The organism is Colwellia sp. MB3u-8 (assembly GCF_014076985.1).
Taxonomy (GTDB): domain Bacteria; phylum Pseudomonadota; class Gammaproteobacteria; order Enterobacterales; family Alteromonadaceae; genus Cognaticolwellia.
The window spans coordinates 230,686-346,028 of sequence record NZ_JACGVA010000058.1; the positions used below are offsets into that span (position 1 = coordinate 230,686).

Sequence of the window (115,343 nt, forward strand, 5' to 3'; positions counted from 1 at the left end):
CACCCCATTGGGCGATTTCTTTAAATTTGATACTGGAAAATTCTGGGGCAGGAATAGGAATAGTGTCAAAACTGGCAACAACAAACTGTAAATAAGCTAAGTGGCCATCCATTGTCCAAAATAATAATGATGATAAAATTAAAAAGAACTGACCTACAGCCGGCACGCTTGTGCCACTAGCGGGGTCAACAAGCGAGGCAAAACCTAACCCCGTTTGCATCGCGATAATTTGGCCCGCTAAAGTAAAAGTATTGACCACCATCACGGTGACAAAGCCGAGCATGATGCCGATAATCATTTGCTCACCAATGAGCAGTGTGGTTGCCAATGAAAACATATTATCAACGCGAGCAGGCGGTAATGCTGGCATAACCGCGACCGTGACTGCCAAGCAAAAAAACAATTTCACCCGTCCAGGAATGGCTTTTGCCCCTAAGCCTATCATTGACATCACCATGGCTGAAATACGCGTAAACGGTAGCAAAAAATCAGCCATACTTTGATTAATAATTGACTCTGTGAACTCCATGGCTAACTGACTACGCTAGGGATGCTACCGATGAGTCGAATAGTATAATCCATTAGTTTTTGTACCAACCAATGTCCGCCTATAATCAAAGACAGCAAAGTCACAATTAAACGCGGTAAAAAACTCAAGGTTTGTTCATTTATCGAGGTCGCGGCTTGGAATACTGCCACCACCAAACCAATAATCAGGCTTGGCACAATAACAGCACTCACCAGTACAATCACTAGAAACAGCGCATCTCGTAAAATATCAACAAATACCTCAGGACCCATTACGTGGCTCCCATACCGTAACTTGTTGCCAGTGTGCCTATCACTAAATTCCAACCATCAATCAGCACAAATAGCATTAACTTAAACGGCAATGATACTATCATCGGCGATAGCATCATCATCCCCATCGCCATTAAGATACTGGCCACCACTAAATCTATGATTAAAAAGGGAATAAATAACATAAAGCCAATTTGAAATGCGGTTTTTAACTCACTAATAACAAAGGCTGGAATGATCACTGTCATGGGTAAATCTGTCGGTTTATCAACTTGTGTTATCCCCGCCATTTGGGCCAAGGTATCCAGATCTTTAATGCGAGTTTGCTCTAACATAAACGCCCGCAACGGTACTTTAGCTTTATTAATCGCTTCAACCGAGGTTAATTGGTCTTGTAAATAAGGTTGAATCGCACGGTCATTAATTTCGTTATAGACTGGCGTCATAATAAATAAGGTCATAAACAAAGTAATGCCAATAATGACCTGATTAGACGGGGTTTGTTGTAAGCCAAAAGCTTGCCGTAAAATCGCCATGACCACCACAATGCGGGTAAACGACGTCATCATGATGACCGCTGCCGGTATGAAACCTAGCGCGGTCATAAAAATTAATATTTGTAAGGTAACTGAGTATTCTTGCGAACCATCCGGATTAGTGGTCAAGGTTAACGCTGATAATGAAAGGCCATCGGCGGCAAAACTAGTATTGCTAATGAGTAAAAACGACAAAATCGTCAACAGTAAAATGACGATTTTGTTTAACGATAATAATGATTTTTTATTTTTGTTTATCATAAGTTTTTATAGCTTTTTGTTTGAATAGTTTTGCTAACGACTGAGCAAAATCAACACTGTTTTCTTTAGCATTCACCAAGGGTTCATCAAGGGTTTCTAACAAGGTAACTTGCTGTGTGGTGACCCCAAGCAACAATTGTTTATCTCCAGCTTGCACCACCACTAACTTCTCTTTTGCCCCCAGGTGTAAACTTGTGACTATTTTTAAGCCATGGTGAGTTTGACCTACACCTTGAAAACGTTTTAATATCATGGCACTAATAACAATCACCGCAAGCACCATCAGTAATGACATAATCATGCTCATAGAGTTCATATTAGCGGCAATATGCTTGCCCACTTCAACCGGAACATCCTCAGTTAAAGCAAGATCGCTAACAACCTCTTGCGCATGGGCAAAGGCGGCAAAAGCCAACCAGCTAAAAAGTCCTGACAAAGTTTTTTTCATTAGTAACTATTTTAACTTTTTAATACGTTCAACTTGGCTAATAACATCAGTCAAGCGAATACCAAATTTATCGTTAACCACAACTACTTCACCATGAGCGATTAAGGTCCCATTAACCATCACATCTAGTGATTCACCTGCGACGCGGTCAAGTTCAACAACCGAGCCTTGGTTCAGCTGTAGCAAATTTCGAATACTAATATGACTACGCCCTACTTCCATAGAAATAGTGACAGGTATGTCTAAAATCGCATCGAGCTTACTCTTTTCTGCACCTGAGATATTGCCACTATCTTCTTGTAACTCTTCCAATTCAACCGCTTTAGCTGACTCTGCACTAGCTTGCTCATCCATAGCTTCATCCCACATACCTAATTCATCTTTGTTTTCTGTACTCATACTATTTTGCCTCAATTTTCATCGAGTAGCGTCAAAATACTTACGCTACTCGTTTGTTATTTTCTATTATGCCGTTATACAACTTTTACACCAGAGTTAATCAATCCTGTTTTATCAGTCTTGTTTTATCAATCTTGTTTTATCAATATTACTGACCCAAGCTTGTTATAAATAATCGTCTAATAAATGCAGCTCTGCATCACTGTCTAAACGCTTACCACCTTTAGTCAAGATAGTGAGCTCTGATTTAACTGATTCCGGACGCTTAATTTTTGATTCTATTTTCAGCGCTAAATTATTACGACTTTGACCAAGTTTAGCCCTAAATGACGGTAATTTTTCTACTAACACAGTAATATGTTCAGGCATCACAATGGGAATAATGTCACCGGCTTTAAAGTCCATAATTTTTTGTAATGGCAAGGTCACTTCGATAAATTTAGTTGATATCTCGACCGACACATCCATAATTTCATCACGCAGGGCCTTCGACCAACGCATATCAGTATCTTCTTTGTCAGCTTGTAAACCGGCATCAAGTAATTCACGAATAGGCTCTAACATGGCATAGGGTAAAACAACATGAAAATCGCCACCACCACCATCAAGTTCAATATGAAAAGAACTAATCACCACCACTTCAGTTGGGCTAACAATATTTGCCATCGACGGATTAACTTCTGAATCAAGATATTCAAATGACACATCCATTACTGGTGACCAAGCTACTTTATAATCTTCAAAGATTATTTTTAACAACATTTGCACGATACGACGTTCAGTAGGGGTAAATTCACGACCTTCAATTTTCGCATGATATCGACCATCGCCACCAAAAAAATTGTCCACTAATATAAAAACCAGTCGTGCTTCCATGGTAATTAATGCGGTGCCTTTTAAAGGCCGAAAGCGCACCATATTTAAACTGGTTGGCACAAATAAAGTATGTACGTATTCTCCAAACTTGATCATTTGGATACCGTTAATAGAAACTTCTGCGGTGCGACGCATCATATTAAATAAACTAATACGCATATGACGTGCAAAACGTTCGTTGATCATCTCCAACGTTGGCATGCGGCCACGAACAAGGCGATCTTGCGAAGAAAAGTCGTAATCAGACGTCTCTCCTAAATTGGCAGAGTCCTCTAAACTTTCATCTTCGTCAACATCATCAACACCATGTAAAAGTGCATCAATTTCATCTTGAGATAATAAATCACTCACTCAATAGTCTCTTTATCTTGTTAGTTTAGTTACACTGTTCACAAACCGCAGCCGATAACTTAATCAAAAGTTTAATCAAACGTTCAATCAACCAAGCAATCTATTAGCGGCTATTTCTCTTCAAAGGTATTACTGCATGACAAAGCCGGTAAAGAGTACTTTTTCAACCACTGCACTCCCTTCGATTTCAGTCATTACTTTCTGAACTGCTACTAAAGACTTTTGCTTTAAAGCTATTTTCCCTGCACTTGTTGCTAGCTCATCAGCATTCGACTTTGAGAAAACACCTAACAACGCACTTTCAATTAAGGGGACATGTTTTTTAGCGATTTCTTCATTTTTAGCGCCTCGTACCAACAGCTGTACACGAATTTCAACAAAGCGATCGCGAGCGACTCCAGGGACATTAAAGCGAAAATGTCTTGGCATAGGTACATACAAAGCTGAGCCAAGTTCAGCCGCTGCGACTTTTACCTCTGCGTTTTCAGCGCCTGTGCCTAAAGCGGCATCGATCTCAGCTTGTGAAATGTCATTATCACCACCAAAGATAAAAAACGCTGCCGCACCGCCAGTAATAGCCAAAACGGCAACAATGGCGATAATGATAATCAACTTTTTTTTCTTAGCTGGGTTATCCAGCTTAAGTTCTTTTTCGTCGGCCATGCTTCCTACCTGTAAAGAGTTTTTATATCTATTGTTAAACTATATCGTTGAATAGCTGCTAATCCAAAGGGTTTATCAAGTATTGTCAGTCTATTAATGAATTAAGCATAGTAATCGATACCGGTTGACGAAGCTTTGAGCACATTCACTATGGCGTTATCATTTTCACTAAAATTATCTTCAGCCGACTGGGCATTTTGACCACTGTTAGACTGGCTGTCAAAACCATTACCATTTTGCTCTTTTGCTTCGCGCTGTTCTATATTTGCCTCCCCAACATCAACACCACTTTGTGCTAACATATCGCGTAACTTGCCCATATTTTGCTCTAAAGCCTCTCTTGCTTGCTGGTTTTGCACCACAAATTGCACCGCGGCTTGCTCATTTTGTAAATTCACTCGCACATGAATATTACCCATCTCTGGTGGGTCAAGTTGAATTTCTACTTGTTGAATTTTTTGGTTGATCATCACCATCACTTTATCTTTAACAGCGTCGGAAAAATCTTTACGGTAAATAGCAATAGTTTCAGTCTGCATAGTGGCAAATGATTTTTGTGTTGGGACAGTATTTGTCGTTAATTGATTTACCGTACTTTCAAAACTTTGCTCTTGCTGTGCAGCTAACTCCGCAGCACTTGTGAGCGGCTTGGCTTGATCGACTAAGGTTTGATTAACATCTGACACAAGTTTGTCAACTTGTGGTGTTAGCTTGTCGCTCTCAGTTTTAGCGGTTTTTTGTCCATCAAGCATGGCACTAGCTAATTTATCAAGGTCTTCATTTATCGCTGTTTTCTGATTAACATCAAGTTTTGTATCCGTAACTGATGCCGTTGCCACAGTCGCTGTACTTTGATTAACGAGGTGAGTTTGTGCTGCTTCGATATCGCTACCAGGTTTAAATTCACTCGCTTTATCTAAGCCGACATTGCTTTCTTCAGTTAATGCTTTGATGCCTGCTTGCTTTGCCATTAGCTCGGCATCATCAATGCTCTCTTGCTCACGAGTTAATGACGTTGTGCCGTCAGTTGTTGTTTGCATATAGCCTGATGGAACCCCGCCCTGCACTATCCCTTCAGCAGTATTATTTGCTGCAGATTTTTTCAACAATTGCTCTGCACCACTTAACATTTTTAATAAATCAACCGCGTCATCATTTTCAACATTGCCAGCTAAGCCACTTTGGGCTTGAGCTTGATGTTCAGTTTGAGTTTGAGTTTGAGTTTGAAAGCCAAGATAAGATTTTAGTTCAGCCTTTGGCGCCGAAAGAGTCTCGGCATCGTCTATCGGTAAAGGCACGGGTAAAGTATGGGCATCATCCGCCTCATTGCCCTTGGATAAACGCTCTTTTTTTAAAGCCTCTTGGTGTTGTTCTGCCGCTTTAGAGACAAAATTGCCATATGGCTCTGTATTTTCCTCTGACTCTTCCGCTTTTTTTCTTAAATAGTGTTGCTCCATCGCATCATTAAATGCGTTGCTTTTAGCTTGACTTTTTATTGACGATCCACCTTTAGCACCAGGAGTGTCAAGGTTTTGGCCAGCATCAGTAGACAATATATTCATTTGAGACATAACAGACCTTTCCTAAATGTAGATTTAAGCACAATTTAATAAATTATTTATCTCGTTAATTAAGCAATATTCATTCCAAAACTAACTTTCAAGAGAGGTGACAATATAATAACAAGATAAACCTAGGCGATAAATAAAGCCATATTGATACCAAAGAGAGTAATTTATTGCTTAGCTTGAAATACGTTACCTAATAATATTCTCTTTTGTCTGTCATTACATGCACCAACGATGACTTAACAATATGATCCTGTTTTCCTCTACCTGTGAGCTATTATTGTGCCACGCCACTATGCAGTTTCAGCGCTAAATCTTAAAATGAACTAAGTATATAAGCATTAATCATAAGCCTTGAGTTTGAATCTTGATGCTCGGGGGTTACTCAAGTACTTAATCTATTGTCTCTAGTATTAACATGGCCAAGTTTAGCGGCGGCGACGAACAAATTGTTGTGTCGCCATTTCATCAAACATTTTTTGTTCTTTTTTATTGGCGACTAATTGCAGGGCGGCAAGCTTTTTATTACGTAGTAATTCTACTGCTTGTATTTTTTGTCTTTGCTCTAACCATTGTTTTTTTCGCGTATCCACTAATGCTTTAGCTTGATGAACCGCAATTTTAACCTGTTGAGAGGCGTTATCTAGTTTCGCGATAAAAGCATGAAAATGGCTATAGGTTGCACTATCAATGCCCTCGATTGAACGCTGATTAAGCCGACGCATATATTCTAAACGATAATCGCTAACACTTTTTAAACGCGTTTTATTTTGTTCATAATCAACCTCTGCCACTTGTAATGCTTGTGAGGCTTTTTGTTCTTTATCAAGTTCATACTTATATAAAGTGTTCAACTGTTTCATCGGTTTAGTGACCTATGCGTTATTGTGTCTACTGATTTTTATTGGCATGAGCTTGCGCTGCCGCTAAGACTTCCTGCAGCTGAGTTAAACTTTGATCATAAGGAATAATTTCAAGCGTTTTTTGTTGCAAAAAAAATTGAATCACGGGTTGCAAGTCAATCGATTGATCTATTCTTGGGTCCGTACCTCTGCTGTAGGCGCCAATGGCAATCAAATCTTTATTTTCTTGATATAAGGCATAAATCTGCCGCAGTTGCCTGGCAAGTTGCTGATGTTCTTGGCTAGTTACCATCGGCATCACTCGACTAATTGAGCCTTCAATATCAACCGCTGGATAATGCCCGGCATCAGCTAATTTTCGAGACAAAACAATATGACCGTCTAAAATGGCACGGGCAGCGTCAGCAATCGGATCTTGTAAATCATCACCTTCGGTTAACACAGTAAAAAATGCACTGATTGAACCTTGGCCCTCTCCGCCATTGCCGGCTCGCTCAACGAGTTGGGGTAATTTAGAGAAAACGGATGGCGGATAACCTTTCGTTGCCGGTGGCTCGCCTACCGCCAGTGCTATTTCGCGCTGCGCTTGTGCATAACGGGTCAGTGAATCTACCAGTAATAAAACATTTAAACCTTGGTCACGAAAGTATTCGCTGATTTGCACTGCGGTTTCACAACCCTTAAGCCGCATTAACGCTGAATTATCGGCAGGTGCTGCCACCACCACAGAACGCGCTCGACCTTCTTCACCCAAAATTTCTTCAATAAACTCTTTAACTTCTCGTCCACGCTCACCAATTAAACCCACCACGATAACATCAGCGTTTGTGCCACGTGTCATCATACCTAACAGCACACTTTTACCGACACCTGAGCCAGCAAACAACCCCATTCGTTGCCCAACACCAACGGTTAGAAAACTGTTAATCGAGCGCACTCCAACATCTAGGGGCTCTGTAATGGCTCGTCGTGATAAGGGGTTAATCGGTTTACTGTCATATTGATAACTATCAGAGGCTTTAATCGGCCCTTTACCGTCAAGCGGTTTGCCAACACCGTCAATCACTCGGCCTAACAAGTCCATTGATAAGGGTAAACGTGCTTTAGTCGATAAAGGCACGACTCGTGCGCCAGGTAATACCCCTTGCAAGCTTTGTTCTGGCATTAAAAACGTTATATCTTGGGCAAAGCCAACAATTTCTGCAATCAACTCGCCTTGTGATGTTTGCACCAAACATTGGCTACCAACTGCGGCTTTAACACCGACCGCTTCTAACGTTAAGCCCACCACACGCACTAAACGCCCAGCAACAGAGACACTGTGCGGGTGAATAAATTTTTCACTATTTTTTAAACGTTCAGTTATGCGATTTATATCAACCATAGAAGTTTTTACGCTTATTGATAAAGTTTAACAGGACAATATCTGTCGCTACACAGTTAATGTGTGTCGGGTTTATTTTTGTAAGTTTCATGACTTATTTTTTATTGAGATTCACTTTCTTGATATAAAAATTATTGATACAAAGCTTCTTGCAAAAACGAGTCCAAAACCTCATTCAAGCGTGATTTAACACTCAGATCAATATTAGAGGTACTGTTTTCAATTTGACAACTCCCGGGGCTTAATTGTGGAGCAGCCAATAATCGCCAACCTTGTTCTTGAATATGTGCTGCACCAAATTGTTCTTCTACCAATTTAATGTCTGTGGGATGCAATAAAATTTGGGTTTGAGACTCTTGTGCCGGTAAGGCTTTAATACCTTCAGCGATAGCCGATAATAAAATATCAGGGTTAGTTTTCGCTTCATGCTTAGTCACCGCTTGGGTTAGTTGCACGACTAACTGTAATAGTTGCGCTTCAACATTTTTCTCAACATTAAGCAAAGGCTGATGTAATTGGTCTAATAGGGTTTGCATCGCTGCGATTTGTTGTTCGCTGGTTTCTTTACCTTCGGCTAAGCCTTGTGTTACACCTTCTTCACTACCTGAAATGAGACCCGCTTCATGACCACTAGTTTTACCTTCATCAAAACCTTTAGCAAAACCGTCTGCTTTCCCCTCACTAAAGCCTTCTTCAAATGCTGCTTGACGTATGTCTTCTATGTCTTGTGCCTTTAACGGCAAAGGCTCATGGACTTCTGTCTCTTCTGGTGGCTCATATCGCCAGCTCATTGATTTGCCTAAGGCATTAGTTTTACTAACGTCTGTATCTTCGTCTGGTTGCACATTAGGTGCTGACCAGGTATCAACCTGTTCAATTTTTTTTGCCGCCATCGCCCCAGTGCTTGGCTCATAATTTTCTGCCATTAGGTTACACTCTTTGATGTTTGATTATAAGAATTCATCGCCACCGCCGCCGCCGCCTAGCATAATTTCACCGGCATCAGATAATCGATGTGCAACGGCCAAAATTTCTTTTTGCGCGGCTTCAACTTCACTAATGCGTACTGGCCCCATCACTTCAAGATCATCCGCTAGCATTTCTGCAGCACGTTTAGACATATTGGCCATAATTTTTTCTTTTAAGACTTCGTCAGCACCTTTTATTGCTTTCATTAGCGCATCTTGCTGAACTTCTCTTAAAATGGCTTGCATACCTCGGTCGTCAACATCGGCAAGGTTTTCAAAGACAAACATAAGGTCTTGTATTTGCTGACTCATTTCTTCGTCATGTTCGCGAATTGAAGCCATCAACATACCTTCAACATTATTGTCTAAATAGTTCATAATGTCTGCAGCCGCTTTCAGGCCGCCCATTTTCGCGGCTTGTGCACCCGCTTGACCGGCAAATTGTTTTTCCATGATCTCATTTAATTCTTGCAATGCCGCGGGTTGAACTTCTTCTAAATTGGCAATACGCATCATAAGATCCAAGCGCACTTTGTCGGCGAACTGGGTCAGTATTTCTGCTGACTGATCCGGTTCAAGGTAAGATAAAACTATGGTTTGAATTTGAGGATGTTCATTACGAATAATGTTCGCCACTTGCTTCGAGTCCATCCATTTCAAAGAATCAAGGCCCTTAGCACCACCACCCTTGACAATTTGATCAATAAGGTTACCCGCTTTATCTTCGCCTAATGCTGCGGTTAATGCTTTGCGGACAAACTCTTCACTTTTGAAACCAATAGTAGAAAAATTTTGAATTTCGTTAATAAATAACTTATGCACGGCGGTAATTTTTTGTTGAGTAAAATCTTCCATACCGGCCATGATCATACCCACTTTTTGCACTTGCTTCGGCTCTAAGTGTTTTAGTATTTGTGCCGCATCTTCTTCTGAAAGACTCAACAATAAAATCGCGGCTTTTTCAGCGCCGTCAAGTTTATTGACGTCATAACCAGACGATTGTTGCTCTGCTACTTCTTGATTTTCATCACTCATTTTCGGTTAACCAACTTTTAACGACTTGCGATGATAATTCTGGCTCGTTTGCCACTAGTGCTCGTACTGCCTTTAATATATCACCATCGCGATGTAAATCAGGCAATTGTAAACTGCCATCAGGAGCAAAGCCAATTGAGCCCGCATCAAATTCAGATGATAACATGTCCATGGTTTCATCCCCCAAATCAACATGACTATCAAGCGACTTATCACCGTAGTCACTCGGGGTTTTTTCGGGATGAATTAAGCGTTTTAACATCGGACGCACCACAGCAATAAACAGGGTAGCAATTAAGATAACGGCGCCAAGCAATTTTGCATATTTATAAATAGTGGGATCTTTCCACCATACTAGTGGAGCCACGGCTATAATTTCTGGACGAGAAAACGGTAAAGTCACCACCTCTAATGAATCACCACGTTGTAAATTAAAACCAATACTGCCTTGCAATAAACGACGAATATTAGCCATTTCTTGTACAGAGCGTGGTGTTGGTACAGGTTCACCTTCTTTATTGAGCTCTGACAAGTAATCTAAGGCAACAGAGACACTAATGCGATGAATAACGCCGGTTTGTTGTTTGGTGTAGCTAATAGCCTCGTCGAGTTCATAATTACGTGTCGACTCTGTATGTTTGCGGCCCGGCATGGTTTGCTGTTGCGCATTGCCCGTAGCATCTTCGGGAATATTACTGTCCAGCGGTGGTTGATTGGTTAACGCACCTGGAATACCCCCGAGTAAACCACCAATAGTATTATCTTCAACTTTCATTTCGCTACGCAAAGCCGGTAAATCTGAATTATAACGCCGTTGAGTTTCTTCGGTATTGGTAAAGTCCATGGCCACGTCAACTTGTGCGGTAAAGTTGCCTAAACCTACCACTGGAATTAAGATCGAATCAATCTTATCCATGTATTCTGCTTCACGTTTTTGTTCAATTTCAAATTCTTTACGTGAGCGTGACGACACAGAATCTTGTGAGCCAGAATTTAATAAACGACCATTTTGGTCGGTCACAGTGACCCGATTCGGCGATAAACTTTGCACGGCCGATCCGACAATATCTACCACAGCGTCAACTTCTTCTTCAGATAGCAAGCGGCCCCGACTCAAGGTTAGTACCACAGTAGCTGACGGATTTTTCTCACGTTTAGCGAAGACATTTTCACGCGGAATGGCTAATAAAACTCGAGCGCGTGAAATAGATTTTAACTCTTCAATGGTTCGGGCAAGTTGCTGTTCTCTAGAATGCTTTAAACGTTCAGTTTCAAGCCGTTGACTCACACCAAAACCCATATCTTGCATAAGAATTTCGCTGCCCTCAGAAGGCGCATCACTTAGGCCACCACGAGCTAGTATCAACTTAACATCTTGGTATTGGTCACTTTCTACCGATATTGTGTTGTTTTCTTGACGGTATTCAACTTGCTTGCTGTCCAGAAAATCCATGGTTTTAATCAATTGCTCGGTGGGCAATTTAGTTAAAAAACGATATTCTGCTTCATTGGCTAGCATGATAACAAACACAGCAATCGCGAAACAAATCGCTAGCGCAATCACTATGGTCATTTGACGTAGAAAATCAACATTACCCATAGCAGCGGCTAAACCTGACTTTTGTTCACCAACATCATCTGAACTATCATTGGCGACTAAGTCATGGTTACCCTCTGCCAAGGTTAAATTTGTGTTGTTTGTTGAATCTGCCACTTACTCTCTCCGCGTCACTATCGTTTTATGCTTAACCACTGAGCCGTTATACCGGCATGCTCATAATTTCTTTATAAGCTTCAACAAACTTATTACGCACCTGAACGGTCGCATCGAAAGCAATACCTGCCTTTGACGCCGAAATCATAGTGTCAGCCAAAGTAACACTGCGATCGCCAAGTTCAAAAGCAGTACGCTTTGCACCCGCATCTTGTTGTAGTTCATTGACATTATTTACAGCATCTTTTAACAAGCTACCAAAGTCACTACCGGCTTTGCTCACCGGTGGTGTACCCATGCCATTTGCTTCACCTATAGGTAGTTTATTACCCATAGCTTCCATCGACATGCTTTGCATTTGGGCGTATAAAGAATTAGTTTTAATATCCATGGCTATCTCGCTTTCGTCAATTTCTTGTTACTTAATGTTACCTAAGGTTAAAGCAAGCATAGTGCCAAGCTAAATAATATCGCAAAATATTGAAAAAATCACCTGATAAAAAAGCTAGAATATCCTTTGAAATTTTTAAAAAGACTTTAAAATCAGATAGAAACTGAACATAAATAAATATAGTCAATATAAATAAATAATTAATAAAACGAAAAAAACGACGTTAAAGCGTCGTTTTTTTGTTACAAACAGCTACTAAGCCTATTCAAGTACTAAGCCTATTTTTTCTTAAAGTGGGATATTAATACCACTATCACGCATGCGAGCCATTTTATAACGTAAGGTGCGTGGACTAATACCTAAACGCTCAGCCACATCTTTACGACTACCGCGACAAGCATGCAAAGTGTCCAATATGATTTGATGTTCTTGTAATTTAAGTTCACTGCCGAGTTTGTCATTTTTTTCCGCGTCTATTGCCTCACTGGCTACCTTGGGTGTTTCAAAGTCATCGATCAATAAATCATTCGCATCAATGCAACGATCACTTTGTAAAATTAACGCCCGTTGAATAACATTGTCTAACTCTCGCACATTACCCGGCCAGTCGTAAGCCAGTAATTTACTACGCGCGGCCGCGGTGAATTCGGGCATAACATTACCGTCTTTTTGGCAAATACGGCTAATAAGATGGGTCGCCAAGGGTAGAATATCATCTCGGCGTTCATTAAGTGGCAACCAGGTTAATGGGAATACATTCAGTCGATAATATAAGTCTTCTCTAAAAATACCACTTTGCACAGCAGCTTTTAAATCGCGATTACTGGTGGCTATTACTCTGACATCTAAGCTGATGGTTTTACGTCCACCTATGCGTTCTACTTCTCGCTCTTGCAACACGCGTAAAATTTTTGCTTGTAAACTTAAATCCATTTCGGTTATTTCATCAAGTAAAATCGTGCCGCCTTGCGCTTGTTCAAACTTGCCCGGACAAGCTTGAATAGCGCCAGTAAAAGCGCCTTTTTCATAACCAAATAAAGTGGCTTCAAGCATATTTTCAGGAATAGCAGCACAGTTAATCGCTACAAAAGGCGCTTGGCTACGTGGCGAGTAATTGTGAATATATTGTGCCAGCACTTCTTTACCTGAGCCACTAGGTCCCAAAACCATCACAGAGGCTTCAGTATTAGCCACTTTCTTGGCGAGCTTTAATAACTCAAGACTTTGAGCATCAGCCACAACAGGGTCGCCACCATCATTCACTTGTAACGGCACATACTGACTGACCATATTCAGTAAAACTTCTGGCGCAAAGGGTTTGGCCATATAATTGCGTGCACCGTCTCGCATGGCCTGTACCGCATCATCAATAGTGCCATACGCGGTCATGATCAATACTGGCAATTTGGGATAGTTATGGCGAATACTTTTCAATAAAGACAGTCCTGACATGCCCCCCATATGTACATCACTCACCACTAAATCGACGTTATGCGACTTGAGTTTTATCAGTGCGTCTTCACCTGAGTCTACGGCTAAACATTGATAGCCCGCCAATAGCAAAGTATCAACCAGTGCCTCTCTCAGTCCGGCATCATCTTCAACAACCATTATTTTACTTGTGCTCATGACTAAGCTCCTTAGACAAAAATGTCTCGTTTTTATGCTCAGTCAATGTCGCGTTAGTCTCTTCACTGACCAGTAAGGGTATTTTCATACAAAAATGTGCCCCTTCGCCTGGCTGACTTAACAAACTCACTTCACCTTGGTGTGCATGAGTGACTGATTTCACCACGGCTAGGCCTAAACCTGTACCTTGGCTTCTTGAGGTATAAAAAGGTTCGAATATTTTATCGGCTAGCTCACCACTAATGCCAGGGCCATTATCGCGCACACTAATGTAGGCATATTCGCCCTGACAGTAAGCACTAATATTGATAACGGCATTGGCTTTAATCACAGATAAACTATTGTGTATTAAGTTTTGAATTGCCCCTGACAAGGCACTCACATTGCCTAAAATCTCACAGCCTTGTTGGCAAAAATTCAGATGGACTTTTGCGCCAGCTTGACTCACTTGCGGCTCAATTGCTTGTTTGGCTTGCTCAATCAGTTGGTTGATATTAAGCGGTTCAACAACCGCTTTACTGCCACTTTTAGCAAACAATAGCATGTCATTAACTTGCTGCTCTAAGTCATGTAGACGTAACATTAATTTGTCTTGAAAATTAACCCGTGCATCAGGGCTAAGTTTTTTATTGCGGAGATTAGCGCCATACAGCATGGCAGCCGATAATGGCGTACGAATTTGATGAGCCAATTTTGACACCATACGCCCTAAAGACGATAGTCGCTGTAATTGGCCAAGCTTATCTTGTAAAAGCCGCGTTTCGGTTAAGTCAGTAATCATGATCAACTGCCCAGGTTGACCACCTAAAGTGGTAATTTCTAATTTTACCCGGCGACCATCATTTAAAGACACCTCGTGCCAATCATCAGCGCGGGGTTTAAAAGAGCGTTTAATCACACCAAACCAAGGTTGCCCCAAAATGGGCTCATCAAGCAAACGTTTAGCGCTGTCATTAATTTTCACCACAATACCGTTGCCATCAAGCATGATCATCCCCGTTGGCATAACATCAATAACGTGTTGCAGCTGTTTGTTTTGTTGACGTAAGTACGCCAACTCACCCGCGTAGTTTTCGCTTTCTAGTCGATTGGATTGCTCGCGTTTAAAACTAACCTCATCAAAGGAAGTTACTACACGATTCAGCGCAGAATTGGCTGAAGAAGAATTGGTCGATGTCGAATAGGCAAGTGCCATAATATTTTACCCGAGTAAAGAAGTACACTCGAACAAAGCATTAAGTATGCCAATCAATTAAACTGATATTATTCAGTAACTAAAGTTAATTATTTCGCTGAATATTGGCTGTCAATAAAATGGCTAACACCATCAAACCGTTAAAAAAAGACTGAACGGCGATCTAAAAGCGCTATTACCCTGTCTATTTAAATAATGTGTATTTAAACAATGGGTATTTAACTGACTTTATTGGCCGTGCTAAAAATAAAACGCCCTTGAAATAATCATTATTTCAAGGGCGTTTTACGCAATCAAGCTAACAAAGCAGCACTAACTTATCTTGCTGTTACCTAGCGCTTATAGCAGTAAATAATTAACTGACTTTCTGGAGATTATATTTACGCATTTTCTCCACTAAGGTAGTGCGGCGCATACCTAAAAGCTCAGCTGAACGAGCAACAACCCAATCATTTTTACCTAAGGCTTGGTTAATCAAGGAAATTTCTAAATCAGCTAAATACTCTTTTAGCTTCAGACCACTATTTGGCAACACATCAAGGTTATTGCCACTATCAGCGCTCGCCGCTTCTGGGCTAGTTTGTACCATAACCTCTTCTTCATCTTCATAATCAACACCTGAAAACATTTCATTAATCGCTTCACGTTCTTGTAACTCTTCAGGATATTCAGGTTGATAGTCATCTATATCTAAGTGTTGATACTTCAAGGGTAGTTGTCCAACATTAACCACCTGCTCGCCATACATAATAATCATACGTTCAATTAAATTGGAGAGTTCTCTCACATTACCGGCCCAAGTATGCTCTTTTAACGATTCAATCGCTTGTTCAGTAAAGCGCACTGACTGCCCTTGCTCAGCAGAAAATCGTGAAATAAGCTCTTGCAACAAGAGTGGAATATCTTCTTTTCGCTCTCTTAGCGACGGAGTTTCGATAGGGAAAACATTTAATCGATAGTAAAGATCTTCACGAAAATGATTAGTTTTAATCATGTCTTCTAAATGTTGATGTGTTGCCGCAACAATTCGAACATTAGCTTTTAAACTTTTAGCACCACCTACCCGTTCAAAGGTTCGCTCTTGTAATACACGTAATAATTTTACTTGCATGGGTTGTGGCATGTCACCAATTTCATCCAGAAATAGTGTGCCGCCTTCCGCCATTTCAAAGCGACCTTTACGCGTAGAGATAGCGCCGGTAAATGCCCCTTTTTCATGGCCAAACAGTTCACTTTCTAATAAATCAGCGGGAATAGCACCACAATTAACCGGCACAAATGGCCCTTTACTTCGCTCTGACAAGTTATGAATATTACGCGCCACCACCTCTTTACCTGTGCCAGACTCACCTAAAATCAAGACACTGGCCGAAGAGGAGGCCACTTGTTCAATTAAAAATCGTACCTGTTGCATTGCACTACTCGTACCCACCAAAGAGCGAAATAAAGAGTTGGGACGATTAAAACCACGTTTTGACGGCAGGTTATTATGGTATTGGTGACTATGGTGCACTAACTCGGTTAATTGTGCATAATTTAGCGGTCTGGTTAATTCACCAATCACATTGACATAACCACTCAATTGTTTTCTATCAATAACATCGTGATAAATAAAAGGGTAGGTTGGCTTAGATTTAATAATATTTTGTAACTTTGCAGAAACGTCACCACATAAAATAATGGTCAGAATATTCGGCACTTCAGCTAGATATTGATCAATTTTTTCTTCAGCAAAAACATGAAAATACTCGCCAACAAAAGCTAAAACTGTTTCTATTTGATGACGTCTTGTCGCATCATTATCGACAACTAAAATATATTTTTGCTCTTGCATTGTTTGCCCTTCTATTTGTTGACTTCACGTTTGCTCATCTTGCGTTTTTTGACCTTACTTTTTGATCTTACGCAAGGGCCTAACAAGTCATTTATTATTATAAGCTGCCGCCATTATTCACTTGCTGTCATGATTAATCAACAATAAATTGACACTTACCTGTCATTTTATTGTCAGTTAAAGTAAAAAAGAAGCCAGCCGATACAGGGTAAGTAACGAAAATAGCTTGCGGTTAATACTCCCATGCACACAAGTAAAAAAAGTCCTATTAAGGCCATGTCAAAAAAACAACAACTGAGCTTACCTATAATCACTTGAATGATTTTGGTATTTAAACAAGCAGATAATTGCTTATATTTCATTACAATACTGTTTTTTTTAAGTCTAAATCAAAAGTGGCATGAAATAAGCTTGTCTGAGCAACACGATTAGAAATAAAATTTAGTAGGAATATTCGATGTTAATTATTAATGGCACAGCTGAGCTTATGAAAGATAATGGCAGCTTTCAAAAAGGCGACAGATACGAGTTCAATATGTTCTCAGTAAATATGCCGCTAGAAGAGCAGCTTGTGCAGATAGAAGACTATTTAGTCACACGCGGTTGGGACAATATTGAAGTGGCCGATAACGGCATAGTTGCAGACCCTAAAGCCATTGAGCACGGTGTGTTAATCGCCGCTTACGAAAAAGCTAAAAGCGAAGGTTTTGCTGTCACCATTAATAACCAAGCTTTACTATAATTTATAATATTCAATTTTAAATCTAATGTATTTTAGTATAATAGATTATTGTCTTACAGCTGGAGATATCTATGATTCACGCGTCATTAAAGAAATATCAACAAGTTAACAAAAGCACCGCTCAACAAGCGTCACCTTATCAATTGGTTGCCATGTTATTTCAAAAATTACTTGATAACATTGCCACTGCTAAAGGCGCTATTACCCAAAAAAATTACGCTAAAAAAGGCGCTGAGATTTCAAATGCCATTTCCATTATAGGTGTATTACAAGCCTCACTTGATTTTAAACAAGGCGGTGAAATATCCAATAATTTAGCCTCTATCTACGTTTATTGCTCAGAACAATTACTAGCCGCTAGCTTAAGTAATGATATTGATAAACTTAATGAAATTGCTCAAATATTAATCCCTATTAAGTCAGGCTGGGATAACATACCCCTTGATACTCAACAAGAAGTAAGCTTCTAGTGGCTTTAACAGCCCTTGAAAATTTAACTGATATTATTGAGGTATCTAAAATGCTCCTTAAGCTTTTAGATACCGCAGATATTCAGGGTCAGAGTGAAACAGAGAGTAAAATAGAAGGTGGAATAGAGAGTGTAGGAGAGAGTGTAGGAGAGAATAAAAAGTCGATTGCCGAGTCAGCCAGCCATGATAACAGCGAGCAAATTAATACAGCAAAGCTGCTTAAATTAATGAAGCACAGAGAAGATAAAATTTATCAATTATTCGAGCACTTTAGCCCAGAAGAATTGCAATTACACCTTGAACAACTGCAAACTATGGCGGCACTCGACAGCCAACTTATTGAAAAAGTAAATCGTACCCAAGAGTCAGCTAAGTCAGAAATTTTGACCTTAAAGAAAAACAAAAAGGCGATAAATCTCTATCAAAAACGGTAAAGATACTCAGTTGATAACACTATTATTACCATGCCACCTTTTCTAAACTGATCAACAACATAATGCCTGCTGCAGGGGTTTATTGGTCTATCAAGTTAATCACCCGCTTAACGGTTGACGGACTGAAGTCCGACCTACAAAACAATTGCCCAAAGCTATATTTTCACTCGAAGTCACTATGTAAATTTAATCTAGGATGGATGTAGGTTCGATGTGGGCTTGATCTAGGTTTGATGTAGGTTGGACTTCAGTCCAACAAGTTAAATGAAATTTAACCATTTTCAACATAAAAACAGATCAACAACATAATACCCGCTACAGAGGTTTTTTGACCTATCAGCATAATCACCCGCTTAACGGTTGTCAGACTGAAGTCCGACCTACAAAAAAATTGTCCAAGGTTGGATGTGGACTTGATGTCGGTAGGATGTAGGTTGGACTTCAGTCCAACAAGTTAAATGAAGTTTAACCGCTTTCAACACAAAAACGGTTCAACAACATAATGCCACTACAGAGGTTTATTGGCCTATCAGCATAATCACCCGCTTAACGGTTGTCAGACTGAAGTCCGACCTACAAAAAATTGTCCAAGGTTGGATATAGGTTTGATGTAGGTTGGACTTCAGTCCAACAAGTTAAATGAAATTTAACCATTTTCAACATAAAAACGGATCAACAACATAATACCCGCTACAGAGGTTTATTGGTCTATCAGCATAATCACCCACTTATCGGTTGTCAGACTCAAGTCCGACCTACAAAACAATTTTTCCAAGGTTATTTTTAACGATGGTTAATTATTTTTTCTTACCACACCTGGCAAGTTATCAAGCTGCTGTTCTAAATAACTACTGGTCGCATTCAAATTAGATACAATCAAATCCATAGCATTATACTGTGCGAATAATCGTGCTTCTAATGAATCAATACGACGAGTAAAGTCGATGCGTTCATCATCTATTTTTGTTAATTGATTAGTTTTACTGTCAATACGCCCCTCAATTAAACCGCCTGACTCAGTGTAAAAGTCAGTTAAGGTTTTAAGTGAAGCAGCAAAACCTGGGACATCGTCAGAGCCAACAAAAAAGTTTTGCACTCCGCCAACATTCAATGCTATTTGTGCATTTAAATCTTCACTGTCTAACTCTAATTTACCAAAGCGGTCTGCACGAATACCTAATTGGTTCAAGGTTAAATTGTCACCGCCACTACTGGCAAATGAGCTACTCAGCTCTTGGCGTAGCTTACCCATTACACCACGTAATAATGAATCGCCCGCAAGGGGGCCTACCCCATTTTCGCTTGACGCACCAAGTTGCTTGCTAAGATCAACCAGTTCGTTATAACTTTTTACAAAGCCTTCAATACCGGCTTTAATATTAGTATTATTTTCAGAGACACTCGCCTTGCTGATACTGTCATCAACATCGTGCACTTTTTTTGCTGTAATAGTTATGCCGTCGATAGCATCAACAAATTTATTGCTACTGTTGGTGACCACTAAGGCACCATCTATGGTTATTTTTGCGTCTGTTGCGGCACTAGTTTCTGAAAGATGTGTTGCAAAGGTAGGCGAGGCTGAGTCAGCATCATAAGCTAAACGAGATAAACCCACATTGTCCGTATTGTTACCGTCAGAAACATCGTTGGTCGTCACTTTAATGGCGTTAGCAAGACCGGTTTCTTTGCTGGTAAAAACAAGATGTTGGCCGTTATCATCGGTAATAATAGTGGCGGTAATTGCGTCGTTATCTAGGCTGTCGTTAACCGAGTCACGAATATCACCTAATGTTGCACTGCTTGATACGCTAATATCAAAACTGTTACTACCTGAAGCAAAAGTCAAGGTACCTTCACCCACAGCTTCGCTACTGTCAATGCCGGCCGAAACGAGTTTATGCGTGCTGGCGAGTTGGTCAACCTGAACAGAATAACTACCCACTTCGGCGATTTTTGTACTGCTTAGTGCAACAAAACTATCAGAACCGCTGATATTTCTTTGTTGATATTTATCTGCACTGGCTAAATTTTCAATAGCGTCGGCAACATTTTGCAAGCCACCTTTTAGCGCACCAACGGCAGAAATATCCGTGGTTATTATGGCTTCGCGACGATTTAAACGACTTTCAAACGGTGCCCGTTCAGCGCCGACAATCGCGTCAACAATTTCAGAAACCTGAAGGCCTGAGCCGATACCTGTAAAGGCAATATCTACCATAATCCCACCAATTTTTGTTGCCGTAAGTGCTAGCTAAAAGTATACCTGAATAAATAACGGCCATTACAAAAATAGCTCATAGAGCGTCAATAATAGCCGTTAATATAACTGTCAATATAACTGTTAATCGAGCTTATATTTCTGTATCTATTAAGTTACCCGTTGCATTAGACAATTTAGAAATAATGCCCAACACTTCTTCCGAAGGATATTGCTTAACTAAATCGCCTGTGCTTTTATCAAGCACTTTAATCACATCGCGGCCCGAGTCTTTATCGACTAAAAATTCTAAACTTCGATTCATTTCACCCATAAAATCTTGCAATTGTTGTGCCACTTTTTCCAATTGCTTGGGTGTCATGGCTGGTGTATTGCTTGCTTCACTGATACTGCTTTTACTTTGCTCTTCAATACGGGCTGTATTTTTTGCTGAATCGTTTTCAGCCTCTGCTTTATGTAAAGCTGATCGCTCAGCTTTGTCATTGGTTAAGTTACTTGAATTAACCAGGCTATTGTCGGTATTAGTTACATTCATCTCTGACTCCTTTTTATCACCTAAACATTTGACCTTATTGTCTATTATTAATGTTATTTTCAGGTGATATTTCATTCACGATAAAACGCAAAAAGGAAGGAGTATTGGCCCCTTCCTTCACTTATGCCACTAAGATACAATCTATACTAGTGTGAGTTGGAGACCTAACCTAACAAGCTTAATGCCGCTTGTGGTAATTGGTTAGCTTGTGACAAGATTGAGGTACCCGCTTGTTGCAAGATTTGGTTCTTAGTCAAGTTAGCTGTTTCTACCGCAAAGTCAGTGTCTTGAATACGGCCACGTGACGCTGATAAATTTTCTTCAATATTAGATAAATTACTGATGGTATAGTCAAAACGGTTTTGTACCGCACCTAAATCAGCGCGTTGGCTGTCAACTTGTGCTAATGCGCCATCGATTATCGCCAAGGCATTTTGTGAACCTTGCTCTGTAGTTAAATCTACATTTGATATAAAATTCTCCTTTGACGTTACTGTAGCTGCTAATGTTTTACTGTCGTTCGAAGCGATTGAGAATTCATTCGATCCTGTTAGTTGAATGGTACCTGCAATTCGTGCAGAATCAGTTCCTGGAACAGAACTACCACCACTAAATGAATCATCTGATAAGGTTATCTCTCCTTTAGTATTTCCAGCGCTATCTAAATAGTTTAGGGTAACGGTATCCGCTGTAGCACTACTGCCCGCCGCATTAGCGGTATTATTATAATCCTCAATCGTAATATCTGCGCCGGTCGTATTTGATAAGGTAATTTCACCAGTACTTGTATCATGCGCTGCTGTAACCTCTCCATTGGGAAATGCAGTATTGATTGCGGTAGCTAGGGCTGATTGGTCTGTACCTGAAACGCTTGTTGCGGAAATAGCTGTTCCGTTTAGCTTAAAACTTACATCACCGTCATCTGAAGCCATCCCCATGACTACTGACGTTGAGGCTGTTGCTGTAACACCATGTTCGCCTGTCTTAGCGTTTATAGCCGTTGCCGCTGTTTCAGCTGAAGAGGTAGCGTCAATGGCAACACTTGTGTCATCGGTACCTGTGGTAAAAGTAAGCGTCGAGTCAGCAATAACTGATCCTGGTAATGTTGCAGCTTCATCACTAATACCGCCAAAACCGGTAATATCAGCACCTTCTATCTTCGCTTGAGCGCCTCCTCCAATATCTTCAGCCGCGGTACTAGTCATAGTAACAGCAATAGTTTCATTGGCATTAGAGCCAACTTGGAAGTTTTTAGAGCCAAAAGAACCATCTAATAATTTTTGACCACCAAATGAGGTAGTATCAGAAATACGGGTTAATTCAGATTGTAAAACTGACACTTCTTTTTGCATGGCGTCACGGTCTTCGCTTGTGTTTGAACCGTTAGCTGATTGTAGCGCTAATTCACGCATACGTTGTAAAATATCAGTAGAGGCCGACATAGCACCCTCTGCGGTTTGCGCCATTGAAATACCGTCGTTAGCATTTCGTTGTGCTACACCTAAACCATTAATTTGTGAAGTTAAACGGTTTGAAATTTGTAAACCAGCCGCGTCATCTTTGGCGCTGTTAATACGCATACCCGATGATAAACGTTCCATTGAGGTGGCTAAATCATTACTAGATTTAGTTAAGTTACGTTGTGCGTTTAATGATGCCGTATTGGTGATTACTGAAATAGCCATTTTTAAAACTCCTGATTACAATATGTAATACGTTAGTTAAACAATTTAATAAGTCAGGAACTTCAATTTAGTAGTATTTAAATTTTAAAGCACCCGTTCTAAATACTTTAACGGCAGCTCTTCAAATAACTTTACACTTATTATGAATTTATTTAATAATTAATTTTTGAGCCCATTTAGGCGACTGTAGGGGCGAATTTATTCGCCTAGGGATAACATTGAAGAATAATGTCTGCATTTTAATACTCGGGGTTTGGCGACTGAAGTCGCCCCTACAGAACACACGAGTGATGACCCTGTAGGGGCGAATTTATTCGCCTAGGGATAACATTGGTGAATAATGTGTGAGTTTTAATGCTCGGTATATGGCGACTGAAGTCGCCCCTACAGAACACACGAATGATGAACCTGTAGGGGCGAATTTATTCGCCTGGGGATAACATTGGTGAATAATGTGTGAGTTTTAATGCTCGGTATATGGCGACTGAAGTCGCCCCTACAGAACACACGAATGATGAACCTGTAGGGGCGAATTTATTCGCCTGGGGATAACATTGAAGAATAATGTCTGCATTTTAATACTCGGGGTTTGGCGACTGAAGTCGCCCCTACAGAACACACGAGCCTGTAGGGGCGAATTTATTCGCCGGTTTCATCTTGTAAATACACTGAATCCCAAAACGGATAATTACCAACATGCTCTACTAAACCTGCGCGTAATGGATTCGCGACAATATAACGTGATACCGCTAATAAATTTTCTTCGTTTCTGATGGCGTGATCATGAAAACCGCGTTGCCATGAAAAACCTGCGCCCTTTTCATACCGATTAATCGCCCTTGAACTACGCCCTTTTAATGTTTGAATAACTTTTGATAAATTTTTATCTGATGTTAATTGAAATAACCAATGTAAATGGTCTGGCATAATTACCCAGGTAATAGAGCTTATCTCTTGTTTCGCTACTAATGTCGTCATTTCATTTATCAAAAGGCGAGCGTATTGGAAGTTATGAAAAAAGGCCTGACGATTTTCTGTACATGCTGTTATGTGGTAAATATGATGTTTGAGTGATGCTCTTCCTTTCATGAGGTTATTACGCGACATAGTCAAAATCCTTTTGATGCATGTATTTTTATTATAGTCGGATATGTGGGTATGACTTCTAAAATGTTATCTGGCGACTAAAGTCGCCCCTACAAAAGTCCTGCACACCATACGAATTATGAGCCTTGTAGGGGCGAATTTATTCGCCTGAGCATAAACGGAATAAGAGGGTATTTTGATATCAGCTATCTGGCGACTGAAGTCGCCCCTACAAAAAACCCTGCACGCCACGCGAATGATGATCCTTGTAGGGGCGAATTTATTCGCCTGAGTATAAAAGGAATAAGAGAGTATTATGATTTCAGCTATTTGGCGACTGAAGTCGCCCCTACAAAAGTCCTGCACGCCATACGAATTATGATCCTTGTAGGGGCGAATTTATTCGCCTGAGCATAAGCCGAATAATAGGATATTTTGATATCAGCTATTTGGCGACTGAAGTCGCCCCTACAAAAAAACCTGCAAGCCATGCGAATGATGCGCCTTGTAGGGGCGAATTTATTCGCCTGAGCATGAGTGGAATAAGAGGATATGTGATATCGGCTATTTGGCGACTGAAGTCGCCCCTACAAAAAACCCTGCACGCGATGCGAATTATGATCTTTGTAGGGGCGAATTTATTCGCCTGAGCATAAGTGGAATAAGAGGGTATTTTGATATTAGCTATCTGGCGACTAAAGTCGCCCCTACAAAGTGTTCTACAAGCCCTGCATATCACGAAACATTAAATCATAAAAACAAAAAAACCGAACGGTTGTTCGGTTTTTTATTAACCCTATTAATGCGGTTAATCTATTTGTTAACGGATGAAATTAACCACCAATTAAGCTAATCGCCGCCTGCGGTATTTGATTCGCTTGCGCTAAGATTGAGGTACCCGCTTGTTGTAATATTTGGTTCTTAGTCAAGTTAGCTGTCTCTACCGCAAAGTCAGTGTCTTGAATACGGCCACGTGACGCCGATAAGTTTTCTTCAATATTAGATAAATTACTGATGGTATAGTCAAAACGGTTTTGTACCGCACCTAAATCAGCGCGTTGGCTGTCAATTTGTGCTAATGCGCCATCGATTATCGCCAAGGCATCTTGTGCACCTTGCTCTGTAGCTAAATCAACATTGGTTACCGCATTTACCTCTGAATCTACGGCAGTAGCGCCGGTTATTTTTGTATTTGCACTATCTAGGGTAAATGGCTTTGTTGATGTTATTTCTACCGTTCCGACAACTCTTGCGAAATCACTTGCATTACCCACTGTAACAGCTGTGCTATTTGGATTACCATTGATATCAATAGCTGTTACGTCTGCGGTATCGGTACTAGCATTGCTATTCGCATAAAGACCAATCTCAATATCTTTGCCCGTATCATGTGTCAAAGTAATCACACCACTGTCATGAGTCGCCGTGATACCTGTGTTGGCTGTTTCAGCATTAATAGCAGCCGCTATCCCTGATTGGTCTGTTGTGGTCTGCCCTGACGCCGAAATATCAGCGCCATTTAACGTAAAGGATATATTACCATTATTTGAAGGAACCCCTAACGTAGCTGATGTACTTGCTGTTGCAGAAAAGCCATCTGCTAAACTTATCGCAGCAGCCGCAGTTTCAGCCGAAGAGTCAGCAGCAATAGTAACCGATGTATCCACATCACCAACACTAAAGGTGATATCACCACCCGCCGTAATAGGACTGCCAACCGCTGAGCCGTCTGCCACTACGCCGCCAAAACCTGTGTTATCAGTACCTTCTAACATGACTTTGGAGCCACCTATTGCATCAGCGCCAGTATCGCTCATAGTCACTGAGATAGTTTCATTAGCATTAGAACCAACTTGGAAGTTTTTAGTACCAAAACTACCATCTAATAATTTTTGACCACCAAATGAGGTGGTATCAGAAATACGGGTTAATTCAGATTGTAAAGCTGACGCTTCTTTTTGCATGGCGTCACGGTCATCAGATGAGTTTGAACCGTTAGCGGATTGTAGTGCTAATTCACGCATACGTTGTAAAATATCAGTAGAGGCGGACATAGCGCCCTCTGCGGTTTGCGCCATTGAAATACCGTCGTTGGCATTTCGTTGTGCTACACCTAAGCCATTAATTTGTGAGGTTAAGCGATTTGAAATTTGCAAACCGGCCGCGTCATCTTTGGCGCTGTTAATCCGCATGCCCGATGATAAACGTTCCATTGAGGTGGCCAAATCATTACTAGATTTAGTTAAGTTACGCTGAGCATTCAATGATGCCGTGTTGGTGATTACTGATAAGGCCATGATAGACTCCTAGAAATTAAAATTATCTTTAACATAGTGATACGTTAAATAATGCGTTAGGTTATGCGTTAGTCGGTTTGCTTTTGTACAAACTGCCAACACTGTAGTTTTCAGCCCGTGTTTATCATTACTAAAACTTATTAATGCTAAAACAACTTATGGCTGAAACAACTGTTGCCATGCATTTGGGCTTCATTGGCCTTAGTCGCCATGATTATTGCGATTAAGCTTTACAAGCTGAAACCGCCAGTTTTATGTTTTTCTTTATGCTTACTACTTCTACTAAAGCAACATCTGTACCAAAATTAAGCAAGCTAATGTAACTACATAGTTTTGGGTTAAATAATGCCTAAAGTTATACCTGAAATAGTGCTTAAAAGTGTGATTAAATATAATTAAACAAAGTCAAACCTTGTACCTGAGTAAAGGTTTGCTGCGCCGCTTGCAGCGCTACTTTCGATTGTTCAAAAGTAGAATAAGCTTTAGCAATATCTAAATCTTCAATCGATGATTTACCTGAGGTTAAATACAACTCAGTATCTAAATGGTTACTTTTTTGACGGTCGATAACTTGTAAGTTAATACCCGACTCTGCTCGGCTAGACGTTAGGTGGTTAATTGCATCACCTAATTGGTTAAGAATTTGATTATAGTCAACTTGTACTTGAGGGTCTTCTTTGCCACTGGCCTTGGTGTTAATCCAATCAATGGCTGATTTTATTGTGTCAAAAACACCGACATTTTGTTCCGGTGTTAGCGAGAATTTATCGCCCGGCAATGGCTTGCCACTTAATTTCACCTCAATACCGTTAAAGGCAATGGTTTGCCCTGGTGCGTAATCGTCGAACTTGGTCACGTTACCATTGCCGTCAGTAATGCTTAAGTCAGTGGCTGTGCTAAATTCAAAGGTAAAGTCTGCTGGATTTGCCGCACTATTATAACTACTCGCATCGGCGACAACGGCCCGTTCAACTGCTATGCCTGAAGTATTGTTATTATAAGTGGCAGAAAAGTCGCCAATAGCATTGGGCACTTTTTCAAAAACCTGCTCACCACTTTGATTAGTGGCTATGGTAACGTTTTTTGCTATTTGTAATTCTCTCACACCACTATCACCGCGATAGTTCACTGAGTTATCGGCTTGTAAAGCAAACGGTGCATCGTCAATTTGGTAACCGGCAAAAACATAACTGCCCGATTGATCTTGGGTATTGGCAATACCCAGTATTTGCTGCAAACTTTGGCTGGCCTGTTGGCCGATAGCGGCAAGATCATCGGCTGTGTAGCTACCATTATTAGCTTGTAGCAGTAAGTCTTTTAATTCATTTATCATGCCTTCAGCACTGGCTAACGAGGTATCAATTAAACTGTTGTGATTTTCTGCTTGGGTAATATTACGTTGGTACTTATCAATATTGGCCAAATCATTTTTATAACCGGCTAAGGTGCCATAGGCTACGGCGTCGTCTTTGGCAGTTATCACCTGCTTACCACTAGAAATTTTATTAGCTTGTTCGTTAAGGCTAGACTGCTGATCAGACATTTTTAAGCCACTTTGAATATAAAACTGTGCTGTAGAAACGCGCATAATAACTCCTATCTAGTGGCCGCTAGTAATGTGTCGAAAATGGTATTTGCCACTGAAATGATCTGTGACGACGCTTGGTAGGCTTGTTGGTATTTCAATAAGTTTGCCGCTTCTTCATCAAGATTTACCCCTGACTTAGATTGATTGCGGTTATAGGCTTGGGTGTACAGTGCCTGCGCTGTGTCAGCAACAAATTCAGCCGAACTGGCATTTGACCCTACATCAGCGCTGGCCGTGGCTAGTGCTTGGTTAAAGGTTTGTTTACCGCCACCTAAAATCTGTTGCTCTTGCGTGGCCGCCATTATGCTGGCATTACTGGCGTTACCTGAGCCAAAAACATCTGAGATAGTAAATTCTTCACGAGCAAATTCCCCTTGCCCAACGGGTAAACCGGCAATTTCTATTTGAAAAGCAGGGGTTGCTGGCGATGGTGGCATGTTAATAACCGCTGACGCGCCAGCGGCAAAGCTACCATTGGCTAATGCCGCCGCTGGTGGCGGATTAGCCGCGTTATAAACCCGGTATTCGAAAGTGCCTGCCGCACTTTCATAAACATCAACGGTTAATTGCTCATTGCTGCCTTCGGTAAAAGCGCGGGCAGCTTCTGGATTAGTGACATTGATAATATTCACAGTGCCATTACTGACGTTATTATCATTCGCCGCTACCGAAATGGCAGAGCTTGCGGCTATGCCTTGAGGATCGTTAAGCGTGACATGCATTAATGCGGCGCTGTTTTCGGTTGGGCGCAGCGTAAAACTATCATTTACATTGGCTGTACCTGAATTAACGCTAAATTCAAAGCCAAAATCGCTTGGGTAAACCCCTGAGCCCAAAGGTGACTCGGTTAAGGTGGTTTTGCTGCCATTAAGTTCATTGGTCATAATATAGTCTGAGCCGTCATACTTAAGGCTAAATTCATTGGTGGGCACTAATGAAATGTCAGTAATTTTGATGCCAGCTTGCACACTGCCCGAATTTTTTGATGAGGCGAGTACGCGTGAGTTTTGTAGGCCTGGGCTGTTAATATCAGTAAAAATATCTCGGCCCTGCTTGCCATTTAAATCTAGCCCTTGTGCTTGGGTTTGATTTAAGGTTTGTGACACTGACATGGCTAAACGATTGAGTTCGCTGCGCGCTTTGGCAACATGCTCATCACGATATTCTATTTTGGCGGCAATAGCGCCACCCAACTTAGCGCCGTCAAGTGCGACCGAGCCATTGCGACTATTTAACTGTAATTTTGTTTGTAATGGGTCAGGATCGCCCGCTTGCACACTCACTGTTAAAGCCGTAGTACCGGCAACAAGCGTTGCGCCGTTGCCGATCATAACGGTCATTGCCCCGTTAGCGTCTTCAATGGTATTAACCGAGGTGTATTGACCCAGTTGGCTCACCAGTTGGTCGCGTTTGTCTAATAAATCATTGGGTTGGCCGGTTTGATCTAGGTTTTTATTATCTAATATTTGTTCATTAACTTTGGCTAAATCAAGAGATATTTGCGATATTTTGTTCGCCATTTGCTCAATTTCGCCGTTAGTCGACTTTTCAAGTTGGTCTAAATTATCATTTAAGCTATTAAAGTCTGTTGCTAATACCTCGGCTTGGCTGAGGGCGATATTACGTAAACCCATGTCACTTGGGTTGTCAGCAATACCATTAGCCGCTTGATAAAAACGATCAATAGAGCCACCAATAGCTTCATTTGAAAATGACATTATTTGATTTAATTGGTTGAGGTCAGTACTCATTGAATCCGCATTACCCAAGTTACTTTTATTGAGTAATTGTTCTTTATAAGAAAATTGATCGTAGAGCCGAGTAATGTCTTGAACATAAGTACCCGCGCCAATAAAGTTACCGCTGTTAGCATTTCCTGCCACTGCGCCTTGTTCAGCACGTTGGCGGGTATAACCTTCAGTATTAACGTTAGCAATGTTATGACCTGTAGTGCCCAACTGCTGCTGCGCGGACAGTAAACCACTAACACCAGTTTGATACAGATTAATCGACATGACCTAAACTCCTACAGTACGTTAATTTCAACAGTGAAATTAGCGGTAAACTTATTGATTATTTATCTAATAAGCTGGTTACTGTCCGAAGTGTTCCTATTATTTTTTTAGCGTAATCAGGATCGGTGGCATAACCAGCACTTTGTAGGTTATGCAAAAATTGCTCCACATTGGCCGAGTTTTCTAATGCCCCCTGATAACGTTCGCTTTTGGTCAATAAATTTAAGTAGTCATCAACACTTTGGCCAATAGATTCGTAAACCCTAAACGGTTCACGCTTTTTAACCATAGCGCCATTTTCAAACTCTAAGGTTTCTTTGTGTGTTTTCTCGCCAGCCCAGCGGCTATCTGCTTTAATATTAAATAAGTTATTCGAACTTTCACCTGAATGGGTTTTGATTATTTTTTGACCCCAACCGGTTTCTAGCGCGGCTTGGGCAATAACGACCTCAAAGGGTACGTTGATTTTATCTTGTACACGTTTAGCATCAGCGGTTAAGGCGCTAACAAAATCTTTTGGCTGTTCGAAGGCTGGGCTTTGCATCATGCTGGCCGCTTGGGCGGCAATAGAGCCATTTGTTTGACGATCTTTACTAGGATCCTGATGCGCTGACGAGTCCTTGACTGTGCTGATATTGTTGAGCAATGCCGGCTCGCTAATACGCAAACTGCCACGACTATCGAGATTGCCATCGCTGCGTAAAATATTATGTGGGGTAAAGTTTTCACTGTCCCCACCTAGCTGGCGAACAATCAGTTCAGAAAGACCTAAGGCGCCATTATTGGACAACTCTAATGACATTTGTTGATCATGCATGTCACGATAAAATTTTGTCGATTCTGAATTAAATGGGCTGTCAGACTCCAACACTTCTTGCGCTTTACGCATACTTTTCATCAGCATTTGCATAAAAATAGCTTCAAACTGTTTAGCGGCCTGCTCTAATGCCTCTTTTTTACCAGCTTTATCACCCGATTTTGCGTCTTGGCGAATCGAGTTTAAGCCATTAACGTCTAAAAAGTTTTGTGCGTCTGCAATACGTGTTGTCATAAGCTTTATTTGTTCATTAAATAATGATCAAATCTCCACGTAATGCACCGGCTTGGTCTAAGGCTTCTAATATCGCCATAACATCACCAGGGCCAGCGCCTACTTGGTTGATAGCCCGCACGAGTGCGTCTAGCGTAACGCCGGGGTCAAAAACGAACATACGTGAGTCATCTTTTTTAACGTCAATAATCGATTGATTAGTTGTTACCGTTACGCCTTCAGCAAAGGCATTGGGCTGTGATACAGCCGCCACTTCATTAATAGTGACGGTAATGCCGCCATGGGTAATTGCCGCCGGTAATAGGCGAACATCAGCGCCAATAACGATAGTACCTGTGCGTGAGTTAACAATAATTTTTGCCGCTGGCGAGCCAGGTTCAAATTCTAAATTCTCTAATACTGACAAAAAACTCACCCGATCCGCAGCATCTCTTGGCGCAGTCACTTGTACCGACGCAGCGTCAATGGCGCGTGCAGAGCCAGAAATTAAGTTATTAATGGTGTCAGAAAGGCGCTTTGCGGTGGTAAAGTCAGCGTTATGAAGATTAAAAGTAATATGGTCACCTGAAGCAAAGGGCGATAATACTTCGCGCTCAACCATAGCACCATTGGCGATACGACCTACGGTGGGGGTATTAGCAATCACTTTTGAGCCGTCTAAGCCTTCAGCGCCTAAACCACTCACAATCAAGCTGCCTTGGGCAACTGCATAAGCATTACCGTCTAGTCCCATTAAAATAGTTTGTATTAAGGTACCACCACGTAAACTTTGTGCGCTGCCCATAGACGAGACGGTAACGTCAATGGTTTGTCCTGGTTTGGCAAATGCAGGTAATTCAGCATGGACCGCCACAGCAGCGACATTTTTAATTTTTGGTTTTAAATTCGCCGGCATTTTAATGCCAAAATTGCTTAACATGGTTTTAAAACTTTGCTCGGTAAAAGGGCTTTGCTCACCCGTACCTGGCAAACCCACCACCAAACCGTAACCAATTAATTGGTTGCTGCGCACACCCGCAACATCAGCCAAGTCTTTAATACGTTGGGCATTAGCTTCTGGTAATAAAAGCATCAAGGTTAAACAAGCAAAGCTAACTAAATATTTTTTCATTCTATTATCCTACTGCTATTATCCTACTAAAGAGGCCACCATGAACTATTGAAAAACTTCGACAACCAGCCTTGCTCTTGCACGTCAGCGAATGTGCCGGTGCCAGCATATTCAATACGGGCGTTCGCCACTTTACTCGAGGTAACTGTGTTATCTGAACTGATGTCTTGCGAACGAACAATACCCGTTAAGCGAATATATTCATCACCATTATTTAATGACATCCATTTTTCACCACGGATCATCAAGTTACCGTTGGGTAAAACTCTCAAGACATGAACCGAAATATTGCCGGCTAAACTGTTGCCCTGATTGGCTTTTGAATCACCTTTAAAATCTGAGCTTTGGTCGTAACCAAATTGTATGGCTTTGTTGTTGAAATTTACCGCTGCACCACCAAAACCAGTAATAGGATTGAGCGTGGCACTATTGGCTTTTTTAAACTCTGTTTTGGCACTTTTTTGCGCCTGGGTACTTTCACTTAAAATCACGGAAATAATATCGCCAACCCGATGCGCTTTAGAGTCTGAATAGATGTTATTAACATAATTGACGTTAAAAAGAGAGCCCGTTGGTACTAAAGGTTTATCCTCCATTTCTGGTAAAATGGGGGCAAAATCAGGATCATTAGGCAATGTTTTTTCCTGCTTAGTGCTAGCACAACCCGTGAATAATAGCGCGACAATACTAACCGTAAAGACTGTGCTTAATAACGAAGTTCGGGTGTTTTTCATGATACCTTCCTCAACGTTATAGTTGCTGATTAATGTAGCTAAGCATTTCGTCAACCGCAGAAATGACTTTCGAGTTCATCTCATAAACTCGTTGGCTTTCAATCAGGTTAACCAGCTCTTCGGTGGTATTAACATTTGAGGTTTCTAACGCACCTTGCACTATCATGCCGTAACCCGCTAAACCTGGCACACCCTCTTGTGCTGCACCACTTACTGCAGTTTCAATGTATAAGTTCTGCCCGATTGGCTGTAATCCGGTCGGGTTGACAAAGTTAACAGTATTAATTTGTCCGACTACAGCGGGTTCAGCTTGGCCTTGCAAGGTGACGGAGACTTCACCATCTTGCGAAACAATAATACTTAAGGCATCTTCTGGCACGGTTATTTGCGGTTGCATTAAATAACCTGCGCCTGGGGTTACTATGCTGCCTTCATCGTTCATGGTAAATTGACCATTACGTGAATAAGCAGAAGAGCCGTCAGGCATTAAAATTTCAAACATACCTTCACCTTGGATCATCAGATCTAAGGCATTGTCGGTATTAAGCATGTCACCTTGGGTGTGAATTTTTTGTGTGGCTACCACTTTGGTACCCGCACCTAACATTAACCCTGACGGCATTTCAGTGTCTTGTGCTGAACGCCCACCAGGCTGGCTAATATTTTGATAAAGTAAGTCTTCAAATACCGCCCGACTCTTTTTAAAACCTATGGTACTGGCGTTGGCTAGATTGTTGGAAATAACCGCAATCTCTTTGGTTTGGGCGTCTAAGCCTGTTTTACTGATCCATAATGCTGGATTCATACATCACCTCGAAAAATTTTATTTAGAACGCTTTTAATAATGAAGCGGCACTTGCGTCAATTTCTTCTGCGGTTTTCATCATTTTCAACTGCATTTCAAATTGACGCTGTAGCGCGATCATATCGGTCATTTCACTGATAGGGTTTACGTTACTAGACTCTAATGCCCCACTCGCCACTTTAACCGTGACATCAGCCGGTTCATTGTTGCCGTCTTGACGACGAAATAAGCCATCACTGCCTTTTTCTAGCAAGCGATTATCTGGCTTAACAAATTTAATTCTGCCCACTTCTTCTTGAGCAGAGCTTGGCGCTCCTTCAGGCTGAACCATAATGGTGCCGTCAGACGTTATATTGATATTACTCACAGGTAAGGGTAAAAAAATTGGCCCGCGGTCGCCAATCACTATGTCACCTCTTGAGGTTTCAAGTGCCCCATTGTCGTTTAACTTCAATTGACCATTGCGGGTATAGGCTTCATTGCCATCTTCGGTTTGTACCGTTAACCAACCTTGCCCTTTAATGGCAATATCAAGATCACGTCCTGTGGTCAATAAAGCACCAGTGTCAAAGTTTTGGCCTGCTCGTTCGGTCATTGAAAATACCCGAGAAGGCAGGCCTTCACCAAAAGCTTGCATGGATCTAGCATTGGCTAAATCCGCTTTAAAGCCGGTAGTTTTGGCGTTAGCGAGGTTGTTAGCATTGACTGATAAGGCTTGCATGTTTTGCTTTGCACCACTCATGGCAATATACAGCATCTTATCCATAATGAACTTCACTCAATAATATTAATAATATTGAAACTGTTGCAAATAAAGTGCCAAAAGTTAAGCAGAGTTAATAAGATGGAATACGAATGGCACTAAACTTATGATCTGATGACTTTTTTACTAACAGCTACCTTTAACTGACAGCTGAAAGATTTTTTACTGAAAGCTATCGCTTTACGTCCTGCTCGTCTTGAGCATAAAAAAGCCAGATATCAATGGATGATTATCTGGCTTTTTATCTTCATTAGGCTCAATAATTAGCGCTGAGCGCTAGTTATTAATCTCTTGGTTATGAGCAATTATTGTCTATTGCTCTTAACCACTATTGAGATTATCGAATTTGTAAAATGGTTTGGTTTAACTGATTATCAACTTCAAGTGCTCTAGAGTTAGCTTGGAAGTTTCGTTGCGCCGAGATCAAGTCAATTAACTCAGAGGTCAAATTAACATTAGATTGCTCTAATGCTGAAGAACTTATCGAACCAAAGGTACCCCCGCCCGCTTCACCCGCTAGGGCTTCTCCTGAGGTAATACTTTCTTTCCAGCCGGTGCTGCCAATCTGTTTTAAGCCCTGATCATTGGCAAAACTTACCATAGCAATACGTGATAAAGGCTCTGAAGTACCATTACTGTATGTCGCCCTTACCAAACCATCACCGCCGATATCAATACCGGTTAATCGACCAACCGCTAGTCCATCTTGTTGTAAAGAGGTGACTTCAAAGTTGGAAGCAAACTGTGTGGGTTCATTTGGATTCGGACCTAAGACATCTAAGTTAAAGTTAACGCTTATGGTCTGAGTAGGATCTGCACCGTTCGATAAGATGTTGCCGCCAAGGGCGCGAGTCGTTATTCCAATTCCACCGTCAGCTGAGCTTGGCACTATGCCCGTAAAATCGCCTACTGAATTAAATTTTAATTTGGCACCAACAACTCCAGGCGCTGTCCCCGCAATGGGGTTAGTCTGTCCAGGATCAGCCTCTAAATCTACCATTTCACCATCAACAGAGGTAAACATCATCCACTCATTCGGTTTGCTACTTGGATCATCTTTGACAAAGTAATAAGTCATAATATGACTGTCACCGAATGAGTCAAATACCGTTGCTGATGTTGAATGATTAAATGTTGATGGTTCAGCTGAATTAAAGTTTTCTGGTGCACCTTTAATATAGGCTTCACCTGCGGGTAAATTCATTCGCAGATTAACTTCCGAGGTTTTCTCTGGTGCACCTGAGGCGGTTGGAATACGAATAGGCTCAGCGGTACTTAAACTGACTGAGGTCGATGAACCGTCGCCATTAACAGGAAAGCCCAATAAGTGCCCGCCTTGAGAATTAACAATAAAATTTTCTTGGTTCAATTTAAACTGACCCGCTCGGGTATATGAGGTGTCTAAACTACCCACTTCTGGTACGGTAGCAAAAAAACCATTACCGTTAATCGCTAAATCTAAGGAGTTGTTGGTAAACTTAATACTACCTTGTGAAAATTGTTGCGCCGCATCGGCCGTCAAAACACCGTCACCGACTTTAGTTTTACCGGCTGATAAAAGTGAAGACGCATAAACGTCAACAAACTCTGCTCGTGATTCTTTAAAGCCAGTGGTGTTTACATTGGCAATGTTGTTGGATGTTATATCCAAATCTTTCTGAGCTGCGTTTAATCCGCTCAATGCTATATTAAATGACATAATTTCACCTCATACAAAAAATTGTTTAATTAACCTTCAGAAACTTCGACTACATCAGAAAGTTTCATGGTGCTACCACCGTTAAGATTTAATAAAATACTTCCGCCGTTGCCGGCCAAAGTGACACTGTCTACTTTACGATAAGTCATCGCTTGCAATTCTGATGCGTTACCATCGACTAAGCCGGCAACACGAAAACGATAAGCCCCTTCTGGTGCAGGTTCGCCATTGGTGTTTTTTCCGTCCCAAGTAAAGGTAAACTCACCGGCGGATACGTCACCCACAGGTACGGTTTGAATCACTTCACCGGCAACATTTTCGACGTAAATATTGACATTACTTGCCGCTTGGTCGGTCACTAACTTACCTTTTACCGCTTGACCTTCTTCCATACCAAAGACGTTGTCTTCAACTAAAACACTACGACCAACCAGCGACGATGCCTGCAGGGCTTGACTAGACGACATTGAAGCAGCAAAACTGGAAAATTGATCGTTTAACTTTGTTACGCCATCAGTGGTTGAGAATGCGGTCATCTGAGATATCATCTCATTATTTTCAACCGGTTTAGTTGGGTCTTGATTTGAAAGTTCTTGGGTGAGCAAGGCGAAAAAATCTTCCTGCGTTAACATACCGCGAGTGTCATCGGTCTCAGGAGTTGAATTCTCTTGTTGCCAACGAATATTATCTAATAGGCTAGAGCCAGATACTGTTTCCATGATAAGTCCTATTTAACCTTAGCGTTGACCAAGTGTTAGCGTTTTATTCAGCATATTTTTTGCTGACTCCGCTAATTGCACATTGGTTTGATATGAACGAGAAGCAGAAATCATGTTGGTCATTTCTTCAATAACGTTAACATTCGGCTTGTAAATATAGCCCTCGCCGTCAGCCATTGGATGATCCGGAGCATATTCAACATTAAGTGGCTTATTGCTTTCAACAATGCCAAGTACTTGCACACCTACCGACTCATTTTGCCCACCGGCAGCTTTTTGCATCTCGGCGGCAAAAACTGGATGGCGGGCACGATAGGTTTCACCGACACTACTACTAACACTATCAGCGTTAGCAATATTACTCGCGGTGGTATTTAAGCGGACAGATTGTGCGCTCATGCCTGAACCGGAAATAGAAAATACATTAAATAGGCTCATTATTATTGCCCTCCAGTGATTGCTTGTTTCAAGCCTTTAATCTTACTAGTAAGAAATTGTAGGCTTGCTTGATATTCCATAGAGTTTTCTAGATACAAGTTTCGTTCCACTTGTACATCTACGCTGTTACCGTCGCCTGTATCGGCTTGATCAGGCACACGAAAACCGACACCATTATTAAGTTCCATACGCACGTCAAAATGTTTTTCGTTGGTACGGGTCATACCGGTTTGTTGTTTTGAAGCGGCTTGAGCTAATGCGGCTTTGAAGTCCATGCCTTTGGCTTTGTATCCCGGTGTATCGGCATTAGCAATATTACTGGCAATAAGTTCAGCGCGTTGAGCACGCACTTGTAGACCTTGCGGGTGAATACCGAATGCTTTATCAAAACTAATAGCCATAAAAAAATACCTCCAGAAGAATGAAGGTATTTATTCAATATTTATGCCAAGGTTATACGAAGAGGTTATTTTTTTTGGTAAACAATACCAGGATTACAGCGGATCATGTTAAAATTCTGGCTAATACCTGACAGCGATTCTGAGGCACCCAAAAATAAAAAGCAGTCTTTTTTCAACGTACCGTGTATTTGAGAAATTATTTTTGATTTTAGTTCAGGAGCGAAGTAAATCAAGACGTTACGACAAAACACCAAATCAAACTGGCCCAGTAAACTATAACTATTTAACAAGTTAAGTTGGCGAAAACTGACCATTTTTTTAATCACGTCTTTCACCTTTAACATGCCATTACCACTGTTTTCAAAGAACTGTCGTTGCCGCTCCAAAGATAAGCCTCGTGATAAGGCTAAACTGTCATAATGAGCATGTTTACAATGTTCTAACATAGTAGTAGATATGTCAGTGCCAATAATTTGAACACCGCCAGGAAATGCGCCTGGGTTACTCTGTTGAAATTCATAAATCGCCATGGCAATTGAATAGGGCTCTTGTCCTGATGAGCTTGCCGCTGACCAAATTTTTAATGGTGCTCGCTGGTTTTTAAAGCCTGGCAGTAGATCTTTTTTCAATAGTTCAAAGGGGTAGCCATCTCGAAACCATAAGGTTTCATTGGTGGTCATGGCATCAATAACGGCAGCGCGTAATTGTCGTTTAACGGGATTCAGTGTTTGCGTGACGAGTTCAGACAAAGACGCGACATCAAATTTTGCCATCAGAGGTACCAAGCGACTTTTCACCAGGTACTGTTTGTTTTCACCTAAAACAATGCCGCATTGCTGCTCTAAAAACATTCTAAATTGATGATAGTTTTTATCATCAAGTTGTTTAGTTAACACTAGCTGTAATCCACCTTATTTAAATACTGCAGACTAAGATTAAGTAATCTCATCATGCTTTAGCCACTTTTTAACCGCAGTCGCTAACTCGTCAGGATGAAATTTAGGAATAAAATCTTCCGCTCCTACTTTCTCTACCATGGCATTGTTAAAAACACCACTTAGCGAAGTATGCAAAATAACCGGCATATCTTTCATGCGATCATTCTGCTTAATTTCTGCTGTTAGGGTGTAACCGTCCATCACGGGCATTTCGATATCAGAAATCAATAAAGCGACTTTTTCAGTGATGCTGTTTTGACACGCTTGATCAATTTCCTGTAATTGCTCAAGCGCTTCTTGACCATTTTTTGCTAACAGCATGGTTAAACCCAAAGGTTCAAGAGCACGTTTAACTTGATTTCGTGCCACGGTCGAGTCATCAGCAATCATAATCACTCGTTCGCCAATAGCCTCTCCAACGCTTGCATCAGCAACACCTTCGCTTAACTCTGTTGAAATAGGGTTGATTTCATTGAGAATTTTTTCAACATCGAGAATCGATACCAGTTCATCGTCAATTTTAGTAACCGCCGTAAGGTAACTTAACTTCCCCGCACCGTCTGGCGGCGGCATAATGTCTTTCCAGCTCAAGGTTACAATGCGTTCGACACCGGCAACAAGAAAACCCTGCACAGTTCGGTTGTACTCAGAAATAATAACAAAACTGCTTTCTGTTTGCACAATTGCCGGACCACCCGTGGCTTTACTTAGGTCTATAACCGAAATAGTTTGACCACGAATATGGGCAACACCTTTAACAAATTTGTTTTGCTTAGGTAATACGGTCAACCTAGGACATGGCATAACTTCACGCACTTTAAATACGTTGATACCAAAGCGCTGTTTACCAATGAGTTTAAATAACAACAACTCCAGTCGGTTCTCACCAACTAATTGGGTACGTTGATTTACTGTGTCTAATATACTTGCCATAAAACCTCCTTGGTATGCCAATGAAAGTATAACAAAGGCACGATTCTTGATTGTTTTAACGTTTAAAGCACTAGCATTGCAACAACGTAAATATTTTGACGTTATTCGTGCTAAATTGTACTGAATTAAACTTAATTAAGTTTGGATGTGTATTTTTATTTTCCTAGCAGTCAGATATAACTTATGAACAAATTAAAGATAGTAATAGCAATCACCCTTATTTATTTGGCCAGTATTAACGCTAGTTCAGCCATGACATTCGATCGTGATTATCTCTATAACTTTATCAAATCCTATGTTGAGGACAATGTCAGTTTGCCCGCACGAGGAAAACTGAAAATTGAAGTTTCTGAAATAGATCCCCGAATTACCTTACAGCCTTGTTTATTGCCATTGACGGCAAATATACCTGAAAAGCATATCGGTAGAAACGTAAATGTTAAAATTGTTTGTCCGGACGAAGAATCTTGGCAGTTGTATATCCCAGTACAAATTCACACTATTATACCGGTATTGGTAACGCGAATGCGAATAAGCAAAGGCACTTTGCTCAGTAACGCTAATATCGAAATTATATTTAAAGATAACGGGCAAATACGGGGCACAGTGCTGACCGATCCTAAAGTAGTGGTGGGTGCTCGGACAAAAAGAAACTTGTCTCAAGGTAGTGCTATTACTAATCAAAACACCTGTTTTGTCTGTAAAGGCGAGCCGGTGAATATTTTTGCTAAGTCGGCACACTTTGAAATTAAGTCTTTTGGCATTGCCTTAAATGACGGCAGTTTAGGCGAAATTATATCGGTGCGAAATAGCAAGTCTGGTCGTGTGGTTCAGGGGCAAGTTAACGCTATTAACCAAGTGATAATTAATTTATAATAATTGCTTAAGTTTTCTGCTGTTTTGCCGATAAAAGGTTAGAAACCAATAACTGTTGTAAGTAGGATACAATAATGGCTATTAATATCAACAACTTGAATAATACTAATCAAGTAAAACAAAAACTTGAACAGCAAGTTCAGACCAAACAGCAAATTAGCGAAAGTAGCAATGCCTCGCAACAAGCTAAATCGGCAACGCGTGATTCGGTATCAATTACCCCGCAAGCAAAACAAATGAATGAGCTGCAGAAACAAGCAGCTGATTCGCCGGTAGTCAATGAGAAAAAAATTGCTGAATTAAAGAGTGCAATTGCCTCTGGCGATTATAAAATAAATCCAGAAAAGCTAGCAGCAAGTATCGCCAATTTTGAATTTGAACTTGGCTAACTTGTCACTAAAGTGGAGTACATAGTGTCTGAAAAACTAACACCGCAACAATTGGTTTCTCAACAATTATCGCAATTAACGCAATTAGAGACGTTATTAGACACTGAGAAAGATGTACTGCAGCAGCAAAGCCCTGATGCACTTATTCATCTTACCGCAGACAAAAACGACCTACTTTTGGCGATTCAGAAAGTTGACAATGCCATTGGTCAAAGTTTTGAATTCAAACAAGAAAAACTAGCAGGCAAGTTCACCAATATATTATCAGATATTGAAGCCATTTTAGTGCGCTGTAAAAAACAGAACCAAATTAATGGCCTGATCATTCATCAATCACAATTATCCGTAGAACGCATGAAGACCTCATTACTAGAGAATCATAACAAGTCATCCATGACCTATAATAGTAAAGGAAAAACCTCTGGCGGACTCAGTAGCTTAGGGATAAAAGCTTAGCTTTCTATCTGTCACTTTATGTACAAAAAAAACCAGCAATGGCTGATTTTTTAATGGTACTAAAATACAGCGCAATGCAATAACGCTAGTAATAACGCTAGTAATAACGCTAGTAATATGAGATATGCTTTATTTCTTTGCGGTTAGATGTCGCGTTATAAATTTCATAAACATCTTTAAAATCTAAACTCAACTCAGTGGTATAACTGTCACCCACCGGATAACTTTTAACCACTTTTGCACCACGAATGATACCTCGTACTGATGCCTGTAATTGTTGATTATCAAGCACTAAATTAGACATGGTGGTGCTACCATTAATATTTTGACCATAAACTTGTTCAGCTAACTCCGCATAAGCAGCCATTTTTGAAGCTTTTATTGCCATCAGCATACGCTGGGTTTTGCTTTGAGAGTTCTGCAAACTAATTGGTGCTTGCCCTATGGCGGTTAATACAGGAAATTTTTCCGGTTTCACGTTTTGCCATTCAACCTGTTTATCAAACACCGAAGAACAGGCGCTTAACACTAAAGCACTTAAAAAAAACCCGATACCCTTACGTAAAGTATTCATATTCACCTTAGACATTTATTTGATCATATTACTTTTGTATCGTAATGGCACGTGCATCGTCAGCTAGCGTGGTACTGTCACGCAAGATCATGCCATCTTTCATTTTAACATTTTCATGGCGATTAAAATCATCGCCAACAACCCAAGCGGGAATAAACGACTGCGCCGTTGCCACCACAACTCGAGATTGCAAACCAATCATTCGTGCGTTGACTAACACCCCTTCATTTTGTTGCATCATAGTGCCTGTAACAACATAGTCAATTATCTGACGTTCTGGCAATTCTTGCCAATCGCGACTGAAAACATAATCACCATCGGCCGTTACACGTATATGGCCAGTGGTTTTAAAATCAATAACAACCAAGCCATGTCGTTGCATTTCATGGATAAAACTTTCTGACAGTTGATTGCCTAACGAGTTAGTTGATTCTAAATTTTTTAAATCGACAAATGATGCAACAGCGATTTGGGTTTTGCGCTTAACAAAGGTGCTATTTTCCAGCATTTGATAGGCAAGACCTTTCACCACGTCATTTATCGCATGACGAGGTAACTTAAAACTGTCAATTTCTTGTTTATCGGCATAAGAAGATCGATAAAAATCGTCCTTGGTTGTCACAGAACACGACATCACTGTCGGTATTATTATTGCTATAAGCCAATTTTTCATTGAGCTCTCCTCAATTAATGCTAATGTCATAAAATTCATAAAAATATTAAAGCATGATCCGCGCCAATATTTTATTTCACCTCAACTTAGCCTAATGCAGGTTAGATTAAAACTATACCCCTCAGATTAGCGAGTCTAGTTTTAGCGTCATTGTTCTGCCTATTAACCGCTTTTTTTTAGCACTGATTTTTTATCACTCTCAAGAGCCCTTTTTATCCCATCGTCAGCTTTTGCCAAATCATATCGGGCTTTTAATGCCTAATAAAACCCTACGTTTGCATCTCTATCAGTAACCTAATACTGATAAAAGTAGCTTGTTGGGCCACTTTACTTATCTTGAGTTGAACTTTTCTTTGAAATAGGCACAAAACCTGCATATTTAAAAACAGAGATTGATTCCCTATTAAAAGAGACCTTTATGCGTTTAAGTTTATTTTGCCTTTACTGTGCTATATATAGCAGCGCTAGTGTCGGACAATGGTATGAATCGCAAGGTGTGGCGAGCATAATAAATGCTGATAACAAAACAGCAAAAACACAGGCCATGCACAATGCGTTGAAAAAAGCCTTACTGGTTGCCGGAGCTTCAGTGTCAAGTGTTCAACAAGTGGTTAATGGTTTACTCACCCAAGACGAGATTAACATTCGCGCCAGTGGCAGTGTTAATTCATTAGAGCTGATCAGTGAACACTATAGCGACGACTTGGTCACTGTCACCATTCGGGCTGATATTTTTCCACAAGAAAAAGAGTGCTTCGCGGCTGATTATAAAAAATCCATGCTGTTAACCCGCAGTAATATACTACACCGTGAACAAGCTAATATTGGTAACATCTACGCGATTGATAGCACGTTAATCCAACAGCTCGCTAATAAAATACAGCAGCAAGGTATTTATTTGGATACTAAACTGGCCTTGCAAACTAAAACAGAATTTTCACGTTATAACCAAAGCCTGCAAAGCCAAAGTTTAAAAAACTTAACCATGTCATTAGCCAACATGACAGATAGCCAGTATGTTTTATTTTCAGAGATCCAAGATCTTTCTCTAGCCAATGACGAAAATAATAACTGGCAGTTTTGGCAAAAAAACGTCTATCAACGCCAATTTAATCTTGCCCTTTATATTCACGACGGTACCACAGGTGAAAGAATCTTGGCTAAACACTATCAAAGCTCTGCCCCTTGGCCATTCGATAAGCGCAAACAAGTTGACGTTACTAGTCATAACTTTTGGCAAAGTGACTATGGCCAAAGCATTAGTCTGACCTTAGACAAGATGGTCAGTGATATTGATGAGCACATGATGTGTCAGCCTACCCAGGGCAGAATTGTGCAAGTACAGGGTAACTCTCTGACTTTTAACTTAGGAAAAAGACACGGGGTTAAAATAGGTGATGAATTCTCTTTGCTACATTTCAATAATTTCATCAGTGATGACAAGCGCTCTTATTCAGGTTTTAACATCAGCCCTTATAAAGTTATTGTAACTTCTGTCAGTCAAGACAGTGCGCGGGCAACCACCACTGAGTCGCACATATTAGACAACATCCAAATTAACGACTTGGCGGTAAGGTATTAGCAAATTTGAACAAGGCTAAAAATTATGAACCATAATTAAATAGTGAGTTATCAGGTGTAAAGTGTATTTTTTTGAATACTAATTTATAAAATAGCTGTAGCATAGGTTAGCACTGTAATTATTTGCATCATGTCCTCATAGTTTAACTGGATAAAACTGCGGCCTCCTAAGCTGCTGCTCCAGGTTCGAGTCCTGGTGGGGACGCCAGTAATTATTTATACAGACTTTGCAAGCAAGCACTTTATCACTATCGGTACTATAACTATCGGTACTGAGGTTTTATGGTGAGTTATTTTATCTAACCTGATGTTTGATTAAGACGCGGGTAAAGAGCAAAAATATTAATATGTTGACATTGTTTTAAAGCGGTATGCTAGTAGAGGCTGCCAACACCATATAATGTAAATTGTGTATGTCGTGTCAATTTCGCCCCCTCATTATTGACTTACCTTCAGTGCAATAGATTGTAAAATAAGATATAAATTACGCTCTTCACCCTAGAGCATTACCTCCTATCACAGTGATATCCCTTATTTAGCGTAGATAAAAAAAAACCCGCGATTGCGAGGTTTTTTATTATTAAATGAGCTAATTGACTAGTTCACTATCTGTTTTTTCTCTTGCAACGTCCTTGTCGTCTGCTGCTGAGCCAGTGCTCAACAATGCTGATATGGTTAATACTAATACTGCTAATATTACCGTAGTCAGCTTAATTCCACGTGACGACGAGCTGTTCATTACTTAATCCTATGTAAGCTTGTATGTTTTTATTAAGTTTTTATTTTTTTACATACAAGCCATCAACACTATAGGATCTTAATTTTAATTTCAAGGGCTTACTCGGCCAATTCAGCTTTTATTGTCGATTTAATCACCAGATATATTCACGACAGTTTACACGGCTCATTAAGCCTTAATGTCTTTAAATATAGCTAAGTTAAAAATAATCATAGAAAAATGCTAATAACATTTGCAGTTAAGGGGTAGTCTAGGCGAAAATAAGCGCAATTTATATCCCATCAAATCTTATAATAACTGGAGCAAATATGCCGTCGCGTCAACAACTAGCCAATGCAATTCGAGTTTTAAGCATGGATGCCGTGCAAAAAGCTAAATCAGGACACCCTGGAGCCCCAATGGGCATGGCAGATATCGCTGAAGTTTTATGGCGTGACTTTCTAAAACATAACCCAACTGATCCACAGTGGGTTGATCGTGACCGCTTTATTTTGTCTAACGGCCACGGTTCCATGTTGATTTATTCACTATTACACCTTACCGGTTATGACTTGCCGATGAGTGAATTAAAAAACTTCCGCCAATTACACTCTAAAACACCGGGTCATCCTGAATACGGCTATACGCCAGGCGTAGAAACTACCACGGGTCCCTTGGGCGCTGGTCTGTCTAATGCTGTAGGTATGGCAATAGCTGAAAAAACCTTGGCGGCACAGTTTAACCGTGACGGTCATAACATTGTCGATCACAACACTTATGTATTTTTAGGTGATGGTTGTTTAATGGAAGGTATTTCCCATGAAGTTTGTTCATTAGCCGGTACCTTAGGTTTAGGCAAATTAGTGGCCTTTTGGGATGATAACGGTATTTCAATTGATGGTCATGTTGAAGGTTGGTTCACTGACAATACCCCAGCACGATTTGAAGCTTACGGTTGGCATGTGATCAGCGATGTTGATGGTCATGATAGCGCCGCTATCACGGCTGCTATTGCCGCAGCAAAAGCCGTCACCGATAAACCTACTATGATTTGTTGTAAAACCGTGATTGGCTTTGGTTCACCCAATAAATCAGGTACGCACGATTGTCACGGCGCACCATTAGGCGACGACGAAATTACGGCAACGCGCGAATTTCTTAACTGGCCTCATGCGCCATTTGAAATACCTGCTGATATTTATGCTGAGTGGGATCAAAAAGAAAGTGGCGCCACAGCACAAGCTAACTGGAATGATAAATTTGCCGCTTACCAAGCGGCTCACCCAACCTTAGCCGCAGAATATGAACGTCGTGTGATTAAAGGTGATTTACCTGCAGAATTTGAAGAAAAAGCCAATGCCTACATTTTAGCCTGTCAGGAAAAAGCTGAAAATGTCGCTTCACGTAAAGCATCGCAAAACACCATTGAAGTCTTTGGTGCTATGTTACCTGAGTTATTGGGCGGCTCAGCGGATTTAGCCGGCTCAAACTTAACACTTTGGTCTGGTTCAAAAGGCATTCAAGATGATGCGGCCGGTAACTACATTTACTACGGTGTGCGTGAATTTGGTATGAGCGGCATCATGAACGGTGTTTCATTGCATGGTGGTTTTATAAACTACGGTGCCACTTTCATGATGTTTATGGAGTACGCTCGTAATGCGGTACGCATGTCTGCACTTATGGGCATTCAAAACATTTTCGTCTACACCCATGATTCAATTGGTCAAGGTGAAGATGGTCCAACACATCAGCCTATTGAGCAGTTAACTAACCTACGTACCACACCTAACATGGTGACTTGGCGTCCAGCCGATGCCACCGAGTCTGCTGTGGCATGGAAAAACGCGGTTGTTCGCCAGAATGCACCAACATCATTAATTTTTTCTCGCCAAGGTTTACCTGCATTAACACGTACCAGTGCGCAAGTAGCTGATATTGCTAAAGGTGGCTACATCTTAAAAGATAGTGTTGGCACACCAGAAGTTATTTTAATTGCTACCGGCTCTGAAGTGTCATTAGCGTTAAAAGCAGCTGAAAGCTTGGGTGATAATGTCCGTGTTGTTTCTATGCCATCAACCAATATTTTTGATGCCCAAGATAATGACTACAAAGCATCAGTATTGCCACCAGCAGTGACCAAACGTGTGGCAATTGAAGCCGCACATACTGACTTTTGGTATAAATACGTCGGCTTGACTGGCAAAGTTGTTGGCATGACCACTTTTGGTGAGTCAGCGCCGGGTAATGTCTTACTTGAATATTTTGGTTTTACCGTTGAAAACGTAGTTAACACAGTAAACAGCCTAAACTAATCACCTTTGCCGCAAAATGGCATTTATAGCCAGTTAACACCTGCTTAACTGGCTATCTCCTTTAGCAAATTCGTGATCAATAAGAGCCAAAAACATGTCTATTAATATCGCTATCAATGGCTTTGGCCGAATCGGCAGAAATGTTGTTCGTGCACTATATGAAAACTCCAGCACCAACGAATTTAATTTAGTCGCTATTAATGAACTTGCCGAGCCTGAAGGCATAGCTCACCTATTAAAATACGACTCAACTCATGGTCGTTTTTCATTTGCGGTGCAACAAAGCGCTGGCAAATTATTTATTGCTGGTGACGAAATATCGTTAAGCCATGAAACCGAGTTAAGCAATCTGCCTTGGCAAGAGCACAATGTCGATATTGTTATTGATTGTACTGGTAAGTTTGGCAGCCAAGCAGATGGCCAGTTACATATTCAGCAAGGTGCAAAAAAGGTCTTGTTTTCACATCCTGGCTCACAAGATTTAGACGCGACCATTATTTATGGTATTAACCATCAACAACTCACTGCGGCTGAAAAAGTGGTATCAAACGGCTCTTGCACCACCAATTGTGTGGTGCCTGTTATTCAGGTTTTAGATCAAGCCTTTGGTGTTGAAAGTGGTGCCATCACGACCATTCATTCTTCGATGCATGATCAACAAGTGATTGATGCTTATCATCCTGACTTACGCCGTGCTCGTGCCGCTAGCCAATCGATAATACCGGTTGATACTAAATTGGCCGCAGGTATTGAACGGATATTACCCAAGTTTGCTGGCCGCTTTGAAGCGATAGCTGTGCGAGTACCCACTATCAATGTAACCGCTATGGATTTAAGCTTAAACTTATCAAGTGATGCTACTATTGCACAAATTAATCAAGCCATTGTTGACGCTCAACACAGTGGGTTGGCGGGCATTTTAGGTTATACCACCGAACCCTTAGTTTCCATCGACTTTAATCATGACCCACACTCAAGTATTGTTGATGGCAATCAAACGCGAGTTAGTCACAAGCGTTTAGTTAAATTACTTATTTGGTGTGATAACGAATGGGGTTTTGCTAATCGTTTACTAGACACTGCTTCTGCTATGGCAAAAGTGGGTTAATTGAGCATAGATGTCGTTAACAAATACAATCACTTAAACTTTACTTAACCGTTAAACTTCTACCAACAGGGAATAAACATGTCAGTAATCAAAATGACCGACTTAGCATTAAACAACCAACGTGTGCTCATTCGTGAAGACTTAAATGTACCCGTTAAAGAGGGTAAAATCACCTCTGATGCGCGCTTAAGAGCGGCCTTACCGACACTGAGATTAGCCTTAGATGCGGGTGCTAAAGTGATGGTTATGTCGCACTTAGGTCGTCCAACGGAAGGCGAATATAATTCCGAGTTTTCTTTGCAGCCTGTAGCAGATTACCTCAGTGCCGCACTTAACGTACCGGTTCGTTTAGCCACAGATTACCTTGATGGTGTAGAGGTTAATATTGGCGAATTGGTGATATTTGAAAACATTCGCTTTAATCTTGGTGAGCAAAGTAATGATGACGCTTTATCGAAAAAATTAGCCGCGCTTTGTGACATTTTCGTTATGGACGCATTTGGCACGGCTCATCGCGCACAAGCCAGTACACATGGCGTCGCAAAATATGCAGCTACTGCCTGTGCCGGCCCACTGTTAGCGGGTGAATTAACCGCGTTATCACAAGCACTAGATAACCCTGCCCGTCCATTGGTGGCGATTGTTGGTGGCTCAAAAGTGTCAACTAAACTTACCGTGCTAGACTCATTGGCAGGTATTGTTGACCAGCTGGTGGTTGGTGGCGGTATTGCCAATACCTTTATTGCCTCGCAAGGTCACAATGTGGGTAAATCATTATTCGAAGCTGATTTAGTCGATGAAGCAAAACGCTTAACTAAACAAGCTAGCGACAATAATGGTTCAATTCCAGTCCCCACCGATGTGGTGGTTGGTCAAGAATTTTCTGAAACCGCTGTAGCAACACTTAAAAATGTTAGCGACGTAGCCGATGGCGATATGATTTTTGATATTGGCCCAGAGAGCGCCAAAGCCTTGGCAGATATTATCGCTAATGCCGGTACAGTGGTATGGAATGGCCCCGTTGGTGTTTTTGAATTCGACCAATTTGGTCAAGGCACTGAAGTTATCGCCCACGCTATTGCCAATAGCAAGGCATTCTCTATTGCCGGAGGTGGTGACACCTTAGCCGCTGTTGATAAATATGGTATTGCCGATAAAATATCTTATATTTCTACCGGTGGTGGTGCTTTTCTTGAATTTTTAGAAGGCAAAAAATTGCCTGCAGTAGAAATTTTAGAAGCGCGCGCTAAAGCATAAACTCGCTCGACAAATAAATATTTTATCTTAAAAAGCTGACCGCACTTAATTGTGCTGTCAGCTTTTTTTTCACTTTTTTTTCAATAGGACTTTCATTAGGTTATTTATTTTCAGTGACTCAAATCAAGCACAAAAATATTATTCAATACACTGTCTATTTCGTAGTAAATTTACACCAATACCACAACTTATCATACTAAAACCTGCTTAAAACACCATTACTTACGTAATTAATATACAGAAGCGGTAAATTAAAAAAAAATTATATTTTAAGTAATATTGATCCTTTTTTTCTAGTGCAAATTACTAAATTCATCTGATATACTTACGTTACGAAAGTACTAAGTTTCACAATGAAACTTGTTAACCATCAATTTTGTCACTATTTACAATCACAGGAGTTAGTTCATGGCTTTAGTATCTATGCGCCAAATGTTAGATCATGCGGCCGAAAACGGTTACGGTATCCCAGCCTTTAACGTTAACAATTTAGAACAAGTTAGAGCTATCATGCTTGCCGCCAACGACACCAACAGTCCAGTAATTTTACAGGGCTCAGCAGGCGCTAGAGCGTATGCGGGCGCACCCTTTTTACGGCACTTAATTCTAGCCGCTATTGAAGAGTTCCCTCATATACCTGTGGTAATGCACCAAGATCACGGCACCTCACCGGGGGTTTGCCAACGCTCAATTCAGTTAGGTTTTTCATCTGTGATGATGGACGGTTCATTAATGACTGACGGTAAAACGCCTTCAAGCTATGAATACAATGTTGATGTGACTCGCCGTACTGTTGAAATGGCGCACGCCTGTGGTGTTTCAGTTGAAGGTGAATTAGGTTGTTTAGGTTCGCTTGAAACGGGTGAAGCCGGTGAAGAAGATGGCATTGGCGCGGTCGGTAAATTGACCATGGAGCAAATGCTAACTGATCCTGAAGAAGCCGCTGACTTTGTGCAAAAAACACAAGTTGACGCCTTAGCTATTGCCTGTGGTACTTCTCACGGTGCTTATAAGTTTACCCGTCCACCAACGGGCGATATATTAGCGATTGATCGTATTAAAGCCATTCATAGCCGTATTCCTAATACACATTTAGTGATGCACGGTTCTTCTTCAGTGCCACAAGACTGGTTAGCTATTATTAATGAATTTGGTGGTAAGATACCAGAAACTTATGGTGTACCGGTTGAGCAAATTCAAGAAGGTATTAAAAATGGTGTGCGCAAAATCAACATAGATACCGATTTACGTTTAGCGTCTACGGGTGCTGTTCGTCGTTTCTTAGCCGAAAACCCAAGTGAATTTGACCCACGTAAATTCTTAAAAGCATCAACACAAGCTATGTACGATATTTGTAAAGCACGTTACGAAGCCTTTGGCAGCGTTGGCCATGCGTCAGCAATTAAGCCTATCTCGCTTGATAACATGTTTATGCAATATTCTACTGGCAAATTGGATGCTTTAATTAAGTAATTAAAGTTAAAAATAACGACAAGTAATTAGTCCTATTTAGTTTAATACGCTAGCAAATAATCCGATGGATATTATTCATCGGATTTTTTTCGTCTGCTTTTTTAATGATCACTTTTAAAGACAAACGCGCATCAAAAAGCTAATTAATTGAAATATCATCACATCGTCAATAAACCGCTTAATTTCTTAACAATATAATGATATTTCAATTGATGTTTATTATAATTAACCCTTTATCATGATACTTAGGATACATAATGGACACTATGCAAAACTGGTTTGTCGATAACCAACCATTGTTGATCGATTTTGCGATTAAATTAATCGTTGCAATAGCCATCATTGTCGTCGGTAAGTTTATTGCCAAAATGGTTCGCCAAGGTGTAATCAAAGTCATGCGCCATAAGGGCATGGATGAAGCGATTATTTCCTTCATCAGTAGTTTGCTTTACGGTATGTTGTTTTTCATTATTATTGTTGCCGCCATATCACACTTAGGCTTTAACACCACGTCATTAGTCGCTATCGTTGGTGCCGCCGGTTTAGCGATAGGTCTAGCGTTACAAGGTTCATTATCCAACTTTGCTTCGGGCGTATTACTGATTGTTTTTAAACCCTTTAAATCAGGCGATTTTATCGAAGTCGCTGGTGTTGCGGGTATGGTTGAACAAATTTTAATATTCTCCACTCAATTGAGAACCGGTGATAATAAAACCGTTATTATCCCAAATGGTGCAATCACTAGTGGTACTATTACCAATTACTCAACCAAAGCAACCAGAAGAATCGATTTAATCATCGGGGTAAGCTATGAAGCCGACCTAGCAAAAACTAAAGCACTGTTACTCGCTATAGCCAGTGCCGATGAAAGAGTATTAAAAGACCAAACAGTAACCGTAGGTGTATCAGCACTTGCTGACAGCAGCGTTAATTTCGTGGTAAGACCTTGGGTTAACTCTGCAGATTACTGGCCAACTTACTACGATTTACTAGAAAAAATTAAAACTGAATTGGACAACGCAGGTATCGAAATCCCATTCCCACAATTATCTATTCATATGAATAAAGAGGAAAGCAATGAATCATAAGTTATTATCAGCCGCATTATGTTGTGTATCACTAACATCGCTAGCAGAAGAAGAAGCAACCACAGTAGCAGTAGAGTCACCTTATACGGCTTCGGCAGAGTTAGGTATGCTTTTTAAAACCGGTGATACTAATAGTGCTGATATTAAATCCGGCTTTGATTTTACTTACGAAGTTGATGATTGGAAATCCACAGTAACACTGGGCTTACTGGTCAAGAAGACTGAGCTAGAAGATGAGAACGGTGAAGAACATTTTACCACCAGTGATCAAAAATGGACGGCGGTCGGCCAAACAAATTACAATATTAATACAGCGAGCCCAAACTATATCTATGGTAACGTTTCTTATGAAGATAATCGTTTTAGTAATTTCAAAAGCCAAAGTTCAGTTTCAACCGGTTGGGGTCGTCGTTGGTTTGAATCTAAAAAAGCAACATTAGATGCCGATATTGGCCCAGGTTACAAGCGCGACGTTATTCGCCAAACTGACGTTCTAGCAGAACAAACTAAATCTGCTTTTATTATTCAAGCCCAGGCTTTATACAAGCGTCAAATAAATGAACACGTTTTATTTAAGCAATTAGTTGTCGCTAAGTACGCACCAAAAGCAGACGAAAATAGCATTTATAAAGCGAGAACATCAATCACAACAAAGTTACTTGAAACCTTGCAGCTTAAGTTTAGCTTTACCTTAGATTACAACACTGACGTGGAAGATGACAAAGAAAATGTTAATACCGAAACCGCTATGACTCTAGTCTACAGTTTCTAAGTATTAAGCGCAGTTAGTGATAACCTTTTTTATAAAGCCAGCATGCGTAACATGCTGGCTTTATTCTTTTTATGTATTGAAACATCACTGATTTTTTAAAGCGACTTTACTGACTAGCCTAAAAACTACCGCACTTAAGGCTAATGTCGCCACAATCGCCGCACCACTGGGTAGGTCAAAACTGGCTGATAAACACAAACCAAATAAGTAACCCACTAAGCCCACGCCATAAGCCCAGAGTAATACCCGTTTTGTCTGTAACTTATTAATCGCCAATGCGGGTAATATTAAGGTACTAAAAACAAGATAAACGCCAACAAGCTCAACCGATAATGTGATCACTAGCGCAAAGATAAGATAGAAAGCTGCACCATCTAATATCTTAGGCTTATAGAATATTAGCGCCAAAATTGCACTATAGACCACAGTAGGTAACAACAATTGTTGCCAACTTACCCAGAGGATTTGTCCTGACATGAGCTGTTTAAGCAGTTCAGCGCCATGGGGGTCATTAGCTAACAATAACATAGCCGTCACGGCTGATAAGACGTAAAAACACCCTATCATAGCTTCCAATTCTTCTGCCATATGCTTAGCTAACCAAGCAATAATGCCCGCTCCCGCTAAAGCAAATAGCGCTGGCATCCAAAGATGTGCATAGGCAAGTTCAGCAATATCATGATCCATACGCACAACAATAGCGCCTAAAGCAGCAATTTGTGCGATAGCTAAATCAATAAAAATAATGCCACGCTTTAATACTTGCTTACCTAGCACAACATGGGTTGAAAGCACTAATATACCCGCAGCAAAAGCCGGCAATAATATGGTCAGTAATTCATAATCCATCAAAGGTCCCCCTAACAGCTAATATTATTTTTGTGCGCGATATGCTTGCGTCAATAAATCTAGCGTACTGTCATATAAGCTAAATAAATCATTGCTTTGCTCATTACCACCGACCGATAGTGGCAATACAATAACGGGTAAATTAGACTTTTCTGCTAACCAATGCGCGCCACGTTGGTCTTGATAAGACGCAATAATAATTGCCGCTATATCACCTTTTTTAGCCCGTTTCAACAAGCTTGCAAGGTGGCTACTGGTTGGCGGCAAGCCGGGTTTAGGCTCTAAGTCTGCTACTTGTTCAATATTGGCAAAGTCAAACAAATAACGAAAACTTGAGTGATACGCAATCACTTTCATGCCCTGCAAATCACGCGCTTTGACTTGCCACTGGGTCATGGCTAATTGCCAACGTGCCGTAAAACGACTTAGCTGCTGCTGATACCCAGCACTTTGCTTTTCATCAAGTTGAATTAACTTATCGGTTAACGCTTGAGCAATAGTTAGCATACGCTGTGGCGAAAAATGTACATGCGGATTACCTAAGCTATGTACGTCGCCCATACTACGGTCGACGTTGCTCATTTGATCTAAGGTTTTTACATGCTCTGTCGCAAAAAACAAACCTTTGTCTGTGCTACGCACTTGCACATTAGCCGCTTTCATTTGCAACATAGGTAACCAACCAACTTCTAATTCAGCACCGGCGCAGATCACCAGATCTGCTTGGCGCATTTTAGCAATCAAACTTGGCCGAGCTTGCACTTGATGTGGGTCTTGCATCGCGGTTGTAGCTGAATATATTCGAGCATCTGGCGCAAGTTCCTTCGCTAAAGCGGCATATTCAGGCTCACAAGCAAAAATATTCATTTGCGCCAAAGCACAGTGACTTAAGGTCAGTAAAGCACTGCCTAATAGTAATTTAAAATTGATGCGCATTGTGTGCTCCCATTGTCATAACATATTGTAAGGTCATAACATTGTCATTATTCGCATTTTCAAAACCAATATTACTCTGATGACTAAACTCTAATCTCACAGTAGAAAAGTGACTATTGTGCCAAGCGACGCTGAGCTCAGTTTCCTTCAGTGTTTGTTGATCAAAGTGTCCTTCATGTTGCAATTGACTATCTAGCTTGCCATAACGTAATCCTGCCGACCAATTCGGTGAGAATTGATAAACACCACTGACATACCAAGCTTGATGATAATCTTTACTATTAGCTTCCCCCCCCTCAATATGGTCTGCTGCCCCAGCAAGCACCTCATGAAGCTCAGGAACCATAAAGTCACTGACTCTAAAGTACTCAGCACTTAGGGTTAAATGTTGATATTTATAATTACCATTAGGTGCCCATTTATAAACAAAATCAGTTATAAAGGTATTTTTTCCTGTGTAACTTGCAGCATGCGCATGATCATCTGGGTTTTCAGCTACGGCTTCATCGGCTGCTGCTCCATGGTCTTCTTCATGCTCTTCAGGCGTTAATTGGCCATTTTCATTACGTAAATAACTCACCCCTAACTGCCATGAGCTTTCAATGGAAATATCGCCACCGATTTTAGTAAAAGCGCTATAAACCCCTGTGCTGTCAAACACTCGTTCACCATGCTCATCAGCTGCTCTAAGACTATCACCTGAAAAGGCTTCTACGCCCATAGTCCAATACAAATCCGTGGGGGCAATGTAACTAAATCTCAAGCCATCGTCGAAGTAATGCCCACCTAAAAATGCTCGATAAGCACTGGGTCTACTGGTAAAAGAGTCACTATGAAGATGTTGGTTATTTAAATAGCCAATATCTGATAGAAACCTACCTGCACGTACGGTAAAGCCGTTAGGTAGGGCCATAGTTTGAATAAAGGCTTCTTCAACGTTAACTTCAGTTTCACCATCATGTGATTCGAAAACTGTGGTGAGTTTACCAAAGAACATATCATCAATACTGGCACTAAATGCCAGTTCAGTTTCACCAATGCCAAAACCTTTTGCTCGTTCTGTCATCAGGCGATCTTCACTTTGATAATAACCATCTAAAACCGCACTGACGGTTAGGTTAGAGAGTGTCGGTGTTTGCGCTTGTGAAAGCAGAGGGAAAAAGCTAGATATAACCATTGCTGCGCTTAATTTTATCGGCAACTTTGCCGAAAAGCGGCTAGCTAAAAATTGAAAATTTTTCATTGTTAAAAATCTCTAAAATAAATTAAATACGAATACACAAATCGCGTGTTAATTAAAAGCAAGCGCTTGGTAAAACTTTAAATTGTTAAAAAATACCGGTTTGATTATTAATGTTATCAACTAGGTATAAGAGGTTTTAGAGTGTTAGAGGAGGGGCACGACTAAGGTAAGTAACACTTTGAGTGAGTGTTAATATTGGTCGAATACTAGTGGTTTGTTCAATCGGTTGAGAAATAAACCCAAGTTTGACGTCATGCTGCGGCAGTACTTGATCAAATTGATGCTGGTGAAAGCACAAAGTACAGTGAGTTTTAGCACCATCATCAATATGTTCAACACTATGCGCAGCAGCAGCCACAGACAAAAATAACAATATAGCACTGAGCCATATTGCGATAAATCGCCTGTTAGTTACTGAAAAGTACATTTGTGCTACCCAATGAGTGAATGAATAAAATTCAGTAATAGTGTACGCGACTTACAACTTATCTTACAAGCAGAGCGCGTACCGTTTAACACAATTAACGGTACTTCTATCGCAAGTGTTTAAGTAACCACACGGATAAGCGCGGTAAAATGCTAATTTTTCTGGCTCTCATCACTTATTTTGTGCAGTAACCAACTCATATGCGGCTTGAATGTCTTGCGCTTTTTGTTTGGCAGTCTCCATCATTTCAGGGGGTAAGCCTTTTGCGACTAATTTATCAGGGTGATGCTGAGACATCAGTTTACGGTAAGCTTTTTTAATCTCACTGGCTGAATTTTTATCCGTCACACCTAGTACTTTATAGGCATTTTCCAATTGTTTTCCTGATTGGGCAAAACTATGATTTGAGCCACCTTGGCCTTGTTGATGAAAGTTTGCACCCGCAATAATCATTTCTAATAATTTATCTAACTCTTGCGCTGAGTAGCCTAAACCCTTAGCGATTTGGTGTAGTGCGTCACGTTCATCTTGCTCTAAACTGCCGTCGGCAAAGGCCACTTGAATTTGAATTTCTAAAAACAACAATAGTAAATCTCGGCGATTACCTACTGCAGACTTTAATTTCTTTAATTGTTCGCTCAGTGGAAAACCGGTAGTTTTACCGTCTCTAAATGCTTCTTGGGCTTGTTGGCGTAATGCCTCTTTTAACCCCAACTTATCCATATAGGCGTTGGCAAAAGCAATTTCATGTGGCGAAACATGACCATCCGCTTTGGCGATATAGCCCATAACCGAAAAGCTACTATAAAAAAATGCTGCTTGACGTTCGGTATCACTTTTAGCACTACCTAAAGCACTAAAATCCAGCCCTATGCCTTTATCAAAACGATGTCCAATCCATGCACCGATTAATGCCCCAATAATACTCCTGCTTAGCATGAAACCAAACAAGAAACCTAAAATCTTACCCCAAATTCGCATTGTAAAACTCGATAATTAATTAACTGTAAAACTGTTTTAAATAGTGTTTAGTCTAGCTAAACGTTCAGGTGTGCCAACATCAGTCCAGGCTGTGTCTGTCACACTCGCTGAGATTTTGTGCTGATCAGCAGCAGCTCTTAACATCGGCGCTAAAGGTTGCACGGCTTGTTGTGCCATTAAGGCTTTATGCCCGCTTGTCTTTTCTTGCTCAAAAAAGCTTTTTCTATAAAGCGCAATGCCGCTAAAGGTGTAAGTGGCTTGCTGGTTACTTTTGGGATTAGCTAACATGCCCTCAACAAGTACAAAGTCGCCTCGGCGATTGTGCTCTGGATTTTCAACTAACAGCAAGTGTGCGTTACAATCAGCTGATAATAATGGTAATTTCTTTAAATTATAGTCACAATAAATGTCCGCATTAATCACTATAAATACGTCATCTTCATGCGCGGTTAACATCGGCAGTGCTTTAATAATCCCTCCCGCAGTTTCCAGTGCTACCGGCTCTTCACTGTAACTAATATTGGCCGAAAATTGCTTACCACAGCCAAGATAATCAACAATTTGTTGACCCAGCCAAGCGTGATTGATGACAATATTTTGAATACCCGCCGCGACTAAATTTTTGATGTGATATTCAATCAAGGGGATGCCATTAACTTGCAGTAATGGCTTAGGGCAATCATCTGTTAGGGGCCGCATACGTTCGCCTCGGCCTGCGGCTAAGATCATTGCTTTCATGAAAAATCATCCAAAATTTAATTTAAAATCCACTGCGTTTATTTACTGCTGGCATGACTCGTTGAGTGACCAATTCATGCAAAAAATTGAGTTTATCATATTGTGCGCTAACATCTTGTATGTAGGTCAAAGTAAGTGGAATATCCGCTAAATACCCTGACTTGTTATCTCTATGATGCAAGCGGGCAAAAATACCGCTGGCTTTTATATGGCGTTGTAGTCCGGTTAAATCAAACCAATATTGCCACTTTTCTTTGCTTAGGTTTTCATCAGGAAAATAGTCTTGTACTTGTTGGCGGTAATCTTCCATCAATGGCGTTATTAACGGCTTAGGCCAACGTACGTAACAATCCTTAAGTAACGACACCAGGTCATAAATAACCGGGCCTTTTACTGCATCTTGAAAATCAATCACACCCAGTTTATCATTGGCCAACAACATAATATTTCGACTGTGATAGTCACGATGCATAAAAACCTTAGGCTGTGCAATAATGGCAGAAACTAGAACATCAAAACAAGCGTTTAATGCTATTTTCTCATCATCCGTTAAATAAATTCCTAAGTGTTTTTCTAACAACCATTCGCTAAATATTGCCAATTCAGTCAGGATAAATGCTGCATTATAATCAGGCAATCTTGCAAAGACTGCTGCTTTGCATTTAAGCATCTTGCTCAGTTCAATAATCGCTTTGGCATAGTAATGCTGCATGTTTTCACTTGATAGTCTTTCAGCCAATACCGTGTCACCAAAATCACTCAGACACAGAAAACCGTTTTTAAGGTCCACGGCTATCATGTTAGGCACATTTACCCCAAGGTCCTGCAAAATTTGCTGCACATCGACAAACGCTTGATTATTTGATAATTTTACTGGCGCATCAACCGCTATATAGCAGGGATTAATATTATGACCATGACTGTGACTATTATTATGAAAGCGAAAGTAACGTCTAAAACCTGCATCTCCAGTCAAGGGGATTAGGCTAATATTTTCCGCCGGAAAGTGACTTTCTAGCCACTGTAATAAATCTCTAGTTCTTAAGTTATTCAATGAAATATCGCTCTAAAAAAAATTATGCCAATGATTATGCCAATATAACTAATTAGCAGACTAATGAAAATTGCTATATTATTGCTATTAGCGGTAAAATGCCGTTCTAAATCTAGGCTTTGTATTTTTCAAGTTAATTACCCGGACCATAAATGCGCTTTTCCCTAAACAAAATTATCTTTGTCTGCCTAATATCGTTTACATTTGGTAGCAAGGCGCAAAATACTGAAATAAATACTAATCTAGCCAGCCAATGCCCCATTCCATTCTACGCAAATATTGCTGACGGCACCGGTAAGCAGGCTAACGAAAACTTTACTATTATCTCTACAACCTCGGCCATTAAAAAAGGTCAATATGCGAACTTTACCGGTGGCGTTACTTTATTAAATCAAGATAAATCGGTTGTTGCTGATCAATTAACGGTCAACCGCGATACAGCTACAGTCGATGCAAATGGCGACATTCACTTTCAAAATAAAGGCATTGATATATTTGCCGACTCGCTCAATATCAACCAGCTGCAAAAAACTACCTCACTGAACGCAGCTTCGTATCAACTCAATGGCTCTGCTGGCCATGGCAATGCGAAAAAAATCAACATTAATGGCAATGGTAAAACCTTAAGCTTTCTCGACTCAAGCTTTACCACGTGTTACGACGCCGTACCTGATTGGCAAATGCGGGCCAGTGAAATTACCATTTCATCAGATAAAAAATCGCTTGAGGCTTATCATGCACGCTTTAGCCTTTTCGATATCCCGATTTTATATATTCCCTATTTAACTATGCCACTCAGTAATGACCGAATGTCAGGCTTTTTATACCCAACAATCAGTACGTCCAATAGTTCAGGTTTAGAGGTTGAGGCCCCCTATTATGTCAACATAGCAGAAAACATGGATGCAACCATCACACCGCGTTATATGTCACAAAGAGGCACACAATTAATTACTCAGTTTAGGTATTTGCAAGACTTACAATCAGGGCAAATTGATGTTGAATATCTCAATAAAGACACAAAACTGATTAATAGTGATAATGCACGATATTTAGCACGACTTCAGCATATTGGTACATTTTCAGAGCGATTTAGGGCCCATGTTGATTACACCGCTATCAGTGATGATAATTACCTGGTTGATTTAGGCAGTAATCAATTTAGCGCCAATGACGCTTATCTTTATCAAATTGGCGAGCTTGCCTATTTTGCAGATAACTGGCAAACGACGATAAAAATGCAAGATTTTGAGCTTTTGGGAAACCATCAACTGAGTTACAAAACCTTACCGCAAATAGAATTCAGCCTTCAGCAATCATTAGCTAATTTTGATGGTATTTTTGATCTTTATTCTGAATTTTCAAGTTTTGATACCGCGGATAAAACCAAGCCCACCGCACAAAGGTACCATGTAGAAGCGGGCTTGTTATATCCCATAGTTACCCCTGCCTGGTTTTTAAATTCAGAATTTAAAGTACTTCAAACCAATTACAGCCAGAAAAATATTAGTAGTGGTAGTCTGTTAGAAAAAAACATCAGCAGAACTTTACCAAAAATACGTCTCCATGGTGGGGTAAACTTCGACCGCAACCTAAGCTTATTTAATCAAGGCTATAACCACACATTAGAGCCGCAATTACAATATCTTTATATTCCAGATAAAGAGCAAAACAATATCGGTATTTACGATACAACCACCTTGCAAGATGACTATAATGGCTTATTTCGCGACCGCCGTTTCAGCGGCATTGATCGCATAGCACAAGCCAATCAAATATCTTGGGGGGTAACAAGTCGACTATTAACTGCAGATAATACTGAAGTGCTGCGCTTTAGTTTAGGACGAATCGTTTATTTAAACGATAGTAACTTTGACGATAGCGACCAAGATGCTTTAGTGGATAAATCAGCATTCGCTGCCGATATTTTTGTCCACATAAATCGCCAGTGGCAATTTAGTTCTGACATTCAATACAACAGCGATTTAGGCGTGACGAATAAAAGTCAAACCTCATTTGATTATTTATTTTCCGATAATCAAACAATTCAATTGAACCATCGATATGCTCGTGATGTCTCAGGAGAGTCATTAGAGCAAATGTCTTTAGCCACTAATATTAAGATTGCACAGCGCTGGCAAATTGTTGGCCGATTTAGCCAAGACTTACAAGGTAAACGCAGTATCGAGAGTTATGCTGGCCTTGAATATAGTAGCTGCTGTTGGGGTATTCGCTTTACCTACCATCGCAATATTAATTCGACCATTGACGACACGAGTAACATAAACGAAAATCGAGATGCATTTGATAGCAGTTTTAATATTCAGTTTGTATATAATGGTATAAATAGCAAAAAATCGTCCAACAGTGTTGGAGATATGTTTAATTCAAGTATATTCGGCTATAAACGCCCTTACTTCCTCAATAACTAATTAAAAGAAACCTACGTTACATGAAAAATTCATTGAAATTATTACTGCTTAGCTCGGTGTTTATTTTAAGCTCACTGGGGAAATGTATGGCCGTTGAGGTTGAACTTGACCGAGTAGCAGCGGTAGTTAATAGTGGTGTTGTATTAGAGTCTGAAGTTAAAGACCTGATCGCCTCTGTTACTATACAAGCAAAAAAAAATAACCAAACCTTACCATCAGATCGCGCTTTACGTGTTCAAGTAATGGAAAAGTTAATTAATGACGCGATAATCTCGCAACTGGGTGAGCGCATGGGCGTTCAGATCAGTGATGCCCAACTTGATGAAACCATATCAAATATGGCACAGGAGAATAAGCAATCACTTGAAGAATTGCGCCAATCGCTTGTTGCAGATGGCCTAGATTATGAAAAATATCGTGAGAATATTCGTAACGAGTTAATTTCAGGCGAAGTTCGACGCGCTAGTTTACGTCGACGCATTTATATCTCACCACAAGAAGTCGCTAACCTATTGTCTGTCATGAAAGAACAAACTAATGCTGATATAGAGTACCGTTTAGGTCATATCTTAATTGAGTTTCCTAATAATCCAAAGCAAGTGGATATCAGCGCGGCTAAAGTACGTGCTGAGAAAGTGCTTGAATTATTAAATAACGGCAGCGACTTTACTAATATTGCTATGACCTCATCTGGCGGCGGAAATGCCCTTGATGGTGGTGATTTAGGTTGGAAAACGATTAATGAAATGCCGACCTTATTTTCTGAAATAGTTGATGGTCAAGAAAAGGGTAGTATTTTTGGCCCCATACGTACTGGCTTAGGTTTTAGTATCGTCAAATTAGTCGATATTCGTGGTCGTAAAACCATGGAAGTTGAAGAAGTAAAAGCAAGCCACATCTTAATTAAGCCCTCAATTATTCTCAGTGAAGCCAAAGCGGAAGCTTTATTACAAGGTTTTGTCGAAAAATTAAATGCTGGTCAAGCTGACTTTGCTGAGCTTGCCAAAGAGTACTCTGAGGGTCCTACCTCTGTACGTGGTGGCGACTTAGGTTGGTCAGAGCCAAGTAAATATGATCCCGCCTTTGCCGAAGCATTGGCAAGTTTAGATATTGATGAAGTGCATAAACCTTTTCGTTCATCATTTGGTTGGCACATTGCTAAATTAACTGGTCGTAGAACATTAGATGCCACTGAGCAAATGAATGAGAACCGCGTCTACCAACTGCTTTACAACCGTAAATTCGGTATGGAAGGCGCACGTTGGATCAAAGAATTACGTGACGAAGCGTATATAGAAGTTTTAGAAATAGGTAAGAAATAGTGTTAAAACGAATAGCAATAACACCAGGAGAGCCTGCAGGTATTGGCCCAGATCTGATGATAAAAGTCGCGCAGCAAGATTGGCCTATACAAATGGTTGCGGTCGTATCTCCTGAGTTATTAATAGCACGGGCGAAATTATTAAACTTGCCACTGATCATTAAGCCCTATAACGCCGATGATGAAATAACGGCGCATAAAGCCGGAACACTGATGGTATTACCGGTGGCATTGGAAGATATTTGCGAGCCTGGCGTACTTAACGCTAACAATGGTCGCTACGTAGTCGAAACCTTGCGTATTGCCAGTGAGAAAAATATTTCTGGCGAATTTGATGCGGTAGTTACTGGCCCTGTTCATAAAGGTTTAATCAACAAAGCCGGCATCGCGTTTAGCGGCCATACCGAATACTTTGCTAATCAAGCAAACTGTTCTGATGTGGTAATGATGCTAGCGACAGAAGGATTAAGAGTTGCGTTAGTCACTACTCATATACCTTTAGCCTATGTATCTAAAGCCATCACACACGAAAGGCTACAAAAAGTGACGCGTATATTACATCGAGATTTGATTGATAAATTTGGCATTCATGATCCTAAGATTTATGTCTGTGGCATCAACCCGCATGCCGGTGAAGACGGTCATTTGGGCCGTGAAGAAATCGATGTGATGATCCCCGCTTTAGACGAATTGCGTTTAGAAGGCATGAACCTTATTGGACCCTTACCTGCTGATACCATTTTCCAAGCTAAATACTTGGATGATGCTGATGCCATATTGACTATGTTTCATGATCAGGGTTTACCGGTACTTAAATATAAAGGTTTTGGCTCTTCGGTAAATATTACTTTAGGACTGCCATTCATTAGAACATCTGTTGATCATGGTACCGCCTTAGATTTGGCTGGCACCGATGAGGCAGATGTGGGTAGTTTCAAAGAAGCAATAAACACAGCGATAACCTTAGCTAACAACCATGTAGAAGATTAATTCGAGCAAAAAATACTATGAGTAAAAATTCCCATTTGGGTCATCAAGCCAAAAAACGCTTTGGACAAAACTTTTTACATAATGACGCCATCATCAGCAATATTGTTGACGTTATCAACCCTGAGCCGAATGAAAATTTAGTTGAAATTGGCCCTGGATTAGGCGCACTTACCGAACCTGTTATCGATCGTGCGGGTCAACTCAGCGTCATCGAGTTAGACCGAGATTTAGCACATAGATTACGTCATCATCCATTTTTAGCGGCTAAATTAACTATCTATGAAGAAGATGCTTTAAAATTTGATTTTGCCCAATTAGCCAGTGACGAAAAACCATTACGTATTTTTGGTAATTTGCCTTATAACATTTCAACCCCGCTGATCTTTCACTTACTGACTTTTAAAGACAAAGTAAAAGATATGCACTTTATGCTGCAAAAAGAAGTGGTACAGCGCATGGCATCGGGTGAAAACTGTAAAGCTTATGGTCGTTTGTCGATCATGACACAATACCAATGCCAAGTTATACCTGTGATGGAAATAGGCCCTGAAGCCTTTAAGCCCGCGCCTAAAGTAGACTCGGCTATTGTCAGATTAATACCGCATAAAGTGATTAAAAATCCTGTTAAGGATATTAACTCGCTCAATAAAGTTTGTTTAGCGGCATTTAATCAGCGTCGCAAGACTATTCGTAACAGCTTTAAAAAACTGATTTCTGCTGAACAGTTAACGGCGTTAGGTATTGACCCGGGACTGCGTGCTGAAAATTTAGCCTTAGCCGATTTTGTCATGTTAGCTAATTTTGTTACTGACAACCCAATAGAGCTTAACAATGAATGATAACCAAGTAGCAAGAGTTGCTGATATTGAGGTCAGTGTCGTTAGTGACTATCTAGCGCAACAATCTATCGAAGCCGAACAACAATTTGTCTTTAGTTACACTATCACAGTAACAAATAACAGCGTTGAAACTGTGCAACTACTCAGTCGCTATTGGTTAATTACTGACGCTAACGGTGAATCTAGCACTGTATCAGGTGAAGGTGTTATTGGTCAGCAACCTTTTATTAAGGCCGGCCAAAATTTTACCTATACCAGTGGCTGTGTATTAAAATCTCCCTTGGGTAATATGCAAGGGCACTACCAAATGCAAAGAAAATCAGCCAAGTTAGTGCAAGTTGAAATCCCACTGTTTCGCTTAGCAAAGCCCAATATCTTAAACTAGAGAGCACTAATGGCTGTTTATTTCGTCGGTGACATTCAAGGCTGCTACAGCGAACTAAAGGCTTTATTAACTCAAGTGGGCTTTTCTAATGTTAGCGACCAACTTTATGTTGCCGGTGATTTAGTCGCCCGCGGGCCTAATTCTCTTGAAACCTTGCGCTTTATTAAATCGCTTGGGCAAAGTGCTAAAGTGGTTTTAGGTAATCATGACTTACACTTACTTGCCGTTTATCACGGTATTAAAAAAGTCAAAAAGCAAGATCATCTAGCGCTATTATTATCAGCTCCAGACGTAGCAGAACTAATGCACTGGTTAATTCAACAGCCACTTATTCAAAAACTGCCTGATGAAGAAACTTATATGAGCCATGCGGGGCTTTCCCCGCAGTGGACACCTCAACAAGCACTTAAACAAGCCAAAATAGCACAACAGCATTTAACCTCTTCAGCAAGCCATACCTGGTTAAGCAGCATGTATGGCGAACAACCTATCAGTTGGCTAAAGGCAGACGATGAACTTGCTCGCTTTAGATTTACCATCAATTCGCTAACCCGTATGCGCTATTGCTTCGCTGACGGTAGTTTAGATTTTAGCTGTAAAGAAAGTCCCAGCAGCGCCCCAAAAGCATTATCACCTTGGTTTGATTTTGGTCATATTAATGATAATACCCAATGGATATTTGGCCATTGGGCTGCTTTGATGGGTTATTGCCCAGCCAGTAATATATATGCACTTGATACTGGCTGTGTTTGGGGACAACACCTGACGATACTGAGATGGCACGATAAAAAAATATTTATTGAACAAGCACATATTAAAAAAAAATAATGCATAGCATTGGTTTAAAATGTAATTTAGCTTGTTATACTAGCAAAAGATATGTGTACATTCCTTTGTAGTCTAATAATAATGAATGATCACCTAGATAAATACTAACGCTTATTATTTATTGTGTGATCTAAGTATGATTTAATTTATATATTGGTGGGATCTATGAACTTAACCGTAGCAACAAAAATAATTGGTGGCTTCACCATTATTTCACTTTTACTCATTTTAACCAGCGTAATATCATGGAATAGTTTAAATACTATTGGCGATGCGACAAAGCAGCAAAATGAACTAGCGATACCGACGTTAAAATCAAGTAACAAGTTAGCGAACGATCTAGCCCGTATTGGCAACCTAACGCTGCGTGCATATTACCAAACAGCACTAGCACCATTGGCAGAAAATTTTAACGCTTTTGATACTGAAAAAAGTGAATTTAGAGCTCAGCTCAACCGTTTGAAAGATATTGTTCAAGACGAAGCTAGTTTAATCAAAAATTTACGTGAAGTAGATCCAGTTTACAACAGCTTAGAGAAAGAAATCGACACTGTACTTCGCAATAGAAAATTTGCCATAGAGCAACACCTGACCTTGCTAGATAAAATATATCTTATCGAAGAAAAAGCCGACGACATGGCGACTATTTTATTAGATCTTGGCGACCATAAACTTGCTACAACAAAATTACAACGTGCGGTTAGTTTAGCCGAACGCTTAGAAACTTTACTCAATAGCATGGTGAGTTCATCACTGAATTATCATGACATTAAAGATCAACAATCTGCATCACTGGTTGCCAGTCAAATCGAAAACACATTTAATGATATTGAGAAATCAATCTATGATGTAGTGAATGAATTAAAGCAAAAAAATGTAACTAATATTGCTGATGAGTTAACCGATAGCTTTTCAGCATTGCAAGGTTACCTCATTGGCAGTGGGAGAATTTTCACCCATAAAAATAATCAACTAAACGCAGTTGCCACGGCAAAGACGAGTTTACAACTTGCAGAAAATGGTATTGATAGTGCTAATGCCATATTGGCCACACAAGTAAATTTAGCTAATAAAACAGCTATTGCCACTGGCGATTTAGTGAAAACGTCAGTATCTGACGGCACACTTAATACCCTTATTATCACCTTAATTTCTATTGTGCTGGCTATAGTGATCGCGTGGGTAACCTTAACGAGCATTATTCGCCCATTAAGACGAGTAAATGAAATGCTCAATATTGTTGCTTCTGGTGACTTATCTCACAAACTAGATGAAAGTGGCAATGATGAGTTCGCCCAGCTTTCCGCTAACTGCAACTTATTAATCGATAGTTTACGCAACTTAATTCAAAGTATTGTTAGTCGTTCAACCCAGCTAGCAACAGCGGCTGAGCAAACATCGACAGTAACCGCCCAAAGTACTAAAGCTATTGAAGAGCAACGCACGCAAGTAGAACAAGCGGCGTCTGCTACCACTGAAATGAGCAGTACGGCACAAAGTGTGTTATCAAGTGCGAATGATGCCTTAGTTGAAATCAAACATGCTGATGACGAAGCTGAGCGGGTTAAAGTTATTTCTGGTCATAACCGCCAAACTATTGAGCTGTTAGCTAATGAAGTAGAGTCTGCTTCACAAGTCATTAATAAATTACAACAAGATAGCGCATCAATTGGTGGCATTCTTGATGTGATCAGAGGTATTGCAGAGCAAACCAACTTATTAGCACTAAACGCAGCAATAGAAGCTGCTCGTGCCGGTGAGCAAGGTCGAGGCTTTGCTGTGGTCGCTGATGAAGTGAGAACCTTGGCGAGCAGAACTCAAGTGTCTACCCAAGAAATTCAAAATATGATTGAAGTACTACAAACCGGTTCAGAAAAAGCCGTGTTAGTGATGAATACAGGTAAAAAGCAAGCAACGAACTGTGTTGAACAAAGTATTCAAGCCGAACAAGCACTTGATACTATTACACACGCGGTTCATGAAGCCTTTGACCGTAGCTCGCAAATAGCCACAGCAGCTGAGGAACAAAGTGTTGTTGCTCATGAAATAAGCGAAAACCTAGAGTCAATTGTCACTATTGCTGAACAAACAACAGCTGGCTCAAAGCAAACGGCAGAGGCCAGCAGTGAAGTTGCCCGCTTAGCTGAAGAATTACAACAATCAGTACGAGAATTTAAGCTTTAGTTTTTTACTTAGTCTCAAAGCTTAAATAACAAAAAAGAGCGCTTAGGCGCTCTTTTTTGTGTCTAAAGATATTTATATCAAATGGCTATAATTTATTGGCCGCTGAGTAATAGTTAATCCCTTAGCTATTATGCCCAGCTTATCTTTAAACTTTTTCATACACCGAGAAATCTAACTGATATGGATTTTTTTCATCACTGGGGCGAATATCACTAGCAATTTTTTGCCAAACAGTTAAATCATATTCAGGAAAGTAAGTATCGCCATCAATATCCGCATTAATATGAGTAATATAAAGTCGTTGCGCCGCCGCTAAGCAATGTTGGTAAATAGCGCCACCACCAATCACCATCACTTCTGCGCTATCAACAACCAAAGCTAAAGCGGCATCAACAGAATTAACCACCTCGACACCCTCGGCTTGAAAGTTATCGTCACGGGAAATAACAATATTTTTCCGCCCCGGCAAAGCCCGACCAATAGATTGGTAAGTTTTTCGCCCCATAATAATGGGCTTACCTAAAGTCGTTTTTTTAAAATAGGCCAAATCGGCCGGCAGGTGCCAAGGCATGTCATTGTTTTTACCGATTACACGGTTATTGGCATGCGCCACTATCATTGAAAGTATGGTCATAGTTTTTTTTACTTTATCGGACAGCTAAATTTTAAAAGATTATACGTTATTACTGACAACAAAAAAGCGGCAATTGTCGTGCTACAAAGCAGGGTTAGAAAAACTGATAAAAAAAAGTAGCACAACTCAGGATAAAACTTGTGGAAAGAACTTGTGGAAAAAATTCTGAAGATATTCAACTACGCCCTAGTATAAATGTAAGTTACCCGATAACACCTCTTACACTCTCAAGGCTTTATATCAAGCTTAGATGCAAATAATAAGTGCATAACTTGCCACTAAAAATAATACGGCACTGTGTAAAAAATGTGTTTATATACCCTTCTTAAAATCATAAATCAGATTAAAAATTAATGTAAATAAGGCTACACTGCATTAATAACAAGACACTACAAATAACCCTACCCCCTTAATAAAGGTTTTAACATAGCTTCTAAACCATTAAGCTTAACTTCGTAAATGAGTGCCAACTGTTGACCTAACTTTCCTTCTGGAAATCCCTTACGGTGAAACCAAACTAAATAAGGCTCAGGCAGTTGCAGCAACTTTCTGCCGCTATACTTTCCAAATGGCATGATCTGATTTACCGCCGCAATTAAATCTGCATTATTATTTATCGACATAAGTTACCCATGCTCAATTGAGCCTCTACATTTTATTAGTTATTAGTTATTGCTCATGCGTTGATGCTTTGACATAAAAATGTCACAGCGAGTGTTTATAGTCTTGCTTATATTTACACTTAATTGGTATCAAGATGATGCCTAAATTTTTATTTGGGGAATTATTATGTCAATGGTTAGGAAACGCAATGCTGCAGTAAAAGCTTATATACCGACTAATGCCCGTGACAATCAGTATATTTTGGCCGAATTCACCTTAACAGAGCAACTACTTTCGCAATTACCGACACAGGTTAATCATAGCGGTAGTATAAATTATTATGCTTGTTATCAAACCTTGGCAAACTTACTGTTTACCTTAAGTAACGACTATGGCATTAAAAACAGCATATTGGTTGCCAACGACAAGTTGGTCCGTGTCCGTTACAGCCAAGAAATGCACCAATGGCAAACAAAACAACAAATCATCTTTTATTACGATCCAAATCAGCATGTACTGCAAAATTCATTTTTTGATGCCAATATCAAAGCAAAAAAAATTACCTTAGTATTTTTAGCATCTGGACCTGATATCAGGGCCGAAGCGGCCAATTTCCATCAAAGGGTAAAAGTACTATTAGAACATTTTTCCCAGCAAGTAGACTTACCCATCACCGGTATCCGCATGCGCGACCACCAACATCTTACTTACGACATTTTGGCTAAAAATAAAGGCTACAAAACTAGCCAAGCTCATAAATTTAGACCAATAAAACAAAGGTATGCGAGTCAAGATGTTACATTAGCAGAAAATATGTCATCAATCACTTACGCCATAGTCGACTTAACCCTTGATCATAGAATTTCAGAGCTAGTTGACATAGATCCCGCCGCAACCGATCCCTATAACCCACTTTATACTTATTTAACCGACACTTTTTCATTGGTAGCAAAACATTTTAACTTAAATAATGGTGCACTTATCGCTAATGGTTTAGTGCCTATTGTTAGACATAGTTTGCATGATTTAGTCTCGAAAGTTGGAGAATTGCAAATGTTAGGCTACAACCCAAAACAAAGCCCCTGTGGTATTGTCAGTAGATGGCAAGCGCATGAATTGGTTGATAACGTGCAACTGATCTTTGTTGCTAATTGCCATAATGGCGAAGAACAAAACTATGCAAAATTTGTCAATCAAATAGAACAAGCCATGCATTTATTTGCCACAGAGCTCAAAATGCCAACCGAAAAAGAGCAATTAACCTTACGCTTTCATCAACACATTGCCTATAACTTATCGCATGATAACTGATAGTTATAACACCTAGAGCTAACTACAAGCCTAGCTCTAGGTCATTTATTTACTGATCACCAGACTGATCGCATAACATGAGATCATGGTGATAGTTAACGACATAGATAGTTAACTTGAGTTGAATGAACTCATGCTAACGTCCCCATAGCTGTCTGCCTGCCTAAAAACCATATCAACACTACTACTGACTCGGCTAATACCGACAATAACGTAAAAAATAAAAAATATAGACATCTAAACGTCTAAGTGTTATCTTTTGAAAAATAAAGAGCATAGACGTCTAAACGTCTTTATTTTGTGCTGGAAATCCACTTTCAGTCACCCTAAGCAAAATTGAACAAGGAAATGAGCCGTGAGCATAGAAACCATTACTTTAGGCGCCGGCTGTTTTTGGTGCGTTGAAAATATTTTTAGCCGAATTAAAGGTGTGCTATCGGTAACCAGCGGTTATGCAGATGGCGATATTATCAAGCCAAGCTATGAGCAGGTTTGTAGCGGTATCACTAATCACGCAGAGGTAGTACAAATAACGTTTAACCCATCGCAGTTAGCTATTGAGCAGCTATTAACGGTTTTTTTTGCTATTCACGACGCGACAACGCTGAACCGTCAAGGTGATGATATCGGTAGTCAATATCGCTCAACGATTTTATGTCACACCCCTGCACAGCAAGTGGTAGCTAAAACAAAAATTGCTCAATTGCATGCACAGCAATACGTTGAGCAAACGATAGTCACTGTCGTTAAAGCCGCCACTCATTTTTACAGTGCGGAAGACTATCATCAAGATTATGTCACCAACAACCCAGAAAATAAGTATTGTCAGCTAGTTGTAGCAAAAAAAATTCAAACGTTTTTAAGTGAGTTTTCATACTTGTTAAAAAATGAAACTTAATCGCTATAGCGATATAACATCAAGTAATTTAACTCGCCTTGTCTGACAAATAATAAAAATTTGCTCATAAAAAACGCATAACAATTTACTTGCTATGCGTTGAGTAAAACCCAGTATAAGTTAGGCTAACTTAGTTTTAAATCCGTGCTAGATTAAGCTAACAACTTAATACATCAAGGTATAAAGCTTACGTCTATATTTACTCGCCAATGCGTCACCCTCAGGTAACGATTTAAGCACATCAAGCAATAAGTCTTTACTAGCGATGTCGGCACCATCTTTTTGCACTAACAAAAACAGCATCGTCAGTGCATCGTCATGGCGATTAACTTGGCTATATTGCGCCGCCAATTTTTGTTGTAATTGGACATTATCAGCATCACTGGCTAACTGTTGCTCAAGTGCTTGAATTTCAGGAGAGTCTGCAGCTTGCGTAGCTAATTCTAATTTTGCCATTAATGATTGATAAGCACTGTCTTGATCGATCATTTTAATACTTTTGAGTAGTGCCTCTGCTTCAGTAATCTTACCGGTTTGAATATAAACATCTGATAGCACTAACTTAATATCAGCACGTTCATTGTCAAGCTGATAGGCTTGAGTGATAATAGGAAATGCTTCCGACACTTTATTTTCTGCTAATAGTGTTTTCGCCTCTGCTAATAAAACATCTTGCTGTTTCGGTAAATATTTATCCAAAAATTCATTAATTGTTGCATCTGTTTGTGGTCCAGTTAGCCCATCAATTGGCTGACCATCTTGTACTAAAATTACCGTTGGTAGGCTTTGAATACCAAACTGCTGAGCAATTTGCCCCTGGCTTTCGCAATCGACTGTGCTAAATAAGAGCGTGTCGCTACAATTAGCTAATGCCATCGCCAACTTGTCGCGCAATGCAACACTTTCTGGAATTTGCTGAGCCCAAAAGCTGACCAATACCAGTTTAGTTTTTGATTCTTCAATAATAACTTGTTGAAAGTTTTCTAAGTTGATCGCAAGAGAATTTGTCATCAATGCCGTTCCAATAATAAAGATATATGTCTTTAAATTGGGGCAAAGCACCAAAGATACAAGCAACTGGGCTAAATATTTATAGCGACTCAACAAAGAGCAAGTCAAAAACAGACAGTTGAGGATTACAGCGTGATCGCAAAACTTTTAGCTTAGAACATGCGTTACAGGGTCAAAATGTTAGACACTAAATTTTAAAGCACTAACCTTTAGAACCCTAAGACTTAAACTGCTAAGCCTTAATGCTCTTATATGAGATTATTTATACTGCTGCATCCGCTATAATACAAACCGTTAAATAGCATCAGCTTTGCTTTGCACATCCTGATCTAGTCTGTTTATTCACCTAAAAACAAAGATAAAAAAACGGACATCAGCAAAGCTCATCTCCGTTTTAAATTACCGAGGTAAACACTTAGGTTTTTTGCAATAATTCTCGAGCAATGATCACTTTTTGAATTTCACTGGTGCCTTCATAGATTGATGTTACACGCACATCGCGCGCCATACGCTCCAATGGATATTCTCTAATATAACCGGCACCACCCATAAGCTGTAAGGCGTCATAACAAGCTTTATTAGCCTTTTCAGCGGCAAACAACTTAGCCATTGAAGCTGCCATACCAAATGGCTGACCTTGATCTTTAGTATAAGCGGCTTGCATCAGGAGCAATCGTGCCGCTTCCATCTCAGTATAACGTTCTGCTAACGTCCATTGTAGGCCTTGAAAGTTTGATAGTGATTGACCAAACTGTTTACGCTCAACAATATGAGCTTTAGCATAATCAAGTGCAGCAAGGCCAATACCTAAGGCTAATGAACCGATACCGATACGACCACCGGCCAACTCACCCACGGCAACACCAAAGCCTTTATTTTCAGCGCCCATCATGGCCGATGCTGGCACACGACAACGGTCAAAATGCACTTCATTGGTTGGTGACGCTTTTTGGCCCATTTTTTCTTCCGACTTACCTATGGTCATACCGGCAGTACCGGCTTCAACAATAAAGCACGAAATACCCTTACCTTTTTTTGCGGCTGGGTCGGTAACGGCCCAAACCACAAATACATCAGCAAACGAGCCACTAGTAATGTAAATTTTACTACCGCTAATAAGATAGTCATCACCGTCTTTAACGGCTTGCGTTTTCATCCCCGCGGGATCTGAGCCTGCCGCTGCTTCACTTAAACAAAAGCCACCCGCACGATACTCACCACTGCAAATTTTTGGCAAGTATTTATTTTTTTGTTCATCGTTACCTACCGCTTGAATAACTTCGGCAACCATATTAGTGACTGAAGTTGTCACCGCTGTTGATGCACAAGCGCGCGCTAATTCGGTAATCGCCAAGCTAAAAGCAACACTACCTGCTTCAACGCCACCATATTCAGCTTTAATATTTAGGCCCATAAAGCCGAGTGCATTGAGTTGCGCTAAATTTTTTAAAAATAAACTTTGATCTCTTGTTTCATCAAGCTGTGCGGCTACAGGTGCTAATTCACTATCGGCAAATTTTCGGGCCATATCTTGAATCATTATTTGTTCTTCAGTTAGAGACAAATCCATCAAACTTCTCACTTTTTATTGGCTAAATATCTATCACTATATTAATCACTAAAACTTATTAGCAACATTAGAAAGTACAATGGGTATTAGTACGACTGATAGTGATAAAACAATACCAAGAGCGTTAGCAAACTACCCTTTTGGTATCTAAAAAATACATGTATATATGAAAAATGCGCTAAAGCGCATTCTTCATAAGTTGAATATATTATAACAATTATCCGGCAACAAACCAAAGCAGACCAGCACCAAGTACTAAGCGATAAATCACAAATGGCATCATGCCGAACTTACCCACTAAAATAAGAAAGTAGTGAATACAGGCATAAGCACTAACAAACGCTAACATACTGCCTAAGCCCATCGCTGACCAATCTACCGTGCCGGCTTCCAAAATTAACTTCAACGTTAAATAACTGCCCGCCATGGCAATAGCCGGAATCGACAGTAAAAATGAAAAACGCGCGGCATTTTCTCTGCTTAAGCCCAACATCAAGCCGATAGTCATGGTAATACCAGAGCGAGATGTGCCCGGTATTAACGCGATAGCCTGTGCCAAGCCGATTAACATCGCACCTTTAAAACCTAAATTTTCAATGCTTTTATTTTGTTTAGCCTTAATATCAGCAAAGCCAAGCAAAAAGCCAAATAATAGCGTTGTGGCGGCAATAACAAGTGCACTGCGTAAATGCTCTTCAATAAAGTCTTTACCGAGTAAACCAAATAAACCAGCGGGGATGGTGGCAAAAATAATCCACCAGGCCAATTTACCATCAAAATTATTTCGCTCACCTTTTAAGGTGGCAAACCAAGCCACAGCCATGCAGCCCACTTCTTTACGAAAATAAAGCACTACCGCCAGTAAACTGCCTACATGCACGGCAACATCGAACGCTAAGCCTTGATCTTTCCAGCCGAAAACTACTGAGGGTAAGATTAAATGTGCTGAACTAGAAATAGGCAAAAACTCAGTTAAACCTTGAATTAATGCTAAAATAAAAACTTCAATTGTGCTCATTGGGGTTATACATCCTTATTTTTTATTATTTTTTTGGCCACATAAAAGCCACTGTTTTTAATTTTTGTTGGCTTTTATCATATTGTTGCCATAACTCGTCATAGCACTGGCCAATAATCGGGTGAGTCAAAGGCCCTGCAACTTCAGCTAACGGACACAATACAAAGGCATTTTTGCTAATTTCATCACGAGGTATTTGCGCTGGAGAGTCAGCAATAATGTCATCATAAAGTAATAAATCTAAATCTAATGTCCGCGGACTAAATTTTTTGGCAGCTTGGCTTCTACCATGCGCAAACTCTATTTTACGCAGTGTTGCCGCCACTTCAGCCAAAGTAAGCTCAGTATTTACTCCCGCCACCATATTGTAAAAAGCTTTACCGGCAAAGCCGACAGCCTCACTTTCAAATAATGAAGATAAGGTAAGCGAGCCAAATACCTCGGTTAAAGCATACAAGCCTTGTTCAATATAATGTTGTCGATTTATGTTACTACCCAGCGAAATATAAATTTTAGCCATTACAATGCTTGGCCTGACAAGGGTTCGCCACGTTCTATTTCAACACCTACCGTAGTCGCATTGTGGACCGCTGTTGGTTTCATTACCTTTAGGCGCAGCCAAGGAATTTTATATTCAGCGATAAGAAAGCCAGCAATACGTTCGGCAAGCGTTTCAATTAAATCTACCGGATTAGCGTTGGCAAACTCAACAATCGCTTCAGAAATTGTCGCGTAATCAAGTGTTTTAGCTAATTCGTCATTTTCTGCTGCTTGCGCCGTATTCCAGCCCATCACTAAATCAATAACAAGTGTTTGCTTTATTTCTTTTTCCCACTGGAAGAAACCGATGGTTGATTGAAAAGTTAACCCTTCAATATAGACTTTATCCACACTAAAACCCTTACCTAGCTTGGCAGTATTTAGCCATTGCATTATCAAGATAAAAATCGAGATAAAACCCGCAATCGCCACAACATACTTTAGAAAATAAATGGCGAGTTTACCTGTGCAGGTCTAGAAAAACTAGTAAACATCGCGCTACAATGTCAAAAAGCTAAAAATAATAAATTTTTATAACTTTGCTAACACCTGTTTGAGAAGGAGCTTAGTATCAGTAGTTTACTTGTAACGTTTTTAATGGTGATTATGGCTTACTTAGTAGGTTCAATTTCGAGTGCCATTTTACTTTGCAAATTACTGCACTTACCAGATCCCCGCTCAACAGGTTCAAAAAATCCAGGTGCGACAAATGTCTTACGTATAAGTAATAAATTTGTTGCGGTTTTTGTGCTGATTTTTGACATACTCAAAGGCACATTACCGGTTTGGGGGGGGTATTTCTTAGGCTTAGAACCCTTGTATCTAGGTATGATTGCTCTCGCCGCTTGTTTAGGGCACATGTACCCGATATTCTTTAATTTCAAGGGCGGTAAAGCGGTTGCTACGGCATTTGGCGTACTATTACCTATTGGTTTAGACTTAGGCGGGCTGCTTATTTTAACCTGGCTGTTGGTCGCTAAAGTTAGCCGCTATTCGAGTTTGGCCGCCATTGTTACGCTATTAATAGCGCCACTGTATACTTGGTTATTAAAGCCCATTTATCTCTACCCTGTATTAATGTTATCAGCGCTGATCATATTTAGACATAAAGACAATATTGTGAGACTACTACAGGGCAAAGAAAGCAAAATATCTTTTACCAAGAAGTAGCCTTTATTGCCGGTTTTAATCGCCAACCTGCAGCTTAAACAGGCTCTAAGGTATCTAAGGGCCAACGTGGCGTTGCCTTAAAGGTTAAATCGGTATCAACACCGGCTTTTAGGCGTTGTAAACCCGCGTAGGCAATCATGGCGCCGTTATCAGTACAAAACTCAGGCCTAGGATAGAAAACCTCCCCACCTAACTTTTTGGTGATTTCTGCTAATTTTTCTCTTAACGCCGTATTGGCACTAACACCACCCGCAATAACTAAACGATTCAAATTGCACTGTTTTAATGCCCGTTTACATTTAATGGCTAGCGTATCAACGACCGCCTCTTGAAAGGCATAAGCGATATCAGCTTGCATTTGTGCTTTTTGCTCAGGTGTTAATACTGTTTTTTCTTCTTTTCGAATGGTAACAGCGGCTGAGGTTTTCAAACCGCTGAAACTAAAGTTTAGCCCAGGTTTATCCGTCATAGGTCTTGGAAATTTATAACGACCTTTTCGACCACTTTCCGCCATTTTCGCTAACACGGGTCCGCCAGGGTAATCAAGCCCTAGTAATTTAGCTGTTTTATCAAAAGCTTCACCTGCGGCATCATCAACAGATTCACCTAATAATTCATAGTGACCGATACCATCAACACGCACCAACATGGTATGACCACCAGACACTAATAAAGCGACAAAGGGAAAGTCAGGTACATTCTCTTCTAACATGGGCGCTAGTAAATGTCCTTCCATATGATGCACAGGCACAGCTGGTAAGTTCCAGCCGTAGGCTAAGCTCCGGCCAATGGAACATCCGACAAGTAAGGCACCCACTAATCCTGGGCCAGCCGTATAAGCAACACCGTCTAAATCAGCAGGGGTTAAATTAGCTTCAGCTAGGACTTCTTTTATTAAGGGAATAGTTTTGCGGACATGGTCACGTGATGCCAGCTCAGGCACTACCCCACCATAATCAGCATGAACAGCGATTTGACTATATAACTTATGTGCAACTATACCCGCGGGTAGATTGCCTTGCCCATCGTCATAAATCGCAATACCGGTTTCATCACAAGAGGTTTCAATACCTAAAATTCGCATAATTTTTCTTTACCTAGCCCTGTTGCATCAATAGTGAATTCGACTATTCACTTGTATTAAGGTGCAGCCGTTATTTGGTTGCTGATTTTACCTATGCCCTAAGCAACTTTCAATTTATAGCGCACAAAGATAACCAAAATATTTTAAAAACTCCATTTAGCCTTTAAAATTCATGACAAAGAAACCGAGTGAGCAATTTTGTTAATATGACAGCAGCTATTTACACAGCGACTAGTATTACTGTATTCAGGCCGCTGTTGAGCTAATAAAACCAGTGAAAAAATTAATTCCACTTTACATTACTATGGCCTTCGCATTAGAATACGTCACCAATTTTTAATAGAGTGGGTGAAGATGAGGCTATTTAGCTGAAATCAGACACCATTTAATATAGATTCCTAACTAAGGTAAAATAGTACATGCCAGTAATTAAAGTAAGAGAAAACGAACCATTTGACGTTGCATTACGTCGTTTTAAACGTTCATGTGAAAAAGCAGGTATCCTTTCAGAAGTTCGCCGTCGCGAATCTTATGAAAAGCCGACTTGGGAACGTAAGCGTAAGAAAGCAGCCGCAGTAAAACGCGCAGCTAAAAAAGTTTCTCGTGAGAACGCTCGTCGCGTTCGCATGTACTAAGATACCTTAGTAAATCCTAAGTCAACTGAGTTAACTTAAGCGTAAATTAAATTATGAGTCTACTTAGTCAACTGCAAGATGAAATGAAAAATGCCATGCGTGCCAAAGACAAACTTCGTCTTGGCGTAATTCGTATGGCACTTTCTGCGATAAAGCTGGCAGAAATAGATCACAAAACAGAAGCGACTGATGAAAATGTCATTGCCTTGTTAACCAAAATGGTTAAACAGCGCAAAGAATCTATCAAAATGTTTACTGAAGGTGGTCGCGATGAACTGGCAGCTAAAGAAGCTGAAGAAGTTATCGCTATAGAATATTTTCTGCCGCAACCCTTATCTGCAGATGAAATTAACCAACTGATTACAGAAACAATTACCGAAACCGGTGCAGCCTCAATGGCTGATATGGGTAAAGTCATGGCGGTATTAAAACCGCTAATGCAAGGTAAAGCTGACATGGGCGCAGTTAGTGGCCAAGTTAGAGTAATTTTAAACAGTTAGTTAAGCTTCCTTTTGAACTTCAATGTTCATGCTGAATATAAACCGCGATAGCTTAGGCCTCGCGGTTTTATTTTAACTAGAATATAAGAAGCTACTATTTTCCAAGCCTCATTGGTGTAAAATAGGGTTTTATCTTGATGTAATGGTATTTATGGCTGGTATGATCCCTCGACAATTTATTGATGACTTATTGGCTCGAGCCGATATTGTTGAACTCATAGATTCTCGCGTGCCATTAAAAAAAGCCGGTAAAAATTACCAAGCTTGCTGCCCTTTTCATACTGAAAAATCCCCCTCTTTTAGCGTTAGCCAAGATAAACAATTTTATCATTGCTTCGGTTGTGGTGAGCATGGCAATGCGATTTCTTTTTTAATGGAATTTGACCGTTTAGAGTTTCCTGATGCCGTTGAAGAGTTAGCTTCTCATTACAATATGGACGTGCCACGCGAACAAAACACGCGCTCACCTGCACAACAAAAACAAGATCAAAAAACCTATAGTCAAAAACAAGATGACTATGAATTAATGGCGCAAATCAGCCGTTTTTTTCAACAGCAATTAAAAGTTGCCACTGACAAAAATGTCGCGATTGATTATTTAAAAGGCCGAGGCTTAAGCGGTGAAATAGTTAAGCGTTTTGGTATAGGCTATATCAGTGATGCTTGGGACGGCATGATGAAAGTATTTGGCCGCAGCGGCCAAATAAATCAACAGCTGGTTGATTTAGGCATGGCCGTTCAAGGCGATAAAAACAAACCTTATGACAGGTTTAGAGGCCGTATTCAATTTCCTATTCGCGATAAACGTGGCCGAGTTATCGGTTTTGGCGGACGGGTATTAAGTGATGGTACGCCCAAGTACCTCAACTCGCCAGAAACCCGAATTTACCATAAAGGCCAAGAGTTATATGGCCTTTATGAAGCAAAACAGGCCATTAAGCAACTAACACGCTTAGTGGTGGTTGAAGGCTATATGGATGTAGTTGCACTTGCTCAACACGGTGTTGACTATGCCGTTGCCTCACTAGGTACGTCAACAACGCCCGAACAACTACAAACCCTATTTCGCACCGTTAAAGAAGTTATTTGTTGTTACGATGGTGACCGGGCTGGCCGTGATGCCGCATGGCGTGCTCTGGACAATGCCCTACCCTTAATTCAAGATGGTTATAGTCTCAAATTTGTTTTTTTACCTGATGGCGAAGACCCTGACTCTATGATAAGAGAGCAAGGCCAGGCTGCTTTTGAAAGTATATTAGATAATGCCACGCCATTGTCACAATTTTTGTTTGAGCATTTACTAAACCAAATCGACATGAGCTCTCCCGAGGGAAAAGGTGCCGCTGTCAGTGCTTTTCAGCCTTATTTAGCCAAACTACCTGAAAGTAATCTTAAAGACGCCATTGTCACTAAGTTAGCAAATCAATTTGGTGCAAGTAACGAAATGCAATTAAAAAAATTACATAAGAGTTTTGCTAACATCGCTGAAAATAAAGCTAAAGCTAAGCGGCCTAAAATCACCCCAGTAAGACTCGCTATTGCATTACTACTTGAGCATCCCCATATAGTAGAGATACTACCAGACTCGGCAATTTTAAATGAATTAAATATGCCAGGTATACCTTTGCTCAATACGTTACTTGCATTGTGTAAGCAAAACCCAAAGGTGAATAGTGCACAATTAGTTGAGCATTTTAGAGGCCAGGAAGCCGGAAAACAACTAACAAAGCTGCTGTGTTTAGAACATCATGTTGAAGCAGAAAATGCCGAAAACATGTTTTTGGATTTAATTGAAAACTTTTTAAATGTTTTTATTGAACAACGCACAGAGCAATTATTAGAAAAAGAACGTAGTAGCGGCTTAACGTTAACCGAAAAGCAAGAATTGCACGGTTTACTAAGCGCATAGAACAATATCGTTTAAGTTATATTTAGAACAAGCAGAAGAGCAGTTTACTGCTGGTAATTTAGTAATTATTTCGCTATAATTGCCTGCTAACTGTTGTAATTTTGATAGCCATAAATAGGTGGACACTCGTCAATGGATCAAGCCCCTCAATCTAGACTTAAAGAGTTAATAGTAAAAGGTAAAGAGCAAGGTTATTTAACTTTTGCACAAGTTAACGATCATTTACCTCAGGATATTATCGATTCAGATCAAGTTGAAGACATCATTCGAATGATTAACGACATGGGTATTCAGGTGTTTGAAAACGCTCCTGATAACGACACGTTAATGATGAGTGAAGCGAATACTGATGAAGATGCTGCTGAAGCTGCTGCGCAAGCGCTTGCGACCGTTGAAAGTGAAATTGGTCGTACTACAGATCCTGTTCGCATGTACATGCGTGAAATGGGTACGGTAGAGCTACTGACGCGTAAAGGCGAAATTGTTATCGCCAAACGCATCGAAGAAGGTATCAAAGAAGTACAACGTTCAGTTTCTGAATACCCGCCAGCAATTAATTATTTGCTTGATCAATGGGATAATTTTGAAGCTGAAGAAGTACGTCTAAGCGACATTATCGTTGGATTTTTAGACCCTGATGCCCAAGACGAAGAAATTCCAGCCGCGGCAACTCATATCGGATCAGAGCTTTCTAAAGAACAGTTAGCTAATGAAGATAAATCTGATGAGGATGAGGAAGAAGAAGATACTGGCCCTTGTCCTGAAGAAGCCCGTGAAAAGTTTACTGCTTTGCGCACAGCCTACGAACTTGCTAACAAAGTCATTAAAACTAAAGGCCGTGGCCATACTGATGCACAAGCAGCAATTGATGCATTAGCTGAAGTATTTAAAGAATTTAGAATCGTACCCAAAGTATTTGACCGCCTAGTGAAAAACATGCGCAGTGTTGTGGACCGTTTACGTGTTCAAGAACGCTTAATCATGAAACACTGTGTGGTTGGTGCCGGTATGCCAAAAACTACTTTCATCAAAATATTTCCGGGTAACGAAACCTCAAAAAATTGGTTTGAAGAACAAAAAGCAGCTGGCCTACCTTACTCAAAGAGAATGGCTGACATCGAATTAGATGTTGAACGCTGTATTTATAAACTGAACATGCTAGAAGAAGAGACTTATCTCAATGTTCACGGCATTAAAGACATTAACCGTCGTATGTCGATCGGCGAAGCGAAAGCTCGTCGTGCGAAAAAAGAAATGGTCGAAGCTAACTTACGTTTAGTTATCTCAATTGCGAAAAAATATACTAACCGTGGCTTACAATTCTTGGATTTAATTCAAGAAGGTAACATTGGTTTAATGAAAGCAGTTGATAAGTTTGAATATCGTCGTGGTTATAAGTTCTCAACTTATGCTACGTGGTGGATACGCCAAGCGATTACTCGATCAATTGCCGATCAGGCGCGTACTATTCGTATTCCAGTACACATGATTGAAACGATTAATAAACTTAACCGTATTTCACGTCAAATGTTACAAGAAATGGGTCGCGAACCAACACCTGAAGAATTAGCTGAACGCATGATTATGCCGGAAGATAAAATTCGTAAAGTGTTAAAAATCGCTAAAGAACCTATTTCAATGGAAACACCGATTGGTGATGATGAAGATTCTCACTTAGGTGACTTTATTGAAGACGGTAGCGGTGAATTACCTGTTGATTCTGCCACGGCTGAAAACTTGAAGCATGCGACACATGAAGTACTAGCGGGTCTAACGGCTCGTGAAGCAAAAGTGTTAAGAATGCGCTTTGGTATCGACATGAACACTGATCATACTTTAGAAGAAGTGGGTAAGCAGTTTGATGTAACACGTGAACGTATTCGTCAAATTGAAGCAAAAGCATTACGCAAATTGCGCCATCCTTCACGTTCTGAGCAATTGAAAAGTTTCTTAGACGGTGAGTAATATTTCTTCTCGAAATATATAAATATAAAATCCAGCTAATAGCTGGATTTTTTTTGACTAGCATTTACTGTCAACACTAGACACTAGTTTACATGCTATTCGCACACGGTTGCGTTAGTGATGCTAGCTAGCAAACCATCATAATAGTATCTCTAAACATATAAGACCGGTAATTGATGTTTACATAGATGTTAATGACTAGAACAATGTAAATCATATTGTCGAGCACATATTTTAGAGTAATAACTAGCTTAAGTGGATTACACAAAACATAAAAATTTATTATGTCGACCCTTTGTAGGCGCTCAATTCATTAAACTGTTTAATATGAAGTAACCAATAAATTCCAACGAGTGATTACCAAAACAACAAATCGCTCAACTATTGAACTGTTAGACTTATTTATCAGGTTTTTAGCTTTATAAGGGTGACAACAAAATAAAAAATGCTTATACTTCCCGCCACTTTTGATGAACCTTTCGCGCTTATCAAAGCAAAGTAGAATTATGGCCCCTTAGCTCAGTTGGTTAGAGCGTCCGACTCATAATCGGCAGGTCCCCTGTTCAAGTCAGGGAGGGGCCACCATTTTAACGATTTAAGACGCCTTGTAGCGTCTTTTTTTATGCCTGAAATCCAGTAAAACCGCGCCACAACCCTACTTTCATGTGTCATTAACAACCAAAGACGATTTGTAAAACTCAACATTTGATGTACCATCATTAGTACCAACAGCTTATTTAATGAATTTCATTGGTACATTATGGCTAAAATAATCACTCCACTAAGCGATACGCAGGTAAAACAGGCTAAATCTAAAGAAAAAGAGTATACCCTTGCCGACGGTAACGGTTTACAACTTAGAGTGCGCCCTAACGGCTCAAAGCTTTGGATTTTAAAGTATTCTCAGCCGTATACCAAAAAACGGACAAATTTGGGCTTTGGGAAATATCCTGATGTTTCATTATCAAAAGCCAGAAAACAAAGAGATGAAGCCCGTAGGCTATTAGCCGATAATATTGATCCTAAAGATCACCGCATTGAACAAGCCCAACAAAAAAAAGAGGCGATAGAAAATACCTTTGGTGTTGTTGCTCAAAAGTGGCTTGATTTAAAACGGAGCCAAGTAAAAGAAGAAACTGCTAATCATGCTTGGCGCGGATTACAAAGGCATGTATTACCTACCCTAGCCAGCGTACCGCTTGATAACATAAAACCCAAAGCCATTATCGCCCTATTAACTCCTATCGCTAATAAGGGCAGTTTAGAGACCGTTAAACGCCTATGCCGTAACATTAATGAAATTATGCGCCTTGGTGTTGCTCAAGGCATTATTGAAATTAATTACCTTGCCGATATAACCAAGCTCTTTGCTGCCCCAAAAAAAACCAATATGGCGACTATTAAGCCAGAAAGACTGCCTGAGCTAATGACAGCACTCAGAGACGCTAACTTATTACGCACTACCCGATGCTTACTTCAATGGCAACTTCACACCATGACACGCCCAATAGAGGCAGCAACGGCACGTTGGGAAGATATAGACTTAGAAAACCGCGTGTGGATTATTCCAGCGGATCGCATGAAAATGAAAAAGCCACATACTATTCCCCTTACCGAGCAAACATTAGCATTACTAGACACTATCCGCTCAATGTCTGACGGCAAAAAATATTTATTTACCAATCACCGCGACCCAACTAAACACGCTAATAGCCAAAGTGTAAATATGGCATTAAAGCGCATGGGCTTTGCTGGCGAATTGGTTTCTCATGGTTTACGGGCATTGGCTAGTACCACATTAAATGAACAAGGATTTGAGCCAGATGTGATTGAAGCCGCATTGGCTCATATTGATAAAAATGAAGTAAGGCGCGCCTATAACCGAGCTGAATATTTAGAGCGTAGACGTAAATTAATGTACTGGTGGTCTGAGCATATAGAGCAAGCACAATTAGGTAAGTTTAATAAATCAAAAATCGTTAAGGTTGTAGGGATACATGAGTAAATTATTTAAATTAAAAGAATGGTTAACCTTAAATGAAGCTATAAATCATATCTCATTGGCTTTAAGTGAACCTGTTACAGAAGCAGATATTTATAGGCTTGCTTTAGATAAACATTTAACTTTGTCTGTAAACTTTGTCAATGGTGCTTGTGCGTTTTTAGGTCGAAGAGTTGGATTGGAGTATTTAGAGAGTATTACAGGGAAATTATTGGAAAGCACAGAAAATCTTAACTCAAAAGGTAAATACCCTTGGGATGGTTTATTACTCCCTAAATTAGACACAACCAAAGTTATGAGTATTAGAGGGGTTTGGGATCTAACTCTAATTGGCTCTGAAGCAATAGATCTTGAGTTCTATTACCAACAACTCACATCAGGTCTAGAAGTTACTCTAGCAGGCTTTGAAGGTGTCTTTGTTGAACAAGATGGAGTAATAGCACAGCTTTTGACAGACTTTGAAGATAATGAATTTCAAAAAGGCTCAAAAGCTTATTGTGAAAAAATTGAGAATGAAATTGATCTCAAAAATACTAGTGCTGAAGAAATTAAGAACATAAGACAGGCGTATAATAAAGAAAGGAATAAATACTTAGATTCTAGAAAAGCTAATACCAGAGAGAGTTTATACTTTCCATCCGGTGGGTTAGATGAACATGAATATGTTTTTGTTGTGCGTACATCTGAAATAAATCAATTTTTAACTGCTATTAATGATAATGAATATTTAAATACTGTAACTCCAGCAACTAGTTCACAATTCAACCTTTCTGACCAGATAACACAGACCGAAACATGGCAAGAATTATACAAGCTAGCGGAAAAAGGAATTGAAGAATTCCCTGGATGGCAAAAACATCAACGTAAGCCTCAAAAAATACCAATGGATCAAATTGATAGGTGGTTAGCAGAAACAATTAACGCGACTAAGCGAGAAGCTGAAACAATCAAAAAAATAATAATAGAAATATTTAAATTATAAATATCAACATGATAAATATGACAAAGCTTTCATCATAAGACAGATGTTTTGTCATAAATTAATCTAAGTAGCATTAAGCCTGAATCGTTCAACAACTGACTAAGGTAATTAAAAATGACTACTAACAACTTTTATAAATTAATCCGCAGACCTGAAGTTTTAACTCAAACAGCGAGGTCAAAATCCGCATTACAGCTAGATGAAAAAGCTGGTCTAATTTGCCCCCCTATTTCTATTGGTGATCGTGCCGTTGCTTATATCAAACGAGAAGTAGATGCCGTAATTCAAGCGCGTATACAAGGCCAAACGTCTGAACAAATAAAACAGCTTGTTCAAGAGCTAATCAACCAACGTCAAATCGCATTATAGGAGGCAACATGGAAAATTTATTATTTACCGCCCCTGATGGCGCTTTTCCAGAGATCACTAGTCCAGCTTATGAATTATTATCAATTCTTGATGATGAACATAAGCACGCAAGAGATCACCTTTGTACTGAGCTTGGTGGCGGCTTTAGGGCTTACCTACAACAATTAACTGGTGAGTATTATCAACATTGGTTAATTCATACCGAACAAGGCGAGTACAACGGTAAGAAACAAACATTTTACTGGCTAGATGACAGGCACTTTTCTTGTGACTGGGAGCAAGACAAAGACGCTCGAACCATTGCCCGAAAGCAATATAAAGACAGATCGTATTACGGTACTAAAAGCGCAGTTAAACGCATGGAACAAGCAAGGCAAGAAAAAGCCGAAGCTGATAAGGAATATCACCAGCGTATAGCAAGTAAAAAGCCCACAGAGGATTAACAAAGTAGGCTTTCATTTGAACTGGCTAGTGGATGAAGTTTTGCGGCTAAACCACTAGTCAACAACCAGAGTATAACTAAGTTAACAGCTTTTCAATAGTTAGTAGTTACAAACCCGTTAAATACCGCCCTATATATATTGATTGTTATTAACCGCTATTTGTAGGTTTGTTACCCCTATATTTTTAGTGCTTTGCGAACAAGGCTATATAACTACAGGTATTAGTCAGGTAAGTAATAACTAACATTGAGCTAGGTAATTAATAATATCCTTTAGTGTTATCTTAGTTATTAAAGTATCTAATGGCATATATAACACACGACAAAGCAATAACAGTAAACGGTCAAACTTGGTGGGTAAACTCGAAAGGAAGTGGGTTAATTACGCATTCCATTAAGGCAATGATTAATCAAATTGATGCCATGTTAAGTCACCACAGCAAAATTCATATAATACGGTTTGATCTGAGAGTTTATGAATATACTGAAAATAACGGCATTATTACGGCATTTAATCGCAGATTACATAAATGGCTTAAACGTAAATACAATTTAAAACGTGTTGGCTTTATGTGGTGTAGAGAAAAAGAAACAACCAAGCATCAACATTATCACTATGCGCTTATAATTGACGGTCATAAGGTTGACCACCCTCATGAGGTAAACAACAAGGTTAAAGAAATATGGCGGCAATTAGACGGCTCTGAGTACTTCCCTGAACATTGTTACTACAATATCAAAAGAGATGATTACGAGTCGATACAGAGCGCTATCTGGCGTATATCCTACTTAGCTAAAGCAAGAGGGAAAGGGTATAAACCTGATCAAGTTAAAAATTATGGTACTAGTAGAGTAATAGCAAGGAAACATACTTTATAATAACGAGATGATTGACTAGTTTAAGTAATCGACTAGGGGAAGTTAGCTAAACTACTGGCAATAAAAAGCACCAATGAAGGTGCTTAATGTTTTACATAAATTTAGCGAAACAGATCTAACTTACTGTTTTTTGAATCTACGTGATGCTAAACCCATAATACCTAATGCGAAGATAGCAAGGGTTGATGGTTCTGGAACATCTACTATTGAGCAATCATTTAAGCAAATCGTATCTATCGAGACCCCTCCAAAGCCACGTATTGCTGCGCCGCCAGAATAATCTCTAGTAGTTGACATTGTTCGTAATAATGTAGAACCATCAGATCCATATAAATTACCAGTTATAGAGTCATTTGACCCGAAATTTAGTTCAGCCTTATACCAACTATTTGATAACCAACCAAATGACAAACTATCATATCCTTGATATCCATAGTTTGGATTGTCTTGCCACATAGTATCTGAACTATTACTACCAAATACTAGAGAATGTGCTCCTGTTATGTCCGCACCATAACCAAGATAAAAGCGTCCAGATCCACTATTATCAAATTTAAACCATGATGTAATAATGTCACCTTCACTCAAAGCTATACTGTCATTATAAATCCATGAATTTGGGTTGTATACCCCGTAACTGCCATCATGAGCAGATGCGCTTGATATACTTCCATTAGCTCCTAAACTCCAATCTCCACCCCATGAGTTTTCATCAAATCCTTCAATCAATCCAGCATTAGCAAAACCACTTACAAATAAAGCCAAACCAACCAAAGTAGCTTTTAACATTTTTATATTCATTTTATATTCCCTTGTAATACATTCCTTGAAAGTAGAATGGTGTTATTAATTTTTATTTACATCTAACTAGAGCAATAATTGCGCCACAAATAATTAAATGTTATTTTTCAGTGTGATAGATGTTTTCTCGTTAGCGATTTAAGCACTTACAGTAGGTGGGTGTAAAATAACTGGACACTTACAGTAGGTGGGTGTAAAAAAACTGGACACTTACCTACTGTAGTTGATTGTTTTATTTACAATTAATTAATATTAATTGAATAACCTCAATTACAACTACCACCCAAACAAAACATTCCTGTGTAATATCAGCATTAAACAACAGCCTTAGCACTTATACTTTAGGCATAAGATTGAACGAGCAAGCAAGACAGTTAAATCACTCCTTTAACATTTTATAGAGTAAGCTGAGGCAAAGTATGATCATAGAATAACCCCACCTACAAACACCTAAGTAAACTAGTAAGTTAAGCCTATTTTTCGCACAAGATAAAATAATATAATGTAAACTTATCATTACAGCGAAGACTTTTAACATGAAAATAGCTAACAAAAAACCTACAAGTAAATACATGGCTGGTGATATTAGACACTTAATCAACCAAGCCATACAAGATGAATTGCTTAACCTACCAAACACACTATCAGAAATTAAAGACCCTGTTCAAAGATTAAACTTTTTAACAAAGCTTATGCCTTTTGTATGCGCACCTATTAAACAAGTTGGCGTTATTACCGCACGTAGAGAAATAGGCGAAGATAATATATATTAACTTTAGTTCTTGGAGTGAATGACGATGCCAAAAGGCAATCATTACGGTAGGTCACAAACAAGGGCTTACACTAGCGAGTATCACCGTATATGTGCCAAGACATTTAAAAACCTATTAACTGTGCCATTGGGTAGCTACTCGCTTAATGCTGACTTTCTTAGTAATGAACATCAAAAATTCAAATTAACAGATTTAGAATGTGGTGTCCGTCTGATGACATTCATCATAAACGATAAGCCCCACAAAATAGCTTTAATACTCGATAAACGAAGCGCAAGTAAGAAGCTTTATGTCACTTGTCCATACTGCCAAAAGCAACGCCAGAGCCTATACGCGATTAAATACGCCTATGGTTGTAGGGTATGTATTGGCTTACATTACGCCAGCCAAAGCGAACGACCTCAAGAAAGGCTTATGAGACGAATTAGAAAGCTTAGAAAAGAGCTATGGGGTTATGATTGGCCTGATGTTAACAATATGTTTGAACAAGTCGCATACTGGCCTAAACCTAAATGGATGCGCTGGATTACCTTTGAAAAGAAACGAAATAAGATTATCGAATTAGAAAGTAAATACTGGCCGATGAGCGAAGCATATATGGAAAAAACTTTTGGTGGTTTTATGGTATGACAAAAACACGATGTACCAATAGAAGTACCAACAGCGTAATAATTTAAACACAGAGCACTTAAAACAAAGGGTCACATCGATCAATTCAAGTCAGGGAGGGCCACCATTTTTTATCTTAAATATCCTCGAATTTCAAAAACAAAAATCCCTTTTAAAAATTACGCCCCACTTATTCCGGTCCATCACTGGTCGATTTCAATATGATCATATCTACGATAGCAATTTAGTCAAATTACTTTTGTGATTGTAAATGCTTTCTAAAAAATTTTTAGTTTTACTGTCAGTAAAAGGCGTTTAGGATGTAATGAATATTCTCTTACAAAAGTTAATTTTTTTCAAAGAGATATGGCTACAATAACGAAGCTAAAAATTTTGTAAAGGGTACAATGTTTTGCTCTACACTAGCGGTTTCTAATGCCTGCATATACTCATCTCTTCGCTCAACTGGCACAACAGTCCATGAGTAGCCACCTGCGGCCATCATTAGGTTCATAATGAATCGTCCCATTCTGCCATTACCATCAAAGTACGGGTGAATATAAACAAAAATAAAGTGACCTAATAACACGCGAACGGCTGGGTTTTCTTCTTCCATTAATAAATCAAAAAGCGCAGGCATCATATCCCTAATCGCAGCTTTAGTTGGTGGTGTATGTTTGGACTTTCGAATGTAAACCGGCCCTGTTCGATAACCAGCTAAATCAGATTGTTTAATAATACCAGCAGCAACACTTGGGCCAAATAAGGCTAAATACCAATCAGCATGAGTCGCTTCTAATACTTCACCTGGATTATCACCACCTAACACCTTTTCAACAGCTAGCTTTACTTGTTGAAAAGCATCCCAATAGCCTTTTGCTGCCATTGCATCTAAATATTTTCTACTGTCATCAGCTTGTTCAGGGTTCCAGTCGCCTGATCGTACATGTTCAATTAACTCGTGCGTAACTCGATAGCCCTCAATAGATAGCGAGTGATAAGCATCAGTAACAAATTTATCTTCTACTTCAGCCAAGTAGTCTTGAACATTAATTTTAGCGACTGGCACATTAGGAAAATGTGCAATCACGTCTGTTCGCATACTGTGCCACATTAAACGCAGTCGATTAACGTTTGGCGAAACCTCACGGCGGCCAAAGGTTATGTGTGTTTCATCTTCAAATGGATCGACTTCTTTTACCTTGAAGTCCGCTGCATCCATGCCTTTAATGATGTTATTGGCAATTAAGTCTCTACCAATATTACGAAATGCTCCAGCTAAACGCCCTGCACTAGTAACATGGCCACCATCAAGCAATACACTTAGCACCTCTGAGGCATCTGTCACCATTGAAAGTAGCGTTCTCATTTGAATTGGCTTTTGTACAAAGGTGTCTTTAGTGCAATGCACTAAGCTTGCTGCCAAGTTATATATTCTCAAACCATCAATTATAGTTAACTGTGATTGATGTGGCATAGCAGAGCGAATATCGAATACCGAAGTGTTGTGAAGCAATACTGTTGGTTTATTTCGCCCTTTAGGAGAGCGTACTAATAACTGAGGCGGAACCGTTTTATCACCAATATGGATTTGGATTGATTGCTCCGGTGACAAGCACCAGTTCTGCTCAAGACGCTCATCTAAATACGCACCACAAAAATCCCAAAAAGACGTATACCAAGCGGTACTATCACCTTGTTGCTCATCGGGACTTGAATGTATATACCAACCTCGCATCACTTCTTTGATAAAGCCATGTTTAGTTAAGCGCTCTCTATCGGTGCGCTCAAGCATTTTCGATTGAACAGCAATAACACCACTATCTTGCAGTTGTTTTAATTGCTCTAGCGAATGTGCGAGCTTTTTTGATACTTGGTTCATGTTAACACCTTTAGCTTTTTCTGAGTTTTATAATTAGCTTTTAGTGTAATTTAATATTAGCTTTTAATGCAAATGCAATTTAGCTTTTAAAGTAAATTAGATAGTATTTACAGCCTAGTAATCTTTACCTATGCTTACTTAAAGTCCTTAAGTATCTATGATTATGCAGAACCCATTATCTTCACAAGCAAGTAAGTTGGACTCCCCATATTTCACTAGATAATGCCAGTGCAAGTAAAATAGGCATGAATAATCCCTGCGAAATGGCAACAGTAAGTATGCTTATAATTAAGGTCCGCTTTGCCCAGCATCAAGAGATACCGAGGTATAATCAATCCACGTGTGAAGATGGGTGCAATGGAAAATCATTTATTATTAATTTAAAAATCCCATTGAGTAAGTAAATTGTGAGTTTAGTAAGCCGTTTCGTTTCTTTAATTACCTCTGAGAAAAATAAAATAGTGTTGACGCGTCAACACTGCTCTTATGGTTATTTTTAGTTCTAAGAGCAAAAGTGTGTCTCTTAAAATCCCTGGCTAGCATGCATTTTCCTAGTTAAGTAACTAAATACTTAATAAAGCCTATATTGTTTTGACAAGGTGATTATCCCATTAAGTTTTCAAAATAAAAAATAGGATTATGCTGAATAAGTTAATAATGGAAGTTAATCTTAATAAAGTAGCAGTGATATTTAAAACAAATATCACTGCTATCGTTATTGCGCAGCCTATTTAAAACCTATAACTTTTAACTCCTTTTAGAGCTAAGCCTACAACATATCAAACGTTACTTTACCTGACATTTATTCACTTTCTATAATTTAATCTTAAGGTAATAGTGAGTCCATGAGAGGTTATGATTTTTGAAAAATAATGGGCAATAAGCCAAAGCGGTTGGTGCCCATTTCTTTAGTTAGGTCACGAATTAGTACATGGATACCAACCATTTTTGCCATCCCAGGTAACAGAGCCTATCTGAGCGTGAATATCATTCATTCGAGGCACCCCTACATAATTATCAACATATTTCATATAAACGTTAGCGATACGTATCTGTATCATGTTTTTATCAGGTGAAATAGCTTCAATAAATGCACTAAGTTGACCATAACTTTCCTCTGAACCAACTCCACTTTCTCTGTAAAAAGAGTTGTAGCCATTAAACTGATACTTTATTACTCCATCTTTGCATATTTTCTTACCAACATTATTCGGATTAGTTACGAATGCTAATGCATTCCTTTTATCCTCTAATTCCTGCTTTCTCTTCTGTTTAATTTCAATTGCTTCTAACCTGTTATGCTGACTCTCAGCTTTAGCGATCAACTTAGAGTAGCTGAACTTATGATTTTTAAACTTGTGTAAAAACAAACTCATTTCATCCTTATTCTCAATATTAAGCTTTTTAAACTCTTTTTTCTGTTGAGCAATAAAATATTCAGTTAAAGATTCATTTAACCTCTTAGCTTTCAATTTTGTATTTTCTATTTCTTTACTTATCGAGGTAGCGAACTGTTTCAACTCATCAAAATTAGTAAAATTAGTTTGAGTACTCAGTTTAGGATAATCTTTAATATCTAACCCTTGATTATACCTGCCAACAATTGCGTTATAATCATAAATAATCTTATCTAATTTACTTAAATTATTTGATAGTAAACCCATGATTTTTTCAAAAGACTCTGGATTGGCAAGCTTGGCTTTTGCAAAATCAAATGCTTGAACATAATTTTCATACTGAAATTCAACCAACATAAAAGTATGAATTGCGTTTGCAATTCCTAGCGTTTGAAGACCTTTTCCGACGTTGGATATTAGATCATATTTTCTCTCCATAAACTTGGCTTCGCTAGCTCGCGTACATGGCTTAATATCAGAATCATTACCTGATAAAGTTACCAAGTAACAGCGCTGAATATGAGTGTAATTCCATATTGGTTTTTTAGTCACTAAGTCAACCCAAGCGTCTTCACCTTGACGCGGACTAAAAGACAGTTCTGTAAATCTGTAGACTTCTCCTGTTCTTTCTAACTTTCCATAAAGCTTTTTTTGATAAGGTGATGTTTCACTAAACAAGGTTTTAAAGTGTGAATTGTCAGGTCTACCATCCCGACCGTTTGTACTTACACAACCAGACAAAGCAATAGCTATGACGAGGGGCAATCCAATTTTTTTCATGATTATTTCCATTATTAATTAATAAACAGCGGTAACTTACACTCCCAGTAACAACCGTAAAGTTGACTATAGTAAACTTATCTTTCAGCAAATAATTATCCATTAATTCAAGATAATTTAGATAGTTAAACAAGCTGAAAAAGTGTGAAAAAGTGTGAATTCGAATATTAATCAAACAGTTTATTGTTGATGAAAATTAATTTTCTTGAGCATTTAAGATTCGAAAAACAATAAATAGACTCCTGTTGTGATATTTAAAATAAATGGATTTTCGCTGTCGTTAGATATTTTCTACGCTCAGGGACGAAGAAAATATAGAGTTAACCCACCAAGAAAAAGAAGCTATAAAATGATTTTTAAAATCTGCTGCTAGCTTTTTTGATGCTAACACTATAAAAGCTGTGATTTAGGGAGAGCCTGTAGTCACTAATAATTATCTACGTAAGCTTATTAGTGACTTACGTCTTAAGTTTAGAGACAAAGTGCATGATTACTGAAGCAGATAATATCATTCGTACTTTTCTAAACTGCCTGTGCGACAGTGAACACACCTTGAGTTTCTCGTTAACTTGACCACTTCTGATCAATGCCAGAATTCGAATCAAGTAAGACATTTTATCTTTTGTAAGCAGTACCCACTAGTTGTCTTATTATTAGTTTTATTTGGGTGAGGGGGTCAATTAACGTTCAGTATCTGTGTTAATTTTTCTAGCACTAAATTAAGTAACAGCTTCTAAAAAAGGTAATTAAACCCTCTTCTCTAGCATCAACACACATTATTATCCGTAAACAGTGTGTTAATGCTTATTTTAAGAGATAATGCAGCACTGAACACTGGCAATTTTATGGCATTAATGATCATGATAAAGCGCTAATAAAAAGATATATGATGAAAAAACTGACCAAATTATTCGCACTATGTGCGTTAACCCTAAGCCTTTTTGTAGGTGCCAACGCGAGTGCGGTCACCTTTACTTTTACCGCTATACCCGATGCAGATGAGTCTCAGCTGAGAACCCGCTTTGAGCAGGTTGCCCTCTATTTATCCAAGCAACTTGGCGTTGAGGTAAAATATGTTCCCGTTAAGTCTTACTCAGCAGCGGTAACCGCCTTTAGAAATAATCAGGTGCAGCTTGCTTGGTTTGGTGGTTTATCTGGGGTACAAGCCAGACGATTAGTGCCAGGCTCGCAAGCGATTGCACAAGGTTATGAAGATCAGTTTTTTAAAAGCTACTTTATTGCCCACTACAGCACAGGCTTAGCACTGAGTGAGCGTTTTCCTGATATTACCAACAAAACCTTTACCTTTGGCTCAAAAGGTTCAACCTCAGGTCGATTGATGCCGCAATATTATATCGAGCAGCACTTAAAGCAAAAACCACAACAAGCCTTTAAACGGGTGGGGTTTTCGGGCGACCATAACCGTACTATTGTGCAAGTTCAATCAGGTACTTACCAAGTGGGTGCGGTAAATTATAAAGTGTGGGAAAGTGCCCTCGCCGCCGGTAAAATAGACACTAATAAAGTTAAGGTTATTTGGCAGAGCCCCACCTACCCTGATTACCAATGGACCATACGTGCTGATGTTGAAGCCAATTTTGGCGCCGGCTTTACTGACAAAGTGCAAGCTGCATTGCTCAATATGAATAGTCCTGAGCTGTTAAAAAGTTTTCCACGTTCTGCTTTTGTTAAAGCTCAAAACAAAGATTTTCAACCTGTGGAAGACGTGGCGAAACAAATAGGGCTTATCGATTAATGCTCACCCTTGCCAACCTAAACCTTCATTATGATAAAACTGTTAGCGCTAATTCCCGTAAAAAAACCGGTAAAAACAAGCACTCTACTCAGGTGATTTTTGATCTGAGCCTGACCATCAATGAAGGTGAGAAAGTTGCGATTATCGGTCCCTCTGGTGCGGGAAAATCTAGTCTGCTACACCATATTTATCAAGCGTTAACAGCTCGTGCGGCCCTGTGTTCACAGCGCCAGGGTTTAGTGGATAATCTCAGTATTTATCACAATATATTTATGGGTGCTTTAGCTCGACACCACTGGTTATACAACTTAGTCAACTTAATGAGACCTTTAAAGCAAGATTTACACAATATTGCAGCACTTTGTCAGCAGTTAGAATTAGACCAACCCTTAATAAAGAAAGTGGATCAACTCTCTGGTGGGCAAAGACAGCGAGTAGCCTTAGCCAGAGCTTTGTATCAACAACAAGATATTTTTATCGGCGATGAGCCTTTTTCAGCGCTAGATCCCTTAATGACATCAAGACTACTCAACACCGTATTAGCGCAGCACAACAGTGTCATTATGGTGATTCATGACAGAGCCTTAGCCATCAGTGCTTTTGACCGTGTTATCGCGTTAGATAAAGGTCGCTTGATACTCGATAGCCAACAGCAGAGTATCAACCAAGAGCAAATCACGGCGCTATATCAAACTAGCGCAAGCGCGTAAGTTGCTTTTATGTCGCAACCCAAGCAGCTGCAACCAATACCATCATTGAAAAATCCCCAGTATGCTTTAGGTTATTGGCAGAAAGTCACGTTATCAATCTGGCTTATTGCCCTGATTATTCTGCCTTTTGCTGATATAGAAATTGTGAATTTTGACCCTTTCCTCGAGTTAACTCGTATGGCAAATGGGTTAATCACCCCTGATTTTTTTGCCACTGAATACTTATTACAAGCCATAATGCAAACCGTTAACTTTGCCATTATCGGTGTCTGTTTAGGCTTAGTACTGGGTGCTCCCCTCGCACTAATATACCAACACCCGTTAATATCCAGCTGCTGTGCTTTTTTGCGGGCCATTCATGAAATTTTTTGGGCACTGCTATTTTTACAAGTTTTTGGGCTGTCTCCCCTGACCGGAATTTTGGCCATTAGCATCCCATTTGCCGCCACTTTTGCCCGCGTGTTTCACGATATCATCAATCAATCGTCAGATAGCCCTTTAGAAAGTATTGATAGCCGTGCCGATATGATTAGCCGTTTCACTTATGGTAAAATCGCCCAAGTTATACCGCAACTGATGAGTTACACGCGCTACCGTTTTGAATGTGCCCTGCGCAGTAGCGCCGTACTCGGCTTTATCGGTATGCCAACGCTAGGTTTTTACATGGAAACGGCTTTTAGACAGGGAAACTATAGCGAGGGAGCCGCGTTATTAATGATATTTATTGCTCTTATCGGCACCATTCGTTACTGGTGCCCACCTAAGTTACTCGGGGTTTATCTGGTGATTGCCTGTGTGACACTGATAGATATTCCTGACATCGATAGTAGCTTACTGGTACGTTTTATTAGCCATGATATTTTACCTCCCGCCATAGCAAACGCGGCGACATTGGCTGAGGTTCAATGGTCATCAGTCACAGCTTGGTTTAGCGCTTTGCTCTCAGAGCAAGCTCTTCCTGGGGCAATAGCCACCATTACCTTGGCACTACTAGCTTTGGCAGCCACTCACTTTGTTAGCTTAAGCGCCCATATGATGGCGAGTAAGCACCTATGGCCTGCGCCCCTAACTTGGCTCGGCCGATTGAGCTTATTAATGGGTCGTTCAGTGCCTGAATATATCTTAGCCTTTATCTTTTTAATGCTGCTTGGCCCATCAATGCTACCTGCTATTATTGCTTTAGCCATACATAATGGCTGTGTTATCGCTTACTTGGCGGTAAAACAAAGTAACGCTATTGCGCCCCAAGAAATGCAGATAAGTAAGCTAAATCAATTTAACTACCACATCATGCCAACTATCTATCCCAGTATGATGGCTTTGATGTTTTATCGTTTTGAGATCATAGTGCGAGAAACCGCCGTGTTTGGTATTTTAGGCATTATGACTTTAGGGTTTTATATCGACAGTAATTTCAGCGAAATACGCTATAGTAACGCACTCATTCTTATCACCTGTACAGCCCTGCTGAATGTCGCCATTGATATTATCTCTAGACGGCTGCTCAAATTTGAGCAAACCAGCCAAACAAGCTGCTAAGTATGGCTACTTTGCTAGTCAACTTTGGCAAAACCCTGCTTTTATTTGTTGGTGAGCAAGCTGCAAATAAAATCGCAGCACCATGAACTTGGTTAATGTTAAGCCTGTGCTTTTGTAAAATGAAAAGGCCGTTAGCCAGTAAATATTACATGAAAATGGCAACTTGAACATCTCATAACCGCATTTTTTGGCATAAAACGGCTTTTTTTTGCTATAAGACAGGTATATTAGCGCTTGGTAAGTTTAAAATAAATTATAGCTTAGGGAGATAAATCAAGGTAATAGCTTGATTAAGTTATTACCCCCACACTATTAAAGGCAGATTATTACAGGCACAAAAAAACACGCTCTTGCTGTTGGCAATGCGCGCTTTTATATCAACTTATGTGGCCTATTAAATAATTGAAAGTTCCACGGCAATATTGCCACGAGTCGCATTTGAATAAGGACATACTTGATGCGCTTTATCTACCATGGTTTGTGCTTGTGCTTTATCCATATCGCCTAATGATATTGCTAGCTTAACCGCGATACCAAAACCACCGTCAATAGCACCAATAGACACTGCTGAATTAATATAAGTCTCGTTGGGTAAACTGGTTTTTTCTTCACCCGCGACAAATTTAAGTGCGCCAATAAAACAAGCTGCATAGCCTGCAGCAAATAATTGCTCAGGGTTTGTACCTTGCCCGTCATCACCACCTAAACCTTTAGGTGTAGATAATGCAAGCTCTAAACGGCCATCGTCAGATTTTGCTATACCTTCACGACCACCGGTTGCTGTTGCTTTTGCTGTGTAAGCAATATTTTCTAATACGTTCATCATTAACTCCAAGTGACAATAATTTAAATTTAGTTTGCGTGCAAAACAATATAGTAAACAAATACTGATTGCAAATACTTTGTGTGCAAATTAAAGTGTGGCTTGAAATATCACTTAAAATATCACGTCAAGGAGTAACTTATCTCATTTGAACAATTAACGCTCAAAAATCAGCTGTGTCATCGTTTATATATGGCCTCAAACAGCATTGTTCGTGCTTATCGTGAGCCACTAATGAAGCTTAATATAACCTATCCACAATATGTGGTTATGATGGCATTATGGGAACAAGACAAAATAACCATAGCAGCGCTGGTAGAAAAAACCGTGATTGATGGTGGTGCCATGACACAAATTTTAAAGAAAATGGCTGACAAAGGCTTGTTAGAAATAATTAAAGACCAACACGACAAGCGCAAGCGTCTTGTTGAGCTAACTCAAGATGGCCAGGCCTTGAAAATAAAGGCGGTAAACATTCCTAATGAAATAAGCTGCAGGTTCAATAGTATCGACCGCATGCAAGCAAACCAGCTAATGCAATTACTCGATTTAGTGGTGAATGATCTAGCCGAAAAGTCCTAAACCAAGATCTTTAGCGCATGAGTTTTTAACGTAAACTAACACTAAATTAGCAAAACTAGATTGGCCATAACGTTAATATAATCGGCTCAAAAGTCAGCGTCACGATAAAGTTAAGCTTAATGCTGTCATCAATCAATCTGCTCATTATTAATGGATACAAACAATACAAGATGATAGTTAACTGAAAAAATTCGTATGTTCATAATAGCAAAAGCCTACAGATCAAGCTTTCAGTGCGGCTTGAAACTTAGTGTGGATAAGCTATATTAAAATGCAATATGCCTAATTTTCATTAAGTGCTTGAGGTTTGATAGCAATGAATCCCGACTATAATGTTGTAACTGTTGAAGCACTGATTACAGCTTATGATCCTATATTAGTCTTGCTATCCATCCTTATTGCTATCTTGTCATCATTCAGTGCTTTTGGTATGGTCGAGCGAAATATTTCCAGTCGCCAAAGCAGTCAAAAAATAGCTTGGAATTTATTCGCTGCTTCAGTGATGGCCATAGGTATTTGGGCCATGGGTTTTATTGGCATATTAGCATTAAAGCCTGCAATGCCAGTTAGCTATGATCTACCCACAATAATCTTGTCTGTGCTGCCGGTCATTTGTGCTTGTAGCATGGTTATGTGGTTGATAACACAGCAAGCCTTTAACTATTTGCGACTATTAGCCGCTGGATTGTTATTGGCTTCAGCTATCAGCCTGATGCACTATATAAACATAGCCGCCATCAGATCAAACACAGTGATGTTTCATAACGCGGGTTTAGTGTATCTTGCCAGCTTTATTGCGGTGGCATTGGCCATAGCGGCACTGAAAATACAGTCTCAAGCTATTCAGCAAAGCCAATACAAATTTATAACTAAAAAACACATAGTGAGTGCGGTAGTTATGGGCTTAGCTTTCTCTGCTATGCACTATAGCGCGATGAAAGCGCTGCAGTTTATTCCACAAACACCCGATAAAGTCATTGATGGTCTTGCTACAAACACCTTAGCCTTAATGGTCACTGTGATGATATTGCTACTATTACTCCCCGCGATTATCATTCCGTATTTTCTCCGATACAAGCAGCTAATTAATACAGTGAACGAAGATGCAGCACGTCTGCATGCCATGATGGATACATCACAAGATGCATTAATTCAGATGAATGCCAAAGGCGATATTGTTGGCTGGAGCGCTCAAGCACAAGGTATCTTGGGTTGGACAAATAAGCAAGCTGTAGGACAGGAACTGGCAAACCTGATTATTCCAGTACCATTGCGTGCTGCACATAAAAAGGGCTTGGAGCATTTTATGGTCACGGGTGAAGGGCCTATTCTCAATAAAATAATTGAGGTTGAAGCATTACATCAAGACGGACATAGTCTTCCGATAGAGTTAACTATTTCTTTTATTAAGCTCGCCGATGGCTTTGAATTTAATGCGCTTGTTCGAGATATCAGCCAACGTAAACAAGCCAAAAAAGCACTCATTATTGCCAACGAAAAACTGGCTTTTCAAAATCAAGAGATAGATAAACGAGCAAATGAACTCACTCTTGCCGCGAGTGTATTCACCCACGCCCTAGAAGGTATTGTTATTTCCGATGCTGAAAATATTGTTATCGATGTTAATAGTGCATTTGTTGACATTACCGGTTACTCCCGCGAGGAGGTCGTTGGCCAAGCCCCAGGTTTCTTCCAAACAGACCGTCATCCACCTGAGTTTTATAGCGCAATGTGGCAAGTCATTAAATCTTCTGGCCAGTGGGCTGGTGAAATATTAAGTCATCGCAAAAATGGTGAAAAATATGTTGCTGGCATCACCATCAGTGCCGTAAAAGATGCTGTCGGCAAAGTCAGCCATTATGTTGCCCTCTTTAGTGATATTACCCTGCAAAGAGTTCATCAATGTCAACTAGAAGAGATGGCCCATTTTGACGCCTTAACTAAGCTACCTAATCGTGCATTATTCGCTGATCGACTAAACCAAGCTATGCTGCAATGCCAACGCCATCATAACTCACTCGCGGTTATCTTTATGGATTTAGATGGTTTTAAAGATATCAATGATACCTATGGCCATGCGGTCGGTGATGAACTACTTATTATCATCTCTGGGCGTATGAGTGATACCTTACGTGAAGTGGACACACTTGCCCGTATCGGTGGTGATGAATTTGTCGCCGTATTAAATGATTTAGTTAACGCTGAAGATTACAAAATGGCATTAAAACGCTTACTTCTTGCCGCATCAAAGCCTATCACTGTTGACGATGTGGTATTAAAAGTATCCGTTAGTATAGGTGTTGCGATCTATCCTCAAGATGATGCCGATGCCGATATACTTCTCCGTCATGCCGACCAAGCCATGTATATGGCGAAAAAAGCAGGTAAAAATTGTTATCACTTGTTTGATAGCGCCCTCGATGACGCCGTTAACCTCAAACTAGAAAACATCAGTCATATCAGAACAGCACTTAATGAACATGAGTTCGTTTTGTATTATCAACCGAAAGTGAATATGCCTACAGGAGAAGTCGTGGGCGTTGAAGCATTGATCCGCTGGCAACACCCTGTCCGCGGCTTAGTGCCGCCACTAGATTTTTTACCGCTAATAGAAAATCACGCCATTAGCCTAGAGATAGGTGAATGGGTTATCGATACCGCGCTGAGCCAAATAAGCCAATGGAAAAATATCGGCATCACACTGCCTATTAGTGTCAACATCAGTGCTTATCAACTCCAACAAGCTGATTTTGTTAAACGCTTGGCGATATTATTAGCTGCACACTCTGATGTGTCGCCTCATTTGTTAGAATTAGAAGTATTAGAAACCAGTGCCTTTAGTGACATCAACTATATTATAACGACCATGAAAGCTTGTATTGACTTGGGTGTGCAGTTTGCCCTAGATGATTTTGGTACTGGATATTCCTCCCTAACGTACCTCAGACGCCTACCCGCCAACCTGATTAAAATAGACCAGAGTTTTATACGCGATATGCTCACTGACGCAGATGACTTAGCCATTGTTTTGGCTGTTGTTAGTTTGGCGAAAGCCTTCCAGCTTGAGGTGATTGCTGAAGGAGTAGAAACTGTTGAGCATGGTACGGCTTTATTACAACTGGGTTGTAAATTAGCACAAGGTTACGGCATAGCAAGGCCGATGCCCGCCAGTGACATTCCAACCTGGCTGAGCAGTTGGCAGCCTTATCAAGCTTGGCTACCCTAAATAATATGCTGCAACTATTATAAGTACAAGGCAGCCAGAAGTTGGTAAGTCATCTCAGGTCTACATAGGATTAATTTAACGCAAAATAATCAAAACGTGGCTCTCAATCGTCAAGATAATAAAATATGGTAAATGTGTAGTCTATAGTATTCTTATAACATCAAACAGCCACTTGCTATCACCTGATTAAGGCGTAAATTCCTGACGGTTTAGGCCATATTTTTTTAGCTTTGACGCCAATGTTGTCGGTTTTAAACCTAATAGCTGAGCAGCACCCTTCTCACCATAAATTTTACCTTGGCAATGTCTTAACGCATTAGCCAAGTTGGTTTTTTCAAGTGATTTTTGTTCTTCTACTCTCATCAACTGCGGAGCAACTTTAGGGTTAAATGATTCATGATTAAATACAGATTCATTAGCCAAAAATTCGAAGTTTATTTTATTACTTTTGGCTAAGATTATCTGACGTTCAATAATATTTTCCAGTTCTCTAATATTGCCGGGCCAAGGGTATTGGATTAAATACTGCATTTGCGAAACTGACACTTGTGGTTTAGGTCGATTAAAGTTTAAACACACTTTATCAATAAAATGTGTTACTAAAAGCGGAATATCATCGCTACGCTCTCGTAATGCCGGTGAATGAATAGGAAATACATTAAGCCTAAAATATAAGTCTTCTCTAAATTTATTCTGCTGGACTAAGGTCTTTAATTTTTGATTCGTGGCTGAAATAACTCTGACATCAACATGTCTGGTTTTCGACTCTCCTACCCGCTCAAACTGCTGCTCTTGTAATACCCGTAATAATTTCCCTTGCAGTTGTAAAGGAATTTCACCGACTTCATCTAAAAAAATAGTCGCGCCATCTGCCAGTTCAAAGCGTCCAACTCGGTCTGATATTGCGCCTGAAAAAGCGCCTTTTACATGACCAAAAAATTCACTTTCAAATAAGTCTGCCGGTATTGCCGCGCAATTAACTCTAATTAATGGCCGGGCTTTTCGTTCACTGACTTCATGAATCGCTCTAGCAATTAACTCTTTACCTGTACCTGATTCGCCAGTAATGATGACATTCGCATTAGTAGCTGCCACTAATTCTATTTGATTAACCATATGCTGCACCTGCATACTCTGACCAATGATCTGGTGATGATTAAAATCTGCATTTAATTCTTCAAGCAAATACGCATTATCCATTTCAAGACGCTCTTTTAGTGTATCTACCTCTTTTAAAGCGTTTAACAATTTAGCTTGAATAGACTTTCTTTGTGTTATGTCTCGAAAAATAACTACGGCGCCGATTAATAAACCATTTTCAGTTACTGGGGTACTTTTATATTCTACCGCCACTGGCATACCACTTTTTGACCAGAACACTTCGTCATCAACACTGTGTACTTCTCCATCTTTAAAAGCAGCATAAATCGGGCATTTGTAAGCGTGGTAATGCTCGCCATTGGCATGCGAATGATGAATCACGTCATGAATACTTTTCCCGACAAGTTCTGCTTTTTTCCAGCCTAATATTTGCTCGGCCGCTGCATTTACAAAGGTGGTATTCCCGTCAACATCTACGCCATATATGCCATCACCTACCGCACTGAGTAACAATTGATTTTGTCGCTCAATTTCTTCAAATACACTTTCGTTGGCATTCCAATGGACAATACCCGCTTTATATTTAGCTTGCGCTGTTGCTTGGTGGTAACGGGCATAAGTCACTTTGGCGCTTTGACAAGAGAACAAAAGCTTATTGTCTAAAGTGCTAGCGGTAATATCTAAATATATTTTTTCATTATTAATGGTAAGAAATAGATCGTTTGTCCACGCTTCGCCCTGCGCTAATATTTGTTGAGTAAAGTGAATTAACTTATCTAAACAGCCAGTAAAAAACTGCGTTACGCTAACCTTTGTTAACGTATTATTTTCTAGCTCAACGTCGCTTTCGATAGCAAATAATACTGCAGCTTTGTGGTTTAACTGCAAAATTTTATTATTAAAAGGATCAATATATAACAGTGCGTTAGGTGCATTTAAAAATAAGTTCGCTTGCATAAAATATTCCTGATGACTTATCAACTAACCCCACCATTCAATTTCTAAGCCAAGCAATGATATTTCGTGACAAACAGCACGAAATATCGTTTATCACGAAATATCGTTGCCTTGCACAGACCAGTAAAATAATTAATATCAATAAAAATCAGTAGTTTAATTAAGTGCGAGCTATTGGCATAGTTTTCGCAATTGTTAATGTCAGTAGATAACAAGGTTAGTCGTTTAATGGTTAAATCAACGCGTAATTTAAAGTGCTTGCACTGTATTGACAATAACGCACCAAGATTAAACAGCTAACTTAATAAAATAATATTTTTAATCTTAAGGAAGTCACATGAATAAGCTCGATGTAACTGAAGCAATATTTGCAATCAAAAATGAAAAAGAACTTAGTTGGCAGAATATTGCAGACGCTGTGGGTATGTCTATCGTTTGGACAACCTCCGCCTGTTTAGGAATGAACAGTTGGCCTGAAGTTGAAGCTGATAAAATAATTGAATTTTTAGCCTTACCTAAAAACACAAAGCAAGCCTTAATGGCCTACCCAACCAAAGAGTGGGATAAGTCAGTACCACAAGACCCATTAATTTATCGTATATACGAAGTGGTAGGCGTCTATGGCGATACCCTTAAAGAGGTTATTCAAGAAAAATTTGGTGACGGCATCATGAGTGCTATCGACTTCTCTATGGAAGTAGAAAAAGAAGAAAATCCAAAAGGCGATAGAGTCATTTTAACCTTGAATGGTAAATTTTTACCCTATAAATCATGGTGATCTTATTTGGTGCACCAAGCTAATTAAAGTTGTGCAACGCTGGCAAATAAAGCCAAAAAAATCAAGTCAAAAACTACATATTCATTAAAAATCAATGCGTTACATGACTGGCATTCAACTTGCTTTGTTAGGTAAACAGTAAAATGAATTAACCTTACTATTAAATAGAGATATAACAATGGCTTATATAGAACCCAGTGAATTTGTAACCAAGATGGTGGACGCAGGTGAACAGAAAGTTTACATGTCTACCAAAGATACTCTTATACGTGCTTTTATGGCTGGCGCTATTTTAGGCCTAGCTGCGATATTTGCGATTACGGTGGCAACTAAAACAGGTAGCCCTATTTTAGGCGCCTGTCTTTTCCCTGTTGGTTTTATCATGCTTTATTTGATGAAGTTTGATCTACTCACTGGTGTATTTACACTGGTACCATTAGCCTTATTAGACAAGCGTCCTGGTGTAACCTTTGGCGGTGTAATGCGTAACTGGGGCTTGGTCTTTCTAGGTAACTTTGGCGGAGCAATGACCACAGCCTTTTTAATGTCCTTTATTTTAACCTATGGTTATTCGGCTGACGGCGGTGCTATTGCAGCTAAAGTAGCAAGTATTGGTGAAGCAAGAACCGTAGGTTACCAAGAACATGGCTTAAGCGGCTGGATCACTATATTCTTCCGTGGCATGTTATGTAATTGGATGGTATCAATGGGTGTGGTTGGTGCGATGATCTCTACTTCTGCTGGTGCTAAAATGGCCGCCATGTGGATGCCCGTAATGTTGTTCTTCTTTATGGGGTTTGAACATTCAATTGTTAACATGTTCTTATTCCCATTCTCAATGATCATGGGGGGTGACTTTACTGTTTATGATTATTTGGTATGGAACGAAATTCCAACGGTATTAGGTAACCTTGTCGGTGGCTTATTATTAGTAGGTTTACCATTATACTTTACACATGTTAAAACATCGCCAAGCAGAAAAATTGCTTAATTCATTCTTTATCAATGGTTTATTCAAAGCATAAGCTTGTATGAGTCAATTAATAAATAACGAATACCCATTTGATTAAATAAGTGAACTACTTTTTCATGAGGAAAAATGGCTAAATACAAGCCATAAAATTTAGTCTGTAATTATGCTACTTATAAATTTTATAACGCCGTATTTTTCATTGTAATCATTAAAAATGATCAGGTAATTAATCAACTTGGAATAATATCAATGTAGATAAAAGACTTCGTAATTTAGGTTACTAAGTCTTTTTATTGCTTCAAACTTTACCGATTTAAGCTAATTTTAATCCATTGGAAACAAGTAATGAGTCAAGCATTAACTGTGAGTATTGGCGGCGCGACCAATAAAGGTCGAAAAAAAATCAATCAAGACTTTCTCGGCAGCATCATTCCTAAAGAACCCATGCTTAGCAGCAAAGGGATTGTATTTGCTATGGCTGATGGTATTAGCTCAAGTAACGTCAGCCAAATTGCCAGTGAAACAGCAATATCGAGTTTTTTAGAGGACTACTACTGTACCTCTGATTCATGGTCTGTTAAAAATTCTGCACAAAAAGTCATTAAATCGATTAATTCATGGCTTTATTCACAAACACGTAATAGCCCTTATCGTTTTGATAAAGACAAAGGCTACGTCTGCACCTTCAGTGCACTGATATTAAAGTCAAATACGGCCCATCTTTTTCATTCAGGTGATACACGAATTTATCGTTTATCAGGTCAACAATTAGAGCAATTAACCGAAGATCACCGCCGAGTTGTTTCCGTCGATGTTAGCTATTTAACCCGCGCTTTAGGGATTAACCAAACATTTGACATTGATTATCAAAGCCAGCTACTTGAGCAAGGCGATATCTATATTATTGCCACTGACGGCGTTTACGATTTTTTAAGTAATGCTCAAATCGCTAATAGCATTAACAATGCCCAGAGCTTAGATAATGCTGCTGATGCCATAATCTCACAAGCACTTGCCTTAGGAAGTGATGACAACCTCAGTGTTCAAATTGTCCGTATTGATAACGTGCCCAGCTATCAGCTTGATGAAGTGCATCAACTCACCTTATTGCCATTACCGCCAAGACTTTCACCCAGAATGCAGTTTGATGGTTATGAAATTATCCGCGAAATATATATTAGTAGCCGAAGCCATGTTTTTTTAGCTCGCGACAACGACACACAGCAAACCCTAGTGATAAAAACGCCATCCACTGAATTAAGAACCGACAAGCAATACCTTGAGCGTTTTATGCTAGAAGAATGGATAGCTAAACGCATTAACAATCCACATGTTGTTAAAGCGATTCTTCCGAAAAGAAAACGTCATTATTTATATTTAGTGACAGAATTTATTGATGGCATTTCGTTAAATCAATGGATGATAGACCATCCAAAACCAAGCTTAGAACAAGTTAGAAATATTATTGAGCAAACCGCAAAAGGCTTACAAGCTTTTCACCGCCAAGACATGATACATCAAGACTTACGCCCAGCTAATATCATGATCGACAATACTAAGACGGTAAAAATAATAGACTTTGGCTCAACCTTTATTGCCGGTGTTACCGATGCTGACAACGAAGAAATTATGCGCGGTACCATTCGTTATTCAGCCCCTGAATATTTTTTAGGACATTTAGGCACACAGGCATCTGACCTTTATTCGTTGGGCGTGATCACTTATCAAATGTTATCAGGTAAATTTCCATATGGTCGTGAAATAGCACAAGCGAACAGCGTATCAGCGCAACGTAAGCTCAACTATAAATCGATGATCAATGATAATACTGAATTACCCCTTTGGATTGACGATACACTTGAACGCGCCTTAAAAATTGCCCCCTTAAAACGCTACTCTGTGCTATCAGAGTTTATTCATGACTTGCGACAGCCGAATAAGTTATTTTTAGCAAAAACTAAGCCGCCGTTAATGCAGCGTGATCCTGTCATGTTTTGGCAATGGGTTAGTCTTATTCTATTGCTGATGTTGATTGTACAGGCACTTTAAAAGATATTGAGGCCTAAATGTGCCTGCACATTTAGGCTGGAAGATGAAAATAAAAAGCCCTTAGTCGCTATGAAGACAACTAAGGGCTTTAATAAACGGGTTAACTCTAGTCTTTATGACTCACTATAACTAAATTTAAAGTGACAAAATTTATTGCTTAAACATTTTTGATTGCTGCAGCGGTAATAGGTAAATCTCGCACTCTAACACCCGTTATTTGAAAAATAGCATTAGCTATCGCGGGTGCTATCGATACTACGCCAGGTTCGCCCAAGCCGACAGGAAACTCATCACTTTCAACAAATTCAATATCGAGCTCAGGTACGTCACTCATACGTAATGGTGAGTAGCTGTTTAAGTTGAGATTACTCACCTGGCCATTTTCTATCGGGCTTTGTTCATGTAAAGCTAAACTTGTGCCCCAGAGCATAGAGCCTTGAACTTGCGCTAATGCGCCATCAGGGTGAACAATAACACCAGCATCAACAATCATGGTGAGCTTTTTAACGGTTATTTTTCCTGAGCTAGGTTCTACATGAACCTGAGCAGCACAAGCCATCCAAGCTGGCATGGTACGTTCTTGTCCCGAACTTATCGCAACACCTATGCCTTCATTCTTAGCGAGTTTAACCTCTTTGGTTTTTTGCTTAAGAATGTTGAGTACATTCGCTAATCGCTTTGCGCCACCAACACTTTCTGGCGCTTTACCGGCTTGTTTACCTAAACCGTCAAGCATGGATAAACGAAAATCAATCGGATCAGTTTTGCTTTGATGGGCAATTTCATCAATAAATGATTCTAGTCCCCAAACAATCCAACCCTGCCCAACAGATCTTAACCAACCCGGCAGTATGGTTTCTTGTGCTAGGCTATTATTGACCACGCGCACACGATGATTGTCCATGCTGTACCAGTGATCGGCACCACTGGTAGAAAACATATCAACACGCGTTTTTTTATCTAAGCTTTCAGGCATAAATCCTGGTGCCATGGCTAAGGTTGGCCAACCGGCAGCCAGTGCATGCTCCATACCGGTAAATTTATTTTCCTGATCAAACACCGCTCGAAACGAGACGACAGACGGCGATCTGGGTTGATCAAATCTAGAGTCATCTTCACGAGTAAATACCATTTTTACTGGCTTGCCAATTGCTTTAGCGGTTAATACCGCAGGTATCGCATAATCGCCAAATAAACGACGACCAAAACCACCACCAAGATATTGCTGATGCATAACAACTTTGTCATCCGTTACTTGCAGCGCTTTAGCAATGGCTGGCAAAGTTAATGACTGCCATTGATTACCGGTATAAACATGCCAAAGACCATTTTTTTCTTCTACGGTGGCGTTAACCGGCTCTAAAGCGAAGTGTAAAACGGTGTGCGTGCGATAAACCGCATCAATCGCTTTATCGGCTTTAGTGCTTGCCGCTGAGAAATCGCCCTCATCAATAAACAATCCGCCTTCGCTCTTATCGGCAACTAAGCGCTCTCCTTCTTGGAGAATATCTTGCTCACTGACCTTAGCTGTTTTACCCACTTGATAGCTAACCTTTAAGGCATCAGCCGCTTGAATTGCGCCATAATAAGTATCAGCCGCGACACTAACCCAACCTTGAAGGTGGTCACTCGGGTCTTGCAAGAGATAATAACCCAAATAACCTTTGATTTTCTGGGCGGCACTGTCGTCAACATTCGTGACTTTACTGCCATATCGGGTCGGTGGAATAATCGGGCGAGCATAGACCATACCGGCCAACTCTATATCAATACCATAAACGGCTGAGCCATTAGTTTTAGCGGGAATATCAAGCGCTAAGGCCGGTTTTCCTACTAAGGTTCTTTTACTTGCAGGTTTTAACGGTAAAGCGCTAATCTCTTCTGGTGTAAAGGCACGATTAAAATGGCCTTTGGCAACAATGTCACCAAAACTAATTGAGCGATCTTGATAAAGTACCGCGCCATTTTCTACGCTACATTGCTCTGCAGGGCAATTTAAGATTTTCGCTGCCGCTTCTATTAAGGCTATACGCCCTGCAGCACCCGCTTGAGACATGGGCTTAAATGTTTGAAAAACTGACCATGAACCACCCGTGACCATATAACCCCATTTAGGATCGGTGTCGACATGCGTGATGGAGACTTTAGACCAATCAGCCCCTAGTTCATCAGCAACAACCCGTGCTAGTGCAGTGCCAATATGTTGGCCCATTTCTGCCTTAGCAATATTAATGTTCACTTCACCTAATGGGTTGATTTCAAACCAAACCGTTGGGGAAAATAATTTATTTTTCAATGTTTCTTGAGGACTGTCACCTAAGCCTACTGCGCCAACTAAGGGGGCAAAAGCCATTAACAGCGAACCACTGACCGAACCAACTAAAAATCGACGGCGTGATAAGCTGACATTATTTTTTGCATCTTTAATATTTTTCATTGCCATACGCCTTTATGATTGTTGCGTTGAAGAGCTAGGATCAAAAGTTTGCACATCGGCTGACATCACACCTGCCGCATTTTTAATCGCACTTTTAATGCGTACATAAGCCATACAGCGACATAAATTTCCACTCATGTGATCAACAATTTCTTGGTCACTCGGTGACGAATTACTGGCTAATAAAGTAGCCGCTTGCATAATTTGTCCCGACTGGCAGTAGCCACATTGCGGCACCTGTTCATCAATCCAGGTTTGTTGTAATGGATGTTTGTTTTCTAAACCTTCAATCGTGGTGATATTTTTATTTTCTGCTGCTATTAACGGAAAAGAGCATGTTCTAACTGGCGCACCGTCAATATGCACGGTACAAGCACCACACAGACCAATACCACAACCAAACTTTGTGCCTTTAAAACCAAATTCATCACGGATAACCCATAATAATGGTGTGTTTACATCAGCAGCAGAGGAAACCTTGTTCCCATTTAACTTGAATACAATCATAGCTTTCTCTCCCAAAATTGAGTTGAAACATTAACAACTCATCAATCTATTAAGTACGCCACTTATGACAGTGGCTAATTATTTATCTAAACGCGCTTGGCACTCACTGAGATTAATAAAGCGATGTTTTCAAGGAACTACTCTCTCGAAAAAAAACCGCTAGGCCAAACAATGCACCGTTAACATGGCAGCTTATATCTTTCGATATTCATCATTTTTTTGAGGTCAAGAGCCTAATAAAGCCAACGATTAACATCGCATTAATAACGTACTAATAATGCAATAACAATGCACTAACAAGGCCGTTTTTATCATGCACTTTATAACGCTAAGTTTAACACTTTCTATTAATGGCTTTTTATTAAACGGCTAAAGCTAGGCATAATCGTAGGTGCCACCCGATTTTAAGGCTTTTTGATACGCTGATCGAACCTGAAAACGTTTAACGTAGGCAATAATGTTTGGATAATCTTGGTCAACTGTCTTTCTTGCCGCCCATGCTTCTAAAGGAAAACTCATTTGAATATCAGCGCCTGATAGCTGATCGCCAGCAAACCATTCATTATCAGTTAAATGGCGCTCAATTAACGCTAAATTAGCCGTAATATTGGGCCCAACATAGCCCGCCATGACTTTTTTCATAATAGCTTTAGCTATGTATTTAACAAAAAATGGCTTCGATCTTTGCACTGCCTTTTCTAAAATGAGTTTCAACAATAATTGCTGCATCATAGTACCTTCGGCAAAATGTAACCAGTATAAATACTGGCGATGCGCTTCAGTTTTAGTCTCAGGGATGAAATTTCCCTCACCATAAGTTTGCGCTAGATATTCAATAATCGCTCCAGATTCTGCAACAGTAATGTCACCATCGGTAATCACTGGAGATTTACCCAAAGGATGTATTTTTTTAAGGCTAGCAGGCGCTAGATTAGTCTTGAGATCACGTTGATATTGTTTTACTTCATAAGGTACGCCAAGCTCTTCCAAAGCCCAAAGCACCCGTTGAGACCGAGAATTATTTAAGTGATGTACAACAAGCATAGTTTTCTCCAATAAGATAAAATATCAACTAAGCTATTGCCATTCGATTACCATTCAATTGCCAGAGTTAAGCATTGACCTTGGCAATCTTTTTTATGGCCACAACTTAGGGCACAATAGTGCAAGTGTGTGTTATTTTAGTATCTTTATTGTCTACTGTCGCATAGCATTGAACCCTATAACTATACTATCGGACTATTTTCATGCTTTGGACTTCCAGTGTGGTATTACATCATGATATCGAGCAACACCACCATAACCTGCATGAGTTTGTTGTCTGTTTACAAGGCAGTGTAAACATTAGCATTAAGGACGAGGTGCATCACTTTTCAGCTGGACACTCTATTTTTATCCCCGCTAAATATCCACATACCATTGCTATTGATAAGCACAAGGCGACCAAGTTACTCTTTGTCTGCATTAATCCACCGTCATTTGATACTTTATCAAACCCGACTAACCGGCTGTTTTTAAATACGCTATCTGAAGGTGGCTTTTTAATCAACAATAACCCACTTAATACCGATGACAGCACTGAGGAAATGCAAAAAATTGCCCACGAAATCCAAGCATCTCCTGATTCCAGCTCGCTATTGCATGCCAGTTTAAAAGAGAATTTATACTTGCGGTTATTACTTATTCATATGAGTAGTGTCGGTTATGAACAGAAAACAAGTGCGCAATCATCGCTGCGAATGACTAAAGCTCAGCATTGGATTCATGACAACTATGCCATGGATATCACGCTGGAAATGGTGGCAAATCAAGTTAACATCTCGAGAAGTCATTTTGCGCGTCAATTTCGTCAGCACACAGGATTCAGTGTCATTGAATATCTCCTCAAGGTGCGCTGCGATGCTGTGGCTAAATTACTTGCCAGCTCAGACACAGATATAACAGCAGTAGCATTCGCGACAGGCTTTAGTAATTTAAGCCATTTATATCGACACTTTAAACGCCGCTATGGCATAACGCCTGGCGCTTTTCGGCAGATGATTAAAAATCAAGGAAGCACACTAACAAAGTCACCTAATGAAGAAATGCGAAAAATTTAAACTAAATTTAGTGACCAATACATGCTCGGCCTTAAGGCTATCTAGGTGCTATGAAGCTGCTATTTAACTTTAATGTAACTGCAACCTAGCTTTGACTTTAGATCATCAGGTTAAATGAAATTTAACCGCCATAGGTACAAAAAATTAGTGACAAAAACACCCCGCTGCTGATGTTTTTTTGGCCCATCATATGAATGGCCCGCTGAACGGTTTTCAGACTAAAGTCTGACCTACAAAAAATCGCCCAACGTTACATGAATGGCCCGCTTAACGATTGACAGACTTAAAGTGCGACCGACAAAACCATCACTCAGCGCTACATAATCATTAGTAAAATAAATTTTGGCTAACATACTCATTTTTTCTGTAATCCTTTAAACAGGTGACTTTATAGCCTAGAAAAAATCTTGTGAAACAGAGCCTAAAAATGGCATCAAAAAAAAGCTCTTACCTAAGTAAGAGCTTTTTAACAATTTTAAATACTTTTCTATAGGGTTACATACTCAGTGTTATTTAAAATTTGTAGCTTGCTTTAACGTAGACAAAACGGCCTTGGCTATTGTGTGTGCCACTGACGAAGCCCGTAAAATCATGATAAGCAAACGGAGGTTCTTCATTAAACAAGTTGGTGGCACCAATACTTAAGGTGGTATCTTTAATACCGATATAATTCACTGTGGTGTCAACCGTTGTCAATGAATCTATATCATTCATACCTTCAGTAGCCACTGAAGCGTCTTGTTTAAATTCGCCAACATAGTTAACCGCCATACTTGCGTTCCAGTCACCTTGTACCCAAGCCGTGTTAAATGACCAACGTACTTCAGGTTGTTCAAAGTCACCTTCTTGAGTATCAATGCGCATAGAGCTATCAGCATTCGGGCGAGCATCTTCATAAGATAAAACGTAATTTAGAGCATAGGTAAATCTGAAATCACCCATATCTGTTTCTAAGCCATAATTAGCTTCGACGTCTAAGCCTGATGTGGTGATATTGCCAATATTTTCATATTGATCAAAAATACGCACTACTTCACCCGGATCGCCAGCAACACTTGACGGTAAACGCTCAACTACTGAGGGATCATTACCCAAGGTACTAAATTTAAACTGCGTGTCTTTAGTAATAACATTTTCGATATCATAATCATAATAATCTACTGAAAAATCCATGTTATCAGTTAGTTCATAGATTAAACCTAAGTTATAACTTTTAGACTCCTCAGGGCCTAAATCAGCATTACCTGATAGTACTGCGGTATACTCTTGCGGCTCACAGGCTTTATTAACATTGCCAACAGCGGCACAACGTACCGAGTCAACTAAGTTAGGTGACTCATCTGTATTACCTAAACCAATTTGATGTAATGACGGTGCTCTAAACGCTGTACCGTATGAACCACGTAATGATAAAGCATCAGTTGGTTGCCAAATAAAGGCTACTTTTGGATCGGTAGTAGTACCAAAATCGCTATAATCTTCATGACGTAACGCCACCTGTACTTCTAAGGTATCAAGTACTGGAATCGCTAATTCTGCAAAAATAGAGGTATTGTCGCGAGAACCGTTAGCTTGAGTTGCTTCCGTACCAAAAACTTCACCACGCAAGAATTGATCATCAGGGTTATCACTAATGCTCTCTTCTCTGTATTCAACACCTACCGCTAAACCAAGATCGCCGTGTGCCATTTCCATTACTGAACCACTGATTTTACCATCAAATGACTTACTGGTTGATTTACCAATACGTGTGGTAGTAGTTTCAATAAAGTCTAATGATTCCTGACTGTTACTTGAGGGTTCAAATGGGTTCCATAAACCACTGTCAATCGCTTCTTGCGTACGACGAGAATTAGGGAAACCATTTACGCCACGCTCTGTCGATTCACTTTTAATGTAGTTATAAGCAACTTCCCAACTCCAATCTTTAATCTCGCCTTGTAAACCAATAATCGAGCGATAATAATTAGAAGTAAC

Annotated in this window: 105 protein-coding genes, 2 tRNA genes and 1 pseudogene (2 of these 108 only partly in view); 45 read left to right on the forward strand and 63 right to left on the reverse strand. The window is 39.9% G+C overall.

The genetic code is table 11. The features are described 5' to 3' along the window. The 17 genes from fliR to H4J54_RS05820 all read right to left on the reverse strand — a co-directional run. Window positions 1-529 carry the 5' portion of a flagellar biosynthetic protein FliR gene (gene fliR / locus H4J54_RS05740; RefSeq protein ID WP_182189953.1) on the reverse strand. 257 nt of this gene lie to the left of the window's left edge, so only the first 529 of its 786 coding nucleotides appear in the window; it begins with the start codon at window positions 527-529; its stop codon lies beyond the left edge, outside the window. 2 nt (window positions 530-531) lie between these two features. Further along, a complete protein-coding gene (gene fliQ, locus H4J54_RS05745; protein ID WP_146880882.1) occupies window positions 532-801 on the reverse strand; it encodes a flagellar biosynthesis protein FliQ in 270 nt (89 codons plus the stop codon). Then, a complete protein-coding gene (gene fliP / locus H4J54_RS05750) occupies window positions 801-1,598 on the reverse strand; it encodes a flagellar type III secretion system pore protein FliP (protein ID WP_182189954.1) in 798 nt (265 codons plus the stop codon). The genes fliQ and fliP overlap by 1 nt, the downstream gene beginning before the upstream one ends. Continuing rightward, a complete protein-coding gene (gene fliO, locus H4J54_RS05755) occupies window positions 1,582-2,046 on the reverse strand; it encodes a flagellar biosynthetic protein FliO (protein ID WP_182189955.1) in 465 nt (154 codons plus the stop codon). Before fliO ends, fliP begins: the two co-directional genes overlap by 17 nt. Before the next feature lie 6 nt (window positions 2,047-2,052). Further along, window positions 2,053-2,445 (reverse strand): flagellar motor switch protein FliN, encoded by a 393-nt coding sequence (fliN, locus tag H4J54_RS05760; RefSeq protein WP_182189956.1) that lies wholly within the window; start codon window positions 2,443-2,445, stop codon window positions 2,053-2,055. 165 nt (window positions 2,446-2,610) lie between these two features. Further along, window positions 2,611-3,672, reverse strand: a complete 1,062-nt coding sequence (fliM, locus tag H4J54_RS05765) for a flagellar motor switch protein FliM (RefSeq protein WP_182189957.1) — start codon at window positions 3,670-3,672, stop codon at window positions 2,611-2,613. A gap of 129 nt (window positions 3,673-3,801) precedes the next feature. Next, entirely contained in the window at window positions 3,802-4,335 is a 534-nt protein-coding gene (gene fliL, locus H4J54_RS05770; RefSeq protein ID WP_182189958.1) for a flagellar basal body-associated protein FliL, read from the reverse strand. A 101-nt stretch (window positions 4,336-4,436) separates the two neighbouring features. Next, window positions 4,437-5,906: a flagellar hook-length control protein FliK gene (locus H4J54_RS05775; protein WP_182189959.1), complete on the reverse strand. Its 1,470-nt coding sequence runs from the start codon at window positions 5,904-5,906 to the stop codon at window positions 4,437-4,439. A gap of 425 nt (window positions 5,907-6,331) precedes the next feature. Next, window positions 6,332-6,766, reverse strand: coding sequence for a flagellar export protein FliJ (gene fliJ / locus H4J54_RS05780; protein WP_182189960.1), 435 nt, complete (start codon window positions 6,764-6,766; stop codon window positions 6,332-6,334). A 28-nt stretch (window positions 6,767-6,794) separates the two neighbouring features. Then, window positions 6,795-8,150 carry a flagellar protein export ATPase FliI gene (gene fliI / locus H4J54_RS05785; protein ID WP_182189961.1) on the reverse strand — a complete coding sequence of 452 codons (1,356 nt, stop codon included), beginning with the start codon at window positions 8,148-8,150 and terminating at the stop codon, window positions 6,795-6,797. Between the two features lie 131 nt (window positions 8,151-8,281). Further along, window positions 8,282-9,076: a flagellar assembly protein FliH gene (gene fliH / locus H4J54_RS05790; protein ID WP_259367118.1), complete on the reverse strand. Its 795-nt coding sequence runs from the start codon at window positions 9,074-9,076 to the stop codon at window positions 8,282-8,284. Window positions 9,077-9,100: 24 nt separating this feature from the next. After that, window positions 9,101-10,153: a flagellar motor switch protein FliG gene (fliG, locus tag H4J54_RS05795; RefSeq protein WP_182189962.1), complete on the reverse strand. Its 1,053-nt coding sequence runs from the start codon at window positions 10,151-10,153 to the stop codon at window positions 9,101-9,103. After that, window positions 10,146-11,867, reverse strand: coding sequence for a flagellar basal-body MS-ring/collar protein FliF (gene fliF, locus H4J54_RS05800; RefSeq protein ID WP_182189963.1), 1,722 nt, complete (start codon window positions 11,865-11,867; stop codon window positions 10,146-10,148). The genes fliG and fliF overlap by 8 nt, the downstream gene beginning before the upstream one ends. Window positions 11,868-11,913: 46 nt before the next feature. Beyond that, entirely contained in the window at window positions 11,914-12,258 is a 345-nt protein-coding gene (fliE, locus tag H4J54_RS05805) for a flagellar hook-basal body complex protein FliE (RefSeq protein WP_182134796.1), read from the reverse strand. A gap of 288 nt (window positions 12,259-12,546) precedes the next feature. Next, window positions 12,547-13,887, reverse strand: a complete 1,341-nt coding sequence (locus H4J54_RS05810; protein ID WP_182189964.1) for a sigma-54 dependent transcriptional regulator — start codon at window positions 13,885-13,887, stop codon at window positions 12,547-12,549. Then, window positions 13,874-15,082 (reverse strand): PAS domain-containing sensor histidine kinase, encoded by a 1,209-nt coding sequence (locus H4J54_RS05815; RefSeq protein WP_182189965.1) that lies wholly within the window; start codon window positions 15,080-15,082, stop codon window positions 13,874-13,876. The genes H4J54_RS05810 and H4J54_RS05815 overlap by 14 nt, the downstream gene beginning before the upstream one ends. A 355-nt stretch (window positions 15,083-15,437) precedes the next feature. Beyond that, window positions 15,438-16,916: a sigma-54 dependent transcriptional regulator gene (locus H4J54_RS05820; RefSeq protein WP_182189966.1), complete on the reverse strand. Its 1,479-nt coding sequence runs from the start codon at window positions 16,914-16,916 to the stop codon at window positions 15,438-15,440. Window positions 16,917-17,373: 457 nt separating this feature from the next. On the opposite strand from H4J54_RS05820, the gene H4J54_RS05825 reads away from it, so the two are divergent. From H4J54_RS05825 to H4J54_RS05835, 3 genes are all read left to right on the forward strand, one after another. Further along, complete coding sequence (locus H4J54_RS05825) at window positions 17,374-17,658, forward strand: hypothetical protein (protein WP_182189967.1); 285 nt, start codon at window positions 17,374-17,376, stop codon at window positions 17,656-17,658. 71 nt (window positions 17,659-17,729) lie between these two features. Continuing rightward, window positions 17,730-18,128 (forward strand): flagellar export chaperone FliS, encoded by a 399-nt coding sequence (fliS, locus tag H4J54_RS05830; RefSeq protein ID WP_182189968.1) that lies wholly within the window; start codon window positions 17,730-17,732, stop codon window positions 18,126-18,128. 50 nt (window positions 18,129-18,178) lie between these two features. Next, window positions 18,179-18,562, forward strand: a complete 384-nt coding sequence (locus H4J54_RS05835) for a hypothetical protein (RefSeq protein ID WP_182189969.1) — start codon at window positions 18,179-18,181, stop codon at window positions 18,560-18,562. Window positions 18,563-19,355: 793 nt separating this feature from the next. Here the strand turns inward: H4J54_RS05835 and fliD are convergent. The 19 genes and pseudogenes from fliD to H4J54_RS05925 all read right to left on the reverse strand — a co-directional run bounded on the left by fliD (window position 19,356) and on the right by H4J54_RS05925 (window position 39,578). Beyond that, window positions 19,356-20,780, reverse strand: a complete 1,425-nt coding sequence (fliD, locus tag H4J54_RS05840; protein ID WP_182189970.1) for a flagellar filament capping protein FliD — start codon at window positions 20,778-20,780, stop codon at window positions 19,356-19,358. A gap of 133 nt (window positions 20,781-20,913) precedes the next feature. Then, window positions 20,914-21,315, reverse strand: coding sequence for a flagellar protein FlaG (locus H4J54_RS05845; protein ID WP_182189971.1), 402 nt, complete (start codon window positions 21,313-21,315; stop codon window positions 20,914-20,916). Window positions 21,316-21,479: 164 nt separating this feature from the next. Then, window positions 21,480-22,253 (reverse strand): flagellin, encoded by a 774-nt coding sequence (locus H4J54_RS19770; RefSeq protein WP_404851889.1) that lies wholly within the window; start codon window positions 22,251-22,253, stop codon window positions 21,480-21,482. Then, window positions 22,251-23,000 (reverse strand): annotated as a pseudogene (locus tag H4J54_RS19775) (flagellin hook IN motif-containing protein); the annotation flags it as partial. The gene H4J54_RS19770 and the pseudogene H4J54_RS19775, both read right to left, overlap by 3 nt. A 639-nt stretch (window positions 23,001-23,639) precedes the next feature. Then, complete coding sequence (locus H4J54_RS05855; protein ID WP_182189973.1) at window positions 23,640-24,107, reverse strand: REP-associated tyrosine transposase; 468 nt, start codon at window positions 24,105-24,107, stop codon at window positions 23,640-23,642. Window positions 24,108-24,919: 812 nt separating this feature from the next. Continuing rightward, window positions 24,920-26,383, reverse strand: a complete 1,464-nt coding sequence (locus H4J54_RS05860) for a flagellin (RefSeq protein WP_182189974.1) — start codon at window positions 26,381-26,383, stop codon at window positions 24,920-24,922. A 385-nt stretch (window positions 26,384-26,768) separates the two neighbouring features. Then, a complete protein-coding gene (flgL, locus tag H4J54_RS05865; RefSeq protein WP_182189975.1) occupies window positions 26,769-27,971 on the reverse strand; it encodes a flagellar hook-associated protein FlgL in 1,203 nt (400 codons plus the stop codon). An 8-nt stretch (window positions 27,972-27,979) separates the two neighbouring features. Further along, entirely contained in the window at window positions 27,980-29,986 is a 2,007-nt protein-coding gene (flgK, locus tag H4J54_RS05870; RefSeq protein ID WP_182189976.1) for a flagellar hook-associated protein FlgK, read from the reverse strand. Window positions 29,987-30,044: 58 nt separating this feature from the next. After that, window positions 30,045-31,037 (reverse strand): flagellar assembly peptidoglycan hydrolase FlgJ, encoded by a 993-nt coding sequence (gene flgJ, locus H4J54_RS05875; protein ID WP_182189977.1) that lies wholly within the window; start codon window positions 31,035-31,037, stop codon window positions 30,045-30,047. Window positions 31,038-31,053: 16 nt separating this feature from the next. After that, window positions 31,054-32,148 carry a flagellar basal body P-ring protein FlgI gene (locus H4J54_RS05880; RefSeq protein ID WP_182189978.1) on the reverse strand — a complete coding sequence of 365 codons (1,095 nt, stop codon included), beginning with the start codon at window positions 32,146-32,148 and terminating at the stop codon, window positions 31,054-31,056. Window positions 32,149-32,174: 26 nt separating this feature from the next. Beyond that, a complete protein-coding gene (gene flgH / locus H4J54_RS05885; protein WP_182189979.1) occupies window positions 32,175-32,882 on the reverse strand; it encodes a flagellar basal body L-ring protein FlgH in 708 nt (235 codons plus the stop codon). A 16-nt stretch (window positions 32,883-32,898) separates the two neighbouring features. Then, on the reverse strand, window positions 32,899-33,687 hold the full coding sequence (flgG, locus tag H4J54_RS05890) for a flagellar basal-body rod protein FlgG (protein WP_182189980.1): 789 nt from the start codon (window positions 33,685-33,687) through the stop codon (window positions 32,899-32,901). Window positions 33,688-33,709: 22 nt separating this feature from the next. After that, window positions 33,710-34,453 (reverse strand): flagellar basal-body rod protein FlgF, encoded by a 744-nt coding sequence (gene flgF / locus H4J54_RS05895; protein ID WP_182189981.1) that lies wholly within the window; start codon window positions 34,451-34,453, stop codon window positions 33,710-33,712. Between the two features lie 334 nt (window positions 34,454-34,787). Continuing rightward, a complete protein-coding gene (gene flgE / locus H4J54_RS05900; protein ID WP_220464282.1) occupies window positions 34,788-36,149 on the reverse strand; it encodes a flagellar hook protein FlgE in 1,362 nt (453 codons plus the stop codon). Between the two features lie 29 nt (window positions 36,150-36,178). Further along, complete coding sequence (locus tag H4J54_RS05905; protein WP_182189982.1) at window positions 36,179-36,868, reverse strand: flagellar hook assembly protein FlgD; 690 nt, start codon at window positions 36,866-36,868, stop codon at window positions 36,179-36,181. Window positions 36,869-36,886: 18 nt separating this feature from the next. Next, complete coding sequence (gene flgC / locus H4J54_RS05910; RefSeq protein WP_182189983.1) at window positions 36,887-37,306, reverse strand: flagellar basal body rod protein FlgC; 420 nt, start codon at window positions 37,304-37,306, stop codon at window positions 36,887-36,889. Between the two features lie 2 nt (window positions 37,307-37,308). Beyond that, window positions 37,309-37,707 (reverse strand): flagellar basal body rod protein FlgB, encoded by a 399-nt coding sequence (flgB, locus tag H4J54_RS05915; protein ID WP_182189984.1) that lies wholly within the window; start codon window positions 37,705-37,707, stop codon window positions 37,309-37,311. Window positions 37,708-37,772: 65 nt separating this feature from the next. Continuing rightward, window positions 37,773-38,603, reverse strand: coding sequence for a protein-glutamate O-methyltransferase CheR (locus tag H4J54_RS05920; protein ID WP_182189985.1), 831 nt, complete (start codon window positions 38,601-38,603; stop codon window positions 37,773-37,775). Between the two features lie 39 nt (window positions 38,604-38,642). Continuing rightward, the gene (locus tag H4J54_RS05925; protein ID WP_182189986.1) at window positions 38,643-39,578 is read right to left on the reverse strand and encodes a chemotaxis protein; all 936 of its coding nucleotides are present in this window, start codon (window positions 39,576-39,578) and stop codon (window positions 38,643-38,645) included. A gap of 183 nt (window positions 39,579-39,761) precedes the next feature. On the opposite strand from H4J54_RS05925, the gene flgA reads away from it, so the two are divergent. From flgA to H4J54_RS05940, 3 genes are all read left to right on the forward strand, one after another. After that, window positions 39,762-40,454 (forward strand): flagellar basal body P-ring formation chaperone FlgA, encoded by a 693-nt coding sequence (gene flgA / locus H4J54_RS05930; RefSeq protein ID WP_182189987.1) that lies wholly within the window; start codon window positions 39,762-39,764, stop codon window positions 40,452-40,454. A 74-nt stretch (window positions 40,455-40,528) separates the two neighbouring features. After that, window positions 40,529-40,843, forward strand: coding sequence for a flagellar biosynthesis anti-sigma factor FlgM (flgM, locus tag H4J54_RS05935; protein ID WP_182189988.1), 315 nt, complete (start codon window positions 40,529-40,531; stop codon window positions 40,841-40,843). A 24-nt stretch (window positions 40,844-40,867) separates the two neighbouring features. After that, window positions 40,868-41,299, forward strand: coding sequence for a flagellar export chaperone FlgN (locus H4J54_RS05940; protein ID WP_310650148.1), 432 nt, complete (start codon window positions 40,868-40,870; stop codon window positions 41,297-41,299). Window positions 41,300-41,408: 109 nt separating this feature from the next. Here the strand turns inward: H4J54_RS05940 and H4J54_RS05945 are convergent, their stop codons facing one another. Together H4J54_RS05945 and H4J54_RS05950 are read right to left on the reverse strand one after the other, a co-directional pair. Further along, window positions 41,409-41,873, reverse strand: a complete 465-nt coding sequence (locus tag H4J54_RS05945; protein WP_182189990.1) for an LPP20 family lipoprotein — start codon at window positions 41,871-41,873, stop codon at window positions 41,409-41,411. Window positions 41,874-41,901: 28 nt separating this feature from the next. Further along, on the reverse strand, window positions 41,902-42,546 hold the full coding sequence (locus H4J54_RS05950; protein WP_182189991.1) for a FlgO family outer membrane protein: 645 nt from the start codon (window positions 42,544-42,546) through the stop codon (window positions 41,902-41,904). Between the two features lie 418 nt (window positions 42,547-42,964). Here H4J54_RS05950 and H4J54_RS05955 point away from each other — a divergent pair, with 418 nt between their 5' ends. After that, window positions 42,965-44,128, forward strand: a complete 1,164-nt coding sequence (locus tag H4J54_RS05955; protein ID WP_182189992.1) for a flagella assembly protein FlgT — start codon at window positions 42,965-42,967, stop codon at window positions 44,126-44,128. A gap of 131 nt (window positions 44,129-44,259) precedes the next feature. Continuing rightward, window positions 44,260-44,335, forward strand: a tRNA-Arg gene (locus H4J54_RS05960). Between the two features lie 381 nt (window positions 44,336-44,716). Here H4J54_RS05960 and H4J54_RS05965 read toward each other — a convergent pair. After that, the gene (locus H4J54_RS05965) at window positions 44,717-44,866 is read right to left on the reverse strand and encodes a hypothetical protein (RefSeq protein WP_182189993.1); all 150 of its coding nucleotides are present in this window, start codon (window positions 44,864-44,866) and stop codon (window positions 44,717-44,719) included. A gap of 308 nt (window positions 44,867-45,174) precedes the next feature. Between H4J54_RS05965 and tkt the strand changes: the two genes are divergently transcribed. The 6 genes from tkt to H4J54_RS05995 all read left to right on the forward strand — a co-directional run bounded on the left by tkt (window position 45,175) and on the right by H4J54_RS05995 (window position 52,858). After that, window positions 45,175-47,160 carry a transketolase gene (tkt, locus tag H4J54_RS05970; protein WP_182189994.1) on the forward strand — a complete coding sequence of 662 codons (1,986 nt, stop codon included), beginning with the start codon at window positions 45,175-45,177 and terminating at the stop codon, window positions 47,158-47,160. A 94-nt stretch (window positions 47,161-47,254) separates the two neighbouring features. Beyond that, window positions 47,255-48,268 carry an erythrose-4-phosphate dehydrogenase gene (gene epd, locus H4J54_RS05975; protein WP_182189995.1) on the forward strand — a complete coding sequence of 338 codons (1,014 nt, stop codon included), beginning with the start codon at window positions 47,255-47,257 and terminating at the stop codon, window positions 48,266-48,268. A 78-nt stretch (window positions 48,269-48,346) separates the two neighbouring features. Further along, window positions 48,347-49,525: a phosphoglycerate kinase gene (locus H4J54_RS05980; protein WP_182189996.1), complete on the forward strand. Its 1,179-nt coding sequence runs from the start codon at window positions 48,347-48,349 to the stop codon at window positions 49,523-49,525. A gap of 408 nt (window positions 49,526-49,933) precedes the next feature. Continuing rightward, window positions 49,934-50,998, forward strand: coding sequence for a class II fructose-bisphosphate aldolase (gene fba, locus H4J54_RS05985; RefSeq protein ID WP_182189997.1), 1,065 nt, complete (start codon window positions 49,934-49,936; stop codon window positions 50,996-50,998). Window positions 50,999-51,255: 257 nt separating this feature from the next. Continuing rightward, window positions 51,256-52,086 carry a mechanosensitive ion channel domain-containing protein gene (locus H4J54_RS05990; protein WP_182189998.1) on the forward strand — a complete coding sequence of 277 codons (831 nt, stop codon included), beginning with the start codon at window positions 51,256-51,258 and terminating at the stop codon, window positions 52,084-52,086. Beyond that, window positions 52,076-52,858, forward strand: a complete 783-nt coding sequence (locus H4J54_RS05995; RefSeq protein WP_182189999.1) for a YdiY family protein — start codon at window positions 52,076-52,078, stop codon at window positions 52,856-52,858. The genes H4J54_RS05990 and H4J54_RS05995 overlap by 11 nt, the downstream gene beginning before the upstream one ends. An 84-nt stretch (window positions 52,859-52,942) precedes the next feature. Here H4J54_RS05995 and H4J54_RS06000 read toward each other — a convergent pair whose 3' ends face one another. The 7 genes from H4J54_RS06000 to H4J54_RS06030 all read right to left on the reverse strand — a co-directional run bounded on the left by H4J54_RS06000 (window position 52,943) and on the right by H4J54_RS06030 (window position 59,086). Next, window positions 52,943-53,710: a metal ABC transporter permease gene (locus H4J54_RS06000; RefSeq protein WP_182190000.1), complete on the reverse strand. Its 768-nt coding sequence runs from the start codon at window positions 53,708-53,710 to the stop codon at window positions 52,943-52,945. Between the two features lie 21 nt (window positions 53,711-53,731). Further along, window positions 53,732-54,643: a metal ABC transporter solute-binding protein, Zn/Mn family gene (locus H4J54_RS06005; RefSeq protein WP_182190001.1), complete on the reverse strand. Its 912-nt coding sequence runs from the start codon at window positions 54,641-54,643 to the stop codon at window positions 53,732-53,734. Continuing rightward, a complete protein-coding gene (locus tag H4J54_RS06010; protein ID WP_404851887.1) occupies window positions 54,627-55,886 on the reverse strand; it encodes a hypothetical protein in 1,260 nt (419 codons plus the stop codon). Before H4J54_RS06010 ends, H4J54_RS06005 begins: the two co-directional genes overlap by 17 nt. Window positions 55,887-56,022: 136 nt before the next feature. After that, entirely contained in the window at window positions 56,023-56,313 is a 291-nt protein-coding gene (locus H4J54_RS06015; protein ID WP_182190002.1) for a DUF2607 family protein, read from the reverse strand. Between the two features lie 171 nt (window positions 56,314-56,484). Continuing rightward, window positions 56,485-57,294 (reverse strand): co-chaperone DjlA, encoded by an 810-nt coding sequence (gene djlA, locus H4J54_RS06020; protein ID WP_182190003.1) that lies wholly within the window; start codon window positions 57,292-57,294, stop codon window positions 56,485-56,487. A 36-nt stretch (window positions 57,295-57,330) separates the two neighbouring features. Further along, a complete protein-coding gene (murU, locus tag H4J54_RS06025) occupies window positions 57,331-58,032 on the reverse strand; it encodes an N-acetylmuramate alpha-1-phosphate uridylyltransferase MurU (RefSeq protein WP_182190004.1) in 702 nt (233 codons plus the stop codon). 22 nt (window positions 58,033-58,054) lie between these two features. Next, window positions 58,055-59,086, reverse strand: coding sequence for an aminoglycoside phosphotransferase family protein (locus H4J54_RS06030; protein WP_182190005.1), 1,032 nt, complete (start codon window positions 59,084-59,086; stop codon window positions 58,055-58,057). 152 nt (window positions 59,087-59,238) lie between these two features. On the opposite strand from H4J54_RS06030, the gene H4J54_RS06035 reads away from it, so the two are divergent. The 7 genes from H4J54_RS06035 to H4J54_RS06065 all read left to right on the forward strand — a co-directional run bounded on the left by H4J54_RS06035 (window position 59,239) and on the right by H4J54_RS06065 (window position 68,065). Further along, window positions 59,239-61,518, forward strand: a complete 2,280-nt coding sequence (locus H4J54_RS06035; RefSeq protein ID WP_182190006.1) for an LPS-assembly protein LptD — start codon at window positions 59,239-59,241, stop codon at window positions 61,516-61,518. After that, window positions 61,518-62,840, forward strand: coding sequence for a peptidylprolyl isomerase SurA (surA, locus tag H4J54_RS06040; protein ID WP_404851890.1), 1,323 nt, complete (start codon window positions 61,518-61,520; stop codon window positions 62,838-62,840). The genes H4J54_RS06035 and surA overlap by 1 nt, the downstream gene beginning before the upstream one ends. Beyond that, complete coding sequence (gene pdxA / locus H4J54_RS06045) at window positions 62,837-63,829, forward strand: 4-hydroxythreonine-4-phosphate dehydrogenase PdxA (RefSeq protein ID WP_182190142.1); 993 nt, start codon at window positions 62,837-62,839, stop codon at window positions 63,827-63,829. The genes surA and pdxA overlap by 4 nt, the downstream gene beginning before the upstream one ends. A gap of 17 nt (window positions 63,830-63,846) precedes the next feature. Next, a complete protein-coding gene (gene rsmA, locus H4J54_RS06050) occupies window positions 63,847-64,668 on the forward strand; it encodes a 16S rRNA (adenine(1518)-N(6)/adenine(1519)-N(6))-dimethyltransferase RsmA (RefSeq protein WP_182190008.1) in 822 nt (273 codons plus the stop codon). Continuing rightward, window positions 64,661-65,053, forward strand: a complete 393-nt coding sequence (apaG, locus tag H4J54_RS06055; RefSeq protein ID WP_182190009.1) for a Co2+/Mg2+ efflux protein ApaG — start codon at window positions 64,661-64,663, stop codon at window positions 65,051-65,053. The genes rsmA and apaG overlap by 8 nt, the downstream gene beginning before the upstream one ends. 9 nt (window positions 65,054-65,062) lie before the next feature. Next, window positions 65,063-65,881, forward strand: a complete 819-nt coding sequence (locus tag H4J54_RS06060) for a symmetrical bis(5'-nucleosyl)-tetraphosphatase (protein ID WP_182190010.1) — start codon at window positions 65,063-65,065, stop codon at window positions 65,879-65,881. A gap of 165 nt (window positions 65,882-66,046) precedes the next feature. Next, window positions 66,047-68,065, forward strand: a complete 2,019-nt coding sequence (locus H4J54_RS06065) for a methyl-accepting chemotaxis protein (RefSeq protein ID WP_182190011.1) — start codon at window positions 66,047-66,049, stop codon at window positions 68,063-68,065. Window positions 68,066-68,210: 145 nt separating this feature from the next. Here H4J54_RS06065 and folA read toward each other — a convergent pair whose 3' ends face one another. Both folA and H4J54_RS06075 read right to left on the reverse strand, forming a co-directional pair. Beyond that, window positions 68,211-68,699, reverse strand: coding sequence for a type 3 dihydrofolate reductase (folA, locus tag H4J54_RS06070; protein WP_182190012.1), 489 nt, complete (start codon window positions 68,697-68,699; stop codon window positions 68,211-68,213). A gap of 401 nt (window positions 68,700-69,100) precedes the next feature. Then, entirely contained in the window at window positions 69,101-69,322 is a 222-nt protein-coding gene (locus H4J54_RS06075; RefSeq protein ID WP_182190013.1) for a DUF3820 family protein, read from the reverse strand. Between the two features lie 166 nt (window positions 69,323-69,488). On the opposite strand from H4J54_RS06075, the gene H4J54_RS06080 reads away from it, so the two are divergent. After that, a complete protein-coding gene (locus H4J54_RS06080; RefSeq protein ID WP_182190014.1) occupies window positions 69,489-70,613 on the forward strand; it encodes a DUF3083 family protein in 1,125 nt (374 codons plus the stop codon). A gap of 355 nt (window positions 70,614-70,968) precedes the next feature. After that, entirely contained in the window at window positions 70,969-71,511 is a 543-nt protein-coding gene (gene msrA / locus H4J54_RS06085; RefSeq protein WP_182190015.1) for a peptide-methionine (S)-S-oxide reductase MsrA, read from the forward strand. A 165-nt stretch (window positions 71,512-71,676) separates the two neighbouring features. Here msrA and H4J54_RS06090 read toward each other — a convergent pair whose 3' ends face one another. From H4J54_RS06090 to folB, 5 genes are all read right to left on the reverse strand, one after another. Beyond that, window positions 71,677-72,522, reverse strand: a complete 846-nt coding sequence (locus tag H4J54_RS06090; RefSeq protein WP_182190016.1) for a tetratricopeptide repeat protein — start codon at window positions 72,520-72,522, stop codon at window positions 71,677-71,679. A 415-nt stretch (window positions 72,523-72,937) separates the two neighbouring features. After that, window positions 72,938-74,092 carry an acyl-CoA dehydrogenase family protein gene (locus tag H4J54_RS06095; RefSeq protein WP_182190017.1) on the reverse strand — a complete coding sequence of 385 codons (1,155 nt, stop codon included), beginning with the start codon at window positions 74,090-74,092 and terminating at the stop codon, window positions 72,938-72,940. Window positions 74,093-74,309: 217 nt separating this feature from the next. After that, complete coding sequence (locus H4J54_RS06100) at window positions 74,310-75,110, reverse strand: undecaprenyl-diphosphate phosphatase (protein ID WP_182190018.1); 801 nt, start codon at window positions 75,108-75,110, stop codon at window positions 74,310-74,312. A gap of 25 nt (window positions 75,111-75,135) precedes the next feature. Beyond that, complete coding sequence (gene folK, locus H4J54_RS06105; protein WP_182190019.1) at window positions 75,136-75,630, reverse strand: 2-amino-4-hydroxy-6-hydroxymethyldihydropteridine diphosphokinase; 495 nt, start codon at window positions 75,628-75,630, stop codon at window positions 75,136-75,138. Then, the gene (gene folB, locus H4J54_RS06110; protein ID WP_182190020.1) at window positions 75,630-76,001 is read right to left on the reverse strand and encodes a dihydroneopterin aldolase; all 372 of its coding nucleotides are present in this window, start codon (window positions 75,999-76,001) and stop codon (window positions 75,630-75,632) included. Before folB ends, folK begins: the two co-directional genes overlap by 1 nt. A 246-nt stretch (window positions 76,002-76,247) precedes the next feature. On the opposite strand from folB, the gene plsY reads away from it, so the two are divergent. After that, entirely contained in the window at window positions 76,248-76,820 is a 573-nt protein-coding gene (plsY, locus tag H4J54_RS06115) for a glycerol-3-phosphate 1-O-acyltransferase PlsY (protein WP_182190021.1), read from the forward strand. A 34-nt stretch (window positions 76,821-76,854) separates the two neighbouring features. Here the strand turns inward: plsY and tsaD are convergent, their stop codons facing one another. Beyond that, entirely contained in the window at window positions 76,855-77,904 is a 1,050-nt protein-coding gene (gene tsaD, locus H4J54_RS06120; protein WP_182190022.1) for a tRNA (adenosine(37)-N6)-threonylcarbamoyltransferase complex transferase subunit TsaD, read from the reverse strand. Between the two features lie 419 nt (window positions 77,905-78,323). Between tsaD and rpsU the strand changes: the two genes are divergently transcribed. The 10 genes from rpsU to H4J54_RS06170 all read left to right on the forward strand — a co-directional run bounded on the left by rpsU (window position 78,324) and on the right by H4J54_RS06170 (window position 87,587). Further along, window positions 78,324-78,539, forward strand: a complete 216-nt coding sequence (gene rpsU / locus H4J54_RS06125; RefSeq protein WP_011045067.1) for a 30S ribosomal protein S21 — start codon at window positions 78,324-78,326, stop codon at window positions 78,537-78,539. A gap of 53 nt (window positions 78,540-78,592) precedes the next feature. Then, a complete protein-coding gene (locus H4J54_RS06130; RefSeq protein ID WP_182190023.1) occupies window positions 78,593-79,039 on the forward strand; it encodes a GatB/YqeY domain-containing protein in 447 nt (148 codons plus the stop codon). A 151-nt stretch (window positions 79,040-79,190) separates the two neighbouring features. Further along, window positions 79,191-80,948 (forward strand): DNA primase, encoded by a 1,758-nt coding sequence (dnaG, locus tag H4J54_RS06135; protein WP_182190024.1) that lies wholly within the window; start codon window positions 79,191-79,193, stop codon window positions 80,946-80,948. Between the two features lie 132 nt (window positions 80,949-81,080). Then, complete coding sequence (gene rpoD, locus H4J54_RS06140) at window positions 81,081-82,913, forward strand: RNA polymerase sigma factor RpoD (protein ID WP_182190025.1); 1,833 nt, start codon at window positions 81,081-81,083, stop codon at window positions 82,911-82,913. A 508-nt stretch (window positions 82,914-83,421) separates the two neighbouring features. Then, window positions 83,422-83,498, forward strand: a tRNA-Ile gene (locus H4J54_RS06145). Window positions 83,499-83,673: 175 nt separating this feature from the next. Beyond that, on the forward strand, window positions 83,674-84,918 hold the full coding sequence (locus H4J54_RS06150) for an integrase domain-containing protein (RefSeq protein ID WP_182190026.1): 1,245 nt from the start codon (window positions 83,674-83,676) through the stop codon (window positions 84,916-84,918). Further along, window positions 84,911-85,897 carry a hypothetical protein gene (locus tag H4J54_RS06155; RefSeq protein WP_182190027.1) on the forward strand — a complete coding sequence of 329 codons (987 nt, stop codon included), beginning with the start codon at window positions 84,911-84,913 and terminating at the stop codon, window positions 85,895-85,897. The genes H4J54_RS06150 and H4J54_RS06155 overlap by 8 nt, the downstream gene beginning before the upstream one ends. 114 nt (window positions 85,898-86,011) lie before the next feature. Continuing rightward, window positions 86,012-86,266, forward strand: coding sequence for an AlpA family transcriptional regulator (locus tag H4J54_RS06160; protein ID WP_182190028.1), 255 nt, complete (start codon window positions 86,012-86,014; stop codon window positions 86,264-86,266). An 8-nt stretch (window positions 86,267-86,274) separates the two neighbouring features. Beyond that, window positions 86,275-86,709, forward strand: a complete 435-nt coding sequence (locus H4J54_RS06165) for a hypothetical protein (RefSeq protein ID WP_259367119.1) — start codon at window positions 86,275-86,277, stop codon at window positions 86,707-86,709. 302 nt (window positions 86,710-87,011) lie between these two features. Then, window positions 87,012-87,587, forward strand: coding sequence for an inovirus-type Gp2 protein (locus H4J54_RS06170; protein WP_182190029.1), 576 nt, complete (start codon window positions 87,012-87,014; stop codon window positions 87,585-87,587). Between the two features lie 120 nt (window positions 87,588-87,707). Here the strand turns inward: H4J54_RS06170 and H4J54_RS19395 are convergent, their stop codons facing one another. Beyond that, window positions 87,708-88,388, reverse strand: coding sequence for a PEP-CTERM sorting domain-containing protein (locus H4J54_RS19395; protein ID WP_259367120.1), 681 nt, complete (start codon window positions 88,386-88,388; stop codon window positions 87,708-87,710). A gap of 536 nt (window positions 88,389-88,924) precedes the next feature. Between H4J54_RS19395 and H4J54_RS06180 the strand changes: the two genes are divergently transcribed. Further along, window positions 88,925-89,161 carry a hypothetical protein gene (locus tag H4J54_RS06180; RefSeq protein WP_182190030.1) on the forward strand — a complete coding sequence of 79 codons (237 nt, stop codon included), beginning with the start codon at window positions 88,925-88,927 and terminating at the stop codon, window positions 89,159-89,161. 18 nt (window positions 89,162-89,179) lie between these two features. Beyond that, window positions 89,180-89,791: a hypothetical protein gene (locus H4J54_RS06185; RefSeq protein ID WP_259367121.1), complete on the forward strand. Its 612-nt coding sequence runs from the start codon at window positions 89,180-89,182 to the stop codon at window positions 89,789-89,791. 349 nt (window positions 89,792-90,140) lie between these two features. Here H4J54_RS06185 and H4J54_RS06190 read toward each other — a convergent pair whose 3' ends face one another. Together H4J54_RS06190 and H4J54_RS06195 are read right to left on the reverse strand one after the other, a co-directional pair. Further along, complete coding sequence (locus H4J54_RS06190) at window positions 90,141-91,652, reverse strand: Fic family protein (protein WP_182190031.1); 1,512 nt, start codon at window positions 91,650-91,652, stop codon at window positions 90,141-90,143. A gap of 917 nt (window positions 91,653-92,569) precedes the next feature. After that, window positions 92,570-93,829, reverse strand: coding sequence for a hypothetical protein (locus tag H4J54_RS06195; RefSeq protein ID WP_182190032.1), 1,260 nt, complete (start codon window positions 93,827-93,829; stop codon window positions 92,570-92,572). 889 nt (window positions 93,830-94,718) lie between these two features. On the opposite strand from H4J54_RS06195, the gene H4J54_RS06200 reads away from it, so the two are divergent. Genes H4J54_RS06200 through H4J54_RS06210 form a run of 3 tightly spaced genes read left to right on the forward strand, consistent with a single transcriptional unit; the run spans window position 94,719 to window position 97,834 of the window. After that, the gene (locus H4J54_RS06200) at window positions 94,719-95,585 is read left to right on the forward strand and encodes a putative selenate ABC transporter substrate-binding protein (RefSeq protein WP_182190033.1); all 867 of its coding nucleotides are present in this window, start codon (window positions 94,719-94,721) and stop codon (window positions 95,583-95,585) included. Further along, window positions 95,585-96,295, forward strand: coding sequence for an ATP-binding cassette domain-containing protein (locus H4J54_RS06205; RefSeq protein WP_182190034.1), 711 nt, complete (start codon window positions 95,585-95,587; stop codon window positions 96,293-96,295). The genes H4J54_RS06200 and H4J54_RS06205 overlap by 1 nt, the downstream gene beginning before the upstream one ends. A gap of 9 nt (window positions 96,296-96,304) precedes the next feature. Further along, window positions 96,305-97,834, forward strand: coding sequence for an ABC transporter permease (locus tag H4J54_RS06210; RefSeq protein WP_182190035.1), 1,530 nt, complete (start codon window positions 96,305-96,307; stop codon window positions 97,832-97,834). Between the two features lie 394 nt (window positions 97,835-98,228). On the opposite strand, the gene H4J54_RS06215 is transcribed toward H4J54_RS06210, so the two are convergent. After that, window positions 98,229-98,657 (reverse strand): organic hydroperoxide resistance protein, encoded by a 429-nt coding sequence (locus H4J54_RS06215; RefSeq protein ID WP_182190144.1) that lies wholly within the window; start codon window positions 98,655-98,657, stop codon window positions 98,229-98,231. A gap of 141 nt (window positions 98,658-98,798) precedes the next feature. Between H4J54_RS06215 and H4J54_RS06220 the strand changes: the two genes are divergently transcribed. After that, window positions 98,799-99,239: a MarR family winged helix-turn-helix transcriptional regulator gene (locus tag H4J54_RS06220; RefSeq protein ID WP_182190145.1), complete on the forward strand. Its 441-nt coding sequence runs from the start codon at window positions 98,799-98,801 to the stop codon at window positions 99,237-99,239. 316 nt (window positions 99,240-99,555) lie between these two features. Next, complete coding sequence (locus H4J54_RS06225) at window positions 99,556-102,465, forward strand: EAL domain-containing protein (RefSeq protein ID WP_182190036.1); 2,910 nt, start codon at window positions 99,556-99,558, stop codon at window positions 102,463-102,465. Between the two features lie 186 nt (window positions 102,466-102,651). Here H4J54_RS06225 and H4J54_RS06230 read toward each other — a convergent pair whose 3' ends face one another. Then, window positions 102,652-104,523 carry a sigma-54-dependent Fis family transcriptional regulator gene (locus H4J54_RS06230; RefSeq protein ID WP_182190037.1) on the reverse strand — a complete coding sequence of 624 codons (1,872 nt, stop codon included), beginning with the start codon at window positions 104,521-104,523 and terminating at the stop codon, window positions 102,652-102,654. Window positions 104,524-104,860: 337 nt separating this feature from the next. Between H4J54_RS06230 and cynS the strand changes: the two genes are divergently transcribed. The 3 genes from cynS (at window position 104,861) to H4J54_RS06245 (ending at window position 108,323) form a co-directional block, all read left to right on the forward strand. Beyond that, window positions 104,861-105,301 carry a cyanase gene (gene cynS / locus H4J54_RS06235; RefSeq protein ID WP_182190038.1) on the forward strand — a complete coding sequence of 147 codons (441 nt, stop codon included), beginning with the start codon at window positions 104,861-104,863 and terminating at the stop codon, window positions 105,299-105,301. Between the two features lie 178 nt (window positions 105,302-105,479). Beyond that, window positions 105,480-106,292, forward strand: a complete 813-nt coding sequence (locus H4J54_RS06240; RefSeq protein WP_182190039.1) for a formate/nitrite transporter family protein — start codon at window positions 105,480-105,482, stop codon at window positions 106,290-106,292. Window positions 106,293-106,619: 327 nt separating this feature from the next. After that, window positions 106,620-108,323: a bifunctional protein-serine/threonine kinase/phosphatase gene (locus H4J54_RS06245; protein WP_182190040.1), complete on the forward strand. Its 1,704-nt coding sequence runs from the start codon at window positions 106,620-106,622 to the stop codon at window positions 108,321-108,323. A 157-nt stretch (window positions 108,324-108,480) separates the two neighbouring features. Here H4J54_RS06245 and H4J54_RS06250 read toward each other — a convergent pair whose 3' ends face one another. From H4J54_RS06250 to H4J54_RS06260, 3 genes are all read right to left on the reverse strand, one after another. Next, a complete protein-coding gene (locus H4J54_RS06250; protein ID WP_182190041.1) occupies window positions 108,481-110,766 on the reverse strand; it encodes a xanthine dehydrogenase family protein molybdopterin-binding subunit in 2,286 nt (761 codons plus the stop codon). A 6-nt stretch (window positions 110,767-110,772) separates the two neighbouring features. Next, the gene (locus H4J54_RS06255) at window positions 110,773-111,267 is read right to left on the reverse strand and encodes a (2Fe-2S)-binding protein (RefSeq protein WP_182136001.1); all 495 of its coding nucleotides are present in this window, start codon (window positions 111,265-111,267) and stop codon (window positions 110,773-110,775) included. A 375-nt stretch (window positions 111,268-111,642) separates the two neighbouring features. Then, on the reverse strand, window positions 111,643-112,311 hold the full coding sequence (locus H4J54_RS06260; RefSeq protein WP_182190042.1) for a glutathione S-transferase family protein: 669 nt from the start codon (window positions 112,309-112,311) through the stop codon (window positions 111,643-111,645). A 203-nt stretch (window positions 112,312-112,514) separates the two neighbouring features. Here H4J54_RS06260 and H4J54_RS06265 point away from each other — a divergent pair, with 203 nt between their 5' ends. After that, a complete protein-coding gene (locus H4J54_RS06265) occupies window positions 112,515-113,366 on the forward strand; it encodes an AraC family transcriptional regulator (RefSeq protein WP_182190043.1) in 852 nt (283 codons plus the stop codon). 513 nt (window positions 113,367-113,879) lie between these two features. Here H4J54_RS06265 and H4J54_RS06270 read toward each other — a convergent pair. Beyond that, window positions 113,880-115,343, reverse strand: the 3' portion of a protein-coding gene (locus H4J54_RS06270) for a TonB-dependent siderophore receptor (RefSeq protein WP_182190044.1). Its footprint extends 1,158 nt past the window's final position; 1,464 of the gene's 2,622 nt are visible here — the last part of the coding sequence; the start codon falls outside the window, past its right edge — the gene reads right to left on this strand; it ends in the stop codon at window positions 113,880-113,882.

Excerpts from the sequence above, each read along its gene's own strand:
- fliD (WP_182189970.1), bottom strand. The coding sequence starts at position 20,780 with ATGGTAGATATTGCCTTTACAGGTATCGGCTCAGGCCTTCAGGTTTCT.
- H4J54_RS05775 (WP_182189959.1), bottom strand. The coding sequence starts at position 5,906 with ATGTCTCAAATGAATATATTGTCTACTGATGCTGGCCAAAACCTTGAC.
- tkt (WP_182189994.1), top strand. The coding sequence starts at position 45,175 with ATGCCGTCGCGTCAACAACTAGCCAATGCAATTCGAGTTTTAAGCATG.
- flgJ (WP_182189977.1), bottom strand. The coding sequence starts at position 31,037 with ATGACAACACGTATTGCAGACGCACAAAACTTTTTAGACGTTAATGGC.
- rpoD (WP_182190025.1), top strand. The coding sequence starts at position 81,081 with ATGGATCAAGCCCCTCAATCTAGACTTAAAGAGTTAATAGTAAAAGGT.
- H4J54_RS05925 (WP_182189986.1), bottom strand. The coding sequence starts at position 39,578 with ATGGCAAGTATATTAGACACAGTAAATCAACGTACCCAATTAGTTGGT.
- H4J54_RS05820 (WP_182189966.1), bottom strand. The coding sequence starts at position 16,916 with ATGCAAGAGCAAAAATATATTTTAGTTGTCGATAATGATGCGACAAGA.
- H4J54_RS06240 (WP_182190039.1), top strand. The coding sequence starts at position 105,480 with ATGGCTTATATAGAACCCAGTGAATTTGTAACCAAGATGGTGGACGCA.
- murU (WP_182190004.1), bottom strand. The coding sequence starts at position 58,032 with ATGAAAGCAATGATCTTAGCCGCAGGCCGAGGCGAACGTATGCGGCCC.
- H4J54_RS05845 (WP_182189971.1), bottom strand. The coding sequence starts at position 21,315 with ATGAATGTAACTAATACCGACAATAGCCTGGTTAATTCAAGTAACTTA.
- H4J54_RS05860 (WP_182189974.1), bottom strand. The coding sequence starts at position 26,383 with ATGGCCTTATCAGTAATCACCAACACGGCATCATTGAATGCTCAGCGT.
- H4J54_RS05835 (WP_182189969.1), top strand. The coding sequence starts at position 18,179 with ATGCTCCTTAAGCTTTTAGATACCGCAGATATTCAGGGTCAGAGTGAA.
- H4J54_RS06195 (WP_182190032.1), bottom strand. The coding sequence starts at position 93,829 with ATGAAAAAAATTGGATTGCCCCTCGTCATAGCTATTGCTTTGTCTGGT.
- fliH (WP_259367118.1), bottom strand. The coding sequence starts at position 9,076 with ATGGCAGAAAATTATGAGCCAAGCACTGGGGCGATGGCGGCAAAAAAA.
- H4J54_RS06230 (WP_182190037.1), bottom strand. The coding sequence starts at position 104,523 with ATGCAAGCGAACTTATTTTTAAATGCACCTAACGCACTGTTATATATT.
- fliS (WP_182189968.1), top strand. The coding sequence starts at position 17,730 with ATGATTCACGCGTCATTAAAGAAATATCAACAAGTTAACAAAAGCACC.
- fliE (WP_182134796.1), bottom strand. The coding sequence starts at position 12,258 with ATGGATATTAAAACTAATTCTTTATACGCCCAAATGCAAAGCATGTCG.
- H4J54_RS06065 (WP_182190011.1), top strand. The coding sequence starts at position 66,047 with ATGAACTTAACCGTAGCAACAAAAATAATTGGTGGCTTCACCATTATT.
- fliI (WP_182189961.1), bottom strand. The coding sequence starts at position 8,150 with ATGGTTGATATAAATCGCATAACTGAACGTTTAAAAAATAGTGAAAAA.
- fliG (WP_182189962.1), bottom strand. The coding sequence starts at position 10,153 with ATGAGTGATGAAAATCAAGAAGTAGCAGAGCAACAATCGTCTGGTTAT.
- fliL (WP_182189958.1), bottom strand. The coding sequence starts at position 4,335 with ATGGCCGACGAAAAAGAACTTAAGCTGGATAACCCAGCTAAGAAAAAA.
- fliO (WP_182189955.1), bottom strand. The coding sequence starts at position 2,046 with ATGAAAAAAACTTTGTCAGGACTTTTTAGCTGGTTGGCTTTTGCCGCC.
- H4J54_RS05990 (WP_182189998.1), top strand. The coding sequence starts at position 51,256 with ATGGACACTATGCAAAACTGGTTTGTCGATAACCAACCATTGTTGATC.
- folA (WP_182190012.1), bottom strand. The coding sequence starts at position 68,699 with ATGACCATACTTTCAATGATAGTGGCGCATGCCAATAACCGTGTAATC.
- H4J54_RS06260 (WP_182190042.1), bottom strand. The coding sequence starts at position 112,311 with ATGCTTGTTGTACATCACTTAAATAATTCTCGGTCTCAACGGGTGCTT.
- djlA (WP_182190003.1), bottom strand. The coding sequence starts at position 57,294 with ATGCGAATTTGGGGTAAGATTTTAGGTTTCTTGTTTGGTTTCATGCTA.
- H4J54_RS06250 (WP_182190041.1), bottom strand. The coding sequence starts at position 110,766 with ATGGCAATGAAAAATATTAAAGATGCAAAAAATAATGTCAGCTTATCA.
- flgB (WP_182189984.1), bottom strand. The coding sequence starts at position 37,707 with ATGGCTATTAGTTTTGATAAAGCATTCGGTATTCACCCGCAAGGTCTA.
- H4J54_RS06225 (WP_182190036.1), top strand. The coding sequence starts at position 99,556 with ATGAATCCCGACTATAATGTTGTAACTGTTGAAGCACTGATTACAGCT.
- cynS (WP_182190038.1), top strand. The coding sequence starts at position 104,861 with ATGAATAAGCTCGATGTAACTGAAGCAATATTTGCAATCAAAAATGAA.
- H4J54_RS05995 (WP_182189999.1), top strand. The coding sequence starts at position 52,076 with ATGAATCATAAGTTATTATCAGCCGCATTATGTTGTGTATCACTAACA.
- H4J54_RS06200 (WP_182190033.1), top strand. The coding sequence starts at position 94,719 with ATGAAAAAACTGACCAAATTATTCGCACTATGTGCGTTAACCCTAAGC.
- fba (WP_182189997.1), top strand. The coding sequence starts at position 49,934 with ATGGCTTTAGTATCTATGCGCCAAATGTTAGATCATGCGGCCGAAAAC.
- H4J54_RS06005 (WP_182190001.1), bottom strand. The coding sequence starts at position 54,643 with ATGCGCATCAATTTTAAATTACTATTAGGCAGTGCTTTACTGACCTTA.
- H4J54_RS06035 (WP_182190006.1), top strand. The coding sequence starts at position 59,239 with ATGCGCTTTTCCCTAAACAAAATTATCTTTGTCTGCCTAATATCGTTT.
- H4J54_RS06010 (WP_404851887.1), bottom strand. The coding sequence starts at position 55,886 with ATGAAAAATTTTCAATTTTTAGCTAGCCGCTTTTCGGCAAAGTTGCCG.
- H4J54_RS05965 (WP_182189993.1), bottom strand. The coding sequence starts at position 44,866 with ATGAACAGCTCGTCGTCACGTGGAATTAAGCTGACTACGGTAATATTA.
- H4J54_RS06155 (WP_182190027.1), top strand. The coding sequence starts at position 84,911 with ATGAGTAAATTATTTAAATTAAAAGAATGGTTAACCTTAAATGAAGCT.
- plsY (WP_182190021.1), top strand. The coding sequence starts at position 76,248 with ATGGTGATTATGGCTTACTTAGTAGGTTCAATTTCGAGTGCCATTTTA.
- H4J54_RS06170 (WP_182190029.1), top strand. The coding sequence starts at position 87,012 with ATGGCATATATAACACACGACAAAGCAATAACAGTAAACGGTCAAACT.
- H4J54_RS06210 (WP_182190035.1), top strand. The coding sequence starts at position 96,305 with ATGTCGCAACCCAAGCAGCTGCAACCAATACCATCATTGAAAAATCCC.
- H4J54_RS05825 (WP_182189967.1), top strand. The coding sequence starts at position 17,374 with ATGTTAATTATTAATGGCACAGCTGAGCTTATGAAAGATAATGGCAGC.
- H4J54_RS05855 (WP_182189973.1), bottom strand. The coding sequence starts at position 24,107 with ATGTCGCGTAATAACCTCATGAAAGGAAGAGCATCACTCAAACATCAT.
- H4J54_RS06060 (WP_182190010.1), top strand. The coding sequence starts at position 65,063 with ATGGCTGTTTATTTCGTCGGTGACATTCAAGGCTGCTACAGCGAACTA.
- H4J54_RS06100 (WP_182190018.1), bottom strand. The coding sequence starts at position 75,110 with ATGAGCACAATTGAAGTTTTTATTTTAGCATTAATTCAAGGTTTAACT.
- H4J54_RS06160 (WP_182190028.1), top strand. The coding sequence starts at position 86,012 with ATGACTACTAACAACTTTTATAAATTAATCCGCAGACCTGAAGTTTTA.
- H4J54_RS06015 (WP_182190002.1), bottom strand. The coding sequence starts at position 56,313 with ATGTACTTTTCAGTAACTAACAGGCGATTTATCGCAATATGGCTCAGT.
- flgE (WP_220464282.1), bottom strand. The coding sequence starts at position 36,149 with ATGTCATTTAATATAGCATTGAGCGGATTAAACGCAGCTCAGAAAGAT.
- H4J54_RS06180 (WP_182190030.1), top strand. The coding sequence starts at position 88,925 with ATGAAAATAGCTAACAAAAAACCTACAAGTAAATACATGGCTGGTGAT.
- flgK (WP_182189976.1), bottom strand. The coding sequence starts at position 29,986 with ATGTCGATTAATCTGTATCAAACTGGTGTTAGTGGTTTACTGTCCGCG.
- H4J54_RS06190 (WP_182190031.1), bottom strand. The coding sequence starts at position 91,652 with ATGAACCAAGTATCAAAAAAGCTCGCACATTCGCTAGAGCAATTAAAA.
- H4J54_RS05955 (WP_182189992.1), top strand. The coding sequence starts at position 42,965 with ATGCGTTTAAGTTTATTTTGCCTTTACTGTGCTATATATAGCAGCGCT.
- H4J54_RS06265 (WP_182190043.1), top strand. The coding sequence starts at position 112,515 with ATGCTTTGGACTTCCAGTGTGGTATTACATCATGATATCGAGCAACAC.
- H4J54_RS05945 (WP_182189990.1), bottom strand. The coding sequence starts at position 41,873 with ATGAATACTTTACGTAAGGGTATCGGGTTTTTTTTAAGTGCTTTAGTG.
- epd (WP_182189995.1), top strand. The coding sequence starts at position 47,255 with ATGTCTATTAATATCGCTATCAATGGCTTTGGCCGAATCGGCAGAAAT.
- flgG (WP_182189980.1), bottom strand. The coding sequence starts at position 33,687 with ATGAATCCAGCATTATGGATCAGTAAAACAGGCTTAGACGCCCAAACC.
- tsaD (WP_182190022.1), bottom strand. The coding sequence starts at position 77,904 with ATGCGAATTTTAGGTATTGAAACCTCTTGTGATGAAACCGGTATTGCG.
- H4J54_RS06130 (WP_182190023.1), top strand. The coding sequence starts at position 78,593 with ATGAGTCTACTTAGTCAACTGCAAGATGAAATGAAAAATGCCATGCGT.
- H4J54_RS06165 (WP_259367119.1), top strand. The coding sequence starts at position 86,275 with ATGGAAAATTTATTATTTACCGCCCCTGATGGCGCTTTTCCAGAGATC.
- fliN (WP_182189956.1), bottom strand. The coding sequence starts at position 2,445 with ATGAGTACAGAAAACAAAGATGAATTAGGTATGTGGGATGAAGCTATG.
- flgL (WP_182189975.1), bottom strand. The coding sequence starts at position 27,971 with ATGCGCGTTTCTACAGCACAGTTTTATATTCAAAGTGGCTTAAAAATG.
- H4J54_RS19770 (WP_404851889.1), bottom strand. The coding sequence starts at position 22,253 with ATGGGGATGGCTTCAGATGACGGTGATGTAAGTTTTAAGCTAAACGGA.
- H4J54_RS19395 (WP_259367120.1), bottom strand. The coding sequence starts at position 88,388 with ATGAATATAAAAATGTTAAAAGCTACTTTGGTTGGTTTGGCTTTATTT.
- H4J54_RS06080 (WP_182190014.1), top strand. The coding sequence starts at position 69,489 with ATGTCAATGGTTAGGAAACGCAATGCTGCAGTAAAAGCTTATATACCG.
- fliJ (WP_182189960.1), bottom strand. The coding sequence starts at position 6,766 with ATGAAACAGTTGAACACTTTATATAAGTATGAACTTGATAAAGAACAA.
- H4J54_RS06090 (WP_182190016.1), bottom strand. The coding sequence starts at position 72,522 with ATGACAAATTCTCTTGCGATCAACTTAGAAAACTTTCAACAAGTTATT.
- H4J54_RS06215 (WP_182190144.1), bottom strand. The coding sequence starts at position 98,657 with ATGAACGTATTAGAAAATATTGCTTACACAGCAAAAGCAACAGCAACC.
- H4J54_RS06150 (WP_182190026.1), top strand. The coding sequence starts at position 83,674 with ATGGCTAAAATAATCACTCCACTAAGCGATACGCAGGTAAAACAGGCT.
- rsmA (WP_182190008.1), top strand. The coding sequence starts at position 63,847 with ATGAGTAAAAATTCCCATTTGGGTCATCAAGCCAAAAAACGCTTTGGA.
- H4J54_RS05810 (WP_182189964.1), bottom strand. The coding sequence starts at position 13,887 with ATGAGCACAAGTAAAATAATGGTTGTTGAAGATGATGCCGGACTGAGA.
- rpsU (WP_011045067.1), top strand. The coding sequence starts at position 78,324 with ATGCCAGTAATTAAAGTAAGAGAAAACGAACCATTTGACGTTGCATTA.
- H4J54_RS05950 (WP_182189991.1), bottom strand. The coding sequence starts at position 42,546 with ATGAAAAATTGGCTTATAGCAATAATAATACCGACAGTGATGTCGTGT.
- H4J54_RS05905 (WP_182189982.1), bottom strand. The coding sequence starts at position 36,868 with ATGGAAACAGTATCTGGCTCTAGCCTATTAGATAATATTCGTTGGCAA.
- H4J54_RS05880 (WP_182189978.1), bottom strand. The coding sequence starts at position 32,148 with ATGAAAAAATATTTAGTTAGCTTTGCTTGTTTAACCTTGATGCTTTTA.
- flgC (WP_182189983.1), bottom strand. The coding sequence starts at position 37,306 with ATGAGCCTATTTAATGTATTTTCTATTTCCGGTTCAGGCATGAGCGCA.
- folK (WP_182190019.1), bottom strand. The coding sequence starts at position 75,630 with ATGGCTAAAATTTATATTTCGCTGGGTAGTAACATAAATCGACAACAT.
- fliQ (WP_146880882.1), bottom strand. The coding sequence starts at position 801 with ATGGGTCCTGAGGTATTTGTTGATATTTTACGAGATGCGCTGTTTCTA.
- H4J54_RS05815 (WP_182189965.1), bottom strand. The coding sequence starts at position 15,082 with ATGGCACTTGCCTATTCGACATCGACCAATTCTTCTTCAGCCAATTCT.
- apaG (WP_182190009.1), top strand. The coding sequence starts at position 64,661 with ATGAATGATAACCAAGTAGCAAGAGTTGCTGATATTGAGGTCAGTGTC.
- H4J54_RS06245 (WP_182190040.1), top strand. The coding sequence starts at position 106,620 with ATGAGTCAAGCATTAACTGTGAGTATTGGCGGCGCGACCAATAAAGGT.
- fliP (WP_182189954.1), bottom strand. The coding sequence starts at position 1,598 with ATGATAAACAAAAATAAAAAATCATTATTATCGTTAAACAAAATCGTC.
- flgM (WP_182189988.1), top strand. The coding sequence starts at position 40,529 with ATGGCTATTAATATCAACAACTTGAATAATACTAATCAAGTAAAACAA.
- flgF (WP_182189981.1), bottom strand. The coding sequence starts at position 34,453 with ATGGATAAGATGCTGTATATTGCCATGAGTGGTGCAAAGCAAAACATG.
- dnaG (WP_182190024.1), top strand. The coding sequence starts at position 79,191 with ATGGCTGGTATGATCCCTCGACAATTTATTGATGACTTATTGGCTCGA.
- H4J54_RS06255 (WP_182136001.1), bottom strand. The coding sequence starts at position 111,267 with ATGATTGTATTCAAGTTAAATGGGAACAAGGTTTCCTCTGCTGCTGAT.
- flgH (WP_182189979.1), bottom strand. The coding sequence starts at position 32,882 with ATGAAAAACACCCGAACTTCGTTATTAAGCACAGTCTTTACGGTTAGT.
- H4J54_RS05980 (WP_182189996.1), top strand. The coding sequence starts at position 48,347 with ATGTCAGTAATCAAAATGACCGACTTAGCATTAAACAACCAACGTGTG.
- H4J54_RS06075 (WP_182190013.1), bottom strand. The coding sequence starts at position 69,322 with ATGTCGATAAATAATAATGCAGATTTAATTGCGGCGGTAAATCAGATC.
- H4J54_RS06095 (WP_182190017.1), bottom strand. The coding sequence starts at position 74,092 with ATGGATTTGTCTCTAACTGAAGAACAAATAATGATTCAAGATATGGCC.
- H4J54_RS06205 (WP_182190034.1), top strand. The coding sequence starts at position 95,585 with ATGCTCACCCTTGCCAACCTAAACCTTCATTATGATAAAACTGTTAGC.
- H4J54_RS06185 (WP_259367121.1), top strand. The coding sequence starts at position 89,180 with ATGACGATGCCAAAAGGCAATCATTACGGTAGGTCACAAACAAGGGCT.
- flgA (WP_182189987.1), top strand. The coding sequence starts at position 39,762 with ATGAACAAATTAAAGATAGTAATAGCAATCACCCTTATTTATTTGGCC.